The organism is Romboutsia sedimentorum (genome assembly GCF_030131845.1).
GTDB classification, from domain to species: Bacteria; Bacillota; Clostridia; order Peptostreptococcales; family Peptostreptococcaceae; genus Romboutsia_D; species Romboutsia_D sedimentorum.
In genome coordinates, this window is sequence record NZ_JASKYM010000003.1 from 115,343 (window position 1) to 230,685 (window position 115,343).

Sequence of the window (115,343 nt, forward strand, 5' to 3'; positions counted from 1 at the left end):
ATGAAAATAAAATTATTAAAGGTAATGTACTTAAAGAGCAGAATTATTACCAAGAAATAAGGAAAGAAAAAGATAAAGTTAGTTCTTTATATCATGATATGAAAAACCATATGATTTGTATAAGGAATCTGTGCGAAGATAAAAATACTGATAAAGTATTAGAGTATATAGATAGTATGGAGAGTAATATAACAAACTATAATCAATTAAATCAAAACTTTTACACAAAAAATATGATATTAGATTCAATTTTGCGAGTGAAAAAAGCTATATGTATTGAAAAAGATATTGATTTTTTAGTTGATATGGATTTTTCTAAAAATAATTCTATGGATATGGTGGATGTGTGTACTATATTTTCAAATGTAATAGACAATGCAATAGAGGCTTGTGATAAAATCGATGAACCTAATATATCGAAAAAAATAATATTAAAAAGCAAATATATAGATGGACTTTGTATTATTTTAATTGAAAACACTAAGATAAATGAAGTTAAAAAAAGAAAAAAATTGTTTTTAACTAATAAAGAAAATTCGAATATGCATGGAATAGGCTTAACTAATGTTAAAAGAACAGTTGAAAAGTATTTTGGTGAAGTGATTTTTACTCATTCTAAAAATACATTTATTGTTAAAATTATGATTCCTTATAAAAAGTAGCACTGATAGATGCTGCTTTTTTATTGTTGAAAAAATAATTAAAAGTAGTATTTAATGGTATTTATATAATTTAAGTTTAAAAAGGATGTAGTACATTTGCTTTTATACAAATATATCTACATCCTCAAAATTAATTATTGGTTGAAATATCATTTGTAACCAATAATGGTACAGTTGAAAATTTATTACTTTATTTTTTTTCTTTCTTATCAAAAGGTAAGAACTGCTCACTGTCTCCAATCCAAAATACCCAAAATAATATGGGGATAAGAATAAACAATCCGATTTTTCTCCATATTGGCCAAAATACCCAATTTTCACTTACATTAAGAAAACAAAACAATGTAAGTACGCTAGGAGTACCTATTTTTTTAAAAAATAGAATTAATTTATCTTTTTTATTCATCATTTTACCAACAAGTAGTATATGCAGCAAAAGCACCACCAGCAATTGCACCTGGAACTCCTGCTGCTGAGCCCATCAGAGCTCCACCTGCTGTAGTAAGTAAACATTTAGGGGAAATTGTTATTTTTCCTCCATTAACTTCATTTAATTCTCTATCGTTTAAAATACATATATTTTCCATATTTATATCTCCCTTTATTTTTATTATTTTATTTTGCACAATATCCTGTACCAGCCAGGTAACCTCCCGCTATGCCCAATGGGTTACCCCCAGTAGTAAGCGCTCCTGCAGCAGTGCCGAGAACAACAGCTCCAAAACATTTATATGGAGTTGTATTCCAACTAGCACCACCATTAACTTCTTGTAATTCTTCAAATTTCAATTCATTCATAATATAAACCTCCTTATTTAATTTAAAATAATAGTAGCATAAAAAATAAAAAAAATTACAAAAAATGACTGAATAGTAGGTTTTCTTGACTGAATAGAATAGTAAAAATTATTCAGCTAAAACAATAAACTATTCACACTCAAAAATGTACTATTCAGTCAAAAGGTATTTACTTTTTTCAACATAAAATATATGGTCACAATATCTAATACTTATATACAAAAGGGAGGAACACGTTGAAAAAATATTATTGCATAAAGCAACATGATTATAAAGACTGTGGATGTGCATGTTTGGCAACTATATGTAAAACATATGGACTAAAGTATCCTATATCTAAAATAAGAGAAGTTTCAGGGACGGATAAAGAGGGGACGAGTGCTTTAGGGGTTATACAAGCTGCTGAAAAGCTAGGATTTTCTGCAAAAGGTGTTAAGGCAAATAAACCTGAAGATATCTTTGGTGAAATACCACTTCCAGCTATAGCTCATGTTGTTATTGACAAAACAATGCTTCATTATGTGGTTATACATAAAATAAGTGAAAAAGAGATTATTGTAGCTGACCCTGGTAAAGGGATAGTTAAATACAAACCAAGTGATTTCTTTAATATTTGGACGGGTGTTTTAATAATACTTACACCTACTTCAGATTTTAAGAAAGGAAATGAAGTTAAAGGAGTATTTACTAGATTTTTTGAATTATTAAAACCGCAAAAAGTATTATTAATAAATATATTTTTAGCATCTATGCTTATAACTGTTTTTGGATTAGTAGGATCTTTTTATTTTAAGTTCTTATTAGATGATATAGTTCCTAACAATTTAAGTCAGTCATTAACTACTTTTTCTATTGGATTTATATTACTAGCTGTATTTAAAGTTATTACAGAGGCATTTAGAACACAATTACTTGTTCATTTAGGTCAAAAACTAGATATACCACTGATGTTGGGATATTATGAACATGTAATTAATTTACCTATGAATTTCTTTGGAACAAGAGAAGTTGGCGAAATTATATCGAGATTTAATGATGCATCAAAAATAAGACAAGCTATATCAGGTGTTGCGCTTACTATGATGATTGATGTGTTTATGGTTTTAATAGGTGGATTTATATTGTATTCTCAAAGTCCTTCGTTATTTGCATTAACTATAGTTCAGCTAGTATTATATGGAATAATTGTTTTTGCATTTAAAAGTAGCATAGAGCAAATTAACAGAGAAACTATGGAGAAAAATGCTAAGTTAACATCATATTTAATAGAATCTCTAAACGGTATAGAAACTATAAAGGCTTTTAATTCAGAGAGAGAGGTTAATTTAGAAACTGAAAAAAGATTTATACAATTTATTAAGGCTATATTTAAAAATGAGTGTATAAACAATTTACAGGGTTCTTTAAAGCGTTTAGTAGAAGGTATTTTTGCTATAGCTATTATTTGGATTGGGTCTATTCAAGTATTAAATGGAAATATTTCATTTGGGGAACTTCTAAGTTTTAATGCTTTATTAGCTTATTTCTTAGACCCTATAGAAAATATAATAAACTTACAACCAACTCTTCAAACTGCAATTGTTGCAGCTGAAAGATTAAGTGAAATATTAGATTTAGAACTTGAAAAATCAGAAGAAGAACATAAAAAAATAAATCCTAAATCTTTAAAAGGTAATATCGAATTTAAAAATCTTGACTTTAGATATGGAACTAGGAGTCTTATTTTGAAGAATATAAATATGAATATTAACAAAGGGGAGAGAATAGCCTTAGTTGGAGAAAGTGGGTCAGGAAAAACTACTTTAGCTAAGCTATTACTTAATTTCTATCAATGTGAAAAAGGTGAAATTATAGTAAATGACTATAATCTATTAGATATTAATGTTGAATCATTAAGGGATAAGATAGCGTATATTTCCCAAGAGACGTTTTTATTTAATGGAACTATAATAGAAAATTTAATGCTTGGAAATCCGTATTTAACTTATGAAGAGATTATAGATGCTTGTAAAAAAGCTCAAATTCATGACTTTATAAATTCACTACCATTAAGATATAACACTTTAGTGGAAGAGAATGGATCTAATTTCTCAGGTGGACAAAAGCAAAGAATATCAATAGCAAGGGCTATTCTTAGAAAGCCAGAGATACTTATAATGGATGAGGCTACAAGTAACCTTGATTCTATAACAGAAAAAGCTATAGAAAGAACTATTCATAAGTTTAGTGAAGGTATGACAACTATTATAATTGCTCATAGATTAAGTACTATTATGAGATGTGATAATATCTATATTTTAGAAAAAGGTGAAATTATAGAAAAGGGTAATCATAAAGAGCTGTTAGAGCAAGAGGGTAGATATTATAAGCTTTGGAAAGAACAACTTCCTGAAATAAATAATATTGAAGAAATTCAATCTAAGGAGGTTGTTACAGTTGAAGTTTAAGATAGATGATATAAATAATTTAAGTGATAGTAGACAAGTTATGGAATCTAAACCAAATAAATTTATAGTGATATTTATTTATATATTATTATTACTGATACTAACATTTTTTATATGGACATGGTTTAGTGAGAAGGAAATAGTAGTTAAGGCATCTGGTGTAGTAAGACCAAATAGTGAAATACAAACTATTTCTAATATCGTTCAAGGTGAAGTTAAAAGTGTGAAAATGAAAAATGGAGAAAGTGTATCAAATGGAGATATATTATTTGAAATTGATTCTATTGATTTAGAAAATCAAAATAAACAAATAGATGAGCAAATAGAAAAGGTAAATAATGATAATACCAACCTTAATAAGCTTAATAAATGTATCGTTGATAATAAAAATTATTTTAATAATAATGACAAAGAAAAAGAATATTACTATAAATTTAAAAGTTATGAAGCGGGTAATAATGTTTCTTTAGCTGAAAAGAATAATATCTCTAATTCAAAAGATGAACTTAATAATGAAAAATCGAATTTAGAAACACTTAGTAAGTCAATTACCTCAGAAAAAAACTATAATAAGAAAGATTCAGCATATAGTGCTCAATATGAAAGCTATATGAGTTCAAAACAAATTATTCAAAATAAAATTGAACAGTTAAATAACACTAAAAGTGATTTAAACCAACAAATTGAATCTGATATTAAAAAAATAAACGAGATACAACAAGATGATAGTCAACAATTAGAGTTAATTAAAGCTAGTACAAATGAGAAAAAACAACAAACAAGTCAGATAGAGTTAGAACTTAAAAATAGCAAAGAGGAATTAGAAAAACTTAAAAATGATACAATAGCTCAAATTAAAGTTTCTATCGATAAAGCTAATCAAAGTGTAGGTGGCTTAGATAGTAATTTAAAAAGCTTAGATGAATCACAAGATATAAGTAAAGATAAGAATAAAACAACCATTTTGGGACAAATAGAAGAAAAAATAAACATAAATAATGAAAATAAAAAAGGATTAGAAGAAAATAAAAAACAAATAGAGGAAAATATAGCAAAATGTATTGTTAAATCCCCTTGTGATGGAAAAATGAATGTAAATGTAAATCTACAATCAGGATTAGTTTTACAAACAGGGGCTATAGTTGCTAATGTAATTCCTAATTCCGAGGATTATAAGATAGACTTAATGATACCAACTAAAGATATAGCTAATATAAAAATTGCTAAAGATATAAAGTATAGTTTTGAAGCTCTACCTTATAGAGAATATGGTTTTTTAGAAGGTAAATTAGAAGGTATAAGCCCAGATTCGAAGGTAAATAGTGAAACTGGTATGTCATTTTTTACTGGAGAAGGTAGTTTAAATTCAAATGTTTTACATAGCAACAAAGGGGAAGTTAGTTATATTAAATCCGGTATGTTGTGTGAAGCAAAAATTATAACAAGAAGTGAGAGAATGTTATATTATATTCTAGAATCAATTGGAGTAAAAAAATAAGTACATAAAAATTAGGACATTTAATTTGAGTATGTACTACATTCGATAAACTCATCTGTGTGTTCTTAATGTGTATTATCTTAAATATTTATATTTAATTTAAGTATAGTTTTTAATTATTATAAATTTATAAATAATGAAAAGGGGTATGTTGTATGACTTCAAACAAATTAAAAATGGTATTAAGTGGTGCAGGAATAATATTACTGTTATATTCGTATATGCTAGGAGGTGAAAGTTCATTTATTATAATCATGTGGCTAATTGTAATGGCGATATACAGTTTTATTACTGCGTTAGTTGCTGAAATAAATGATAAGAAACAAAGAAAGTAAACGTTCAATATAATGTAAAAACATAAAATATAGATTAATAGCTATATTTTATAGGGGGACAGGTATGAGTAAATACGAGAAGGGATTATTAATAGTTTTAGGTATAGCGTTGCTATTTTTCAGAGGGAATACATATGTAATTTCTGCATTTTTAATAGCATGGTCTGTGATTGTTGCATACCAAGTTATAAAAACTATACATAATCTAAAAAACGAAGAAAAAAGTTTTTAATAGAATTAGTATATACTGCAAGCAAGAAGATGATAAAGATTCATTTATTTATCATGGGTATATACCAATTATGATTATCGCAGATAGTATAGAGATAGTTCTAGGAGTGAATGTTATATATATAATTGAAAATTTTTCAACGATACCATTGATAGAACAATTAAAACTTACGATTGTTATACTTGTAGTAATAATTACACTGTTAACTATATTGTCTAAGATATATATGATGCTTGATTCCAAAGAAGGAATAGTATATAAAGAAGGATTAATTTTGAATGATGGAAAATTATATAGATTTAGTGATGTTAAAAAATATGAATTTAAGAATTCTTCTATAAGTTATAAATATAGAGACCTAGTTTTAACATATGAAAATAATGAAACTAAGACTATGTATATTAACAAAGATGATATTGCTAAATTTGACGACTTGCTAAATAAATAATAATTAAAAAAGCAAGGTGATTTTTAAATCACCTTGCTTTTTTAATCTAAATCTCTAAGACCATTCATAAGTTTAGTTTTGCCAGAAGTTTTCTCATCTTTCATCTTTATTACTTTTGCAGGAGAACCAGCAACAACACATCCAGGGTCTACATCATGAGTAACAATAGCACCAGCAGCAACAACTGATCCTTTTCCGACCCTAACACCCTCAAGTATTACAGCATTAGCACCTATCATAACATCATCCTCTATTATTACAGGAGAAGCAGAAGGTGGCTCTAAAACTCCAGCAACTACAGCACCCGCACCAAGATGAACATTTTTACCAATTATACCTCTAGCACCGATTACAGCATTCATATCTATCATAGAATTTTCACCAATAATAGCACCTATATTTATAACAGCGCCCATCATTATAACAGCATTATTACCTATTGAAACCATATCTCTAATAATACAACCTGGTTCTATACGTGCATGTTCATGTAAGTAGTTATAAATAGGTATTGCTGAATTTCTTCTATCATACTCAATATGAATATCATCGATATGAGGTTTTATACTTTCTAATTCTTTAAGTATTTGTTCATAGTCACCTATTAAAATGTAGGAACCATTAGAACCAAATACCTTGAATTCATCATTTTTATTAAATTTCAAAAATTTTCCGTTTACATAAACTTTAACAGGAGTTACTTTTTTTGAATTCTTGATATATTTAGCTATTTCATAAGCATCATTTAAATTTATCATTAGATGTCTCCTTTCAATTAACTTAGCATGTTATCCATATTATAGTATCCGGGAATTTGATTAACTAAGTATTTAGCAGCAGTTATGGATCCTTTAGCAAAAATATCCTTAGACTGAGCAATATGCTTTAATTCAACAACTTCATCATGTCCTGCGTATATAACATCATGTTCACCAACTATAGTTCCGCCTCTTATAGCGTGTATTCCTATTTCATTTTCACTTCTTTTGGCTTTACGACCATATCTACCATAGTTGTATTCAACATTAGGCAAAACATCTTTAGCAGCATTAGCTATCATAATTGCAGTCCCACTAGGAGCATCAACTTTTTTATTATGATGTTTTTCTATAACTTCAATATCAAAGTTATTTAACATTTTAGTAGCTTCCTTAACTAATTTTAATAAAACATTCACACCTAAAGACATATTAGAAGAGTGGAATATAGGTATGATTTTAGAAGCTTCTTTTATTTTATTTAATTCATCTTCGTTATATCCAGTAGTAGCGATTACTAAAGGAGTTTTTGTTTTAATTGCAAAAGTTAAGACATCATTTAAAGTAGAATGATGTGAAAAATCTATTATAACGTCTGCACCTTCATTTATATCATTCATTTTAGGATATATATCAAATGAACCATTATTAATTGGATTTTGAGAAACTCCGCAAACTAATTTTAAATCTTCATCTTCTTGAACGCATCTAGTTAGAACTTTTCCCATTTTACCTAGACATCCATTAATTATAACTTTTAACATAATTCCTCCTATAATTTAAAACCTCTATTAACTAATTCTTGTTTTAATACTTCTAAGTTTTTATCATCCATTTGATAAAGAGGAAGTCTAAGTTTTCCAACATCAAATCCTAATAAATTCATTGCAGTTTTTACAGGTATTGGATTCACTTCTATAAATAAAGCATTTATTAATGGTTTCATACCAAGTTGTAATTCTCTAGCACCTTCTATATCTCCATCAAAGAATTTTTGAACTAAATCATGAGTTTCCTTAGGACAAACATTAGCAAGAACTGATATAACCCCACTACCACCAACAGATAATAATTGAAGTATAGAATCATCATTTCCTGAATATATAGCAAAATCTTTTGGAACTAATCTAGCAATTTCAGCAACTTGAGCTAAATCTCCACTAGCTTCTTTAACAGCAACTATATTATCAATTTTAGCTAATTCAGCAACCAAACTAGGTTTTAAATTCATAGAAGTTCTTCCTGGAACATTATAAAGTATTATAGGTAGCCCAACACTTTTAGCTATTGTTTCAAAATGAATTTTAAGACCACTTTGATTAGTTTTATTATAATAAGGTGTTATAACTAATAAGCCATCAACTCCAAGCCTTTCAGCTTCTTGACTTAAATAAATAGAGTGCATAGTATCATTAGAACCAGTACCAGCTATAACAGGTATTCTTTTTTGAACTTTATCAACAACATATTTAATAACAGCAAGTTGTTCATCATCACTCATAGTAGTAGCTTCACCAGTAGTACCGCATACAACTAATGCATCAGTGTGGTTTTTGATATGGTACTCAACTAATTTTCCTAATGTTTCAAAATCAATACCAGTTTCTAAAAATGGTGTAACTAAAGCAACAGCAGAACCTTTAAATATCATATATAAAACCCCTTTATATTAAATTTACCTTTACAGGTACCCTATAATTTTATTGTATTCTTATAAAAAAACATTGCTACTATTAACAAGTAAATTATTGCATATAAATATTTAGATTAAACTAAGTTATAAGACAGCAATAACTCAGCTATTTGAACTGCATTAGTAGCAGCGCCTTTTCTTATATTGTCAGCTACAACCCATATATTAATGCCATTATCAACACTAAAGTCTCTTCTTATTCTTCCAACAAATACTTCATCTTTTCCAGTACAATCAACAGCTGTCGGATATTCATTAGACTCAGGATTATCAACAACCACAACCCCTTGCATTTTTTCAAGGCAATTTACCAAGTTAGTTAATTCAAAAGCTTCTTCAAACTCAATATTTATAGATTCACTGTGACTATTTCTAACAGGTACTCTTACAGTAGTAGCTGTAACTTTCATGTCATAATTATTAAATATTTTCATAGTTTCATTTATCATTTTTAATTCTTCTTTTGTATATCCATTATCAGTAAATACATCTATATGAGGAAGACAGTTGTAAGCTATTGGATGAGGGTAGAATTTATTAGTTTCGCCTTTAACCCCATCTTCTAAATCTTTAATTCCTCTTACACCAGAACCAGAAACGGCTTGGTATGTAGAGTATATAACTCTTTTTATTTTATATTTATCATTAAGAGGTTTAAGTGGAACCATCGCTTGTATAGTTGAACAGTTAGGATTAGCTATTATTCCTTTGTGACTTTTTACAGCTTCTGGATTGACCTCTGGAACTACTAATGGAACCTCTTTATCCATTCTAAAGTGACTAGAGTTGTCTACAACTATAACTCCTTTAGATGCAGCGATAGGAGCATATTTTGAACTAACTTCTCCACCTGCAGCAAATAAAGCTATTTGTATATCTCTGTTAAATACATCTTCATTTATTTCTTCAACTAAGTATTCGCTACCATTGAAAGTAACAGTAGAGCCTGCTGATTTAGCTGAAGAGAATAAGAATAAATTATTAATAGGGAAGTGTCTTTCTTCTAAAACTTTTAAAAGAGTTCTTCCAACCATTCCAGTAGCACCAACTATAGCGATATTTATTTTTTTCATTAAAATCCCCCCAAAACTAAAATTTTGAAATACCTATTATAAAAGCTATTCAAGAGGGATTAAATGTATTCTAGTTTAAATAATAAAATACCTTTTAATATATAAAATATTAGGATACAATACATATTAATAAAAAAATTAACAAGGAAGGGAATATAATATGACAGACATAAAAGGCTTAAAAGAAAATATTTTCAATCATAGAAAATCATTAAACTGTATTGCAGAAAAAGGCAGAAAAGAGTTTGAAACATCAAAATATATAAGAGACTATTTAGACAAAATAGGTATTAAATATGATGTATATATACAAACTGCTACAACTGGAATTATAAAAGGTAATGTTGGAAATAAGACTATTGCTTTTAGAGCTGATATTGATGGACTAACTACAGAAGATGGTGTAAAACACTTATGTGGTCATGATGGACACACTAGCATATTATTAGGACTATTGGAGTTTATAAATGAAAATAAGGCTAATTTAAATGACAATATAGCATTTATATTTCAACCGGCTGAGGAAGGTCCTGGGGGAGCTAGTGCATTAATAGAAGAGGGCATAATAGATAAATATAATATTGATGAAATTTATGGTCTTCATATATATCCAGAAATAGAAAAAGGCTATGTAGGAATAAGAGAAGGCTATTTTATGGCTCAAATTGGGGATTTTGATATAAATATAGTAGCCAAAAGTGGTCACGGTGCAATGCCTCAAAATGGAATTGATGGTATTGTTATAGCATCAAACCTTGTTAATAGTTTACAAACTATAGTATCTAGAAATGTAAGTCCTATAGATACTGCAGTTCTAAGCATAGGAACAATAAATGGTGGAACTAAGAGAAATATAATTGCTGAAAATGTAGAATTAAAAGGGACTATAAGGACCTTCAATCCTAAAGTATATAACAACATGAAAGAAAGATTAAAAGAAATTTCCAAGGGGTTTGAGCTTTCATACAATTGTAAAATAAATGTTGAAATAAGAGATGATTATCCATCAGTAAATAATGATAAAAAACTAGTTGGAGAATTTATAGAAGCTATAGGAAAAGATAAAATTATAGAGCTAGATCCGCTTATGATATCTGAAGATTTTTCTTATTATCAAATGGAAGTTCCAGGGTTATTTTTTATGCTTGGTTCACGAGAAGAACAAAAAGGATTTGTACATGGACTTCACAGTTTGAATTTTAATTTTGATGAAGAAGTTTTAGTTGATGGTGTAGAAATTTATATGAAATTATTAAATCATAAAGGGATAATAAAAATATAAACAGATATATAGTTAGATTAAATCATATTAAAGTTTAACTATAAGATAATTATTGTCTTATAATTGTATTTAAATTATCTACCACTGATTCTTTTTATACCCCTTAAAATATTTGTATAAAATTTCTTTAAATGACAAAAATATAAATACGTAAAGGGGTGTTTTTTTATGAATAATGAATTATTAAATAAACCAGGTAAAAAAAGTAAGAGCAATAGCAAAAAGAGCAAAATATTGACAGATAATGATATAATGAAATATGAAATAGCTTCAGAACTTGGGCTACTAGATAAGGTTAGTGAAGCAGGTTGGGCAGGGCTTACAGCTAAAGAAGCTGGAAGAATTGGAGGTATGCTTACTTCACGAAAAAAACAAAAGAAAAAGATGATGGAGGACAAAGACAAAGACGATGGATCAATATAGAGATTTTGCATTTATTTATGATGAACTTATGAATGAAGTTGATTATAATGGATGGGTTAAATATATAGAAGACATAATAAAAAATGAAAATGCAAAGGTACAAAATATATTAGAATTAGCTTGTGGAACAGGTAATTTAACTATACCACTTACTAAGAAAAACTATGATATAGCAGGAATTGATATATCTGAGGAAATGCTTAGTGTAGCTAGAGAAAAAGCAGAAAAAGAAGGTGTTGAATTAGTTTTACTTCAACAAGATATAGCACAATTAGATTTTGATATAACTAATTTAGATTGTGTATTATGTGCTTGTGATGGGTTTAACTACATAACATATGATGATGATTTAGAAAATGTATTTACTAAAACTTATGAACTACTAAAAGAAGATGGAGTATTTATATTTGATATAAGTTCATTCTACAAATTATCAACTATACTTGGAAACAATATGTATGGAGAAAATAGAGATGATATAGCTTATATGTGGCAAAATTATTTTGATGATGAAGAAAATTTAGTAGAAATGGAATTAGCATTCTTTATAAAAGATGAATTTGAAAAATTTGAAAGATTTGAAGAAGTTCATCAACAAAGAGCTTACACTGAAGACGAAATATTAGATATGCTAAAATCATCAGGATTTAAAAATATAAAAGTTTATGGAGATTTCACGTTTGAAGCTCCAAAACAAGATAGTCAAAGAATATTCTTTGTATGCAAAAAATAGATTCAATTAACGGAGGAATATTATGAAGGATTACGTAATAAGAGCGACAGCAGGAGATGGACAATTAAGAGCTTTCGTAGCAACAACAACAAACATGGTAGAAGAAGCTAGAAAGCTACATAATACTACTAAAGTTGCAACAGCAGCATTTGGTAGAACGCTAACAGTTACATCTATGATGGGACTAATGATGAAAAATGATGGCGACAAATTAACTGTTATAATAAAAGGTGGCGGACCAATAGGAACTATACTTGCTACATCAAACGTAAAAGGTGTAGTAAAAGGATACGTAGAAAATCCAAATGTAGAAGTGCCTGACTATGAAAATGGAAAGCTTAATGTAGCCGCTGCAGTAGGAAATGATGGTGTTGTAAAGGTAACTAAGGACCTAGGTCTTAGAGAGCCATACAATGGCGCATATCCATTAGTAAGTGGAGAGATAGCACAAGACTTAACTCATTACTTTGCACTATCAGAACAAACACCATCGGTAGTAGCATTAGGAGTTTTAACTACAGGTATGAAAGTAGAACATGCTGGAGGATTTATAGTTCAATTAATGCCAGATGCTACTGAAGAAGTAATATCTAAATTAGAAGAAAATGTGGCTAAATTAACATCTATAACTAATATGATGACTGATGGAAATACTCCAGAAGATATATTAAATATAGTTCTTGAAGGATTAAACCCAAGAGTACTAGATAAAGTAGAAGTTGGATTTGAATGTGAGTGTTCAAAAGAAAGAGTACAAAAAGTATTAATAGCAATAGGGAAAAAAGAATTAGCTTCAATAATAGAAGAAGATAAAGAAGCTGAAATAGGTTGCCAATTCTGTAATTCGAAATATAAATATACAGAAGAAGAATTATTAAACATATTAAAAGATATGTAGGCCAATGAATCCTTTTACGCAAGATGTATGTTAAAATATACTTGTATAAAAGGATTTTTTTATACGAAAATGACTAATTGTGAGGCGGAAATTATGAATTTTAATCAGACTCTAGAACTTACACAATCTCAAAAGCTAGTAATGACAACTTCATTAAAGCAATCTTTAAAAATATTAAACATGAGTAAGTTAGAAGTAGAAGAAGAAATAAAAAGAGAATCAGAAGAAAATCCATTGTTAGATGTGGAGAGAACAGGTGAAATAAACTGGGAAGCATATGTAAAAGATATGGAAAAATCAATTAGAGTAGATAAAAATGAAGTTAACTATAATTCAGATAATGATATAGATTTAGAAAATATGATTAAATATTCATCGAATATATATGAACACTTATATCTTCAAATAAATTTATACAAGTTGAGCAAAAAAGAAATAGAGATTTGTAAATATATTATAGATAGTTTAGATGAAGATGGATATCTAAGAACTGATGAAAATGAAATAATTGATATATTAGAAATAGATAAAGATTTATTTGAAAGTTGTTTATTAAATATTCAACAATTGGAACCAAGTGGAGTAGGTGCCAGAAATTTATCAGAATGTTTAATGATACAAATGCAAAATCTAGGAATATACAACGAAGTGTTAGAAGACATAGTTTGCAAAGACTTAAACTTAATAGCAAGCAATAAATATAAGGAAATAAGTAAAAAATATAACATGCCATTACAAAAGTGTGTAAATTTAATTAATATAATTAAAACACTAGATCCAAAGCCAGGCAAATTATGTTGCATAGAAAAAACTGTATATGTACAACCTGATGTGACAGTAGAAAAAATTGAAAATCAGTTTATTGTTTATAGCAATAATAAAGATTCTTGCAAAATAAAAATAAATAATTTTTACAGAGAAATTTTAAAGAATTCACAATCAGATGATGATACAAAAGAATTTATAAAAGAAAAATTAAATGCAGCTACTTTATTAATTAAAAATATACAAAGTAGGAAATCTACAATTTTAAAAATTGCAGAAGAAATTGTAAAATCACAAGAAGAATTTTTTAGGCACGGAACTAAACATATAAAACCAATGAGGATGAAAGATATTGCACAGCAATTAGACTTTCATGAATCTACAATTAGTAGAGGTGTAAATGGTAAATATATGCTAACTCCGTATGGAATGTTTGAATTTAAGTACTTCTTTAGTAGTTCACTTGAATCAGAAGATGATACTTGTGTATCTAGTACAAGTATAAAAAAAATGATAGGGGATAAGATAAAGAAGGAAAATAAGAGAAAGCCTTTAAGTGATGACCAAATAGCCAAGATTTTGAAAGAAGAAGGGATAACTGTGGCTAGGAGAACGGTTGCAAAATACAGAGAAAATTTGGGCATACTGTCGTCTAGTAAGAGAAAAGAGTACTAAAAAAATAAAAAAAGATAAAAATATCATAAAAACTATTGAAAAATCTCTTCATTTCATTTAAAATAAAACTATCTTGTGGGACTAAAATAAACGCAAGGGACAAAAAAAGTCCCTGGCTAAGACAATAATAAGGAGCATGATATGAAAAGCTTATTAAAAATTCAACAGAAGTTAATTCCACAAGTTATGGAGCTTATGGAAAGAAGATACTGTATTTTAAGACAAATATCTTTGAGCGAGCCAATCGGTCGAAGAACATTATCAAATGTTTTAGGAATTAGTGAAAGAGTAGTAAGATCAGAAACTGAATTTCTAAAAGAACAAAATCTTATAGATGTAGCGGTATCGGGAATGACCATAACTCAAGAAGGTATAAAACTTTTAGATGAACTTAAAGACATGATGAATGACATCATGGGATTGTCAACATTACAAGAGAAGGTAAGAGAAAAACTTGGTATCAAAAAAGTTTTACTTGTACCTGGTAGTTATGACAGTAATCCAAGTTTAATAAAAGATGTAGCCAAATGTGGTGCTGAGTATTTCTTAAGTATTTTAAAAGATGAAGACGTAGTATCCATAACAGGTGGAAGCACTATGTTTGAATTTTCAAATACTATAAAGACTGATAAGAAGTATGAAAACGTAACTGTAGTTCCTGCTAGAGGAAGTATGGGAAAAGACGTTGAAATTCAGTCTAATAATGTAGTGGCGACAACTAGTAAAAAACTAAATTCTCACTATAAATTATTACATATACCAGATGAACTAGGCGAAGAATCAATGAAAACACTTACTCAAGAACCTCAAATAAAAAACACATTAGATATGATAGCAAAAACTGATATATTAGTATTTGGAATAGGAATTGCTGGTGAAATGGCAATAAGAAGAAAGCTTCCGATAGAAAAGGTTGAAGAAATTGTTGAAAAAGGTGCTATAGGAGAGGCCTTTGGACACTACTTTAATGAAAAAGGCGAGATAGTTTGTAAATTGAATACAGTAGGTATTCACTTAGAAACATTTAAAAATGTTAGAGAAAGCATAGCTATATTCGCAGGAACTAGAAAAGCGGATGCACTTATAGCGATGACAAATATAAATAAAAATATGGTACTTATAACTGATGAAGAAAGTGCTAATAGAATTTTAGAATTATAACAATAGTGATTAACTAGCATTGCTAGTCATATATATATACACAAATTTACTTTTAGGAGGTAACACAATGGTTAAAGTTGCGATAAATGGATTTGGAAGAATAGGTAGATTAGCGTTAAGAAAATTAATGGAGCAAACTGATAAGTTTGAAGTTGTTGCAATAAACGACTTAACAGATGCTAAAACTTTAGCACACTTATTCAAGTATGATTCAGCTCAAGGGAGATTTAACGGTGAAATAGAAGTTAAAGATGGAGCTTTTGTAGTTAACGGGAATGAAATAAAGGTTACAGCTGAAAGAAACCCAGCTGACTTACCATGGGGAGAATTAAACGTAGATATAGTATTAGAATGTACAGGATTCTTTACTTCTCAAGAAAAAGCGGGTCTTCACTTAGAAGCTGGAGCTAAAAAAGTTGTTATATCTGCACCTGCTACAGGAGATATAAAAACAGTAGTATTCAACGTAAACAATGATGTATTAGATGGAACTGAAACAGTTATATCAGGAGCTTCTTGTACTACTAACTGTTTAGCACCAATGGCTAAAGTATTAAATGATAAATTTGAATTACAAAAAGGATTCATGACTACTATACATGCTTACACTAATGATCAAAATACATTAGATGGACCTCATGCAAAAGGTGACTTAAGAAGAGGTAGAGCTGCTGCTGCAAGTATAGTTCCTAACACTACAGGAGCTGCAAAAGCTATAGGTTTAGTTATACCTGAATTAAAAGGTAAATTAGACGGAGGAGCTCAAAGAGTTCCAGTTATAACTGGTTCTTTAACTGAGTTAGTTTGTACATTAGCAAAGAAAACTACTGTAGAAGAAATAAATGCTGCTATGAAAGCTGCTTCTAACGAATCATTTGGATACACTGAAGAGCAATTAGTATCTACTGATATAATAGGAATAAACTTCGGATCATTATTTGATGCAACTCAAACAAAAGTTATGGAAGTAAACGGAGAGCAATTAGTTAAAGTTGTTTCTTGGTACGATAACGAAATGTCTTACACTGCTCAATTAATAAGAACATTAGGATACTTCGCTGGTTTAGCTAAGTAATTTCATATGAGTCCGAGCTTGTAGTTTAAAACTGCAAGCTTAGGGCTTTTTTAAAAGTCTAATATAGTGTAATATCAAGTTATATAATAAAAAATATGTGATATGATAAATTCGGTGTTAAAAAATATACTTAACAATGGGTTAACTTTATTTTTAAAAGGAGATAAAAATATGTCAATGCTTAACAAAAAAACAATAGAAGATATAAACGTATCTGGGAAAAAAGTCTTAGTAAGATGTGATTTCAATGTACCATTAAAAGATGGTGTAATAACTGATGAAAACAGATTAAACGGGGCTATGCCTACTATAACTTACTTAATCGAAAATGGAGCAAAAGTTATATTATGTTCTCACTTAGGAAAACCAAAAGGAGAAGCTAAACCAGAGTTATCTTTAGCACCTGTTGCTACTAGATTATCACAAATGTTAAATAAAGAAGTTGTATTTGCAGCGGATGATAACGTTGTAGGGGAAAATGCAAAAGCTGCTGTAGAAAAAATGCAAAATGGTGATGTAGTATTACTACAAAACACTAGATACAGAAAAGAAGAAACTAAAAACGAAGAAAACTTCTCTAAAGAATTAGCTTCATTAGCTGAAGTATTTGTAAATGATGCATTTGGTACTGCTCATAGAGCTCACTGTTCAACAGTAGGTGCTGGTGAATTTTTACAAGAGAGAGTTTGTGGTTACTTAATACAAAAGGAATTAAAGTTCTTAGGAGAAGCAGTTGCAAATCCAGTGAGACCTTTTACTGCAATATTAGGGGGAGCGAAAGTATCGGATAAAATAGCTGTTATAGAGCAGTTATTAGAAAAAGTGGACAACTTAATAATAGGCGGAGGAATGGCTTATACATTCTTAAAAGCTCAAGGATACGAAATAGGGACTTCATTAGTTGAAGAAGAAAAAGTAGAATATGCAAAAGAAATGATGACTAAAGCACAAGCTAAAGGTGTTAAATTCTTATTACCAATAGACAATGCTGTTGCAGATAAATTTGCAGATATAGCTCCAGTTATAACTGAAGATGCTAATATACCAGCAGGACATATGGGATTAGATATAGGACCTAAAACTATTGAAGAGTATGTAAATACAGTAAATGCTTCTAAAACAATAGTATGGAATGGACCAATGGGAGTATTTGAATTTGAAAACTTCGCAAGTGGAACATTAGCTGTTGCTAAAGCTATGGCAGCATTAACTGATGCTACTACTGTAATAGGTGGTGGAGATTCAGCTGCAGCTGTTAACCAATTAGGATTTGGAGATAAAATGACTCATGTATCAACTGGTGGTGGGGCATCTTTAGAATTCTTAGAAGGTAAAGAATTACCAGGAATAGTAGCTTTAGATAACAAATAAATTTGAAAACAATCGTAAGGCATTTAAATATGCCAAACATTAATATATAAATATTACCACAGTTTAGTTTTACTAAAGTAAAACTACCTTATTAAATTAAAATATTAAGTCCGAGAAATCTGTAATAATTCAGATTTCTCAAAGATTTAAACTAAAAGTGGGAGGAATAAAAAAATGAGAAAACCAATAATAGCAGGTAACTGGAAAATGCACAAAACTATAGCGCAATCTTTAGAATTTGTGAATGAAGTTAAAGATAAAGTAAATAATGATAAGGTGGAAGCTGTAATATGTGCACCTTTTACATTATTAAAAGATTTAAAAGAAGCAACTAAAGGGACTAACATAAAAATAGGTGCTCAAAATATGCACTTTGAAGAAAATGGAGCATTTACAGGTGAAGTATCTCCACTTATGTTAAAAGAAATAGAAATGGACTATGTTGTAATAGGTCATTCAGAAAGAAGACAATACTTCAATGAAACTAACGAAACTGTAAACAAAAAAGTTTTAAAAGCATTAGAAGTTGGAATAGATCCAATCTTATGTTGTGGAGAAACTCTAGAACAAAGAGAAGCTACTGAAACTAAATCAGTTTGTAAAGTTCAAGTAGAAAAAGCTTTAGAAAACGTATCTAAAGAAGATATAGCTAAAGTTGTAATAGCTTATGAGCCAATATGGGCTATAGGTACTGGAAAAACTGCAACTAGCGAAGACGCTAACGATGTAATCAAATACATAAGAGAAGTTGTATCTGGACTTTACGGTGAATTAGCTAATGAAGTTAGAATTCAATACGGTGGAAGTGTTAAGCCTGCAAACGTAGCTGAAATAATGAACCAAAGTGACATAGATGGAGCTTTAGTTGGTGGAGCTAGCTTAGCAGCAAGTGACTATACAGAGCTTGTTAATTTCTAAGGAGAAAGAATATGAAAAAACCAATCGCATTAATAATAATGGATGGATTTGGTGAAAGTAAAATAGTAGAAGGAAATGCTGTTTTAGGTGCCAAAACTCCTAATTTAGATAAAATAATGAAAGAATATCCTCATACTTTAATTAAAGCTAGTGGACTTGATGTAGGTCTTCCAGATGGACAAATGGGTAACTCAGAAGTGGGACACACAAATATCGGGGCAGGAAGAGTAGTATATCAAGATTTAACTAGAGTTACTAAAGCTATAAATGATGGAGACTTCTTTGAAAATGAAGTATTATTAAAAGCTATGCAAAATGCAAAGAACCATTCTCTTCACTTAATGGGATTATTATCTGATGGAGGAGTTCACTCTCATATAGACCATTTAAAAGGTATTATAAAAATGGCTAAAGATAATGGTGTAGAAAATGTATTCGTTCATGCTTTTACAGATGGAAGAGACGTTGCCCCAAGAAGTGCTTTAAAATTCATAGAAGATGTAGAAAACTATATGAAAGAAGGTGGAGTAGGTAAATTTGCTTCGATTTCTGGTAGATACTATGCTATGGATAGAGATAAGAGATGGGAAAGAGTACAACTTGCATATGATGCAATGGTTCAAGGAAAAGGAAATACAGCAACTAGTGCTAAAGAAGCTGTTCAAAACTCTTACAATGAAGATAAGAATGATGAGTTTGTAATTCCAACAGTTATGGTTGAAAATGGTCAACCAGTAGGTCTTATAAAAGAAGATGATTCTATTATATTTGGTAACTTTAGACCAGACAGAGCAAGAGAAATAACAAGAGCTTTAGTATGTGATGAATTTGTTGGATTTGAAAGACCTTGTATGAAAACATTATTCGTATGTTTAACTACATATGATATAACTATAAAAAATGTAAATGTAGCTTTTGGACCTCAAAGTCTTGAAAATACACTAGGAGAATACTTAGCTAAGAATGGAAAAACTCAATTAAGAGCAGCGGAGACTGAAAAGTATGCGCACGTTACATTCTTCTTTAATGGCGGAGTAGAAGAACCTAACAAAGATGAAGATAGATTATTAGTACCGTCTCCAAGAGTTGCAACTTATGATTTACAACCAGAGATGAGTGCTGATGAATTAACTAATAAATTATTAAAAGAAATAGATGAAGATAAGTATGATTTTATTGTTCTAAACTATGCTAATCCTGATATGGTAGGACATACAGGAGTAGTTGAAGCGGCTATAAAGGCTGTTGAAACTGTTGATACATGTGTAGGAAGAGTTGTAGAAAAAATAATTTCTAAAGGTGGACAAGCGCTAATTACTGCTGACCATGGTAATGCAGAACTTATGCAAGACCCAGAAACTAAAACAACTATAACAGCACATTCAACAAACCCAGTACCATTTATCGCAGTAGGTGAAAATTTAAAATCTGCTAAGTTAAAAGAAGACGGTAGATTAAGTGATATAGCACCTACAATATTATCAATGATGAATTTAGAGAAGCCAGAACAAATGACTGGTAACTCTTTAATAATAAAATAGTAAATAAAAATAGTTAAAAATCATATGAAGATTATAAATTTACCCATCAAAGAAATTTTTATTAAATATGAAAATTATCAAATTTACTAAAATGTGTAATAATGAAATATAAACTAAAAAATTTAGTTGAATATAATCAACTACTAAAAACCGAGAGGAGATATATATTATGTCAGTTATCGAATTAGTATACGCTAGAGAAGTTTTAGATTCAAGAGGAAACCCAACTGTAGAGGTTGAGGTAGTATTAGAGAGTGGAACAACTGGAAGAGCTATAGTACCATCAGGAGCTTCAACAGGTGCTTTCGAAGCAGTTGAATTAAGAGACGGTGACAAATCAAGATACCTAGGAAAAGGTGTTGAGAAAGCTGTTGCTAACGTAAATGAAATAATCGCTCCAGAAATAGAAGGTATGGATGCTACTGATCAACCTACTATAGATGCAGTTATGATAGAATTAGATGGAACTCCAAACAAAGGTAAATTAGGAGCTAATGCAATATTAGGTGTTTCTATGGCTGTAGCTAGAGCTGCTGCTGAAGAATTAGGATTACCATTATTCCAATACATAGGTGGAGTAAATGCTAAGCAATTACCAGTACCAATGATGAACATAATAAACGGTGGAGAGCATGCTGATAACAACGTTGACGTTCAAGAGTTCATGATATTACCAGTAGGAGCTAAGTCATTCAAAGAAGCTTTAAGAATGGGTGCAGAAGTATTCCACTCTTTAAAGAACGTATTAGCTGCTAACGGATTAGCTTGCGGTGTAGGTGATGAAGGTGGATTCGCTCCAAACTTATCATCAAACAGAGCTGCTTTAGAATTAATAGTAGATGCTATATCTAAAGCTGGATACAAGCCAGGTGAAGATATAATGTTAGGATTAGACGTTGCTGCTACAGAAATGTACAACAAAGAAACTAAAAAATATGTTTTAGCTGGAGAAGGAAAAGAATTAACTGCAGCTGAAATGGTTGACTTCTACGCTGAGTGGGTAGAAAACTTCCCAATAATAACTATAGAAGATGGATTAGATGAAGAAGATTGGGATGGATGGAAATTATTAACTGAGAAATTAGGAAATAAAATCCAATTAGTTGGAGACGATTTATTCGTAACTAACACTGAAAGATTAGAAAGAGGAATAGAAGCTGGAGTAGCAAACTCTATATTAGTTAAAGTTAACCAAATAGGTACTATAACTGAAACTTTAGATGCTATAGAAATGGCTAAGAGAGCTGGATACACTGCAGTTATATCTCATAGATCAGGAGAAACAGAAGATACTACTATAGCTGACTTAGCTGTAGCTGTAAACGCTGGACAAATAAAAACTGGTGCTCCATCAAGAACTGATAGAGTTGCTAAATACAACCAATTATTAAGAATAGAAGAAATGGTTGGAGAATGCGCTAGATACTGTGGATTAAAATCTTTCTATAACTTAAAAAAATAATTTTATAAATTAAATATATATAATATAAAGAGCCCTAGATATTTCTAGGGCTCTTTATTTATATCTAAAATTAAACTAAGATAAATAGGATATAATATTATAAAAATACTAAAAGAAGGTTATAAATCTATGGCAATAAATAAAATCAATTTAAACTTAGCTCAAGAAATAGTAAAAGCAGTAAAAGAAGTTGTAGATAAAGATATAAATTTTATAGATATAAATGGAATTATAATAGGAAGCACAGATAAAAATCGTTTAAACACTTTTCATCAAGCTGGATATAAGGCTATAAAAACTTTAAATAATATAACAGTAGGAGATAATGATGAATATGAAGGAAGTAAGAAAGGAATAAACTACCCAATAAAAATAAATAAAACTGCAGTTGGCGCAATAGGAATAACTGGAGAGCCAAGCGAAATAAGTAAATTTGGATTTTTGGTAACGAAAATAACTGAAATATTTATAAAAGAACAACAGTTAAACTATAAGCATGAAGCTGATAAGCAAAGAATAAATTATGTAGTTAAATCTTTGATTTACGATGATGTAGAAGATAAATTAGAAATAGAAGGTATATTAAAAGAATTTAATATATCTATTAATCAAAAATTTGCAGTAGTCATAATGAAGATAAATAGAAATCATAGTGTTTCAGATTTGGAAATTATAGAAAATGATATAAAAAAAGTATTTGATACTATGGGTAATATCTTTAAAATATATATTTATCCAAATGAGTTTATAGCTTTAGTAAATGAAGAAAGATACAAAAAGTTAAAGACTGTTTATTTTGATACACTAAAAAAATATAAGGGTAACTTAAGTGGTGGAGTTGGGCAATTAAAAGGTTTGTATGAAACTCATAAATCTTACCAAGAAGCTCGAATAGCTCTTAAATATTCAACAAAAAATAATAAAATATTAACCTACATAGATTCTTTAAATTTAGAAATAATTTTAGAAAGTATAGATACACAAATGAAAAATCAATATATAGAAAAAATCTTAAAGAGTTTAGATGAAAGTGAGATAAGTTTATTAGAGAATTATTATAAAAATGATATGTCTCTAAAGCAAACAGCACAAGATTTATATATTCATAAAAATACACTTCAGTATAAACTAGAAAAAATAAATCAAAAGTGTAAATTAAACCCAAGAAGTTTCAATGATTCTGTAATACTATATTTAGCAATAACCATGAAAAGAACTTAAGTTACTACTAGTAAGTTTTCAAATAAAATCAATGTTACATATACTAAAGATATTTGAATGAAAACGTATTAATTTGTCACGTGTAACATATGTCTACAAAAACGTCTTTGGTATAATGTTAACAAAGGGAGGCGATTAAAATGAAAATCGTAATTTCGATAGATTCTTTAAAAGGAAGTTTAACTTCAATTGAAGCAGGAAATGCAATTAAAAAAGGTATATTAAATGTTGATAATAATGCAGATATAACAATAATGCCACTAGCAGATGGTGGTGAAGGAACGGTAGAAGCATTAGTAGAAGGGATGAATGGTGAAGAGCAAACAATAACTGTCACAGGACCTATAAATGAAAAAGTAAACGCAAAATATGGAATATTAAAAGATACAAATACAGCAATAATAGAGATGGCTCAGGCATCAGGACTTCCATTAGTTCCTACAGAACTTAGAAATCCTCTAAATACAAATACTTATGGGGTTGGAGAAATAATAAAAGAAGCAATACAAAAAGGTTGTAGAAACTTTATAGTAGGAATTGGTGGAAGTGCTACTAATGACGGTGGAGTCGGAATGCTTCAAGCATTAGGATATGAGTTTTATGATGAAAATAATAACTTAGTAGGTTTAGGTGGAAAAGTACTAAATCAAATAAAAAGTATAAAAATAGATAATAGATTAAAAGAGTTGGATGAATGTAGCTTTAAAATAGCTTGCGATGTAAATAACCCTTTACATGGAAAAAATGGAGCAGCATATATATATGGACCGCAAAAAGGTGCAAGTAAAGAAATAGTTAAAGAACTAGATAGAGGACTTATAAACTTCTCAGAAGTAGTAAAAAAAGAACTAAACAAAGATATAGCACATATAGAAGGTGTTGGAGCAGCAGGTGGACTTGGATTTGCTTTCTTAGGATTTTTAAATTCAAAATTAGAATCAGGAATAAAAATAATACTTGATGAAATAAATTTAGACGAAATAATAAAAGATGCCGATTTTGTTATAACAGGTGAAGGAAGATTAGATAATCAAACAGCTATGGGAAAAGCACCAATAGGAGTAGCTAAACTTGCTAAAAAATATAAAGCTAAAGTTATAGCTATAGCAGGTTGTACAACAGATGATGCGCTTAAGTGTAATGAAGAAGGAATAGATGCGTATTTTTCAATAATAAATTCAGCTATGACAATAGATGAAGCTATGAATAAAGAAAATGCAATTAATAATATGGTTTCAACAACTACACAAATATTTAATCTTATAAAAGTACTAAAATAATAAAAATAGGCGGTGACATAAATGGACGTACAAATAACAACGTTAGGGGCTTTATTAGGACTAGCTGTAGCAATTATATTAATAATTAAAAAAATACATCCTGCATACAGCTTAATATTAGGTGCTTTAGTTGGAGGACTAGTAGGTGGAGCAGGTCTTAGCGGAACTGTAGATGTAATGATTGAGGGAGCTAAAGGAATAATGCCAGCCATCCTTCGTATAGTTACATCAGGAGTTTTAGCAGGGGTACTTATAAAAACAGGAGCTGCAGCCAAAATTGCAGACCAAATAATAAAAACCCTAGGTGAAAAAAGAGCCTTATTTGCATTAGCTTTATCAACTATGATATTAACATCAGTAGGAGTGTTTGTAGACGTAGCGGTAATAACTGTTGCACCAATAGCGCTTGCAATATCTAAAAAGCTCGGATACGCACCAATGGTTATATTATTAGCCATGATAGGTGGAGGAAAAGCAGGAAACATAATTTCTCCAAATCCAAACACAATATCAGCAGCAGAAAACTTTGGCGTAGAGTTATCATCTTTAATGATGGCTAACATAATACCTGCAATAGTGGGTCTTATAGTTACAGTAATATTAGCCAAAATTTTATCTAAAAAAGTTAAGGGTATAAAGATAGAAGAAGTAAAACAAAAGAATGATAATACAGAGTTACCATCATTCTTTTCAGCAATAATTGGACCATTAGTAGCAATAATATTACTTGCACTTAGACCAATAGCACAAATAGCAATAGATCCACTTATAGCACTTCCAGTTGGAGGAGTAATTGGTGCAATAGCTATGGGAAAATCTAAAAATCTTAATGAATATATAACTTTTGGATTATCCAAAATGATGCCAGTTGCTATTTTATTAATAGGAACAGGTACTGTTGCAGGAATAATAAAGGCATCAACACTACAAGTAACAACAATAGGATTACTTGATGCAATGAATATGCCCGCATTTTTATTAGCACCAATATCGGGTATATTAATGTCAGCAGCAACTGCATCAACAACAGCAGGAGCAACGATAGCATCAGCGACATTCTCACCAGCAATAATAGCATCTGGAGTTTCACCATTAGCAGGAGCTGCTATGGTACATTCAGGAGCAACTGTGCTTGACCATTTACCACATGGCTCATTCTTCCATGCAACAGCAGGAGCAACAAACATGAGCATAGGCGATCGTTTGAAATTAATACCATATGAATGTTTAGTAGGTCTTTCTATGACTGTAGTATCTACCGTAATATGGGGAATAATAATGTAGCAAAGATAAATATATTAGAGCACAACATCTAGGAGGAAAATCATGTTAAATGATATGAAAAGAACTAAGATAGTATGTACATTAGGGCCAGCATCAGATAAAGAAGAAACATTAAGAGAACTTATAAACAATGGATTAAATGTATGTAGATTTAATTTTTCTCATGGAACTCATGAAGAGCATAAGGTAAGAATGGATTTAGTCAAAAAAGTTAGAACTGATTTAGCTCAACCGATAGCTATATTATTAGATACTAAAGGTCCTGAAATAAGAACTGGAGATTTTGATTTACCAGAAGTATTATTAGAAGAAGGACAAAAATTTACTATAACAATAGATGAAGTTTTAGGAAATAAAGAAAAGTGTACGGTAACTTATAAGCACCTTTCAAAAGATGTCGTTTCAGGTGATACGATACTAATAGACGATGGTTTAATTGGACTAAGAGTAGATGAAGTAAAAGGAGACGAAATACTTTGTACAGTACAAAACTCTGGTGTAGTTAAAAATCATAAGGGTGTTAATGTTCCAGGTGTAAAAATAAACTTACCAGCATTAACAGATAAAGATATAAGTGATATAGAGTTTGGTATAGCACAAGGAATAGACTATATAGCAGCATCATTTGTAAGAAAAGCATCAGATGTATTAGCTATAAAAGAAGTTTTAGAAAATAACAATGCTAAACATATACAAATAATATCTAAAATAGAAAATCAAGAAGGTGTAGATAATATAGATTCTATATTAAATGTATCTGACGGTATAATGGTTGCTAGAGGTGATTTAGGCGTTGAAATACCAACAGAAGAAATACCAATAGCACAAAAAATGATGATAAAAAAATGTAATGAAGTAGGAAAACCAGTAATAACTGCAACTCAAATGTTAGATTCTATGATTAGAAACCCTAGACCTACAAGAGCAGAAGTTACGGATGTTGCAAATGCTATTTATGATGGAACTGATGCAATAATGTTATCAGGAGAAACCGCAGCTGGTAAATACCCAGCAGAAGCCGTAAAAACAATGGCTACAATAGCAAAGAGAACAGAAAAAACAATAGATTATAATCAATTATTAAAGAAAAGAAAAATAGCAGACATAACAGTTACAAATGCAATAAGTCATGCAACATGTACAACAGCAACTGATTTGAATGCATCTTCTATAATAACATTCACTTCAAGTGGGCATACAGCAAGAATGGTTTCTAAATTTAGACCACAATGTCCAATAATAGCAACAACAGAAGATGAAGGAGTTATGAGACTATTAGCTTTAACTTGGGGTGTTTATCCAGTAAAGACATCTAATGTAGGAAGTACAGATGAAATAATAGATAAATCAATAGATGCAGTTAAAAAAATAAATCATTTAAATGTTGGGGATTTAGTTGTAATAACAGCAGGTGTTCCAGTTGGAGTAAGTGGAACTACAAACTTAATAAAAGTACATGCTATAACAAATTAATGCTAAAATCAAAAGCCTTTAACAATTAGTTGAAGGCTTTTTTAAATTACGCTTAGACACCTTGAATACACTAGTGTTATGTGCTATATTAAAGAGTAAGTTAAAATTTACAAAATGCAAGAAAAAGGAGGGGTACATAATGGATATAAAAATGATATTAATGGTTGTACAAGTAATATTAGCTATAGCTCTTGTAGGAAGTATAATGCCACAAGATACTAAAAGTGCAGTTCCTTCACAATTTGGTGGAGAAGGTAACCAAAGTTACTTCAAACCAAAAGGGAAAGAAGCTTTCCTTGCAAGAATAACAAAAATATCAGCAGTATTATTTTTCGTAAATGCAATAATAATGCTTTTACTTAAGTAGTATTAAATAATTGGCCATTATTTAATAAGTATTATCAAAAGATTTAAAAATTAAATTTGATTTTTAAAGAAACAATTACATTTATATGTAGTTGTTTTTTTGTGCTTATATTAAAAAAATGAATTAAAAATTAGATATTTTTTACAACAAAATAGTATATGAAAATAAAAAATAATGATAAAAATCACTTTTTATAAAGCTAAACATGATAAATAATAATTTAAACTGTTGAAAAATAAAAGAAAATAAAGGAAATTTCAATGTGCTATATAAAAGGAATTTACATAGATGTAAAGAAATTAATTGTTATAGTGGTTACAATACTAATGAAACAAGGAGGCAAAAATTATGGCAATGTTTAAAATTAAAGAACAAGATGATTGGAAGAAAAATTATATATTAGAGTTTAATGAGATGAGAGATGCTTATGAAAAAAAACTACAAAAAAAACAAATGGAAATAGATACATTAAAAGTAGAAATAGTAAGACTTAAAAATAGTAAACAAACTTTAAAACCAAAAGAAAAACAAATTACAGATATAGATATACAAAGTATAAGAGATTTAAGACTTAAAGGATTAAGTTATAGTGAAATATCATCTAAAACAAAATGGAGTAAAGCAACAGTAAGCAGGGTATTAAATGGACTTTATGATTAAAATAAATATTTAAACATTAGACATGAACTAAATCATGTTTATTTTTTTGAATAAATACTATAAAAAGTGTTTATAAGTTAAATTTACCAAATACTTGTAATGGTGTATAATAAGGTAATATCAATAAAGTTATAATAAAATATCTTTATTAGTAAATAATATATAAATGAATATATATTAATTCTAATTGAATGTAATCCTACATTCTCTAATCCATTGGCGAGGCACTTTGGAACTACTTTAATTACAGGTGTTAAATAATAGAATATAATTATCAATTATAAAGTTGAAAATCATAGTATAAAGTACAAGGAAATTTAATAGCTAATACAATTTATATATAGCAAAATAAAAGAGGAGGAACAGCGATGTTACCAGGACTTAAAGAACGTGTAATGGGACTATTAAATGATGAAGCATATAGTCCATTAAAAAAAGAAGAATTAGCCCTTATATTTGATATAAAACCGACAGACATGCCGATGTTTTATAAATTTTTAGAAGAGCTAGAAGAAAATTCAACAATATGTAAAACTAAAAAAGGAAAATTAATATCTCCAAAAGAAATGGGATACTTTGTAGGAAAGTTTGTATCTCATAGAAAAGGTTTTGGATTTGTAGAATCAGACGAAGAATATACTCAAGATTTATTCATACCATCAAGTGAAATAAACGGAGCTATGCATAATGATAGAGTTATGGCTGAAATAATTACACCTGCAACGGACGAAAGAAGAGCAGAAGGTAAAATTATTAAAATTGTCCAAAGAGAAGTAACTCATATAGTTGGTGTATTCCAACCAAATAGAAACTTTGGATTTGTTATTCCAGATGATAAAAAATTCAACAAAGATATATATATACCTAAAAAATTCTTTAGTGGAGCAAGAGAAAATGATAAAGTTGTTTGTGAAATAACTGTATGGCCACAAGAAGATAGAAAACCAGAAGGTAAAGTAATAGAAATATTAGGTCAAAAAGGTGAAAGAGTAGTAGAAATACACTCTATAGTAAAAGCACACGGACTACCTGAAGAATTCCCTAAAAAAGTATTAGATGAAGCTGAAAATGTAGCTGTAGAAATACCACAAGAGGAAATCGAAAGAAGATTTGATATAAGAGATTTAAAGACTTTCACAATAGATGGTGACGATGCTAAAGACTTAGATGATGCAGTATCTATAGATATATTACCTAATGGAAACTTCAAGCTAGGAGTTCATATAGCAGATGTTACTCATTATGTAAAAGAAAAAAGTAAACTAGATAAAGAAGCTTTAAAAAGAGCAACATCAGTTTATTTAGTAGATACAGTAATACCTATGTTACCTAAGACACTTTCTAATGGAGTATGTAGTTTAAATCCATTTGAAGATAAACTTACATTATCAGTATTTATGGAAATAGATGATAAAGGTAATGTTGTAAAATACGATATAAAAGAAACAATAATAAACTCTAAAGCTAGAATGACTTATACAGAAGTATCAGACATATTAGAAAATGATGATGAAAAGTTAAAACAAACATTCTCTAATTTAGTTGAAGAATTTAAAAATGCAGAAACTCTAGCTAGAATACTTATGGGTAGAAGGAAAAAAAGAGGCGCAATAGACTTTGATTTCCCTGAAGCTAAGATAATATTAAATGGCGACGGTGAAGTTGTAGATATAAAAGAATATGAAAGAAGAATATCTAACAAAATAATAGAAGAATTCATGCTTATAAGTAATGAAACTATAGCAGAACATTATTTCTGGTTAGAGCTACCTTTCGTTTATAGAATACATGAGACTCCATCAGTAGAAAAAATGCAAAACTTAAGCAAATTTGTATCTACATTTGGATACACTATAAAAGGTGATATGGAAGATGTTCATCCAAAAGAATTACAAGGTATAGTTCAAAAGATAAAAGGAAAAAGAGAAGAAGCAGCTATAAGTACAATAATGCTTAGATCTTTAAGACAGGCGAAATATTCACCAGAATGCGTAGGTCACTTTGGCCTTGCAGCTAAATACTACAGTCACTTTACTTCTCCAATAAGAAGATATCCTGACTTACAAATTCATAGAATAATAAAAGAGCAATTAAATAATAAACTTAGCCATAAAAGAATAGATCAACTTAAAAACATAGTTGAGTACTCTTCAGTTCAATCATCAGAAAGAGAAAGAAGTGCAGACTTAGCAGAAAGAGATGTAAAAGATTTCTACAAATGCTTATACATGTACGATAAAGTTGGTGAAGAATTCGATGGCATAGTATCAAGTGTAACATCATTTGGTATGTTTATAGAATTACCAAATACTGTTGAAGGATTGACTAGACTTGCTAATATGAAAGATGATTACTATATATATGATGATCAGACATACACTATAATGGGAGAGAGAACTAAAAAGACTTTCAAAATAGGTGATGCAGTAAGAATAAAAGTTGATAATGTAAGTATTGAATTAAGAGAAATAGATTTTAAATTACTTCATAAAATAGAAGACGAAGATAATAATGAAGTAGAAACTACACAAGAATAATTACTGTGAGATGGGTCGTAAATTTCGACCCATCTTACATGCTAAAAGAAAATAAAAATGAATAAAAATATATGAATTATAAAACAATAAGGATATAACTTATATTGACTAATAGTCTTATATATGGTATATTTTTACTAATAATATAGTATAGTGTTAAATGAAGATATTTTAAGTGAAGAAGGTGAATTCGTATGGTAGGAACAAAAACATTAGCTAGCAACAAAAGAGCAAGACATGAGTACTCTATAGAGGAAACTTATGAATGTGGAATTGAATTAAAAGGTACAGAAGTAAAGTCTATAAGACAAGGAAAACTAAATCTAAGTGATGGATATGCATCTGTAGATAATAGTGAAGTATTTTTAAAACAAGTTCATATAAGTCCATACGAGCAAGGAAACATATTTAATGTAGACCCTTTAAGAACTAGAAAATTATTACTTCATAAACATGAAATAAGAAAGCTTATAGGACTTACAACTGTAAAAGGTTATTCTTTAATTCCATTAAGTGTATATCTTAAAAATGGTAAAGTTAAAGTTCAATTAGCATTAGCTAAAGGAAAGAAACTATATGACAAGCGTCAAGACTTAGCTAAAAAAGATGCTCAAAGACATGTAGAAAGAGAATTAAGAGGTAAATATTAATATTTTTAGTAAATTAATGATACTGATGTAGTTAATTACATTGATTTTTATAGCTAAAAGTATTATATTATATATTAACAACTAAATAGTAATGGTGAAAAAAGTTTGCGAAATTCAGTCCAAGGACTTAAAAATACCACGGGGGCGTAAAGGTTTCGACGTGGGTTTGGAACTTGGGGCTGCGTGTCGTGTTACTCTGGGTCACGTAAAAACTGGGGACTTAAAACAAACGCAAACGATAATTACGCACTAGCAGCTTAGTTCTGCTCGTTCCTCCTAGCCCTCCTGCCGGTTAGGACTGAACGTCATTATGCAGGGAACTACTTTTTGGGTGTCTCGACCTAAAGTGGATTAATTGGGACTGGTCGACCACACAGCTTGCCGCTGGGCGGTGTGTTAGACGAGAAACTAAATCAGTCGGATACACACGTAGATGCAACGAGGAAAGGACTTGCGGACAGGGGTTCGACTCCCCTCGTCTCCACCATTGAAATCCACGAAAAACACATTGATGTAATAGTCAATGTGTTTTTTATTTATATACATTACATAGATGTAATGTTTGAAGATAGTTATTCCAAAGCATTCAAAGTAAAATATAGTATATAAGTAAACTATATAAGAAATGAGGTGTAAACTAATGGAATTAATAGAAATAGTTTTTTATGATGATATAAAAAACTAATTAAATATAGGAAAGCTATAGCAATAATGACAATGATATAGCTTTATTTACTATAAAAAATGGTATACTATTACAAATACAAGTTATCAAAAAATGGTAAAATAAGAACTGATATGGAGTGAACATATGAATAATAGAATTTATATTATAGAAGACGATACTTCCATAAGTACATTGCTAAAAGATTACATAGACAGATACGGTATAGCGACAAATTTTAATAATATAATAGAAGAGTTTGAAATATGTAGACCGAGTTTAATATTATTAGATATAAATTTACCAAAATTTGATGGGTTTTATTGGTGTACGAAGATAAGACAAAAATCAAATGTACCTATAATATTTATATCAGCAAGGGAAAGTGGAATGGATCAAATTAGAGCATTAGAAAGTGGTGGAGATGATTATATAACTAAGCCGTTTCAATATGAGGTAGTAATAGCAAAAATAAAAAGTCATATAAGAAGGTCTTATGGGGAGTATGCTCCGAAGTTGAGTGAAAGAATAGTTGAATTAGACGGACTTAAATTTTACCCTGAAAGATTGGAAGTAGAATTTGAAGATAAAAATGTAATCGTAACTAAAAAAGAAGGTATACTACTTGAATGCCTTATGAAAAAATATCCAAAGGTTGTTAGTAGAGATTATTTATTAGAAAAGATATGGGATGATATTGAATTTGTAGAGGAAAATACATTAAATGTGAATGTGAGCAGGATTAGAAAAAGACTTAGTGATTTAGGAATAGAGGATTTTGTGAATACTGTAAGAGGGGTTGGATACAAACTAAATAAGAATTGGTAGGATTAGATATGAAATTATTTATAAATGAATACAAAGGATATATATTCACTTATTATGCTGGGATTATAATAACTCTTATATATTGCAAACTTATGAATTTTATAAAAATATCAGAGATAGTGTATATACTATTATTTAATACTTTTATTGTAAGTAGTTTTATAATTTACAAATACATAACAACTAAAAAAACTTATGAAGTTTTCAAAAAAGGCATAAAAAGTTTAGATGAATCTATGTTAGATTTAGGGAAATCGCCTATAGGAAAAAATGTATCTAATGTATTAAAACAGCAATATGACAGGTATATATCAAACATACAAGAACAACATAAAATACATAACGATCACTTAACTTTTATTAATCATTGGATTCATCAGATGAAAACACCGGTATCTGTAATTAATCTTTTGTTACAAGAGTATGAAGGTGAAGAGGTATCATCAAATATACAACAAGAATTAGATAAAATAGATAAAGGACTTAACATGGCAATGTATTTTGCTAGACTAGATCAGTTTCAAAAAGATTTCTCCGTGGGAAAGGTTAATTTATATAATGATATGGTAGCATTGATAAATAAAGAAAGACGATTATTTATTAAAAATAGGATAATTCCTAAAGTAGAGTTAGATAAGGACTTAATAGTCTATAGCGACAAAAAGTGGTTAAGGTTTATATTAGAACAAATAATAATAAATGGCGTAAAATACACTAAAGGCCATGGTAAGTCTCTGATAATAAAAAATAGAGAAGATAGTGAATATATAATAATTGATATAATCGATGAAGGTATTGGGATACCAAGAAAAGATATAAAAAGGGTATTTGAACCATTTTTCACAGGAGAAAATGGACGTAAGTTTGGTGAATCTACAGGTATGGGATTATACATAGTAAAAAAAGTATGTGACAACTTGGGTCATAGAGTAGAAATAAAATCAGAGGTTGAAAAAGGAACACGAGTATCAATATTATTTAATAAATAAGATAAGCCAATAGTGTATAGCTGTTGGCTTATTAAATATGTAAGGAATAATTCTATGAAACATTACATAGATGTCATGTTTATGTAATGTTTGCAGATAGTTATATTCAAATATCTAAATTAAAATTAGTATATAAAAAAATCCAATAAATTTAGAAAAGGAGAATAAAAGTGGAAATTTTAAACGTAAATAATTTAAGTAAAGTATACGGTAATAAGGTAATTTCAAATGTGTTAAAAGACATAAATTTTTCTATAGAGGATGGAGAGTTTGTAGGGATAATGGGACCGAGTGGAAGTGGAAAAACGACCTTATTAAATTTGATTTCAACTATAGATAAGCCAACTTCAGGGAAGATTATCTTAAAAGATAAAGAGTTACACAAGCTAAAAGGTGATGAACTTGCATTATTTAGAAGAAGAGAACTTGGATTTGTATTTCAAGATTATAATTTGCTAGATACTTTAACTATAGGTGAGAATATAGTATTGCCATTAACTTTAGAAAATGTACCTACAAAAGAACAAGATGACAGATTAAAAAAGGTATCAATAATATTAGGAATAGAAGATTTGTTAAATAAAAGAACTTTTGAAGTATCAGGTGGCCAGGCTCAAAGAACTGCTATCTCAAGAGCCCTAATAAATAATCCTTCTATGGTTTTGGCTGATGAGCCAACAGGAAATCTAGATTCAAAGTCAGCACAAAATGTTATGGAGTTATTAGAAAAAATAAATAAGGAAGAAAAAGTAACGACTATGATGGTAACTCATGATCCAGTTGCAGCAAGCTATTGTCATAGAATACTGTTTATAAAAGATGGTGTAATATACAATGAAATATATAAAGGTGATAATAGAGTACAGTTTTATCAAGAAATAATGGATGTACTTTCATTATTAGGAGGGAATAAGTAATGACTTTTACAGAGTTTGCGATTAATAATATAAGGAGAAATATTAACTCTTATCTTGGGTATTTTTTTAGTATACTCATATCTTCATCATTACTTTTTTCTTTTAATATGTTTATAAATCATCCAGATTTAGATATTTCATTATTCGATGATTATATAATTTTAACAATAAAGGTAACTACAATTATAATTTACTTATTTTTATTTCTATTTGTATTTTATTCAGCAAGTGTGTTTTTGAAAAGTAGAAATAAGGAGTTTGGTATTTTATGGACTATAGGTATATCAAAGAGGCAAGTCAAAAAAATGATTTTTATAGAAAATTTAGTAATGAACGTTTTCGCATCAGTTCTTGGGATTCTGGTAGGGATGGTTTTCGCTAAAATAGTATTGATTGCGATATCTTCATTTATAGGAATAGAGCCATTAAAATTTTATATTCCAATAAAATCTATTGGTGTAATTACTTTATACTTTATATTGATATCAATATTAACTTCATATTTTATATATTTTGTAGTTAGAGAAGACAAAGTCATAAAGCTACTTAAAGGTACACAAAGGCCAAAGTTAGAACCAAAGTCATCACCTATATTGGCTATGTTGTGTGTTATATTATTGGTAGTTGCGTATTGTAGAGCAGTGACAGTAACAGAATTAGAACTAGTAAATAGAATTGTGCCAGTAACTTCTATGGTTATTATAGGAACATATATGTTATTTTCACAGCTTAGTGTATTTGTTATAAAGAAGGTTAAAGACAATAAAGTATTTTATAAAAAAAATATTAACATGCTGTGTATAGCAAATTTACATTATAAAATAAAAGATAATACAAGGATGTTTTTTTTAGTAACAATAACGTCAGCTGTTGCGTTTACAGCTATTGGATCGGTGTATTCATACTGGAAAGACCAAATAAATCAAGTGGAATTAGCCTATCCACAATCAATATTCTATGCTACGGAGAGAGAAAAATCAAATGGAATATATACTGGAACTTATAAAGGTAGAGTAGAGTTATTAGAGTCTTTATTAGAAAAAGAAAATATACCTTATGATAAGCTTGAAGGAGAGATTAAAGTTGTATTTTCAAAAAATGAAAACGAACCTATAAAAATAATTAAAGAATCTAATTATATTCAATTGGCAAAAGGAAAGGGGTTAGAAACAATAGATTTAAAGAATAATGAATCAATATTATTATCCAAATCAAATAGCAAAAATAATGATAAGATTATAAATATAGATAATAGGGGTATAAAAGTAAAGCATGCTAGTAAATCTGTTATGCCAGCATATTACAGTGTCTATGTGGTTAAAGATGATTTTTATAATAGTATAAATTCAGATTATATAGAAAATAAATTTGTGGCTATTGACACAAAGGATTATATGAAAACATTAGATATAAGTAAAAACTTTGAAAAAATTTGTAAGAATGATGTGGGATATAAGTTTTTATCCAAATCAATTATAGTAGATTATGGTAAAGTAGCTTACTCAGTTCTTTTATTTTTATCAATATTTATAGGACTGATATTCTTTGTAACTTCAAGCAGCTTTTTATATAATAAGCTTTATACAGATTGCCAAGAAGATAAGAAAAAATATAGGAATCTTAATAAGATAGGATTAACTTACAAAGAAATAAAGAAAATATCAACAATAGAGATAAGTACTTTATTTTTATTACCTTATATTGTTGCAGTTGTACATTCTACTTTTGCTCTTTTAGCACTTAAAAATGCTCTTGATGTAGATGTTGCATCATCTTCATTTTTAGTTATGGGGAGCTTTTTTATAGTTTTATTTGTATACTTTTTGATTGTAAGACAAAATTATTTAAATGAAATAAAAGGAGAGTTGATAGATTAAATATAATCGTGGGTATTATCTCTGCGATTCGTCTCCACCAATTAAATCCATGAAAAGATATTGACATAAATTTATGTTAATATCTTTTTTTATAAGTAGTATTATTCTTAATTAAATAATTTAAAGGATATGAAGCTATGATAGAGTTAACCAAATAGATTAATCATAATCAATTATTTCTTAGACTTAATTGCCCATTTACCCAGATAGCCATTTTTTGAACACGTATATCTTCATCATGACAAGCTATATCAATGTATTTATCATAACTAGGATTATAAGTATTTAGCATAGCATTAAGTGCATTAGTTTTCCATCTCCAAACATCATATTTAGATATATACCAAAACTTAGTACTTATAATATCTCTTAAAAAATCATAATCCATTTCAATTATTTTTTCTAACGATATTGAAACACTTAATTTTTCTAGATCTGGAAAGCTATTTTCTTCTGACCACTTATCTTTATTAAAAGGACAAATATCTTGGCAAATATCACATCCATAAATCCATTTACCTATTGAATGATTATATTTTTCATTAGTCAAATCCCAACCTCTCCAAGTTGTAAGACAAGAAACACAAGTGTCTCTATTCATTGTATAAGGCTCTAATAATGAATTTGTTGGACAAGCTTTAATACAGAGATTACAATTAGGAGGACAGTTTTTTAAGTTTATATTTTCTTTTAATGTAAGAGTCTGATCGATAATCCAAGCTTCTAAATATACCCAAGAACCTGAAGCTGAATAGAAAAAATTATTCTTTCTTATAATTCCAAGACCTGCTTTATTAGCAGCCCACCTTAAAGCTGTGACTCCAAACTTTCTATCAGTAGCTGTTTTTAGTCCTAATTTATTTAAATAGTTTTCAAATGATATACTATCTTGATAATCTTTGGAATTTTCATTTGTACGGCTATCTACTAAATAGTATTTGCCGATTAATCCATCTAGATGCTCAGGGATTTTATATTTTCCATATATTCTTGTACATACAATAACAGATTTAGCCCAAGGATAATCATTTTCTAAGTTAGCAAAACTATAAAATTCTTCTGTGTATGGTTTTATTTCTGGAAATTTGTTTATACGTTCAGTTAGTTTTTGGGAATAGTCTTTCATTTCATTTACTTGTATAATTCCACAGCTTTCATAACCTAATTCTATAGCTTTATTTTTTATTTTATTTTTAAAATTTATTTCCATTTCACACACTCCTATTTATGGTATATTATAAAATGCATTCAAGTTATTAAAATTTATTACCAAATATACATTTGTATAAATTATTGTATATTAGATTTAAATATTTGTATAATTGAAATAAATAGAGTTAAGTATTGAAGATATCGATATATTAAAGAGGATGTGAAATAAATTTGGAGATAAGACAATTAATAACATTTAAAAAAGTAGTTGAACTAGGAAGTCTTACTAAAGCAGCTTATTATTTAGGATATACTCAATCAACCGTAACTACACATATACAAGAATTAGAAAAAAGTATAGGTGTTAAGTTATTTGATAGGGTAGGAAGAAAAAACATAATAACAGAACCTGGAGAAGCATTAATGGAGTATACTAAAGAACTAATGATTACAATAGATAAGATAAATAGTATATCTGTTAATGGTGAAATAAAAGGAGAAATAAAGATAGGTGCACCAGAATCAATAACTGTGTATATGTTACAATCAATACTAAAAGAATATAGAGAAAAATTTCCTAATGTAAAAATCAGTATAATAAATGGCAATTGTAATTATCTTAAAAAACTTTTATTTAAGGGAGAAATAGATATTACATTTTTAATGATGGAGGATTTTGAAGATACAAATCTAGTAGTAAATAAAATAAAGGAAGAAAAATTAGTAGTAATAGCTAATAATGAATTTGATTTTAAAAATTTAGATTTGATACAGAAAAATAATAAGATAAATCAATGTATTATATATAATGAAAAAGATTGCAGCTATAGAATAGCTTTTGAAAATTATTTAGCCTCACAAAAAATTATAGCAAATGATACAATGGAACTTTGGAGTATAGAATCAATAAAGCAATGTGTGCAAACAGGTTTGGGAATATCTATACTTCCTGAAATCACTGTAAAAGAGGATATTGAAAAAGGTAATTTACAAGGAATTAAATTTGATAGTATAGATAGAAAAATATGCTCATTACTTGTTTACCATAAAAATAAATGGCTTTCAAAATCTTTGATTGAGTTTATAAATATATGTAAAAAAATTAATGAAGATAAAGTAAAGCATATATAGAAAATAAAATCATGGGTACTATTGATGTGAATCGTCTCCACAATTGAAATCCACTAATACTCATATCCATAGGATATGAGTATTTTGTTTTGTTTATAGTTTGAATTTTACAAAAAAATATATTCTACAGCTAATAATTATTAACTTGACACATATGAAATAACAGCCTAGACCCTAATATTACCAAAGTGTAACATTGAAGCATAAAAAGTAATATTAATCGCAGGCATAAGTTAATTAAATAGTTTAAAATATAAATATAGCAACGATAAAATAAGAAAAATGTGGGGTTAATTTTATGAATGAAATTTTAAAAATAAAAGATATTTCAAAAGAATATGGAATAAAAGGATTTAAAACTAATGTACTAAAAAACATATCTATAACCGTTAATAAAGGCGATTTTATATCAATAATGGGTCCATCAGGTGCAGGAAAAACAACATTACTTAACTTAATGTCTACACTTGACAAGGTAACATCAGGAGAAATAATTTTAGATGGAATTGATGTATCTAAAGTGAAAAATAAAGAGCTATCTAAATTAAGAAGAGAAAAAATAGGATTTATATTCCAAGATTATAACTTACTAGACAATATGAATCTTATGAACAACATAGCATTACCTTTAGCTTTAGGTAAAAAGAGAAGTAAAGAAATAGAAGATAGAGTTATAGAGATAGCTAAAAAATTTGGATTATCAAACCACCTAGAGAAGTATCCATACCAACTATCTGGAGGTCAAAAACAAAGAGGTGCAGCAGCAAGATCTTTAATTACAAATCCATCTGTAATATTTGCAGATGAACCTACAGGAGCATTAGATTCTAAATCTGCATACGAGTTATTAGATTCACTAGATAGAATAAACAGAGAGAATAATGCAACTATAATAATGATTACACACGACCCTATAACAGCAAGTTATTCAAATGAAGTATATATGCTCAATGATGGTAATATAAAATGTAAATTAAACAAAGGAGAAAGTAGAAAAGAATTTTATCAAAAAATAATGGATATGTTATCCGCAATGGGAGGTGAACTATAAGTGGGAGTACTTAGTATTGCGTATAATAATTTTAAAAGTAATATAAGAACATATATGGCATTTTTTATATCAATGGTATTTTCAGTTATAGTATTAACTAACTTTGAAATTCTAAAGTATGGAAAAACTATAAAAGTATTAGAAGGACAAAATAGAGAGTTTACAGAAGCGATGTTAATATCTGTAATAATAGTATTAGCAGTGTTTTTATTCTTTTTCATATGGTATGCAACCAATGTATTCTTTAAAAATAGAGTGAAAGAAATTGGAATACTATCATTTATGGGATTAGATTTATATACAATAGGTAAAATATATTTTGTTGAAAATATATTAATGGGTATAAGTTCATGCATAACAGGACTTTTAATAGGTGTAATTTCATCAAGATTTTTCCAAGTAATTATAATTAAATTATCAGGATTTGAAATAGATGTATCTAACGATTTCAGTATGAAAGCTATAATTTCAGCCAGTATGATATTTATTTCTATATACTTAATTATGACTGTAAAAGGATTTATTACTATATGTAGAAGTAATGTAATTAATTTGATAAATGCTTCAAAGAGACAAGAAAAGATACCGAAAGTAGGAGTAGGACTATACTTATTAGCTATAATGTCTATCATTATAATTGGATATGGATATTATCTTTCAATGGATATAAGAAGTGGAAATATAATGGATGTAATTCCGGCTATATTAATAATTATACTTGGGACTTATGGATTATTTAAATCTGTAATTCCAGTTGTATTCAATATTTTGATGAAAAATAAAAAGATATTATTTAATGGTGAAAATATAATTGCAATAAATAACATTAATTATAGATTAAATAAAAACTATAAAACCTATGCAATGATTTCAATAGTAATAACAACTACTATATCTACACTCGGGGCAGCTGTGGCAATGAAAGTTATTCAAGAAAATGCCCAAGAACAAAGAAATGTTTATACAATAAGTATAGTGTCATCAAATAAAGATGAAGTTAATAAGGTGAATATTGAAGACATAATAAAGGAAACTAATAAAGTGAATTATTCTATAAATCCAGAATTAACAGTAATCGAAGATAAAAATAAAAATAATGATAAATATATGGTAGATATAGATCATGTAATTATGAAATATAGTGACTTAGTAAATATACTTAAGGTAAATGGACAACAAGAATCAATAAAAGATTTAGAACCTAAGTTGGTTGAAGGTAAAAATATAATAGAGCTAAAACACCCTCAGACAATAGGATCAATAATGCCAAAAGAACTAGAAGTAGAACTAGGTGAAGAGAAGTATAATATATCAAAAGGAGAAGTTAAGACTCCTGCTTTAGGTACTGGATTTAGCCATTCTATAAATATCTTAAATGATAAAGAATATGAAAAATTAAGAAATAAAGGGCATCAATTATATTTTTATGGTGCAAAAGTAAGTAATGAAGAAAATAGTCAAGCTATGTTTAATAATATTGAAAAAGAGTTAAATATAGATGATGGATATATAAAAGATGGATATAAAGCTCAAGATGAAAGTCAGTGGATGAAGTTTGCTTATGCTGTACTAGTATTTTTATTTATAGTATTTGTAATGGTTGCAGGAAGTATAATATATATGAAAATATATAGTGATGCATATGAAGATAAAGATAAATATGATATATTAATGAAAATAGGTGCAACGGAAAAAGAAATAAATAAAACTATAGTAAAAGAAGTTGTATTGTTTTACTCATTACCTACAATAAGTGCGGCCATATCTAGCTATTTTGCAATAAGATTAGCTGGAGATTTATTAATGAGAAGTTTATTTGAGATATATCTCTTAAGTTTAGTTATATGCCTATTAATATTTATAGTGTTCGGAGTAATATCTATAAATAAATTTAAAAAAATCATAAGAACAAGATAAATTATAGATATTATTCGCTTTCAAATAAAAGACTCTTAAGTATAAGGGTCTTTTATTATAGCTATTGATTATAGTATATTTAGATAGGGAGATTGTTTCTGGAAAAAATAGTAAATTGAATGGAGATAAAGTAAATGAATAGGATACTACTTATAGAAGATGATATAGATTTAGCAAAAGAGACTTCTTTAGCTTTGGGTAAATGGGGATTTGATGTTGAATTAATTAATAATTTTGAAATGATTTTAGAAGAATTTATTGATAAAAAACCAGATGTTGTTATTATGGATGTTAATTTACCTTTATACAATGGTTTTTACTGGTGTGAAAAAATAAGGGACATATCAAGTATACCTATTATATTTTTATCATCTAGAGATTCTAATATGGATTTAATTATGGGAATAAATAATGGAGGAGATGATTATATAACGAAGCCATTTTCTATAGATGTTTTAGTTACAAAATTGAATGGGATAATCAGAAGGACTTATAAATACAATACTTCAAGTACTATAATGTATTATGAAGACTTAATATTTGATATAGAAAAATGTGCTATAAAATACAGAGATAAGCATGAAGAATTAACTAAAAATGAGGTGAGAATACTAACAAATCTTTTGAAAAATAAAGATAAGGTTGTATCCAGAGAAAGCCTTATGATGCTTCTTTGGGATAGTGATGAATTTGTAACAGACAATGCACTTACGGTTAATATAAATAGATTAAGAGGTAAAATTAAGGATTTAGGGTTTGAAGATATAATAAAAACAAAGAAGGGAATGGGATATATAATTCAATGAATATAATAGATTATATAAAAAATAAGTTTAAATATATAGCTTTTGTATGTGTACTACTTGGCATAACAAACATATATTTATATTCATTAAATTCATTCAAAGATAGATATGGAGAATTAATTTATCTGGATATATTGCTTATAATGATTATTATTGTGTTTTTTATTTTAGATTATATAAATTGGAGAAATAAATATAAGGATATATATGAGTGTATAGAAATAAATAAGGATATAGGTGAATATTTGATTTTAGGTAATTCTTTTGAAGAAGAAATAATGAGAGAAATAATATTAGACAAGAGTAAATATAATGATATGGAAATAAGTAAATACAAAAATTCGCTAAAAGAGATAGATGAGTATATTGCTAAATGGGTTCATGAAATAAAGATACCTATATCTTCACTTAATATAATTACTGATAGACTAGAAGATATAGAAGATAGTATGAGTGTAAGAAATCAAGTTGAGAAAATGAATTTTTTAGTAAACTCTATTTTGTATGGAAGTAAAAGCACGAGCCTATTTGAAGATGTATTCATAAATAAGGTTAATTTAAATAGCTTAGTAAAGAAATCTATAAAAAATAATTCATTTTTACTTATTCGAAATAATATTGATATAGATATAAAAAACTTAGATTATGAAATTTATACAGATATAAAATGTATCTTATATGTACTAAATCAACTAATAAATAATTCGATAAAGTACTCTAGAAAAAGTGGTAAAATAGAGTTCAGTGCTAATAAAGAAGAAGATTGTGTGGTTTTAAATATTAAAGATTATGGAATAGGAATATATAAGGAAGATTTAAGTAGAGTATTTGACAAAGGATTTACAGGAGTAAATGGAAGAGAGAAAATGTATAAATCAACAGGTATGGGTCTTTATTTTTCTAGAAAAATAATAGATAAACTTGGGCATAACATATATGTAAACTCTGAAAAGGATGTTTATACAGAGTTCAATATATATTTTTATAATATTTCTGATTACTTAAACTTAAATGGTTAAAAAATCGTGGGCGTTATTGTTGGGATTCGTCTCCAACGTTGAAATACACGAAAATACATTGATAATTTTGTCGATGTGTTTTGTGGATTTTGAAATTTCATATAAAGATTAAATATGATATACTCAGATGTATTAATCTAATAGAATTAGGGGGTGATAAATATGCCTATAAAACTAACGAGTCAAAAAACATTACAGAGTGCAAATACCCATGCAGAATAGTAGAAATGCAACATACTGCGTGGGGTAATTAGTTGCATTAACTGCTGATTCTGCACTTTATTTAGTTAATTAAGTAAAGGAGTAGGTATATGAAATATATTAATGCAGCAGATGTGCTTCCAAAAGAATTATTGGATGAAATTTTAAATTATGTAGATGGAGAACTATTATATATTCCTATATCTGGTAATAAGCAGAAATGGGGAGAAAATAGTGGCTCAAGAGAATATTATAAGAAACGTAATACTGAGATAATAAACTTATATAAGAACGGCGTTTCAATAATTGATATTGCTCAAAATTATTATTTATCATATGATTCGGTAAGAAAAATAGTTAGAAAGTAATGAGATTTTGCCATTTTGGTAGAATCTCTTTTTTATTAGTATTATTAAATTATTGGTTTTATATAGGAAAGAACAATTATAATTATTTTTAAGGGTATTATTATAGTGTTATAAATTATAAAATGAAATTATATTAAAATAACAAAATTTTCAAGTAGCGAGGAGAAAAATAATGATACATTCTTTTTTACTAGTAGGTCAATCTAATATGGCTGGACGTGGATTCATAAAAGAAGTTCCTATAACTTGCAATGAACGTATAAGAGTATTGCGTAATGGAAGATGGCAAATAATGATGGAACCAATACACTATGATAGACCATATGCAGGTGTGGGTCCTGCAGCTTCTTTTGCTGTAGCGTGGTGTAATAAAAATGAAAATAAGGAAATTGGATTAATACCTTGTGCAGATGGTGGAACAAGTTTAGATGATTGGTCAGTTGAGGGGCCATTGTTTAAACATGCTGTATTGCAAGCAAGATTAGCTAAACAAAGCAGTAAATTAGATGGAATACTATGGCATCAGGGTGAAAGTGATTCTGTTTCAAAAAAATATAAAGATTATAATCAAAAATTTTCAAAAATTGTTAATGCATTTCGTAAAGAATTAGATGAGCCAGATATACCTATTATTATAGGTGGAATGGGAGATTATTTAGCTAATGGATTTTTAGGTGAGTATTTCCAACAATATATAGAAATTAACGGAGAACTATTAAGATTTTCTGAAAACAATAATAATTGTTACTTTGTAACAGCACTAGGGTTAACACCAAATCCTGATGGAATTCATATAAATGCCGTTTCTCAAAGAATATTTGGACTTAGATACTTTGAAGCGTATGATAAACATCAACATATATTAGAGCCAGTTGAGGGTGAGGAAGATGCTATTAATATTGATATTGAAAGAACACCAACAAAAACTGAAAGAATGGCAATATTAGAAAATAAATTTGCTGGTGGGAATATGTCGTTAGAGGAGTATCAATTTCAATTGTCAGAAATTAATAGTTAATAAAACTTGTAATATAATTATGGGTATAACTACTGCGATTTATCTAAAAAATTAAAATTCACGAAAAGATATTAGTAAATTACTAATATCTTTTTAGTTGTCAAAAATAGATTTATACGTTATATAATATCTTCATAGCATAAACTCAAAGATTAGATATTTTTAATTAGAATTATTAAATTCATGATAAAATCTTTACAAAATTCATGATTTAAAATATTTTTAAAGCTTATAAATTAGTACACAAAGGAGATAGATAAAAATGGAATATATATCATCAAAAACAATATTATCTACTTACAAGGAAAACTTAGATTGGTTTGGAATTAATTATAATATAAACATATATAAAGGTTGTTGCCATGGATGTATATATTGTGATTCTAGAAGTAATTGTTATCAAATTATAGATTTTGATAGAATTAGAATAAAGAAAAACTCAACTGAAATGTTAAAAAATGAGCTAAGATCTAAGCGAACTAAAGGTGTTGTAGGAACTGGCGCAATGAGTGATCCTTATAATCCATTTGAAGAGAAATATATGTTAACACGAGAAGCGTTGGAATTAGTTAATGAGAATAAATTTGGGATTTCAATTGCAACCAAAAGTAGTTTGGTAACTAGGGATATTGATATACTAAAAGAGATTCAAAAACATTCTCCTACAATTATAAAAATTACAATAACAACTTATGATGATGAATTATGTAAAAAGATTGAAAGAAATGTAAATTCTACATCAGAGCGATTTAGAGCTATAAAAAAATTATCTGATAATGGGATATATACTGGTGTATTGATGATGCCGTTGTTGCCGTATATCAATGATGATGTAGAAAATATAAGAAATATTATAAAAACAGCTTATGAATGTGGTGCTAAATTTGTATATACTCATTATTTTGGAGTAACACTAAGGCAAAATCAAAGAGAGTATTATTTTCAACAGTTAAAGAAAGATTTTTCAAATGTAGATTTAGAAAAACTTTATAATGAAACGCATGGAAATGTATATGAAAATAAAGTGATAGACTATGAATATAAATGGAATGTATTCAAAGATGAATGTGAGAAGTACGGTCTTTTATATAAGATGGATGATATTATAAGAGATTATAAAGGGAAATATGATAAAACTCAAATTAGTTGGTTTTAGAAATTATTGTTTGTAGCAAATAGGTTAACTAAAGAGAAATAATATGAATAAATTAAACGTATTAGTAATAAATTTTGAATTTAAATAGTATATTTGAAGAGTTTGTAAGATGAGATAAATCTAAAAATAGTACAGGTGGATGTAGTTTAGGTTTGGGTATAAGTAAAAAAATAGTAGAATTACACAATGGTAGCATAAGCTTAGAAAGTGAAGTAGGAAAAGGTAGTAAGTATATTGTGTGGTATATAGAGAGCACATTGAAGTGATATTCAAGGTGATTTTTTTTATTAATATAAAATGTAAAATAAAACAAAAAAATACAATAAATGACAATATTTATTGTGTATAATAACAGTATATATTAAATAAGTTAATTATATTTAATTTATTATAAACAGAGGGAGATTAATATGAAAAAAAATAATAAAAATATGTGGATTATATTATCGGTAGCATTAATAGTAGCTAATCCACAAATCACAAGGCTATCACACGCATTAGAAGTTAATGCAAATCAAGCTACACTAGAAAAAAACATAGAAGAACACGTTCCACAGATTTCTGAGGATACAAAATCAGAAGAAGTAGTAACAAATAAAACCGAATTAATATCTGCACTAAAAAATGAAAATATAAAAATAATAGATATAAAAAATGATATAGACTTACCTGAATCGACTATTATGTATATAAAAGGAAATGGAAAAGAAATAAGAGGAAATGGGAACGAAATAAGAACAGTTAAAAATCCCGAAAGTGATTTTGTAGAATCATCACGTATATATGTAGAGACAGATACAAAAATAGATAATTTAAAATTGGATGAAATACAGATAAGAGTAGAATCTTATGAAATAAGTCTAGATATAGTAAATAACAGTGAAATAAACAATGGAGGTATCCTTTTTTGGGGAGATGTAACATTAGAAAATGTAAAAGTAAATAATGGATCAATATATGGTTATGGAAATATAGTCGTGGACTCCAATAAAATGAAAAATGCTACAATAACATATATTGGAAAAAAAGATAAAACACTAAAGATAATCAATACCGAAATGAATGGTAAATGGTATAGTGATGCACCCATATGTTCAGAATCAGGAAATATTGAATTAGAGAATGTAAAAATAATAAATCCAGGAGATCACGCCATATATACAATGGGAAGTAAACACTTAGGAACCAGTATAAGAATAAAAGGAACATTAGAGATAGATGGCGCAAAAAAAGACGCAATAGTTTTGAGTAGAGAATATGATTACGACCCAAACAATCCACCAGAAGTAAATAAAAATACATTAGAGCTACATATAGACGGAGATATAAAGCAGAAAGGAGATACATACACAATAAAGGCAGAAAAAGGAATATATACTAATGTATATTATAATGAGAGTAAAATAAAAAAAGTAATTGATAAATGGTCATATGTGTATTATAGCACGAAAAATAGAGAAGGAAATGAACCACAATCTATTGTGCATACAAATAAATTAATAGGAGAAGACAGATATCAAACTGCTATAAAAATAAGTAAGGAAAGATCTGGTGAAGCGAATTATGAAGGATGGAGAGGAGCACGAAATGTAATAGTAGTAAACTCAAATTCGATGGTAGATGCACTTAGTGCAGCACCTTTTGCATGGAATAAAAGTGCACCAATACTTCTAACAGAAAAAAACAAATTAAACAGTGAAACTAAAAAAGAAATATCAAGGCTTAGACCAGATGATATCTATGTAATAGGTGGAGAGAATTCTGTATCAGACGCAGTTATAAATGAATTAAAAGATATGGGTATTAATGTAGAGAGAATAAGTGGAAATGATAGATATGAGACATCTTTAGAAATAGCTAAAAAACTAGGTCGTGTTTCGGAAATAGCAGTTGTAAATGGAGTAAAAGGAATTCCTGATGCAGTAAGTATTGCACCAGTTGCAGCTGATAAAAATATGCCAATAGTATTGGCATCACCAAATGAAGGAACTAAGGTATTTGATCAATACATAAAAGAGAATTATATAACAAAATCATACATTATAGGAAAAGAAGCAGCTATATCAAATGAAATAGCAAATAAACTGCCAAATCCAGAACGATTAGGTGGAATAGATAGAAATGATACTAATGCAGTTATATTAGAAAAGTTCTATACGGATGAGAAATTAAATAATATATTTATTGTTAAAGATGGAATGAAGAAACAAGATGATTTAATAGATGCACTGGCAGTAAGTACGTTAACATTTTATGGAACCTCTCCTGTAGTTATAGTGGGAAATGATTTAAGTAATAAGCAAGAAAGTTTATTATCTAAAAAACATCCTATGGAGATAACTCAGGTTGGTGGAAATGGAAATGAAAATGTATTTAACAAATTAGTAAATATGTTTAAGAATTAATTTGTAGATGTTACTACAAGTCATTGGCTAAATAGTGAATACCTTTTATTTGAGATCGCAATGTATAACAACTTGACTGTGAAAGTCCGTTGTAGCTTTGAGAGTGGGAACTGCTAGTTAAGAGCACATTTTTCTATCGTGAGGCATAAATAGAAAAATATATTATAATAATCAGAGTTTTTAAGAAATAAACAATAAATGGAGAGCATAAAATATGAAAAATAAAATAGACATAATTTTTAACACAATCTTAGGAATTATATTTTTTACTTGTATAACATCTATAGTTATATCAACAGGAATGGTACTAACTAAAAATTTCAATGAAATTTTTTCAGTGTTAGCTAAATTTGGATTTATTGAATTTGCAATGATACTTTTAATGGCCATTATTTGGTTTATTACGGACACTTCAATTGATATTCCATTTTATGGTGATGATAATGAATTTGAAAAGCTTGTATTGTTGTCTAAAAACAATCCTCAGAAAATGAGAAAAAAGATAAAAATATTATGTGAGTATGAAAAACTTTACATAGGAGTACTTACTGTTACTGTTATATCTACAGTTATTGGTCTGATAATGATTAGTTTTAAACTAGAGAACATAAGGGGTGGATTAGGCGTATTAATATTTACTTTAATAGGGTCTTTGTTTATGGTTTTAAAAATGATGTATATAAAACCTGAATATCCAAATGAAGTAACTATAAATAGACAACAGTACCCAACATTATTTAAGATTATAGATAGTGCAATTGAGTTAACAAACTCTCCTCAATTAGATGAAATTTTTATTGTTGAAGGTTCAAATGCAGGAATTGCATTTATTCCAGATGGATTTGGATTTAATGGAAAACACGTTTTATTAATAGGAATTGAAATATTAAAAATATTAAACGAGCAAGAACTTAAATCTGTAATAATTCATGAACTTGCTCATATTTACAATAATGACACAAATACAACTAATAAGATTTCAAGATGTTTAACTAGATGGAGTACAATAATTGATAAAGTTAAAGAAAAAGATAGTATTATTTATGATATATTATTATTGCCATTTGCAAAGATTTATATTGAAAAATTAGAAACATACAAAAATGCAATAGCGCAACCAAAAGAAATAGCAGCAGATAAAGAAGCAGCTTTATATACTAGTGTTGAAGTTTATGCAAAAGCAAGTGCTAAGCTTGAAATTATAGATTTATTTAAAACAAACCCTTATTGTAAGGTAGAACTTAGAGTACAAGAAGAACCTCCAAAAAATTATTTGAATATCATGTTTGATGATTTTAACAATGAAATTATCGAGAGGAAAAGTCAGTGGTTAAATCAAATTAAAAAGCCAATATCATCAATATATGATACTCATCCAAGTTTTAGTGAAAGAATGAATGCTTTAGGAATTGATGATTTTAATTATGAAATTGAGTTTGAAAATCAAAATGAAAACTATAAAAATGAAATAGATAATTTAATAGATATAAAAAATAAGCAATGGTATGAGTCTTGGTGTGATGAATGGGATGAATTTACAAAAGAATATAAATTACAATTAGAAATAATTCAAAATTATAAAGAAATCGATGATATAGAAAAAAATATAGAATATGGATTTGCACTTGAAGAGACTAGAGAATATGACAAAGCCATGGAAGTTTATAAAAATATTCTTTCTAAAGATGAAAATTGTGCTATTGCTATGTACAGAATAGGGCAAAGCTTACTTATTAAAAATGATAATAATGGAATTGAATTAATTAAAAAAGCAGCAGATTTAGACAGTGACTTTATTATTAGTGCTATGAATACTATTATTGAATATTCAATGGATAATGGAATGAAAGATAAAGTAGACGAAGTGTATGAATGGTTTAGTCAAAAATTAAAGTAAAAAAAGTAGAGTATCATTGGTATTTAAGGTAGATAATTTAGAAGATATAGTAGCTTTACTAGAAAGTAAAAATATAAAAACATCACCAGGTCCAATGCCTGAATATATATTTACTTATGATCCAAATGGCTTAAGAATTGGGTTAAAGGAAGATACATTCATATAAATATTGAACTTAATTGTGAGTATTACACCTACGATTTGTCTCTAACATTGAAATCTACGAACACTCTTATCCATTGGATATGAGTGTTTTTAATATGTTCACAACATTAGTTAGAATTAATATAATATTTTAAAACAACAACAAATAAAATCAACTATGATACAATTATAATTAATGATGCCATTTAAGAGGGAATCTAAAAGTATAGGGGAGAGTAATATGAAAAAATATAATAAAAACATGGGAATTATTTTATGTGGGGTAGTTATAGCTACAAGTACACAAATCACAACACTATCATATGCACTAGAAGATGATAAAAAGCAAACTACAATAGAAAAAAATGTACAACAGTCTTTTAATTATGTAAAATCAGGGGTTGTAGAAGTAAGAAATGAAGCACAGTTAGTATCAGCATTAGAAGATTTAAGTATAAAAACAATAGACATAAAGAATGATATACTCTTAGATACAAAGAATGATATATCTATAAAAGGTGATGGAAAAGAAATAAAAGGAAACGGATATGCGATAAAGACTATCCTAGATGATTATATGCCAAAATATAAATGGATAACTGCATATACCGATACAAAAATAGATAACTTAAAGTTAAATGGAATAAGGATATCGTCTACAGAAGGAAACAATGTGGATATAGTAAATAATAGTGAAATAAATACCTCAACTATAGAATCATTAGATTCAGATGGTAGTATCTTGTTAGAAAATGTAAAAACAAATAATGCACTTATATCTGGTAAAAAAAGTTTAGTTGTTAAGTCAAGCAAAATAAAAGATAGCAATATTTCAACTTCTAGAGATAAAGATGGAATAGTTAAGATAATCAATACTGAAATAAGTGGTAAGAGATATGGTGATGCGCCAATATCCTTAGACTCAGGCAGTACGGAATTAGAGAATGTAAAAATAATAAATCCAGGAGATCATGCAATATATGCAGAAGGAAACAAAGAATCTGGAGTGAAGATAAGAGTAAAAGGAATATTAGAGATAGATGGTGCAAAGCAAGATGCAATAGTTTTGAAAAAAGGTGATAGTAGTATAGAGAATCCAGTAGAGCTATATATAGATGGGGATATAAAGCAAACTGGGGATACATACATAGTAAAAGCGGAAAATGAAGGTACATATACTAAGGTATATTATGATGAGAGCAAAATAAAAAAAGTAATTGATAAATGGTCAAATGCGTATTATAGTACTAAAGATAGAGAAGGAAATGAACCAGAGTCTATTGTATGTGTAAATAAATTAGTTGGAGAGAATGCCTATCAAACAGCTACAAAAGTAAGTAATGAAGGATGGGATAGTGCAAATGATGTAGTAATAGTAAACTCAACTTCAATGGTAGATGCGCTTAGTGCAACACCACTTGCAAAATATAATAACTCACCAATACTTTTAACACAAGCAAATAAATTAAATAGTGAAACCAAAAAAGAAATATTAAGACTTAAGACTAAAAATGTTTATATAATAGGCGGAAAGAGCGTTGTATCAAATTCAGTTGTAAATGAACTAAAGTCTATGAAGCTTACTGTACAGAGAATAAGTGGAAATGATAGATACCAAACATCTTTAGAAATAGCTAAAAAACTACCAAATAAACCATCAGAAATAGCAGTTGTAAATGGCGAAACAGGACTTCCTGATGCAGTAAGTATTGCACCAGTTGCAGCAGATAAAAATATGCCAATAGTACTAGCATCACCAAATCAAGGAACTAAGGTATTTGATCAATATATAAAAGATAATAATATAAAGAAATCTTACGTTATTGGAAGTGAAGTAGCTGTATCAAATACAATAGCTAATAAATTGCCAAATCCGGAAAGACTAGGTGGGATAGATAGAAATGAAACTAATGCACTTATATTAGAAAAGTTCTACACAAGTGAAGAATTAAATAACATATTTGTTGCGAAAGATGGAATGAAGACTCCAGAATATTTAATAGATGCATTGACAGTAGGCGTGTTAGCATCTAAAGAAAAATCACCAGTAGTTATAGTAGGAAATGATTTAAATGATAAGCAAGCAAGTTTATTATCTAAAAAACAGCCTAAGAAGATAACTCAGGTTGGTGGAAGTGGAAATGAAAATGCATTTAATAAATTAGTAAATATATTTAAGAATTAATTTGGAGATATTATTATAATCAGGGAATTGTTCCTGCGATTCGTATCCACCATTGAAATCCACGAAAAGATATTGACATAAATTAATGTTAATATCTTTTTTGTTATATATCAAACAAATTAAGTGAAATTCATAGAAGATAAAATACAGTATTTAAATCTTATTTGGAAAAGAGTTTAGATGTAGTTATAGATAGACTGTTAGGTAGTAAATATCTCTAAACTATGGACATATACCCAATACTATACCCGATGATTGAGAAGAAATAGATGTATATATTAGTAAGTAAGCTATTAAAGGTTATTATTTTGGTATATAATAAATAGAATATCGAGGTAATTAATAAATAAAAAATATAAAAAGTGATTAAAGGGATGATATATTTGAAATTAGATATAACAATAATTAATGAAATAATAAAAATATGTGAAAGACATGAATATATAGAAAAAGTAGTTATCTTTGGATCTAGAGCAAGAGGAGATAATGATTTAAAAAGTGATATTGATTTAGCTATATATTCACAACAATCACTAACAGAGTTTGTTGAAGATATAGAAATGAATACAAAAACTTTATTAGAATATGATTTTTCGCATATGAATACAGTTAAAGATCAATTTTTTATAGAGCAAGTTAATAAGGAAGGAATTATTATTTATGAAAAGTGTAGAATTTAAATATATGAATTTAAAAAAAGCTTATAATAAATTAGTAGAAGTTAGTAATCTTTATGATGGAAAAGATGAAATTGTTAGAGATAGCTTAATTCAACGTTTTGAGTTTACTTATGAATTAACACATAAAACGCTTAAAGAAGCTATGAAGTACTTAGGTGTTACTCTTGAAAATTCATTTCCACGTACTATTTATAAAAAAGCATATGTAAATAACTTAATATCAGATGATAAAGTTTGGATTAATTTATTAGAAGATAGAAATGCTACTTCACATATTTATAATGAAGCTTTATCAGATGAAATTGCAAATAGAATAGTAAATCAGTATGTAGAAGCAATAGGAGAACTTGTTATCAACTTAGGAAAAATTTTATAACTTTAATTTATAATAAATAGTGGGTATTATTTCTATGATTGACCTCTATTATTGAAATCTACGAAAAGGTATTGGCTAAATAGCCGATGCCTTTTATTTGTGCTTGGAATTGGAGACAACTTTATGGGGAAAGTCAGTTGTCGGCTTGATAGTGGGAACTGATATTTAAGGGCAATGGTGTCTATTGTGAGGTAGAAATAGAAAAATTAGTTAGAGTTAATATAATATTTTAAAACAACAACAAATAAAAAGCTACCATGATACAATTATAATTAATGATGCCATTTAAGAGGGAATCTAAAAGTATAGGGGAGAGTAATATGAAAAAATATAATAAAAATATGGGAATTATTTTATGTGGGGTAGTGATAGCTACGAGTACACAAATCACAACACTATCATATGCATTAGAAGATGATAAAAAGCAAACTACAATAGAAAAAAATACAGAAGAAAAAATTTCACAGGCTTCTGATTATACAAAATCAGAGGTTGTATCAGTAACAAATGAAAAAGAGTTAATAGCAGCCTTAGAAAATGAAAATATAAAAACAGTAGAGATAAAGAATGATATAGTCATAAAGGGAGATCCAAATTATGCATTTAGTATAGAAGTAAAAGGAAATGAAAAAGAAATAAAAGGAAATGGATACACAGTAAGCAGTAGCAAAACAGATACATCAATATGGGTACGTACAAATACAAAAATAGATAATTTAAAACTAAATCAAATAAGGATAGCAAGTGAACGTGGAATTAATTTAGATATAGTAAACAACAGTGAAATAAATAATGGAAGCACAAATTTTTACGGGAATGCAACATTAGCAAATGTAAAAGTAAATAATACAGTAATACGTAGTGAAAGAAACTTAGTTATAAATTCAATTAAAATGAAAGATAGCTCAATTAGATATTATGGAGATAGCAATACAATGGCAAAGATAATTAATACTGAAATAAATGGTAGCAAGGAGACGATTGAAACAGGTATTAAAATCGATAAAACACCAATATATTCAAGAGGAGGCAATATAGAATTAGAGAATGTAAGAATAATAAATCCAGGTAGTCACGCAATATATGTAGTAGGAAGTTACACAACAGATAAAGTAGAACAAAAGATAAGAATAAAAGGCATATTAGAGGTAGATGGTGCAGAAAAAGAAGCAATATTGTTGAGTATGGAGAATGATAGTAATAAAAATATACCATTAGAGCTTTATATAGATGGAGATATAAAGCAAAAAGGGGATACATATACAGTAAAAGCAGAAAATGAAGGTACATATACTAAGGTATATTATGATAATAGTAAAATAGAAAAAGGAACTGACATATTCTCAAATGCATATTACAATACAAAAAATAGAGAAGGAAATAAGCCAGCACTTCCTAACCATGAAAATCAATTTGTACAAGTATTTGATAGAGATCAGTTACTAAAAACATTAAAAGATCCAAGGATAAAAGCAATAGAGCTAATGAATGATATAGACATAAAATCAAGTGAAGGTGAACCGTTCGATATAGACATAAATGGAAATGAAAAAGAAATAAAAGGAAATGGATACACAATAAGTAATAGTACAGGGGCAAATTGGTTCAATACATATGCAAATACAAAAATAGATAATTTAAAGCTAAATAGGGGATCAATATACACTGTAGAAGGAAAAACTTTAGATATATTAAACAACAGCGAACTTAATGGTTTATACATACCTTTGAAAGGAAATTTATCATTAGAAAATATAAAAATGAATAATACATCAGTAAATGGTAGCGGGAATTTACTTGTAAATTCAAGCAAATTAAAAAATAGTTATATTTCAACCTCATATTCTGAAGGTAAATATGGAATAGCGAAGATAATCAATACTGAAATAAATGGTGGTTACTATGGAGCACCAATACGTTTAGAAGGAGGAAGTGTAGAATTAGAGAATGTAAAAATAACAAATCCAGGAGACAATGCAATATATGCAGAAGCATGCAAAGAATCAGGGTCGAAGGTAAGAGTAAAAGGAATGTTAGAGATAGATGGTGCAAAACAAGATGCAATAGTTTTGAAGAAGGGTGATAATAGTAGTACAGAGAATCAAGTAGAGTTATATATAGATGGAGATATAAAGCAAAAAGGTGATACATACACAGTAGAGGCGGAAAAAGAAGGTACATATACTAAGGTATATGATAATGAGAGTAAAATAAAAAAAGTAATTGATAAATGGTCATATGTGCATTATAGTACTAAAAATAGAGAAGGAAATGAACCAGAGTCTACTGTATATGCAAAGAAACTAGTTGGAGATAATGCCTATCAAACAGCTACAAAGGTAAGTAGTGAAGGATGGGATAGTGCAAATAATGTAGTAATAGTAAACTCAACTTCAATGGTAGATGCGCTTAGTGCAACACCATTTGCAGACTATAATAACGCACCAATACTTTTAACACAAGCAAATAAATTAAATAGTGAAACTAAAAAAGAAATATTAAGACTTAACGCTAAAAATGTTTATATAATAGGTGGAGAGAGCGTTGTATTAAATTCAGTTATAAATGAATTAAAATCTATGAAGATTACTGTACAGAGAATAAGTGGAAATGATAGATACAAGACATCTTTAGAGATAGCTAAAAAACTACCAAAGTTTCCATCAGCAATAGCAGTTGTAAATGGAGAAACAGGGCTTCCTGATGCAGTAAGTATTGCACCAATTGCAGCAGAAAAAAATATTCCAATAGTATTAGCATCACCAAATGAAGGAACTAAGGTATTTGATCAATACATAAAAGATAATAATATAAATAAATCTTACGTTATTGGAAGTGAAGTAGCTGTATCAAACACAATAGCTAATAAATTACCAAATCCGGAAAGAATAGGTGGGATAGATAGAAATGAAACTAATTCACTTATATTAGAAAAGTTCTACACAAGTGAAGAATTAAATAACATATTTGTTGCGAAAGATGGAATGAATAATCCGAAAAATTTAATAGATGCACTGGCAGTAGGCGTGTTAGCATCTGAAGAAAAATCACCAGTAGTTATAGTAGGAAATGATTTAAATGAGAAGCAACAAAGTTTATTATCTAAAAAACAGCCTAAGAAGATAACTCAGGTTGGTGGAAATGGAAATGAAAACGCATTTAATAAATTAGTAAATATGTTTAAAAATTAATTTAGAGATATTATAATAAATAGTGGGTATTATTCCTATGAATCGTCTCCACAATTGAAATCCACGAAAAACACATTGATAATTTTATCAATGTGTTTTTTAGTATCAAAGATATATTCTAAATATAGTCTTTTCTCATTTTTAATTTGTTTTAATAAGAGATTTATTATAAACATAGGAGATGAGAATAATTAAAAATTTTGTATCAGCTAGTTTTGATTATAATAGTGCTAAATAAAGAAAAAGTCTCATAGGATATTATAAAAAGTAAGTTTAGAGGTGAAGTATGAAAAAATATAAAAGACAACAACAAAATTCATATAAGTACACCTTAGCTAATATTAATCTAAGAGAAGAAAAATCTACTTCTTCAAATGTAATCACTGTAATACCGGCAGGGTCTAAGGTTCAAGTTATCGAAGCTGAAGAAGATTGGTATGAAGTATCATATAATGGACAAAGAGGGTATGTATATAGTGATTATTTATCCAAAACAAAATATACATGGACAGATGTTACTTTAAGGTCTTATCCATCTGCTGAGTCAAATCCAGTAACTATAATTCCTCCAAAATCTATAGTACAAGTGTTATCTGTAAATGGAGACTGGAGTCATGCTATGTATGACAATCAAGAAGGATATATATTTAGCTATTTCCTTTCTGATGATGGAAATCCACCTGAAGAATATGATTTTAAGTACTTTTATACGGATATGACAAAGTTTGTAAATGATAATCAAATTAAAAGCCCCACTATAAATTTAATTACGACCGATTTAGAAAATAAGTATACTTATATATTTGAAAAAAATTATGATGGTTCATGGAATTTACTGTATAAGTGGGAATGTACAATAGGTAAACCGAGTACACCAACTATTAAGGGCACCTTTTATGTTAGCGGTAGAAAGCCTTACTTTGGCTCTGATACTTATAGAGTAAAATACGCTACTAGAATTCGAGGTAGCTACTACTATCATTCAATTTTATTTAATGCAGCAGGAACTGAAATAATTGATGATAGACTTGGGATGGCCTTGAGCCATGGATGTATTCGATTAGCTGTAGAAAATGCTCAATGGATTTATGATAATGTATTAGATAAAACTACTATAATTATAAACTGATTTAATATATAGGCTCTGTTATGTAATTTTCTAACAGAGCCTATATTTATCTAATTTAAAAAAAATAGGAAACCGTTGATATATTTACATATACTAAATGAAAAAATAACTATAGAGTTTATACTGAGGATGAAATTAAGTTATTAAAAGTGATTAATTTATTAAGAATGGAAAATTATAGTATACAATGTATATGTGATATGATTAATAGATTAAAAACTAATAATGAAATAAATTTAGTAGGAGCGTTAATATGTATATTTGTTAAAAAATGTTGAAAAATAAAGTGTCATATGCTAAAATTCATGTTGAGGATAAAAAGGATAAAAAGTTTAGAGAAAATACAATATAATGTGCGTTAGAGAATTGGAGCCAAGCACAAGCCTTAAAATATTAGTATATTAACAGTACTAATATAGGCTTAGCTTGGCTTTTTTAGCGTAAAGGGGGATTTTTAATGTTAAAATTTTTAAGGCCAGCACCATATGTAAACAGGCTACCAGAAGAAGAAATAGCTCCAACGTATAAAAGATATCGTATCCAGATGTTTATAAGTATTTATGTAGGATATCTTATATACTATTTTGTAAGAAGTAATTTTGCTTTATCAAAGGTTTATCTTATAGAACAGGGGTTTACAAAAGTTGAGATAGGATTTATTGCATCAGCTTTAGGATTATCCTATGGTATTAGTAAATTTGTAATGGGAAATGTATCAGATAGATCTAACCCAAGATATTTCTTAGCGATAGGTCTTATATTGTCTGGTATAGTAAATTTATTTTTACCAAATACAACTAATATTGCTTTTATGTTTATTTTAATGTTATTAAATGGATGGTTTCAAGGAATGGGATGGCCTCCATGTGGTAGGATAATGACTCACTGGTTTTCAGATAGTGAACGTGGTATAAAAATGTCTATTTGGAACACTGCACATAATGTAGGTGGAGGATTTATAGCTACAATTGCATTAATTGGAGTATCATTATTTGGAACATGGAAAGGTATTTTTTATTTACCAGCAATAATATCAATTGTAGGTGGACTAGTATATATTATATTTGCAAGAGATACTCCACAATCTGTTGGGTTACCACCAATTGAAGAATTTAAAAATGATTATCCAGAGTATGAGGTTGAAGTTAAAGATGCTGAAGAAGAACTTAGTGCTAAGGAAATTCTATTTAAGTATGTATTAAATAATAAATTTTTATGGTGTATAGCCATAGCAAACGTTTTCGTATATTTAGTTAGATATGGTGTTATAAGTTGGGTTCCTACATACCTACAAGAAGTTAGAAATTTTGACCCAAAAGATTCTTCTATAGCATTTGCATTATTTGAATATGCAGCTATACCTGGAACTATTATAGTTGGATGGATTAGTGATCGTATATTCCATGGTAGACGTGCTCCAATGGGGATAATATGTATGGTTGGAGTATCTATAGCAACAATAGTATACTGGAAAAGTACAAGTATTTTTGCTATAAATTGCGCATTGGCATCAATAGGAGCATTAATTTATGGACCTGTTATGTTAATAGGGGTAAGTGCACTAGATCTTGTACCTAAAAAAGCAGCTGGAACTGCAGCAGGATTTACAGGTTTATTTGGGTATATGGGAGGACAGGTTTTAGCTGAGTTGGGAATGGGTATGGTAGTTGATAAATTTAATTGGGATGGAGGATTTATAATGCTAATAATATCTTCGATATTAGCAATAGTATTTTTATCATTTACTTGGAATACTCATAATATAAAAGAAAAATCTAATGCTTAGCTAGACAGAGATATAACATATATACAAAAATTATTTTCAATAACAAATGAGAAGTTAATAGATCATATAAATAATGAAGGTAAGAAAATATATATAAGAAATAAATAATAATTAAGAAATCGTGGATATGATTTTAATGAATCGTCTCTACCATTGAAATCTACGAAAAACACATTGACTAAATTGTCAATGTGTTTTTTATTTTATAATTAAGTAACAGCAACTAAAGGTATTTTTATCACTAGTTATTTTTTGTCTACATAGTTTAAAACATTACACGGATGTAATGTTTATGTAAGATTTTAAGATAGACACATTTAAAAATATAAACTAATATTAAGACATAGATAAAAAATGTATACAAGAAATGAGGTAAGAGTAATGGAGTTAATAGAAATATTTAAGGCTATTATATTAGGTGTTATTGAAGGAGTTACAGAGTGGCTTCCAATAAGTAGTACAGGACATATGATATTAGTAGACGAATTTTTACAATTAGGTATGTCAGAGGCATTTAAAGAAATGTTCTTCGTAGTTATACAACTAGGTGCGATTATGGCCGTTGTAGTTTTATATTGGAAAAAGATTTTTCCTTTTTCATTAAAAAAGAAACCATTTATACAAAAAGATATATTTATAATGTGGATTAAAATAGTGATAGCTTGCATACCAGCGGCAGTAGTTGGTATAATTTGGGACGATAAGATAAATGCATTATTTTATAATTTCCAAACAGTAGCTATAGCTCTTATAGTATTTGGTGTTTTATTTATAGTAGTAGAAAACTATAATAAAGGAAAAAAACCAATAGTAAAAAATATAAATCAATTAACTTACAAAATGGCTATAATTATAGGTTTATTTCAGTTAATAGCAGCGGTATTTCCAGGAACATCGCGCTCAGGAGCTACAATCTTAGGAGCTTTATTAATAGGGATTTCAAGAGAGGTTGCAGCTGAATTTACATTCTTTTTAGCTATTCCTGTTATGTTTGGTGCAAGTTTACTTAAGTTAGTTAAATTTGGGATTACATTTACAAGTTTTGAACTTATAGTACTAGTAGTAGGTATGATAGTTGCATTTGTAGTATCTTTATGGGCAATTAAATTCCTTGTTGGATATATCAAAAAGCATGATTTCAAAGTATTTGGATGGTATAGAATAGTACTTGGAGCTATTTTATTAGTATACTATTTCTTTATAATGTAATCTTAATAAAATTTATATAATAAAAACATCAACGAAATTATTGATTAAATTATTAATAACATTAAGGATGATATATATGAGCAACTTATTAAAACTTTGGAAAAAATAGTAATATTTAATTTTAATAGCATTTTTGATTGTGGGTGCATTGGAGACGTTTTAACTCATTATGACTGCATACAATGTGGTAGATGTGTAAATAAATGTCCTAAAAAATCTATAGGATATACAAAATAGAAAAATATGAACTCTTTGATAGGTTCACTTTTTAGCGGCATGAGTACGGTACTTACCGGGACTCATGCCATTTTTAAAATTAGTATAAAATATGTATGATTATGCCAAATGCTGTCACTACACTATTGTTGTACTATATTTAATATGGTATACTTCAGTAGAATATATGATAGAAATGAGGTTTAAAATGAAAATACATAAGTCCTTTAAGGCACTGATTCTTACACTTTTAATATTAACAGTAACATCTGCTAATAGTGTAGCCAGTGCACAAAACAATGCAGGTAAATTCCAAGGAATAATTGCTGAATCAGCGATAGTTATGGATATGGATACTGGTGAAGTTGTTGCATCAAATAATGCTGAAAAACAGCGACCTGTAGCCAGTACAATTAAGTTATTAACATCATTAATTTTTGCAGAGAATACTTCAAAATCAGATCAGATTCTGTTTACTAAAGATGCGCTTAAAACTACTCAAACATCATTAAACAACTTTAAAAAAATTAAAGTTGGTGATAAAATTTCAAGTAATGATCTTATGAAAGCAGCTTTGATTTTTTCTGCTAATGATTCTGCATATTTAATGGCAGATTCTGTGGCTGGAAATAGTAATGATTTTGTAAAGATGATGAACGATAGAGTTAAATCTCTTGGATTAAAAAATACACATATAGTAAATCCATGTGGATTAGAGAGTAATGCTCTAAATCCAAAGAGTAAAGAAATTAACTTATCGAGTGCATATGATATAGCAATAATCGCAAGTGAAGCATATAAGAATGAATGGGTTAGAGATATAATCTCAGATAAATATAAAAAAACATCTATTGATTTATCAGGCACACCTATTATTGTTGAATCAAGAAATAAAATTATTGGTCAAAATGGTAATGTAGGTGGAAAAACAGGAAATGAAACTCAAGCAGGTCATTGTTTTGTTGGTTTCTTTAAAAGAGATGGTAGAAATTTAGTTACGGTAGCTCTTAAATCTCAGTATGGAGCAGATGCTACAACTGTGTTTAGTGATACAAAAAAAATTGCGGATTATGGATACGACTATAAAAAGCAAATATACAAAAAAGCTGGAGAAAAAGTTGGTACAGTAGATTTAGAATATAAGGCATTTGGATTTTTTGGACCCCAAAAGAGTGTAAAAGCTCCGATTATAGCATCAAAAGATGTAATGTATTATAAAAATGATATCAATGATAAAAATGCAAAACTAGAATACAAAAATAAAGATAAAAGTGCATGGAAGTTAGCGAATAAAGAAGTAGAATTGACACTTTCATTACCAAATCATAAGTCAAAAGTATTAGGAAAAGTAGATATATCAATATTTGATTTAATTAAAGCAAATATTGCACTGTATGCTACTGTTATTATAGGCGTTGCCCTAGCAGCAGTAATAATAGCTTATAGTATTAAACTTATTAATAGAAGAAAAAAAAGAAATAGATATAGCAAAAGATATAAAAATAGATACAAAAGTAGATATAGAAGAAGATAATTAATAATATTACTTAAGCAAAATTTAATTATATTCTTATGGTTTAAGCATAAAAAATGTATTGGTATAAAGCCAATACATTTTTTACATATATAAATAATTCGATGACTACACTAACCTAATGTATTAGAGTATAATTTTATAGTATAGATATTAATTAAGACAAATAAATTAGAAAGGCTGGAACAATAATGATAAGAGAAGTTGTAAAGGATATATTATTTTTAGAACAAAAATCAGAACCTGCAAATAAAGAGGATGCAGGAGTTATTAATGATTTAATCGATACATTAAGGGCAAACTTAGAGCATTGTGTAGGCATGGCAGCTAATATGATAGGAGTAAAAAAACGTATATTGGTATTTAGTGCAGGTAATATAATAGTTCCTATGGTAAACCCAGTTATACTAAAAAAAGAGAATTCTTATGAGACGGAAGAAAGTTGCCTGTCTTTAATTGGCTCTAGAAAAACAACTAGATATGAAACAATAGAGGTAGAATATTTAGATAAAAACTTTAATAAACATAAACAAGTTTTTACAGGATTTACTGCACAAATTATTCAGCATGAAGTAGATCATTTTGAAGGTATAATAATCTAAAAGTAATCCAAATTACAAGTGACTTGGCTATGACATCAAGGGATATAATTATTGACGATTTATGTAAAGTTTATATCAAAAAAATAAAAATAAACAATCGCGGGTATTATCCCATCGATTCGTTTCCATCATTTCATGTATAAAAAAATAGGGGAATATAAAATCTACAATTATAAATAAAAACTCTAAATATATTTTATATATTGAAAAACTAGTATATGCATGATATTATATTAAATATATAAGTAAATAAATACTTTTGTTTTGCTACCGAGTGAAACAAATCAAAGTGCTCAAACACATTCCATTAGGTCTTAGAAGGAATGTTGTCTGGGCATTTTTTTATGGGAGGTTTTATATGAATAAATACTACGTACTAAAAAACTTTTTTAAATATGTGAGCCTTAATGTTATAGGAATGATAGGTCTGTCCTGTTATATCCTTGCAGATACTTTTTTTGTTTCTAATGCTCTTGGATCCAATGGACTAGCTGCATTGAACTTTTCTATTTCAATTTATTGCATCATCAATGGTGCAGGCTTGATGATTGGTATTGGAGGTGCAACAAAACATAGTATTTTAAAGTCACAAAATGAAGATGAAAAGGCTAATTCGATTTTTTCTAACACTGTTATCATAGGAATGATTGTAGGAATTATTATGCTTATTGTAGGAATATTTTTATCAACACCAATCGCAAAGCTACTTGGAGCAGATGGTGTTACATTAACAATGGCAAGTAATTACTTAACAACAATACTTTGCTTTTCACCATTTTTTATCCTAAACAATATAATGCTTGCATTTATACGAAATGATGGAAACCCAAGATTGTCTATGGCAGCCATGCTTATAGGGAGTTTTTCAAATATTGTTCTTGACTACATCTTTATTTTCCCGTTTTCAATGGGAATGTTTGGGGCGGCTTTTGCTACAGGACTTGCGCCGATTATAAGTCTTTGTATTTTATCTTCACATTTTATAAAACAAAACAATAATTTTAAATTTATAAAATGTAAGGTAAATATAAAAGCTATAATAAATATTTTAGGACTTGGTTTATCGGCATTTATTACGGAAATTTCATCAGGACTTGTTCTTATTCTATTTAATCTTGTAATATTGGATCTTACAGGAATTGTAGGAGTAGCGGCATATGGAATAGTTGCAAACGTAGCACTTGTAGTAATTTCAATATTTACAGGAATCGCACAAGGAATACAGCCACTGCTAAGCGAGGGCTATGGAAAAAATGATAGTATATTAATGAAGCGAGTATTAAAATATGCTATTACTTTATCTTTAGGTATAGCAACTGTTATATATATATTGACTTTATTTTTATCAGATAATATTATTGCTGCTTTTAACAGTGAAAATAATGCACAGCTAGTTCCTATTGCTACAAATGGGTTAAGGTTATACTTTACCGGGTTTTTCTTTGCTGGATCTAATATTGTTATAGCAGCCTTTTTAAGTGCAACCGCAAAAATGAAGAGTGCTTTTGTTGTTTCTATAATGCGTGGGTGTATAGCTATTATACCTATTTTATTCATTCTTATAGCATTTGGGGGAATGAATGGTGTATGGCTATCATTTACATTTGCTGAGATTATAACGACAATAACTGCAATAATATTTTTAACTAAATTAGAATCAAAAGAACAAAAGAATGGCGAAATAATGAATTATGAAATAGGAAAATAAACTATAATTTACCTAAATAGTTTGTGTAGGTTATCCTAGATAGAATAGTTTAAATTAATAGAATGAGTTGCAATTAAATTTCAAAAGCACTATAATAATAAAAAATAGACATAGAGGTGATTAGATAAAATGAACAATTAATCTTATTTAAAATAACAATAATATAGTTTGATTAGGTTTTTAAGCATCAAAATAGATGTTTTATTAAGTAAACCTAAAAGCTACTTAAAGTTAAAATAAGATTAAATGTTATAACTAAATCACTCAAACAAAAGCAATTATAGCTTTTATTTGTATGTCATAATATTTGTATATAACAACTTTCTTATCTTTGAGTAGCAATAAATGCTATTTAAGTTAAGGAAGTTTTTTATTTCCTTAAAAAAGGAGAGGATAATTATGGCACAAATTAAAATAAATAACTTAAGCTTTCAATATGATACTCATGGAGAAGATATATTTAAAAATGTATCTCTAGATATAGATACTGATTGGAAATTAGGATTAATAGGTAGAAATGGTAGAGGGAAAACGACCTTTTTAAAACTCTTAAAAGAAGAGTATAAATACAGCGGTCAGATAATAAGTCCAGTGAACTTTGACTATTTTCCTATGGATATAGAGGATGATACTCAAGCTGCATTAGAGGTTATGAGGCAGTCAATTGCCTCTTTTACTAAATGGGAAAAAGAGTTAGAGGAGTATTCAAGCGATATTAAATATATAAAAGAGTATGGAGAAGTACTAGACAATTTTATATATTATGATGGATATATCATAAATGAAATGATAGAAAAGGAAGTAAGAAAAATAGGGTTAAATCCAGAAATACTTGATAGAACTTTTAAAACATTAAGCTCTGGAGAACAAACTAAATTACTATTAGTAGCTTTATTTCTTAGAAAAAATAGCTTTTTACTTATTGATGAACCTACCAACCACTTAGATGCAGAAGGTAGAGAATGTGTAGCTAAATATTTAGAGAAGAAGAAAGGTTTTATATTAGTTTCACATGATAGAAATTTCTTAGATAAAACTATTGATCATGTTTTATCTATTAATAAGAATAATATAGATATTCAAAAAGGCAATTACTCTACATGGCAAGTAAATAATTATAGAAGGGATGAGTTTGAAAAAGCAGAAAATAAAAAATTACTTAAAGATATAAATAGGTTAAAAACAACAGCTAAACAAAAATCTAATTGGTCTGATAAATTAGAAGCCACTAAGGTAGGTAATGGTCCTGTAGATAAAGGGTATATTGGACATAAAGCTGCAAAAATGATGAAAAGAGCTAAGTGTTTAGAGAAACGTCAGAATAAAGCAATAGAAGAAAAATCAAAATTGCTAAAAAATACAGAAGAAGTAGAAAAACTTAAAATAGACAACATATATGTAAATTCAGAGAAGTTATTAGAAGTTATAGATTTACAAATAACATATCAAAGAGAAGTATTTAAGGAGCCTATAAGTTTTAAAATTAAACCAGGAGAGCGTGTTTGGCTTAGAGGAAAAAATGGTTGTGGTAAATCAAGTCTAATAAAATTATTAATGGGTAAAGAAATGAATTATACAGGTTATATAGAAAAGATAAATAATATATCCTATGTTTCTCAAGAAACAGATTTTTTAAAAGGGAAAATTAAAGATTTTTCTACTGATGAAGGAATAGATGAAAAATATTTAAAAAGTAGCTTGCATCAATTAGGTGTAAAAAATGCTCAATTTGAAAAAAATATAGAAGAGTGGAGTGAGGGGCAAAGAAAAAAGCTACTTATTGCAGCAAGTTTATGTGAACCAACAAAGCTTTATATTTGGGATGAACCCCTAAATTTTATAGATGTAATTTCTCGTATACAAATAGAGAATATGATTCTTGAAGAGAAGCCTGCTATGTTATTTGTTGAGCATGACCAATGCTTTGGAGAAAATATAGCTACTAAAATTATAGATATATTATAAAATATATTAAATATTATAATTTAGTTAAAAGCCTTAATAGCTTGATTGACAATGTATAAAAAGTTGCTATAATTATAGTAAAGTTAGTAGTTACTAAAAGGATATACTAGTGTTATATTTTTAACTATAGTATAAAGATATGGGAGGACTAAATGTTATTATTATCAAAAGATGATATCAAAAAGATATTTACAATGAAAGATTCTATAGAAACAAATAAGCTATCTTTCAAATTATTTTCTGAGGGGAAAAGTGAGGTTCCACTAAGAACGACAATACAAGCACCAAATCATAATGGAGTATTTTTATTTATGCCATCTTATGTAGAAGAACTAGATGTTGCTGGATTAAAAGTAGTTAATATATTCCCTGAAAATATTAATGAAAATTTACCAACTGCTCCAGCTCAAGTATTGTTGATAGATGGAAAAACGGGAATAGTAAGCGCTATTTTAGATGGAACATATGTAACACAATTACGTACAGGAGCATCTTCAGGAGCTGCGTTTGATTTATTTGCTATAAAAGGTGCAAAAATAGGAGCATTAATAGGTACTGGGGGTCAAGCTTCAGCTCAACTAGAAGCTATGATGGTTGCTCGTGACCTAGATATTGTTAAGGTGTATGATTTAAATAAAGAAAGAACAGAAGCTTTTGTAAATAAAATGAAAGAAGATTTAAAAGAATATAAAACTGAAATAGTAGCAGCTAGCTCATCTGATGAAGCTATAGTTGATGCAGATATAATTGTTACTGTAACACCTTCAAATACACCTGTATTTGATGGAACTAAAGTTAAAAAGGGTGCTACTGTAAGTTGTGTTGGTTCGTATCAACATCATATGCAAGAGATGGACCCAGCAATTCTTCCAAGAACATCAAAGATATACTTTGACTCACAAGAAGCTGTATTGTCAGAATCTGGAGATATATTAATACCTTTAGAAGAGGGGATTATAACTAAAGAAGATTTTACTGGTGATATTGGAGATGTATTACTTGGAAATGTAGTTGGTCGTGAGAATGATGATGAAATTATTGTTTATAAAAACGTTGGAGTAGGTCTACTTGATTTAATGACTGCTAGAGCGATATATATAAAAGCTAAAGAAGCTGGTATTGGAACTGAATGGAATTAATCTAATAAAAAAATTAAAAGGGCAGTTGTAAAATATTAAATAATATATTGCAACTGCCCTATTTACTAAGGATAACATATATGATACAGTAGCCGTTAGACGCAGTACATGAGAGATTATATGTTATAAAGAAAAAGGTGAAATATATGATAGATGAAAAAATAAATTTATTGAAGAGTATAGGACTGACAGATGCAGAGTCAAAAGTTTATTTGACTTTAATAAAGCATGGAAATAATTCGGGATATGAAGCTAGTAAGCTTTCTGGAGTTCCTCGTTCAAAAATTTATAATACATTAGAGTCCTTAGTTAGAAAAGGATTTATTTTATTTTCTGAAAATGATGGAAATACACGTTATACATCTATACCTATAAATGAAATTTCTCAAAAGATTAAACGAGATATGAATTACACATTAGATGAATTAGATGTACAATTAAAAGACTATGAAGCAGTTACAGACTTAGAGTCTATATGGCATATCAAAGAGTATAATAATGTTTTTGCAAAATGTAGAAATATTATTAACAGTACAGAAAAAGAATTATTAATTCAAGTATGGGAAGAAGATATTAGCGAAATAATTGACGAAGTAGTGCAGATGCAATCTATGGGAATTAAAATAGGAGTTGTATTTTTTAGTGAAAATGAAAAGTCTACTCTTCCACTTAACAATTATGTTAAGCATGGTATGTTAAAACAAAAGTACGAAGAGATGGGTGGAAGATTTATTACCCTTGTATCTGACAACAAACAAGTTGTTTTTGGTCAAATTTTAAGCGGAAATGTAGCAGAAGTAATATGGACCAAATCAAAACCTATGATATCTATGGCTGGAGAATGTGTCCGTCACGATATGTATTTCTACAGAGGTGCTGATATCTGTAAAGATGAAATGAAAAAAGAATTAGGTAATGATTATTCTAAAATTAGAGATATATTTTAATATGATTTATTGAAGCCCATAAAAAATACATTGATAATATTATCAGTGTATTTTTTATATGTAAAAATTTGGTTAATTTAAAACTATATAAATTATATTTATTAAATAGAAACTCATTTTATGATAAAATTAGACATAATCATACTATGTTCGGGGGTGTTGAATTGAAAAAAGACAAATTAAACTTAGAGAAAGTAATCGATTTCAAAAAGTGGCAGAAGTTACAAGATGATTTATCTTTAGTTACAAATATAGCTATAATTACTGTTGATTATAAAGGAAACCCAATTACCAAGCATAGTAGATGCTATAAGTTCTGCGAATTAGTAAGAGCTCATCCTCAGATGGTAAAATACTGTCAAAAATGTGACTCAAGAGGTGGATTAGAAGCGGTACGTTTGAATGAACCTTATATATATCTATGTCACTACAATATAGTAGACGTTGCGGTACCTATTATTATAGAGGGAAGATATATGGGGGCAATAATGGCTGGTCAAGTGAAGTTATCAGACTATGATACAACTGAAGGCATGGAGAAAATAGTTACAACTTCACATGAACCATTAGCTAATAAAGTACTTAATGAACTTAGAGAATACTATGAAGAATTACCAATCCTCTCATACAAAGAAGTAAAAAATATTGCCAATATGTTATCTTCATTATGCAATTACTTAGTAGAAGAAGCACTAGATAAAAACTTAATCTTAGAAATGTATAAAAAATCAATTGGTAGCGAAACTCAATTAGAGTCTAGTGATTTTAAAGGTTATACAGCTAAAAATATTCAAAATATCAAAAAAGAGATATCAAATGCTATTATAGATGCATGTGTGCCAGATTTCAAAGACGATGAAATAAAGACAAATATAAGTTCAACTTTAAAGCCAGCGATAGAGTATATTTATCAAAACAAAAGTGAAAATATATCTGCTGAAAAAATGGCAAAAATCTGTCATATAAGCCAAAGTTATTTTAGTCGATTGTTTGCAAAGGAAATGGGAGATAGTTTTTCAAATTATCTATCTAGATTAAAGATTCAATGGGCAAAAAATATTTTAGAAGAAACTGATATGAGTGTTAATCAAATAAGTGAAGAGATTGGATTTAATGAACCTGGATATTTTATAAAAATATTTAAAAAATATGAGGGTGTTACTCCATCTATATATAGAAAGTATTATAAAAATAATTAAATATAGCGATAAGTTAGAAACATTAGATATATACATGTAAATGGTTAAGATGTTAACGAAAAGTAGTAAAATTACAATTTTATGATTTTAGTTAATAAAATTACGATTGTAAATTGTAATATTATGACATGTGAGTCTAATGTACAAAAAGGAAAACGGTATTATAATGTAGTTAAGATTAAATAACGAAAATAAATTAAAAATAGACGGGAGTAAATTTATATGAGAAAAGCATTTATATGTCCAACAAAATACGTTCAAGGGGAAGATGAATTATTAAACCTAGGTTATTTTATAAAAACTTTTGGAGAATCAGCATTATTAATAGCTCATCCAGATGATGTAGCTCGTGTTAAAAATAAATTAGATGAAACAGCTAAAAAATTCGGAGTTAAATTTATAGAAAGTGGATTTACAGGAGAATGTTCAAGACAAGAAGTAGCAAGATTACAAGAAATTGCTAGAAAAAATGAATGTGCATGTACAATAGGTCTTGGTGGTGGAAAGGCAATAGACACTGCTAAGTGTGTTGCAGAAGGAGAAGCTTTAATAATAGTTCCTACTATAGCTGCTACAGATGCACCAACAAGTCACTCAGCGGTACTTTATACTCCAGATGGAGCATTTGATGATTATGCATACTTCAAGCAAAGTCCAAGTGTAGTACTTATAGATACAACAGTAATAGCAAAAGCACCTACTCGTTTCTTAGTATCAGGAATGGGAGATGCATTATCTACTTACTTTGAAGCAAGAGCTACATCAAATTCTTACTCAAATGTTAATGCGGGTCTACCTTGTGGAGTAAGAGAAGGAGTATGTGGTCCGGCTAAAGGAACTAACACAGCACTTGCGCTTGCAAAATTATGTTATGAAACTCTTTTAAATGATGGGTCAAAAGCAAAAATATCTTCAGATTGCAACTTAGTAACTCCAGCACTTGAAAATATAATAGAAGCAAATATACTTTTATCAGGCCTTGGATTTGAAAGTGGTGGACTAGCTGGTGCTCATGCAATACATGATGGATTAACTATGTTAGAAGGAACACATAAATACTTCCACGGTGAAAAAGTTGCTTTTGGAACATTAGCGCAGTTAGTACTTGAAAATGCACCTGAAAGTGAAATAAATGAAGTTTTAGATTTCTGCTTAGAAGTAGGACTTCCAGTTTGTTTATCTGATATAGGCGTAGATGAAATAAGTGATAAAGAACTTATAGAAGTAGCACAAAAATCTTGTATACCAGAAGAATCAGTACATTCTATGCCATTCCCAATAAGTGTTGAGTCAGTAGCTGCTGCAATAATAACAGCTGACCAATTAGGGAAAAACTACAAAGCTAAAAAGGGTTTAAAATAAAATAAAGACATAAGAGGTGGAGTATATGAAAAAGCTAATTAATAGACCTGAAACTGTGGTAATGGAGATGTGCAACGGAATAGCAATGGCTCATCCAGAATTAGAATTTGTTAAAAAATATAAAGTAATGAAGAAAAAAGATATAAATCAAAACAAAGTTAGTTTAATAAGTGGTGGTGGAAGTGGACATGAACCAGCACATGCAGGGTTTATAGGAAAAGGGATGTTAGATGCAGCTGTTTGTGGGGATGTATTTGCTTCTCCATCTCAAATACAAGTATATCAAGCGATAAAAGCTACTGCTAGTGAAAAAGGAACATTACTTATAATTAAAAACTACAGTGGAGATATGATGAACTTTAAAAATGCTGCTCACTTATCAAGTGAGGATGGAATAAAAGTTGATTATGTTAAAGTGGATGATGATATAGCAGTTGAAGATAGTTTATATACAGTAGGACGCCGTGGAGTAGCAGGAACAGTACTTGTACATAAAATAGCTGGAGCAGCAGCTGAGATGGGGATGTCCCTAGGAGAAGTTAAGGCAGTTGCTCAAAAGGCAATAGATAATGTTAGAAGTTTAGGTTTTGGATTAACATCTTGTACAGTACCAGCTAAAGGAACTCCAACATTTGATATAGCTGAAGATGAATTAGAGTTTGGTGTTGGTATACATGGTGAACCTGGTATAAAAAGAGAAAAAATGACTACAGCAGATGATTTGTCTAAAAGAATAGTAAATGCTATTTTAAAAGATATGAAAATAGAAGATGGACAAGAAGAAATTGCTTTATTAATAAATGGATTTGGGGCAACACCTCTACAAGAATTATACTTATTTAATAATTCTGTTACTCGTGAATTAGCAGAGCGAAATATTAAAATATGCAGAACTTTTGTTGGAAACTATATGACAAGTATTGATATGGCAGGTGCTTCAGTATCAATAATGAAGCTGGATGATGAGTTAAAGAAATTATTATCAAAAGAAAGTGATACTCCTGCATTTAAAGTTAATGGACCTGTTGAAGCAGTAGAGTATACTCCTATAGAAGGTAATAATGACGAACTAGCAACAACATGTTTTGACTTAGAAACTGATGAAGATTTAGCTAATATAGTTGATGAAAAAGTAACTTTAGGTAACATGGCTTACATAGTAGACAAAATGAGTGAAATTATAATAGAAAATGAAGTTCCTTTCTGTGAATTAGATTCTTTCGCTGGAGATGGAGACTTTGGTATGAGTGTTGCCAAAGGATTTAAACAATTAAAAAGAGAATGGAAAGAAATACTTTCTAAGAAAGATTTAAATATAGGTGAATTTTTAGATGATTGCTCTATGGTAATAATGGAACACTGTGGTGGAGCATCTGGACCAATATGGGGATCTGCATTTAGAGCAGCATCTAAATCAGTTGGAAATAAAAATGAATTAAATATTAGTGATTTTGCAAATATGATGCAAGCAGCAGTTAAAGGAATACAAGATACAGGTGAGCGTTCATTTGGCCGTGGAGCAGTAGTTGGAGATAAAACTCTTATAGATGCACTAGCACCATGTGCTGATTCTTGGACAAATGTTTCAAAAGAAGGCGGTAATTTCAAAGAAGCTTTTGAAAAAGGCGCAAAAGTTTCTGTAGAAGGGGCAAAATCAACTGAGCAAATAGTAGCACGTATGGGACGTGCAGGTACTGTAGGTGAGAGAAGTTTAGGACATCCAGATGCAGGTGCTTATGGATTAGGTGTAATATTTACAGGAATATCAAATAGTATAAAGTAACATAATTTAAAATTGGGTATCAAAATTAAACATTTTGATACCCAATTTTTTTATTACAATGGGATTATATTGATTTAAAATCTGTGGAAAACTTGTGTAAAATAGTTTTATTTCGGTATACAAGGCTAGTACGTATATATATTTTACAGAAATCTAAAAATTAATAAAAATAAATTTTTAGGATTAATTCTAAAAATATTTTTAACATGTACTTTTGAAAACTTTAGTTTTGGAGATATTAAATATATTCCTAAATTTAAGATAAGGGGTTATATGTACTTATGTATTTTTATTATCGAACATATTCTAAATAAGAATTTAATTTCTTAATAAAACTTAAGATTTGCTTATAAATTAATTAATGTGTAGGCTTTAAAATTACCTTATAAAAACATTAAGGGGAGTTCAGATATGAAATTTAAATTTAAAGCAATAATATTAGCAGGAGTATTATCAGTATCAACATTTTTTATAAATGATAAATATAACAACTTAGAGCAGAATTTTGAAAATAATAAACAGGTTCAAGAAGTTGGGTCAAATTTAATTTTAGTTAATAAGGAAAATCCATTAACTTTAAATTATAAACCTGACAGCCTAGTAAAGCTGAATATACCTTTTTCAGATAGTGCTAGTGATGAAGAGAGATATATGAAATCAGAAAGTTCAAAGGCTATAGAGGAGTTATTTAATTCTGCACAAAAAGAAGGAATAAAGCTTTTAGGGATGTCAGCATATAGATCATATGATTTACAAAAAGATATATATTACAGTAAAATTATAGCTGTAGGGAAAAAAGAAGCAGATAGATATGTTGCGAAACCTGGAAAAAGTGAGCACCAAACAGGATTAGCAATAGATGTAACTAATGGAGATAGATGGTTTGTTAAGTCTGCTAAGGAAGCACAATGGCTAGCTGAAAATGCACATCATCATGGATTTATTCTTAGATATCCTGAAAATAAGGAAAATATAACAGGAGTAGCGTATGAGCCATGGCACATAAGATATGTAGGAGAAGAAACTGCTAAGAAGATTTATGAGGAGCAAATAACATTTGAAGAGTTTATAGAAAATAAATAAACTAAGCGGGAGGTAACTTTAAAATTGAAAAATAAAATTCTTGTTGTAGACGATGATGAAGAAATAAGAAACCTTTTAGAAATATGTCTTTCTAATGAAGGGTTTAGAGTTGTAAAAGCATGTGATGGGCAGGATGCTCTTAATATTTTAGAAAAAGAAGATGTTCAACTAATTATATTAGATGTAATGATGCCAAGGTTAAATGGTATAGAAGTGTGTAGTAAGATTAGAAGAAAATTAAATATACCGATTCTTATGCTTAGTGCTAAATCTGAAGACATGGATAAAATCCAAGGTATAATGACTGGTGCTGACGATTATATTACAAAGCCATTTAATACTTTAGAATTAGTTGTTAGAGTAAAAGCTCTTTTGAGGAGAGCATATTATTTTAATAATGCTCCAAGTTCAAATAACGTTATAACTATAGAGAATTTAACTATAGATAAAAGCCAGCATAAGGTTATTTTAGATGGAGAAGAAGTACCTTTAACATCTAGAGAGTTTGATATTTTATGCTTATTGGCTATTAATAGGGGAACAGTACTTAGTTCTGAAAAAATTTTTAGAAAAGTATGGAAAGAAGAGTATTATCAGTCTAATAATACAGTTATGGTCCATATTAGTAGAATAAGAGATAAAATTGAAAAACATATGAATGGTCAAAAGATAATCCATACGATATGGGGGGTTGGCTATAAAATTGAAAAATAAGATAAAGGCTAATTTGCCTATATTAAGATATATGTTTACGCCAATTATGTATATTATTTTCAGCTGTACTTTATCAGGCATTATTCTATATATTGCATATATAATAGCAGATACATTATATAGAAAATCTAAATATAGTTTAATTCATTACTTAGTTTACTATTTTATGTATCTAAAAAATCTTTTAAATGGTGACTCAATTTACCTAATTATATTTTTAATAATATCAATGTGTATATATATAACTCTATCATACAAAAAAAGTAAGAATATAATATCACTAATAGAAAATGTAGATAAAATGGCAAATGGAAATATAAATAATATAATAGATTTAAATGCTTCTGGAAATATCAAAAAATTAGCAAACAATATTAATAACATAGTTACTCAATTAAGAAATATAACAATAGAAGAGAGAAAGGCCCAACAAACTAAGACGGATTTGATTACTAATGTTTCTCATGATCTTAGAACACCTTTAACATCCATAATAGGGTATTTAAGTATTATTGAGGATGATAAATATAAGGATGAAGTTAAACTTAGGTATTATACAAGTATAGCTTATGAGAAATCAAAAATGTTAAACGTACTTATAAATGATTTATTTGATCTTACTAAAATGCAAAATAACACTATGACTCTAAATCTAACTCAAATAGATTTAGTTGAACTATTAGGCCAAATAGCATCTCAATTTGAATATATGTTTGAAAATGAAAATGTAAAATGCAGGCTGAATTTTTCACAAGATAAACTTATAATAAAAGCTGATCCAATTAAGTTAGTAAGAGCTTTTGAGAACTTAATTACTAATGCTATTAAATACGGAAAAGATGGTAACTATATTGATATTGTAACTAAAAGAAAAGATAATGTGGCTATAGTTAAAATTATAAATTATGGGGAGTCTATACCAACTATTGACTTACCTTATATATTTGATAGGCTTTATAGAGTAGAAAAGTCTAGAAATCGAAATGATGGTGGATCAGGTCTAGGATTAGCTATTACTAAAAATATTATAGAAATGCATGATGGTAATATTTATGTTTCTAGCGATTATGATTGTACGGTATTTGAGGTGAGGTTAAATTTAAATGATATTTAAGTAATAGGGTTTAATTATTAAAAAATAAAGATGATTTTAATAGATAATAGTTTCTTAACTTGTGTTTAAGCTTCTATTATCTATTTTTAGATTACAAGGGGATTATATTGATTTAAAATCTGTGGAAAACTTATGTATAATAGTAATATGGATGAGTTTAGAAAAATAATACTTATGTTTTGATTTTTAGGTATGTTATTGATATAATCGGTTGTAAGAAATATATTAATAGGGTGTAAGGAGTAACTATGGAAATAAGAGAACTAGCTATAATAACACTAAAAAAAGATGCAGGTGAGATTTATGCAAATCAAATAAGATATTTTTTAGGAGATAATATAAAAATAAATTTGTACTCTTTTGAAGAGGGAAATATTACGTTTTTATATGAAAAGGTAATCGTTATTTCTGTAAAGTTAAAATATGATGAAATCTTATCAATGTGTACAAAGGATGCACAAATAATTATACCTAAATTAACTTTTGAAAAATCTAATTTTAAAAAGATTTCAAATGTAGATAAGAATATGACTGTATTTGTGTACAACTTGTCTAGAAGTATGGCACTTGAAACTATAACAATCATACACAGACTTGGAATTAATATACCTAATCTTATACCAAGCTACCCTGGTTCTGATAATATTTTACCTAATTCTGTAGTTTTAACACCAGGAGAAGAAGTTTTAATAGAATCTCATAACTGCAAAATAATAAACCTTGGATATAGGATAATAGATTTAGGTGGTATAGTCGATATAGCCATTAAGTTAAACTTAGAACACTTAATAAAAGAAGATTTATTGAAAAAATTTATAGATAGAGTTGTTCCAACTAGTTATATCACAGAAAAGCTTTTAATCAGCCAAATTAAATTAGAAAATAAGTTTGATTTTTTATTATCTTCTATAGATGAAGGTCTAATATGTGTAAGCGAAGATGGAACAGTACAGTTTTATAGTCATATGGCTAGAGAAATATTAGCTATAAATGATAATGACATGATTGGAAAATATATTGGAGATTATATAAAATCTTTTGATTTTAGCCAGGTAAAAAACAAGCAAAATGTTAATTTACAAAAGCTTATTAAAGTAAACAATATAGATATAACTCTAGAGATTAGATATACAGATATAAATGTTTTTAGTGGATATATAATAAAGGTTGCTAAGTTCTATGAGGCTGAAAAAAAACAAGCAAAACTTAGAGCTCAGCTTATGGACTCTGGAAATGTAAGCAAATATAACTTTGATGACATAATAGGGTGTAGTGAAGATATTTTAAATACTAAAAAAATTGCCTATAAAATGGCACAGTCAAACTCATCTATATTAATAATAGGTGAAAGTGGTACAGGTAAGGAACTTTTTACTCAATCGATACATGGTGCATCATCTAGGAAACAAGGTCCATTTGTTGCAGTAAACTGTAGTACTTTCCAAGATGGGCTTTTACAAAGTGAACTATTTGGATATGATGAGGGTGCTTTTACAGGTGCTAAAAAAGGTGGGAAAAAGGGATTATTTGAACTTGCTAACAATGGAACTATATTTTTAGATGAGGTTGGAGAGATGGATTTAAGTTCTCAAGCAATGCTTCTTAGAGTTATACAAGAAAAGCAAATTAGAAGAGTTGGGTCAGATAAAGTTATTGATGTAGATATAAGAATTATAGCAGCAACAAATAGAGATTTAAGAAAATTAATTTGTAAAAATAAATTTAGAAAAGATTTATTTTATAGATTAAATGTGCTCCCATTAAAAATTAGTCCACTTAGAGATCGTGCAGATGATATATTTTTAATACTTGAATCATTTAAAAAAAATTTAGATGTTCACTTTAAACTTTCTGATGAAGTTGTAGATATATTTAGAAAATACAACTGGGAAGGGAATATAAGGGAATTAAGAAATTTAGCTGAATATTGTTCTTATGCAGGTAAAAGTGTAATAGAGGTGTCTGATTTACCTGATTATATCCTTGAGTCAATAAGACCTGAAAATCAATGCGATAAAATACTAGAAGCGGAGAAATCTTATCAAAAACTAAACTTTAAGAGAGATTTAAACGACTATATTTTTGTATTAGAAAAAATAAATCAAGCTTATAATCTTAAGCAAAGAATAGGAAGAAGAAAGATATATGAATATGCACTAGAAGAACAAGTATTTTTAACAGAGCAACAAATAAGGAGTATTCTTCTAGAGCTTCAAGGATTTGAGCTTGTAAAAATTTTAGCTGGTCGTGGTGGTTCTATAATCACTAAAAAAGGAATAGAATTTTTGAACCAATATAAATGTTAGAATATGAATAAAAGCTTTGAAAGGGTTTAAAGGGGTTAATAGTACACCTATTAACCCCTTTTATTCCATTAATGGGTTAAAATATAATAAAAAAGGAAAAAAATTGTAAAAATAATATTTCCTTATAGATACAAAAATAAAAAATGAAAATGTATTCCTTACAATTACAAGGTTTTTATATAAAAATAATAAAAAGTATTAAAATATAAATTTTGGCACACATATTGCTTTATATCTAAAGTGTAATTAAAAAATACTGGAGGTATACCAATTATGATTAATAATTTTGATGATGTAATTGACAGAAGTAATAATTTTGCAGCAAAGTGGTCGGAAATGGATAAAAAATATGGAACGAATGATCTTTTACCTATGTGGATAGCAGATATGGATTTTAAAACAGCACCATGTATAATTGATGCACTTAGAGATAGACTAGAGCAAGGTATTTATGGATATACAACTAGACCAGCATCTTACAATGAATCTATTGCAAGTTGGACAGATAGACGATATGGATGGAAGATAAATCCAAAGTGGCTAATATTTAGTCCAGGGGTCATCCCAACAATAAGTATATTAATACAAGAAATGACTAAAGAAAATGATAAAATAATGATCCAAGAACCAGTTTACAGCCCATTTAATAGTGTTGTAAAACAAAATAAAAGAGATCTTGTAATAAGTCCATTAATTAAATTAGAAGATGGAAATTATGTTATGGACTATGAGGATATAGAATCAAAAATTAAAGATGTAAAAGTGTTTATACTTTGTAATCCTCACAATCCAGTAGGTAGAGTTTGGACTAAAGAAGAGTTAAAAAAACTAGGAGATATATGTATTAGACACAATGTATTAGTAATATCAGATGAAATACATAGTGATATAATATTTAAAAATCATAAACATATTCCGTTTGGTTCAATAAGCGAAGAATTTGAACAAAATAGTATAACTTGTATGGCTCCAACTAAAACATTTAATATAGCAGGACTTCAAACATCTCAAGTTATATTACCTAATGAAGAGCACTACCAAATACTAGACAATGCTTTTATTAGACTAGATATAAGAAGAAATAATGCATTTAGCTTAGTAGCTACAGAAGCTGCTTACAATCACGGAGAAGATTGGCTAAATGAATATCTTAAATATATAGAAGAAAATATGGATTTTGCTATAAAATATATAAATGAAAATATACCATCTTTAAAGGTTAGAAAACCAGAAGGAACATATTTATTATGGGTAGATTTTAGTGAAACGGGTTTAAGTGATGAAGAAGTTGCAAAAGCCTTGGTTGACAAGGGTAAGGTAGCTTTAAATAGTGGAGAATCTTTTGGTACTGGTGGAAAAGGATATCAAAGAATAAATCTTGCTTGTCCAAGGGCTATGGTTGAAGATGGATTAAGTAGAATTAAGAAAGCTATAATGAACTAATTATATAAACTAATCTAGCTAAAAATTATTTAAGCTAGATTAGTATAAAATTAAAACGTTATCAAGAGTATTTACAAAATAATTAAAGTATATAAAAAATATAAAATAGATGGAGAGCTAATATGAGTAAAAATATAGAAAAGAGAAAACCCACATTTCAGTTTGCAGCTTTAGTAATGCTTGCAATCATATCTTTAACTACAGTTGGCATGGTTGTATTTAAGGCATCTATAACAACGATGTTTTTATTATCATGGTTAATAGTAGTACCAGCTGCTATGAAATTAGGATATACTAATAGCGAAATTGAGGAATTAGGATTTGAAGTCGGAAAGGGAGCTTTTCAATCTAATATAATTATACTTTCTGTTGGAGTATTAATTGCTACTTGGATAGCAGCTGGTACTATTCCTACAATAGTTTACGGTGGACTTACAATAATAACACCTAAATATTTCTTAGTTACAACATTAATAGTATGTTCGTTAACATCTCTAGCTACAGGAACTTCTTGGGGGACTTTAGGAACTTCTGGTATAGCAATGATGAGTATCGGTACTAGTATGGGAGTTCCTGCTGGTTTAACAGCTGGGGCAATAATATCTGGTGCATTCTTCGGTGATAAGATATCACCACTTTCAGATTCTACAAACCTATCAGCTGCTGTTTGTAAAACAGATGTTATAACTCATATAAAACACATGACTTTATCAACAGTTCCAGCTTATATAATCTGTGTTGTTTTATATACAGTTATAGGATTTAAATATGCTAACAACACTATAGACTACAATCAAATAAATCAAGTAATGAAAGTCTTAAATACTAACTTCAATATCGGTTTTGTTGCTATAATTCCAATAATATTTTTATTTACTTTATTATTGTTACAAAAGCCAGCTATAGTGTCTATATTAGCTTCTGGGATACTAGGTGCAGTTATAGCGTTTATTCAAGAAGGAGAAAGTATTAATAGTTTATTAAATTGTATGCTTAATGGTTTTTCTATAGATACAGGTCTTACTTATACAGACCAATTACTAAATCGTGGAGGTATAATGAGCATGGCTGAAACTGTACTACTAGTATTTGTAGTATTTGTAATAGCTGGTATCCTTCAAAAAACAGGTTTTTTAGATGTACTATTACAACCTATATTAAGTAAAATAGGAAATTCTAGAGCTAAACTAGTTGGATCTACATTTATTGCTAGTTATCTTGCAAATGCGTTTAGTTCTTCTATGATGTTTACTTCTGTATTTGTTGGTACTATAATGTCACCCTTATACAAGGACTTTAAGTTGAAACCAGAAAACTTATCTAGAATCATACAAGATACTGCAACACTTGGTTCTCCATTAATTCCTTGGAATTCAAATGCAATATTTTGTAGTCAAACTTTAGGTGTTAGTCCATTTGAATTTATCCCATACTGTTTCTTAAGTTGGATAACTCCTATAATAACATTTATATATGGTGTGACTGGATTTACAATGAACACTTATACAGATGAAGAGCTTAAGATAATTGAGAAATCTGAAGAAGTAATATAAATAAAGGGGTAGTTAAATATGGAGTTTCACTATCATTATATAATTCAAGATATTGTAGGTATACTTATGGCATTTATAGGCATAAGGATGTTTACTTTAAGTATAAGAATACTTTTATCTGGGAGAAGGTCTAAAAATACAATATTACTTCTTATTAAGTATGCTTTAATTACATTATCAGGAGTGAACTTGACAATTAATAAATTTGGATTAAAGCCTTGGATTATAAGTATGATTTTGGTACTTTTAGCGATTGTAATTAGACCAAAATTAAGTACTAAGGAATAAAAGTGCTTTAGAGCATAACATATAGCCATATATTTCTATATGAACCTATAGTTGCAGGATATGAAGAAGCTATGATTATAAAATCATGGCTTCTTTTTTTTATATGACTAACTTAATTATATGAATTATTGATATAATTATTATGTTTAAATTAATTTAAAAAGTATATTAATATAATAAGTAATAATTAAATTTAAATAAAAATTAGAAGACATAGAAAGGCACATTATGGAAGAATCAAAACTTATTCAAATGATAAATAACAATCCTAACATTATAGCAACTATAAACAATCCTACAGATGAGATGAAGTTGTTTGCTATTAAAAAAAATGGACTTGTATTAGAATATATAGAAAATCAAACTAAAGAGATGCAAGAATTAGCAATAGAAAATAATATTAGAGCAATTAAATATATAAATAATCCAACAGAAGATATGATTATAAAAGCTGTAAATAGTGGATGGAGTATTTTACAGCATATTAAAAACCCAACTGATAAGGTAATTAAATTAGCCCTAAATAAATCGGGATGGGCTATCCAATATGTAAAAAATCCAAGTGAGGAGTTACAATTAATAGCAGTAAGAAAAAATTATGATTCCATAAAGTATATAAAAGAACCTTATGAAAGTGTACAAGAAGAGGCTGTGAAAATAAGTTATGATGCATTAAGATACATACAATCACCAAAGTTTAGTGCACAACTTATAGCTATTAAAAACAATGAGGCGGCTATTAGCTTTATAATTGATTTAGATAAAGATAAAGTATTAGAATTTTTAAAGATAAATATTTTAGTTATTAAATACGTTGCAAAAAAAATATCTAAGGCTGAATTAGAAGAACTATTAAAACATGTACTATCAAAGGAAGATGTTGAAGAAAGATATATAAGAGATTTTTTAAATTGTAGTACTATAGATAGAAATAGTGAAACTATAAAAATGGACAAGGTACTGTTTATTTATAAATATGGAAGTAAAAAGGCAAAAAAAATAGCTGTAGATGAAAAATTAAAGATGATGTAGGAGAGAAAAAAGATGAATTTTATAGATACATTAAAGAGCGTTGACTTAGTATTAGCTACAAAAGAAGTACCTTTGGTAGTTGGACAAAGTGGAATAGGAAAAACAGCTTTAGCAAAGAAGCTTGCCAAAGAAAATAATTGGAGTTTAATTGTTATCGACGGAAATCTACTTAAAGAAGGTGAAATTGGAGGTCTCCCAACTATAGAATCTTATATAGAAGTTAATTCTAATTCTCAAGAGATAAAAAAGAAAAGTACAGTATATGCAGTTCATAACAGGTTAAGAGAAATTGATGAAGAAATATCTAAAGGTAATACCGTTCTTTTATTTATAGATGAGATAAATCGTTGCGAGCATACAGTACAACAGGAACTTATGAACTTAATATTAAATAGAGAAATCAATGGATATAAGTTACATGAAGATGTAAATATTTTAGCAGCAATGAATCCATCAAGTAAATATGGTTCAGACTTTGATTATCAAGTTGTGGATATGGATGCGGCACAAGAAAATAGGTTTGTGTGGTTAAATATGGAACCTGATTATAAACAGTGGTTAAATTGGGCAATGGGTGCAGATATTGAGCAAAAGGTTATAGAGTTTATTTCAACTTTTCCACAATATCTACACAAAACAAATGAAGGGGATGTATCAGCAACTCCAAGAAGTTATGAAAGAGTTTCTAAGAGTTATAAAATTTACAAGGAACAAAAAAATTCAATACCTAGAGCTGTGTTTTCAAATGTTATAAAAGGAAATGTAGGAAAAGTTATTGCACAAGAGTTTATGAGCTTTGTTGAATCAGATTCTACTCCATTAATATCTTATGAAGATATTTTTTCAGGTGAGATATTGAATGTATCTGTAATAGAAAAAGTGAAAAATGAAAGTCATACAAGACTTTATCTATCGGCAATGAATATTCTAAAAACACTAGAATTAAATATAAAAAATGATGAGCATCATTCAAGTTATTATATTAATAGATTTATTGAATTTTTAAAAACATATCCTATTGACCTAATGGTAGGCATTATGAAGGATATTAAAAATAGTTATACAGAAGTTTACAAAAGAGCTATAGAAAATGAAGCTTTTGTAGGATTGTATTTTGAAACTTATAGTTTAATAAGGGGATAACATATGGAAACTTATTTTGAAAAACAAACAAAATATCTTTATGATAAAACAAATGAAATTATAAATACGTATTCTATATTAAAAGCAAATCATGCTGGTGAAAGATTTGAGATAGATATACCACGAGATTTTAAGGAGGAATTTTTTCATCTTGTAGATAAAGTTAATTTAAGTCTTATGGAAGAAAAAGATAATTTTTATGGATATTTTCTATTTCAAACATCAAGAGAGATTAAATTTGATATAAGTAACCCAACTGCTATAAATTTTAGAGGAGCAAAATATGTTATATATTTTAATCCAATAATTTTTTTGAATCTTAATATGAAACAAATGGAAAGTAGTATTAAACATGAAATTCTTCATATAGTATCGATGCATTTAGTAAGAGCAAAAGAAGTGAAAGATAAGTACAGTAAACTAGCCATTAATATGGCAATGGATATAGTAGTAAATAAATATCTGAATAATTTAGTACCGTATGCTACTACATTAGAACAAGTAAATTTAAATTATTCTCTAAACCTAGAACCATATGAAACTTTTGAATACTATGTAGAAAAAATTCAAATTGAATTAGATTTGCAAGAAGAAGATGAACATGGAAAAGAACATGATAGCAATAAAAATGAAGATATAGAAACTCAATATAGTCCAGAAAAAACTCATGATATTTGGGAAGATTCTAATGATATAGATGAAAAAATGCTTAAAGAATTTACAGAAAAATTTATAAATAGTTCTCAAAAAGGTGAAATTCCAGATTACTTAGAAGGAATCATATCATCACTTAAAAATAGCAGAGGTGAGTTACCTTGGAATTTATATCTTAAGAAGTTAATGGGAACTGTTGAAAGTAATAAAAAGAAGACTATAACAAGAAGAAATAGAAGACAGCCAAATAGATTAGATTTAAGAGGTGAACTTAGAGGCCATAAAGCAGAAATAGCTGTTGCGCTTGATATAAGTGGAAGTATTAGTGATGAAGAATTTAAACAAGCTATTAAAGAAGTGCTTAATATAGTAAAAAATTATAATCATGAAATCACAATAATAGAATGTGATAATGAAATTAGACGTGCATATAAAGTTAAGTCTATAAATGATATAAAAGATCGAATTAATATAAGAGGAGGCACTAAATTCACCCCAGTTTTTGAATATGCTAATAATAAAAAGATTAATTTATTGGTGTATTTTACTGATGGAAAAGGTGAAGATAAGTTGCAAGTAATACCTAGAGGTTATAAAATTTTATGGGTTATTTCTGGAAATGGAGATAAGCTTTCGTTAAAAGAACCTTATGGAGCGATTAAAAAACTTAGTAAAGTTGAAATAAAAGATTATACATCAGATATGAGTGATATCAGAAATGATGGATATTCAATGAATAACCAACAACCAGTTTTATAAATATTATAGTGAGTATGATTGTTGTTTCAAATCTTTATATTAAAAATACTCATATCCTATAGAATATGAGTATTTTTAATATGATTTCGGCAAAACTCCTTAGGAGTACAGCCTGTCTCTTTTTTAAAGCTAGAATAAAAAGAAGACATACTATTGAATCCACAATCAAAAGCAGTTTCAATAATTTTTGATCCTTCAAGTAACATAACCTTAGCTTTTTTGATTCGAATAAAGCACAAATACTGAGGTATAGTTTTTTCGTAAGATTGCAAGAAAAGTTTATTTAGATAATTTTTATTAACGCCAAGGTTTTGAATCTGTTTTTCAAGCTCATCTATATCAGTAAAATATTTATCAATTATATCCTTAGTATTTTTAGTAAGTTCTTGTGATGGATTAAAATTAAGAAGGTCAGGTCGACACCTTTTACAAGGTCTATAACCAGCATCTATTGCCTGTTGTTTGTTATCAAAAAAATCTACATTACTTCTTAGTGGCACTTTTGACTTGCAGGATGGTTTACAAAAAATATTTGTGGTTTTTACCGCATAAAAAAACTTACCATCACTGTCTGTGTTATTTTCAATAACAGACTTCCATTTTTCTTCAGATGTCATAATTATTATATATTAATGAACATCAATATATTCTTGTAATTGTTCATGCCACTCTATAGTATCAGATATCTGTGGTTCAGTTGATTCGCCCATTAAAAGGTCCATCAAATGTCTTGGATTTTTACCACCAATATGCATTGATTTTATACAAGAAACACAATATACACAAACATCATCACAAGGCATTGAATCTGCTCTTTCTTTCATTTTTCTATGAATTGTATCCACGGGAAGAGATGGATAAAAATTATCTCCACAGCAAATTGAGCGTGTGCCACAAAGCTCTGTTTCAACAATATCGATGTTCATCTTTTTTAGTAAATTACGTACAGCTTGATGCACCTGTGGTTTTTCACGTACAGGACAGGCATCTTGAACAGATACTTTTAAGCCTTTGTAGTCTGGATAATTAAATTCATCTAACCCATTAATTATTTCCCATATAGAGATTGTTGATATACCTTCATATAAACTCCTAAAACGTCTATCACAGCCAGCACATACATTGATGATCAATGATCCTGATTCAAGCTGAGGATTATGCTGACAGCATATTTTGTGAAGTTCAACATCTTCATAACTTTCATTTAAGAACTTTAAAATTTTGTTTTCCATATCTGGTTTATAGATACTTAAAGCACAACCTGGATTAAAATATGTCTTTTTCATAATATGTTTTCTCCTATTTAAAATTAAATTTTATTAAGGTAATCTTTGTTTATATCCTAATTGTAACATTAGATAAATGAAAAATCTTCTTGATTTTGCATTTCTAATTTTGAAAATATAGTCTGAATATATATAATCTTGGATAGAGTTTTGTGATTTATATAAAGCATATATAAACAAAATAATATTTAAAAATATATGTTATAATGTTAACGTAAAAATTAAACAACTACATAAGGAGAAGAATAATGAGGATTGAATTAAATAAATATTGCCGATAGTATTTGCATTATATATGATTTTAAATGAAATACTTATAATTATAGCAATTTATTTTCTTTTATTTGGTACTAAATTTATAAAAGATTTCATAGGAAACCTGAAGAAGATGTAGATTTAGAAGTATTTATACATGTAACATCTAAAAATAAATGAAATAAAAGATAATTTAATAGAATGGAAACCTCCTATTGTGTTAGAGAAAGATAGATTAGATGAGTATAATGACTATGCAAGTGTATTATATAAATCTACTGGAGCTAAGTTTTATAAATTTAAATCAGGAAAGGTTAAAACATATTTCGGATTAAATACTAATTGCGTATTATTAGCAGATCGTGTAATTGGTCATTCGAGAATTGATATTCTTAGTATAAGTGGAATTATAACTTCTGGAACTTACTATGAATATTTAAAGAATGAATTTATTAAAAGAAATAGTATTGTTATTAGTCAAAATATCTATAGATAGCCTATGTATATGATAGCTTTATTACTTTTAAATTTTAGATATTGAAATGCAAAAAAGATATTATCACAAGATTGAGATAATATCTTTTTTTTATGAAATTATACTCGACTTAATATAAAGTTCTTAAATAGCGTTATATATTTATTATCATAAATATCTTTTTTAGTAATCATATATATATCCCATACAAAAGTTTCATCCTTGAACGGAACATAGTTAATCTTACAATTAGGAGTATGAGCAAAATTTATGCTAATACCTATACCTTCATTGCGCTTACTTAAATCATGTATAAGCACTATCTCATCGGTTTCTATAGCTATGTTTGGATCAAATTCATTCTCTAAACATTTAATAAGAAAATTATGACGAAGCTTAGAATGATTACTATTTATAATTATTTTTTCATTCTTTAAGTCTTTAAATTCAATTTTTCCTATGTCACATAAATTGTGATTTTTATTGATAAGGGCATATAGCTTTTTTGATTTAACTAATTGTGAATTAAATTTATCACTATCAAAATGATGAATAGCAAAACCTAAATCAACCTCGCCATTTAATACAGCTTCCTCACAGTTAAAGTCTGTATACTCCTTTATTGTCAATATTATATCTGGGTATAAGTTGTTAAACTCTTTTATAATATCTATAGATAAGGCATTTATAACACCGTAGGAAACCCCAACTCTTAAATATCCTTTATCTTCATCTACCATTTCTTTAATACCTTCTGTAAGAATATCAAATTGATAGACTATAGATATAGCTTTACTTTTTAAATATTCACCATATTTAGTAAGTTCATTACCGTTAGCATGTCTATAAAATAGATCTACATTTATTTCTTTTTCTAAGTTGCCTATAGCTTTACTTAGACCTTGTTGAGATATGTAAAGATTTTTAGCAGCCTTTGAAAAACTACCGTCCTTACAGATTTGTAAAAAATACTTCAAAGTCTTTATATCCATTTAATCACCTTCTTGTTATATATACAAAAAATATCAATAAAATTATAGCACTCTTATAACTGATACACAATTTAAATATTAGGTTAATGTATCAAAGTCTGTATTACTACTGTAAGTTGTATAATACACAACAAACCCTTGTTATTCAAATCTATATAAACTTGCTACAATTCTAAATATAAGATAAATAAATCTAAAACATAAATAAATATAATTTAAAATCGCAATAAATTAGTAGATTAATAAAAAGGGGGATTAGAAATGGATAAGAAATTAATGACTATTGACTTAAACAGTCGCATATTATTAGAAAAAGCTGAAAAAGACGGTGTAGAGACAATGTACGATAGAAAGATAGCTATGAAATCTCAATGTGGGTTTGGTTTACAAGGGGGTTGTTGTAGAATATGTGGAATGGGGCCATGTAGAATAACACCAAAAACACCTAGAGGACTTTGTGGAGCAGATGTTCACACAATAGTAGGTAGAAATTTTGCTAGAATGTGCGCTGGAGGAACAGCAGCTCACTCTGATCATGCTAGAGATATAGCACATACTATGGCTCTAACTAGTAGGGAAGGTAATTATAAAATAAGAGAAGAAGAAAAATTAATAGAATTAGCAAAAGACTGGGGAATAGAAACTGAAGGAAAAGATATATATGACATAGCACATGAAGCTGCAGATGTTGCGTTAATGGAGTTTGGTAAGCCTTATGGAACATCAATATTCTTAAAAAATGCACCAGCTAAAAGACAGGAAATATGGAAAAAACTTGACATAGAGCCAAGAGCAATAGATAGAGAGATAGCTACAGTAATGCATTCAACTCATATAGGATGTTGTGCAGATATAGATAGTTTAATAAATTTATCACTAAGAACATCTATGGCAGATGGATGGCAAGGATCTATGATAGGTACTAAATTTAGTGACATAATGTTTGGAACACCTACACCACAGCAAACAGAAGCAAACCTAGGTGTATTAGAAGCAAACCAAGTAAACATAATACTTCATGGTCATGAGCCTTCATTATCAGAAATGATAGTATTAGCGACAGAAGACCCAGAACTAGTAGCTTTAGCTAAAGAAATGGGAGCAGAGGGTATAAATATATCAGGTATGTGTTGCATAGGTAATGAAATAACAATGAGACATGGTATAAAAATAGCTGGAGACTTCCATCAACAAGAACTTGCTCTAGTAACTGGAGCGGTAGAAGCAATGATAGTTGACGTCCAATGTATATTCCCAGCTCTTAGTAGAGTAGCCGATTGCTACCATACTAAGTTTATAACAACTTCTAAAAAAGCAAAAATAACAGGTTCTATATATATGGAATTTAAAGAAGAAAATGCATATCAAGATGCATTACAAATAGTAAGAGAAGCAGTACTTAATTTTAAAAACAGAGATAAGTCAAGAGTACTTATACCTGAATTAAAATCAAGTGCTACAGTTGGATACAGCGTAGACGCTATAATAAAACAATTAGATAGAGTGGTAAATGTTGAAATAGATAAACAGGGAACTATAAAACCATTAGTAGACGTAATAAAATCTGGAACAATAAGAGGAGTAGTAGGAGTAGTAGGATGTAATAATGCAAGAGTAGCATCAAACTTAGCACATACAACTATAATGAAGGAATTAATAAAAAATGATATCTTAGTTATTACTACAGGATGTGGAGCTTCAGCAGCAGCTAAATTTGGATTAATGAAAAAATCAGCAGCTAAGAAATATGCAGGGAAAGGTCTAGCTACAGTTTGTGAGCTAGTTGATATACCACCAGTACTACATATGGGATCATGCGTTGACTGTAGCCGTATACTAGATGTAGCTTCAGCTATAGCTAACTTTGTAGATATGGATATAAGTGATTTACCATTAGCAGGTGTAGCACCAGAGTGGATGTCAGAAAAAGCTGTTGCAATAGGTACTTATATTGTAGCAAGTGGTATAGATACATATCTAGGGGTAATGCCTCCTGTTGGTGGGTCATCAAGAGCAGTAGAAATACTTTGTGGAGAATTAGAAGATCAAGTAGGGGCATCATTTACAGTTAATGAAAATCCAGAAGAATTAGCAGCTTTAATAATAGCAGATATAGAAAAGAAACGTGTACATTTTGAAAAAATATACGAAGAAAAACTATGTGAAAAAGCAGATGCATAAATATAATTACAAAGGATGATTAACATGAAAATAGCAATAACAGGTAAAGGTGGAGTTGGAAAGACAACTTTCTCATCTAATACTACAAAATAAAGATGTAGTTGTAATGGATATGGAAGCAGGAATAGAGCATCTAGGCAGAGGTACAGCACAAGGAGTTGATGCTTTTATAGTTGTGGTAGAGCCTGGGGAGAGAAGTATACAAACCTATAGAAAAGTTAAGCAACTAGGAAGTGATATAGGCGTTAAGAAAGTATTTGTTGTTGGTAATAAAATTAGAAATAAGGAAGATGAAACATTTATAAATTATAATTTAGAAAATGGAGATTTGCTAGGATTTGTTTACTATAGTCAAGATATTGTAGATTCAGATCGGAGTAATCAATCACCATATGATATAAATAGTAATGCAAAAAATCAAATAAGAGCTATAAAAGACAGATTGATACAACTTTAAACCATAAAAAGTATTTATTTAATATTGCCTATCCTAAACTTTTTTAAAACCATAAAAACTTATCTAATGTAGAAATACATTAATAAGTCTTTATGGTTTTTTTATTCTATGAAAATAACTTTGTTATTTATATAATTTGTAATATGATTATAATAGTAGAAAGTACGAGAGAAAGACTTAGAGAGGGGTAGCTATGTATAAAGAACATATTTTAGTAGTCGAGGATGATGTAGATATAAATAACTTAATTACAAAAACATTAAAAAATAGAGAATTTCAAATAACTCAAGCATTTTCAGGCAGTGAAGCATCACTGCAATTATCGATATGTGAATTTGATATAATTTTACTTGATTTAATGTTACCAGGAATAATAGGGGAAGAATTAATAAAACAAATTAGGACAATAAAAGAAATACCAATCATAGTCATATCAGCAAAAACTTCATTACAAGATAAAATTAAAGTACTAAATTTAGGAGCAGATGACTATATAACAAAGCCATTTGAATCAGAAGAAATTATAGCTAGAGTAAATTCTCAACTAAGAAGATATAGAAAATTTGATATGCAGCTAAATAAAAATAAGGATTATAAATTTAAAGAATTAACTTTAGATGAAGAATCTAGACAGGTAAAAGTTAAAAATATAGATTTAGAATTAACTGCGCATGAATTTGATATATTGTGTATATTACTTAAAAATCCAAACAAGGTATATTCGAGAGAAGCATTATATGAAAGTGTATGGAAGAATGGATACTATGGAGAAGATAATTCTGTCAATGTTCACGTCAGCAATATTAGAAAGAAGATTAAAGAAATATCATTAGATGAAGAATACATAAAAACAGTATGGGGGATTGGATTTAAGCTAAATAATAAAAATCTTTAAACTTTCTTTAAACTTTCTTGAATCTTTATTAAAAATATTTTTGTATCATAGTTATTGTAAGGTTGATTAAGTAACCAATAAGTAAAAATATTTGAATAAGAAGGGAGAATAAGATGAAAGCAGTTATTAAGACTCATAAATTATCAAAAACATATGGAAAAGATACAGTTTTATCAGATGTAAATATTACTGTAAATCAGGGGGATATATATGGATTAGTTGGAAATAATGGGGCAGGAAAGACTACATTTCTAAGAATATTAACAGGTCAATCACAAGCTACTAGTGGAAGTTTGGAGTTGTTTTGTAAATCATCACAAAAAGAATTAAGCTCTGCAAGAAAAAGAACTGGAGCAATTATTGAATGTCCAAATTTTTACCCAAAGCTTACAATTCAAAAAAATATGGAGTACTATCGTATTCAAAGGGGTATTCCAGGTAAAGACAAAGTTGATAAAGTACTTAAAGAAGTGGACTTATTTAATGTAAAGAAGAAAAAATTTGAGGATTTGTCTTTAGGCATGAAACAAAGACTAGGATTAGCTCTTGCTATGATGAATGATCCAGAGTTATTAATTCTTGATGAACCAATCAATGGTCTAGACCCATCTGGAATTGTTGAAATTAGAAATTTACTATTAAAACTTAATAAAGAAAAGAATATTACCATTTTGATTTCAAGTCATATATTACTAGAATTATCAAATATTGCAACTTGCTATGGTTTTTTAAATAAAGGTAAATTAGTTGAAGAATTATCATCTGAAGAACTTGAACAAAAATGCAAAAGCTTCTTAGAAATAAAAGTTACTAATGCTAATAAAGTAGCTGCATTATTAGAAGAGGAACTAGGATATAATGACCTAAAAGCTTTACCAGGTGATGTAATACAGGTATTTGATATTAATAGAGAAGCTGAAAGAATAAGTGAGCTTGTAATTTCTAATAAAATAGGCTTACTTGCCTTAGAAGAAAAGTCTATTGATCTTGAAAATTATTATATGTCTTTGATTGGGGTGGTTGAAAATGCTTAATTATATAAAAAGTGAGTTTTATAGAAATATACATTCTAAAGGAAATTATATTTTCTTATTTGGGAGTATGGCTTTTGTGATTTTTTTAAATGTAGCTTTAGGAATGTTTGCTAATGGACAGGTGAATTTTCCTTATGGTAATACACGTTTTTCATTTAGTAGCTTTTGTGCATCTATGAGTTTTATTATGATAATATGTTTACCGCTTGTTTCAATTATCTATGGTCAAGAATTTAAGCATCATACATTAAAAAATTCGATTTCTTATGGAATTTCAAGAAGTCAAATATACTTTACAAAGTTTTTAATGGAATGTATTATATCTATAATAAATTTGATTTTAATTAGTGCAGCATATATTATAAGTGCATACATTATGCTTGAAAATAGTGGAGTTATATATTTAAATGATTTAATTCGTTCAATAGTAGCTTGTGTTCCGTTATTTTTAGTTAGTGTTATAGTTATTCATTGTTTATATTTTATAGTAGAAAATGAAACAACAGTAGTAGTATATTGGGCAATAATAATGATGGTAATACCAAAGCTATTATCAATGGCAGGACGTAAAATTGAAGTCTTAGGTAAAATAGCTAGTTATATGCCTTTTAATATTATGGGAGCATATAGTTATGATGAATCAACTAAAAGAATGATTATGAATTGGAGTACCCAAGAAGAATTTATAAAATGTTTTGTAGTAGGTATAATAGGTGTATTAGTATTTTATACTTTAGGTCTATTGTTATTTAATAAAAGAGAGATTAAATAAATGGGAGCGTGTAGAAAATGGAATTAATTTTAATTGTTTTATTGGTACCAAGTGTGTATTTTTCTGCACGCTTTTTCTTGCTTTCTAAAAATATAAAAAAAGTAACAGATGATTTTAAAGAGATTTGTGAAGATAGAGAAAGTAATCGTAAGTTGAAATTTGAATCTCCAGACAAAAATTTTGAGAATTTATTAAAAGAGATGAATAATTATTTAGAAGAAGCTCAGGTTGATAAAATTAAGTTTATAAGAAGAGAAAAAGAAATTAGAAAAGAAATTGAAAATATGTCCCATGATTTAAGAACTCCTCTAACTTCTATTCGTGGATATTTAGAGCTTGTAAATGATGAAATTACCACAGAAGAAGAAAAAAGAGAGTATATTTCAATAGTACAAAGAAGATCTAAGGGGCTACAAAACTTGATTCAAACCTTTTATGATTTTTCTAGACTAGAAAATAACGAGTACAATATGAATATTGAAGTGACAGATGTTAATAAGGAACTAAGGGAGCAATTGCTTGTATTTTATAATGATTTTGAAAATAAGGGAATTGATGTAGAAATAAATTTGGATAATAACCCAGTATATATAGACCTTGATAAAAATGCTATAGAAAGAGTATTTATTAATTTAATTCAAAATGTTATTAAGTACAGCAAAACTAGTTTTAAGCTATCTTTGGATAAAAAAGATAAAGAAGTAGTCTTGTCATTTACTAATGATGTATATGATTTAGACAAAGAAGAATGTAAGCTTTTATTTAACAGATTTTATATGAAAGATGCTTCAAGAAATAATCAAAGTTCAGGGCTTGGGCTTACAATTACAAAGCTTTTAGTTGAAGGTATGGGAGGTAATATTGAAGTTGAGATTGAGGGAGATTGGATTAAATTCCAAGTTAAGTTTACAGAGTTAAAAATGTAGCAAAGATTCCTATTAATTTAGATAAGAATCTTTGCTACATTTTTTATTTATAAAGAAATAAAAATACTAATTGTACTAGCCTTAGCAATCGTTAGGTTGAAAATGGTTGCTAAACAAAAAGTTTAAAAAATAAAAAAGTTGTGTATATACAATATATAGTATGTTTATTGAAAAATAATAACTATATATTGTGTTTTCATTTCGAAAATAAAATAAAATATTTAAGATAAAGGTGATGAAATATGAATTGGATAGAACTTAATAATCAAGTTATTATAAGAAATAAAGAAGGTAAGTATCAATTAGAAAAAGACAAAGAAGCATTAGATAATTATATAAAAAAATATATAGATCCTAGATTGAAAAAGTTCAATAGTATAGAAGAAAAGCTATATTATTTAATAGATAAAGACTATTATTCTAAAGATCTAATAGATAAATATAGTATGAAATTTATAAAAAAATTATATCAATATATAAATAATTATGACTTTAAATTTCAATCATATATGAGTGCAAATAAATTTTATCAAAATTATGCACTGAAAAGTAATGATGGAAAAGAAATATTAGAAAATTATAATGATAAAGCACTAATAGTGTCATTAGCATTAGGAGATGGAGATGAAAATCTAGCATTTAAATTAGCTGATAAGTTAGTAAAGCAAGAATTCCAACCAGCAACACCAACATTTTTAAATGCAGGTAGAAAAAGAGCTGGAGAAATGGTATCTTGTTTTTTACTATCAATAGAAGATAGTACAGAAGGTATATCCTATGCAATATCTTCATCAAATCATTTATCAAAAATAGGTGGTGGAGTAGCACTTAACTTATCAAGACTTAGAGCAACAGGTGAGTCTATTAAAGATATAGAGGGAGCAGCAGGTGGAGTGATTGGAGTAGCCAAAATGTTAGAACAGTCATTTAGTTACTTCAACCAAATGGGAGCAAGACAAGGATCTGGAGCTGTGTATTTATCAGTGTTTCATCCTGACTTTGAGAATTTTTTAGATACAAAAAAGATAAATGCAGATGATAAAATAAGACTAGCTACATTGGCTTTAGGAGCTATTATACCTGATAAGTTTATGGAGATAGCCCAAAAAAATGAAGTAGCATATGCATTTTATCCTAATTCAGTATATAAAAAATATAAAGTTAACATAGATGAAATAAGTATGGATGATTGGTATGACAAGCTAGTATTGGATAAGGATATAAATAAGAAAAAAATAAACCCAAGAAAAATGTTAACGAACATAGCGCAAATGCAACAAGAAAGTGGATATCCATATGTTTTGTTTATAGATACAGCTAATAGAGAACATTTATTAAAAGACTTTGGAACAATTAAAATGTCTAATTTATGCTGTGAAATTTTGCAATATCAAAAATCTTCTCAAATAGAAGGATACGGTGGAGTAAATAATTGGGGTCAAGATATAAGTTGTAACTTAGGGTCATTAAATATAGCTAATGTTATGGACAATAAAGATATAGAAAATACGGTAGATACAGCTATAAGAGCATTATCTTTTGTATCAGATGAAACTAATATAAAAGAAGTTCCAACAGTTAAAATAGGAAATGAAAAGTCACATGCTATAGGTCTAGGAGCAATGAACTTACATGGATACTTAGTAAGAGAAGGCATATTATATACATCAGATGAGGCTATAGATTTTTGTAATGTATTTTTTGCTATGATTAGATATTATTCAATTAAATCATCTATGAATATAGCTATAGAAAAAAATAAAACCTTTGAAGGATTTGAAAAATCAGAATACGCTAAAGGTAAAGAAAGTAGTGTGCTTTCAAAGTATTATAAAGAGTCTTATTTACCAAAATCAGAAAAAGTTAAAAAAATATTTGATGGAATTTATATACCTACAAATGATGATTGGTCTAACTTGTTATATGAGGTAAAAGAAAATGGTATATATAATGCATATTTAACAGCAATAGCACCGACACAAAGTATAAGTTATGTTCAAAATGCAACATCAAGTATAATGCCAATAACAGATATTGTTGAAGTTAGAACCTACGGAGACTCAACTACTATTTATCCAATGCCATTTTTAACTAATGAAAACATGTTATATTACCAATCAGCATACAGAATGGATATGAGAAAGGTTATAGATATAGTAGCAGTTGTTCAACAACATATAGACCAAGGTATATCAACAACGTTATTTGTTACAGATGAAAAAACTACTAGAGATATAGCAAAGCTTTATATATATGCATACAAAAAAGGTTTAAAAAGTTTATATTACACTAGAACAAAAATGACTAGAGACAATAATGAGTGCTTAGTGTGTTCAGTATAGGAGGAGAGATATATGACATTTGTATTAAATAAAATACATAAGGCTGTTAACTGGAATAAAGAAGATGATAACTTCACACAGGCTTTTTGGGAACAAAATGTAAAACAGTTTTGGTTACCTGAGGAGATATCTGTTTCTAAGGATATTAAAGTATGGAATGAACTAAGCAGTAAAGAAAAAGAATTATATAAAAAAGTACTGGCAGGGCTAACGTTATTAGATACAAAGCAAGGAAATAATGGAATCCCATCTATGATGAATTTAACAGATAATCTTCAAAGAAAAGCTGTATTATCATTTATGGGAACTATGGAAGAAATACATGCTAAAAGTTATTCATCTATATTTATGACATTGCTTTCAAACAATGAAATAGATGAATTATTTAAGTGGATTGAAACAGAACCTACATTACAAAGAAAAGCTGAGTTAATATTAAAGCATTACGAAAATACTGAAGATGAAGAAAACTTATATTTATCAATGGTTGTTAGTGTATTTTTAGAGAGTTTCTTATTTTATTCGGGATTTTTCTATCCTCTATATTTAGCAGGACAAGGCAAAATGATTGCTAGTGGAGAAATTATTTCTCTTATACTTAGAGATGAATCCTTGCATGGCAAGTATATAGGGCTTTTATCACAAGAAATATATAATTCATTTGATAGAGAAGATAAGTTAAGATTAAAGAATAAAATGTATGAGATTTTATGTAGCCTTATGGAAAATGAGATAGAATATACTAAATGCATATATAAGGAAAGCATCTTAGAGGAAGATGTTATTAATTTTTTACAATATAATGCAAACAGAGCTTTAGAGAATTTAGGGTTTGAGGAACTTTATCATATAGAAAATATAAATCCAATAGTACTAAATGGGTTAAGTACAGAAACTAAGAATCATGATTTCTTTTCAACTAAAGGTAATGGATATCAAAAGGGAATTTATGAAGAATTAGAAGATGAGGATTTTATAGTTTAGGTTATTAGACTATAAGTTTTAGCAATCTATAAATATAAGTTAGAGTAGATAGTGAATATAACCTTAAATTTATATATGCAGATTAAAAATTTGAGAGAGAATTATATAATGATTGGCTTAAAATTTAAAATATTTACTGAAAAATGCGAAATTAGAAGAAACATGTTATAATATAGGAAAATAAAATTAAGTATTTTAAGAAAGAGGAATAGACATATGAGATTTAAAATACCTAAATACACTCATCCAAATTTTGATACAGCAATATTTAAATGTGCACCAAATGTAAAATGTAAGATAGTTGAAAAAGATTGTGTTGCACCAGATAATTATCATGCAATGTCGATTTACCCAGAGTACTTCAAAATAAATGGAGAATGGGTTTTAGCACAAGAAACAAGAATGGACTGTGTAGCAAGGTTAAATAATAAGGGAAAAATAGAAATCGTAGAATTTAGACATTTAAGAGTAGGGGACAGTATTATAGTAGGAAGAACTGAAGATGGTAGCGAAGGTATATATTTACACGTTAGTGGATTTAAGGATGATAAGGTAGAAAAAGAAGCATTTGCATTTAGAGGAGTAAGATCAAGAGAAACTTCTCAAACTATGGATTATGATAATTTATTTGAACTTTTAAAACATGAAAAAGAAAATGGCTATGTAGTTTGGGTAATGGGGCCAGCTGCAGTATTTTCACAAGGTGCTAGAGATTCGTTAACTAAGTTAATAAATTCTGGATATGTCAATGCATTTTTAGGAGGGAATGCAGTAGCAACTCATGACTTAGAAGCAGGAATATATCATACTGCTCTAGGACAAGATATATACACTCAACACTCAGTGAAAGATGGTCATTACAACCACTTAGATTTATTAAACAAAGCAAGAAAATATGATTCAATAGAAAAATTAATAGAAGAAGAAAATATTACTTCTGGACTAATACATTCTTGTATAGCTAACAATGTTCATATCGTATTAGGAGGATCAATAAGAGATGATGGACCACTTCCAATAGTTATACCTAATGTATATGAGGCTCAAGAAGAAATGAGGAAGCATATAAGGAAGGCTACTACAGTTATTTGTATGGCAACTCAGTTACATACAATAGCTACTGGAAATATGACTCCTTCATTTAGAGTTGTTGATGGTAAAGTAAGACCGTTATACTTTTATACTATAGATACTTCGGAGTTTGCAGTTAACAAGTTAAGAGATAGGGGTAGTTTAACTGTTAGAACCATGATAGCAAATGCACAAGATTTTTTACAGAGATTAGCTGATAACTTAGAATAGTAAATCTAAACAGTAATTGCAAAAAAGATATAGATAAGTTTGTTTAAATACAAATGCACCTATATCTTTTTTATTATTCTACTTATACAATTTTACTTAACACTATTAATAACCTCAGGAATTGCCTTTTTTAACAACAAAGTATAAATTTCTAAAATATCATCGTTATTAGCTATATCAACGCCAATTAAATTTTGTAATATCAGTCCATCTATAGTTGCCAATAATACACAACTTAAAGCATTTACCTTAGATATTGTCATATCTTTATAAGTTAAAGTTAATAATTGAGCAACATCTATTATCCATGTATTATATTTAACTATCATCTTGTTTTTAATTTCTTCATTGCCCTCTATGCCTAGAACTGTTAAATATAACTGTATCTTATTTTCTGAGTCTTTTTCAAATCTATCAATAAAACTTTTCAATACATTATCTAAAATATCAGAATTCATAGTTTCACAATTTACAGTTTTATCATGAATATATTCTTCTAGTATTTTATGTGACTCGCTAAGAGATGTATCCATAACTTCATATAATATTTCTTCTTTATTTTTATAATGGTGATATATAGATCCAGTAGTTACACCTGCAAGTTTACTTATTTCTCTTACAGAAGCTTGTTGCAGACCTTTTTCACTTATTAATTCTTTTGCAGATTTTAAAATTCTATCTTTACCTTTAAGGTTCATTAACTGTCACATCCTATTATACATTAATTTATATACACTAATAAATATACTCAATTGGATTGTTATAGTCAATTTAATCATCTTTTATGATAAAGAATCTAATTGACAAGTGGTGTGTAACATTCTATACTCTTATTAAAACATAACGTACGTTATGTTTTGTTAAAAAGTAAACAGAAAAGGGGAGAAATTATGGATACTAGTGTTATAAAATGTGCTGCATCGATGCTTGTTTATTTTACCGTACTTATTTTAATTGTTGAATTTATGCGTACTAAGCATCGTGCCGCTAGTGTTATTTGGGTATTATCATTATTAACATTTCCGTTATGGATAATGGGGGGAGTTGAAGGATGGTTTCGTTGGGCTAAAATACTTAGTGTAATTCTTCCAACTATCATTGTAGGATTTTGCAGGGTTTCTAATGTTGAAGATAGAAAGGGAAAAACGTGGGAATTCTTCCAAAAGCCTTGGATTTTATGGTTTGTTTATTGTATTTTATTCCTAAATATATTTGAAGCAACTATGAAGGATGTTGATTTAGGAAATTATGCAAATGCTGCATGTGGATTCCTATTATGTGTTACTATTCCTTTTGCTCCAAAGTTTTGGGAATATGAAAAATCAGGTAAAGGTGATTTAATAGTTTATACTAGTTTTGCATGGAACTTCTTATATACGACATGGAATCTTTGTTTTGTATATGGTGAAAGTCCAAATTATTTTGCAAGTTCAGTGTGTATATTATTAGCGGCTGAATTATATCCATTATTCAAAAGAAGACATGAGCTGTATATTACAGCTAGGGTATATACATTAGCTACTCATATGATACTTAGATCTTGTTTTGGTGGAGTTATTTTAAAACTTATGGATTCAACATCATGGTTTAGTCCAAATGTTTTATCAACATGGGGAGTAATAAATCTTGTTTTAATAATTCCATTTGTATTTTGGCATATGTGGCAACTTCATACTGGAAAAGCAGATGAGAGCTTCCGTAGAACTAAGCCAAGCACAACTTAATATATAAATTAAAAAATATATATGATTATTAATAATTATATATATTTTTTAGGCATAGATAATATTAGAAAATAAAGTATTTTGAATTTATAAGCAACAACCTAAATCAAATTTAAATGGGGGAAGTCTCTATGGTTAATGAAAAGGTATTGGAACTGGCAAATAAAATTAGTAAAGTAAAACGTAGTTCAAAGAAAGAAATCAAGCCTAATGACTGGGAATATAAAGTTTTAGAGCCTGTAGTCACAGAAGAGATGGCAGAAATAGCACTTTGTTTGGAGTTTCGTAAGCCTATGTCAGCAGAGGAAGTTGCATCTAAGTGTGGTAAATCTGTAGAAGAAACATCTAAAATATTATGGCAATTAGCAATTGATGGAATAGCTTTTGTTAATGAAATTGATGGGGTAGATAAATATTGGTATGAGATTTGGGTGCCTGGACATATGGAAACCATAGTTAACCATCCAAACAGAGAAAACATTAAAGATTTTAAACAAATTGCAGAAGCTTTTGAGGGATATGGATGGAAAAAAGCTCCTATAACAGCTGGTGTCTTTCCTGTAGGGACTGGTGCTATGCGTGTTATACCTATTGAAACAGCAATTGAAGGAGAAACAAGAAGGGCATCATATGAGGAAGTTTCTACTTACTTAAATGAGAATACTTTATTCTCTGTTTCAAATTGTTCTTGCCGTACATCGAGAGAGGCTATGGGAGAAGGTTGTGGTCACTTGAAGGAAGATATGTGTATACAACTTGGGCATGCGGCTGAATACTATATACGTACAGGTAGAGGTAGAAAAATTACTCGTGAAGAAGCTTTTGACATTATTAAAAGAGCTGAAGAAAATGGATTAATGCATCAAATACCAAATACAGATGGTCCAGGAAAAACGCATGCTATTTGTAACTGTTGTGGTTGTTCATGCTACGCTACTAGAATAGCAGGACTGTTCAATAATAATGATATGGTACGTTCAAACTATGTTTCTAAAGTAGATAAAGATAAGTGTGTTGCTTGTGGAGAATGTGTAAGTGTTTGTCCAGTCAATGCATTGAAATTAGGTCAAAAACTATGTACTAAAACACCAATTGTTGAGAAAAAAAGAGTAGACTTTGCACACAACACAGAGTGGGGCGAAGATAAGTGGAATATTGATTATCGTACAAATAGAGAAAACGTTGTCGAAACTGGAACTAGTCCTTGTAAAACAAATTGTCCAGCTCATATATCAGTTCAAGGATATATTAAATTGGCTTCTCAAGGTAAGTATAAAGAGGCACTTGAACTTATTAAACGAGAAAATCCATTCCCAGCAGTATGTGGGCGTATTTGTCCAAGAAAATGCGAATCTGAATGTACAAGAGGGGATATTGATGAACCAGTTGCTATAGATGAAATTAAAAAATTTATTGCAGAACAAGATTTAAATACAGATAGCCGTTATGTACCAAAATTAATGCATGAATATGGGAAAAAAATTGCTGTTGTCGGTGGTGGACCATCAGGATTATCATGTGCCTTTTACTTAGCGACAGATGGTTATAAGGTAACAGTTTTTGAAAAACAGAAAGTACTTGGTGGAATGTTAACACTTGGAATACCATCATATAGATTAGAAAAAGAAGTTATAAATGCAGAAATAGATATTTTAAGAGAACTTGGAGTAGAATTTAAAACTGATGTTGAAGTTGGTAAAGATGTAAGCCTTAAAGAACTAAGAGGTGAAGGATATGAAGCATTCTATGTTGCAATTGGAGCTCAGCTAGGTAGAAAACTTGGTATAGAAGGCGAAGATTCAAAAGGTGTTATTACAGGTGTTGATTTCTTACGTGAAGTAAATTTAGGAAATGAAATGAAACTTGAAGGGGATATAGTTGTAATTGGTGGAGGTAATGTTGCCATAGATGTTGCAAGAACAGCTACAAGAGTAGGAGCTTCAAAAGTTGATATGTTCTGCCTTGAAAGTAAAAAAGAAATGCCAGCACTTGAAGAAGAAATTGAAGAAGCATTAGGTGAAGATATTATAATTAATAATTCTTGGGGGCCTAAAAGAATCCTTCAAGAAAATGGTTGTGTTGTAGGTATAGAATTTAAAAAATGTATTTCGGTTTTAGATAAGGATGGAAGATTTAGTCCTGTGTTTGACGAAAATGAAACTAAAATTGTAAAGGCAAGCCATATTCTGATTTCAGTAGGTCAAGGTATGGATTGGAGTAGTTTGTTAGAAGGCAGTAAAGCAGAATTAAACCCTAACAATACAATAAAAGCAGATTCATTTACTTTACAGACAGGAGAGCCAGATGTATTTGCAGGAGGAGATGCTTTTACAGGTCCAAGATTTGCTATAGATGCTATTGCTTCAGGTAAAGAAGCTGCTATATCAATCCATCGTTTTGTTCATCCTGGACAGAGTTTAGTTTATGGACGTGATAGAAAATCATATCATGCATTTGATAAAGAAAACTTAACTTTAGAAGGATATGATCATATTACCAGAGAGAAAATAGATCATGTAGAAGGAGCTAAGTCAAAAGAAACATTTAGAGATTTACGTTCTACATTTACACAAGATCAAATAAAAAAAGAGACAGAACGTTGTCTTGGATGTGGTGCTACAACTACAGATGAATATCAGTGCATAGGATGTGGTGCATGTACAACTAGATGCAAGTTTGATGCGATTACACTTCATAGAAAATATGATGCAAAAAGTGTACCGATTGAAGAACTTAAGCCAATAATTGTTAAAGCTACTATTAGACGTAAAGGTGTAATAGCTGCTAGGAAATTCAAGAAAATATTTGTAAAAAATTCTTAAATATGAAAAAATTAAATAAAAAATAAAAAAGTGATTGACAATATTTATAATAATATATATAATTTGTTTAACACTTAATGAAAAAACGAAAAATTAAATAAGAAACCTTATCAAGAGAGACCGAGGGAATGGCCCGGTGACGTCTCAGCAACCTACCGATTTTGGTGTGGTGCTAATTCCACAGGATTGAATAAATTCTGAAAGATGAGGGGAAGCATATTAATATATACATTAAAATCTTCTTCTCATATTGAGAAGAAGATTTTTTTTTATTTAAATTTACAAAAGGAGGGCACAAAAATGATTTCGCTTAGAGATATAAGAAAAGTTTATTTATCGGATAATAGCCGAGTAGATGCAATAAGAGGAGTGAGTCTTGAAATTGGAGAAGGAGAAATTTGTGGAATAATTGGATTTAGTGGAGCAGGAAAGAGTACACTTGTACGTTGTATAAATTTATTAGAAAATCCAACTTCAGGCAAAATTTTTGTAGGAAATCAAGAACTAACAGCCCTTTCACCAAAAGAATTAAGAGAAGCTAGAAAGAATATAGGTATGATTTTTCAACATTTCAATTTAATGCAATCCAAAACTGTATCTAAAAATATAGCTTATCCACTAAAAGGAAGTGGATTGAGCAAAGAACAAATTAAAAAAAGAGTATCTGAGCTTTTAGAATTAGTTGGATTGAGTGATAAAGCTAATAATTATCCTACTCAACTAAGCGGAGGGCAAAAGCAAAGAGTTGCAATAGCAAGAGCACTAGCTAATAATCCTAAAGTTTTATTATGTGATGAAGCTACATCAGCACTTGATCCACAAACTACTCAATCTATACTTAGTTTACTTAAAGATATTAATAAAAAGCTTGGATTAACTATAGTTATAATTACTCATGAAATGCATGTAGTAAAAGAAATTTGTGACAATGTTGCTGTTATGGAAAATGGAAATATAGTAGAGCACGGAGATTTAATTCAGATATTTACTAAGCCTAAGGTAAAAGTAACAAAAGATTTTATAGCAACTATATTCCAAGAAAATAAAATTTATGAATTGTTAGAAAAAGACTACTTTAGAAATGAAATAAGAAAAGACGAAGTATTAGCTAAAATAGTATTTGTTGGTCAAAACACAGGACAAGCATTTATTTCTAAAATATCAAGAAAATTTAAAATAGATGCAAGTATATTATTTGGAAATATAGAGATAATTCAAAACACGCCGATAGGATATTTAGTTGTAAAACTAAGTGGACAAATAGAAAATATTTTAAATGTAGAAAGCTATCTTAAAGAAAATAATATAGAGTTGGAGGTAATAAAAAATGGAACATTTAATAGCAAGTATACTACCCAATGTAGTTAAATTATATCCTGAGATGATAGAAGCATTACTTGATACTTTATATATGGTCTCTATATCTGGAATAATATCAACTTTAATAGGTTTTCCAATAGGAGTAACCCTTGTGATAACTAGAAAAGGAGGTATTTTAGAAAATACATTAATAAATAATTTAATAGGAAAAGTAATAAATATTTTTAGATCGATACCATTCATCATTTTATTAGCTGCAATAATGCCTATTACAAAATTTATCGTAGGAACTACAATAGGGATACAAGGGGCTTTGGTCCCATTGATATTTGGATCAGTACCTTTTGTAGCAAGACAAATAGAATCGGTATTATTAAACATTGACAGTGGGGTGATAGAAGCAGCCCAAGCTATGGGTTCAAGTCCACTTGAAATAATATATAGAGTTATGTTAGCAGAAGGATTAGGAGGAATCGTATATGCAATTACAATTACAACAGTAAGTTTAATAGGTCTATCAGCAATGGCTGGAACTGTTGGTGGAGGTGGTCTTGGAGATTTTGCAATAAGATATGGATATCAGTATTTCCAAACCGATGTAATGACAGTTACAGTAATAATATTACTTATTTTAGTAAATATTGTTCAAGGTTTTGGAGACTTATTACTTAGAAAATTAAAACATTAAAATATATTAGGAGGTTCATCATGAAAAAAATAGTAGCATTACTTTTAACATTAATAATATCTGTAGGTAGCCTAGTAGGTTGTAGTAGTAAATCAAGTGAGGATAAAAAAACTGTAAAATTAGGTGTAACAGGAGAAGAACATGAAATATGGGATTTAGTAAAAGAAAAGTTAGCAAAAGAAGATATCAACTTAGAGATAATTAGTTTTTCAGATTATATAAAACCAAATATAGCACTTGATGAAGGTGAAATAGATATAAATGCATTTCAACATCAAGCTTATTTAGACAATTTTAACAAAGAAAGAAAATTGAAATTAGTATCTATAGGAGATACAGTGTTTGCACCAATGGCAATATACCCAGGTAAATTAAAGTCACTTGAAAAGTTAAACCAAGGATCAAAAATAGCTATACCAAATGATGCAACAAACTTAGGAAGAGCATTAATACTTCTTCAAAGTGCTGGATTAATAAAATTAAAAGATGATGTAGGTCTTTTACCAACACTTAAAGATATAGTTGATAATCCAAAAAAACTTGAAATAATTGAGTTAACAGCAACACAAATACCTAGATCGCTACAAGATGTAGATGTAGCAGTAATAAATAGTGGTGTAGCAGTAAATGTAAAATTGTCTCCTACAAAGGATGCATTATTCATAGAAGACTCTAATTTAGAAACTTCAAAACCATATATAAATTTAGTTGCAACTAAAGAAGAAAATAGAGATAATGAAGTTTATAAAAAAGTAGTTAAAGCATATCAATCAGAAGATGTAAAAAAAGCTATAAATAAGTTATACAAAGGTGAGTCAATTCCAGCATTTTAGATAAATATAAGGGGTGTATATAATGGGAAATTTAAATATAGATAAAATAAAAAACAACATACTAGATACAATAGAGAACAATAAAGAAGTATATATAAATATAAGCCATAAGATACACGATAATCCTGAGATTGGAAATGAAGAATACTTTGCTTGTGAAACTCTAAGTAATTTGTTAAGAGAAAATGGATTTGAAGTAGAAACTAATATTGCAGGACATAAAACAGGATTTGTAGCAAAAAAAAAATCGGAAAATAAAGAAGGACCTGTAATAGGTTTTTTAGCAGAATATGATGCACTGCCAGGGCTTGGTCATGCATGTGGTCATAATATAATTGGTAGTGCAAGTTGTGCAGCAGCAATAGCATTATCTTCTCAATTAAATTATATTGGAGGAGAAATTAGAGTATATGGATGCCCATCAGAAGAAGGTGGAGAAAATGGAAGTGCAAAAGGAAGCTTTGTGAAATCTAATTTATTTGAGGGTGTTGATGCTTGTTTAATGATACATCCATCAAATGAAACTTCTATTACAGGAACTAGCTTAGCAGTAAATCCAGTTGATTTTGAATTTATAGGAAAATCAGCTCATGCAGCGGGATGTCCAGAAAAAGGAATAAATGCATTAGATGGAGTTATACAACTTTTTAATGGAATCAATGCTCTAAGACAACACTTAACAGATGATGTTAGAATACATGGAATAATAACTCATGGGGGAGATGCTCCAAATATAGTTCCAGAGTATGCAAAAGCAAGATTTTATATAAGAGCTAAAACTAGAAAAATATTAAATGAAGTAACTAAAAAAGTAGAAAATATAGCTAAAGGAGCAGCTTTAGCTACTGGAGCTACTGTTAATATGAAATTTTTTCAAAATAAAGTAGATAATTTTTTGGTTAATAAAAACTTTAATGATTTATTTGTAGAGGTTATGGAGGAATTAGGAGAACCCATAAATAAGGATATAAGAGAGGGATCTGGATCAACTGATGCAGGAAATGTAAGCCATGTTGTTCCAACACTACATCCATATATAAAAATAGGTCCAAATAGTTTAGTAGGTCATACGATAGAATTTTGTAAAGCGGCATGCTCTCAAGAAGGAGATAAATCTTTGATAATAGGTGCAAAGTCACTTTCTTTAACGGCACTTAATATTTTTGTTGACGATAAGAAGCTAAAGGAAATAAAAAGGGAATTTAAGAGCAATAAAAGTTTATAAGCGAGATGGCAAGATTAATAAAATTATATTGATATTACAGTTAGAATAATGGGTATTATCAATATAATCAATTTAATAATAAAGTTTTGGGAGGATAATTATGAAATTTAGTGTATCTAAAGAAGTTTTTGACAAGTTAGATAATGTTTGTTTTGGTATTGTAGTGGCGAGGGGAATTGATAATACAATCGAAAATATTGAAGCGAAAAAATTGTTAATAGAAAGAATAAAAGATAGCGAAGAAAAATTTAAGGATACAAAGATTAAAGAATTAGAAGAAATATCATACTATAGAGACGCCTTTAAAAAATTAGACATCAATCCAAATAAATTTATGAGTTCTATAGAAGCTATGCTTACAAGAGTTTCAAAAAATAAAGGATTACCAAATATAAGTCCCATTGTAGATATAGGAAATACAGTTTCATTAAAATATATTGTGCCATTAGGGGCTCATGATATTGAAACATTAGATGGAGATATTAATGTCAGACTTTCAAAATGTGGGGATATTTTTATTCCTTTAGGTTGTGAAGAGAGTGAAATTTTAGAAGAAGGAGAACTAATTTATTCTGTAGGAGATAGCGTAAGAACAAGAAGATGGATTTGGAGACAAAGTGAACAGGGAAAAATAACCAATAAAAGTAAAAATATATTTTTCCCAATAGATGGATTTAGTGATAAAAACTATGATAGTGTAATTGAAGCAAGAGATGAATTAGCGTGTTTATTGAAAAAAATATTCTCTTGTGAAATAAAAATTGGATTTGTTGATAAAAATAAAACTGAATTTAAAATAGATTAATTTATAATCAATAAAAAATACTTAATCTAAAAAATACTCATATTCATTGAATGTGAGTATTTTTAGTATGCCTCCTAACAAATAAAAAAGATGTAGGGGTTATTTAATTATTGAGCATAACAACTTTGATTTTATATTTTGTCCTAAAAAATAAAACTCTAGAACATATAACAAGGAGGAATAATAAATTGTGGGTGGTTTAGCTTGTTTGATAATTGTTTCATGAACATCATTTGTAATTGTTTTTGAAGGAACGATAGGTTCTTTAGGAACATCTTTACCTATGAAACATGTAAAAAATATAGGGAAGCTATTGGGTGTAGCTTTTATAGCAAAATCAGCAGACTTACCAGAATTGATTTTTTATTTTAATTATGTACTTGATAAAGTAAAAAAAGAAGGATTTTTAGAATTTGAATCAGAGTTAGAATCAGATGAAAGTATAAATCTATTTATGAAAAAAGGACTTCAATTAGCAATTGATGGAGTTAAACCACAAGACATTAGAAATACATTAGAGCTAGAAAATGTTTTATTCTGCTGGAGGGACAGCTCCAACTATAGGTATTGTGGGTACTGTTCTAGGATTAGTCTTAAGTTTTAATGATAATCTTACTAAGATAGGCGAAATTATAAAACAATCAACAGTAAGAGACAGCTATATAAGGGTTGAAGGGCACACAGACTCTGTTCCTATGAATGGTGAGTTCTATAAATCTAACTGGTACCTATCTGCCATGAGGTCTAGTAATGTAGCACAAATTTTAATTAATAAAGCTGGTGTAAAAGCAGACAAGGTATCGGCAACAGGATATGGCGAATACAGGCCAAAAGCTGACAATAGTACCGACGAAGGAAAGTCTACAAATAGAAGAGTCGATATATTAATCATGAATTCAAAGTTTAATGAACTTGAAAATAATAAAGAATAAAATAATTAATAAAAAATTAGCGATAGATTACTTTACTGTATATAAAGTATCTATCGCTTTTGTATTATATTTCTAACTATTTAAGTAATGAAACACCTTTATTATAATACTCATCCATAATGTTTTTTGGAACCATACTTCCACCAGTAGCCCATGCAATATGATTTATATTTTTTACCTTATCTTCAAGATTGTTATCTCTTAAGTATTTTTTACCTTCTTTAGATGTAAGTATATTTACAATACCACAAACACCAGCAAGCGCTGAAGGTTCTAAGAATATATTCTCACTATCAGCCATAGTAGCTAATAATCTGTACATATTTTCATCTGTAACTGAATAGCATCCGCTCATTAATTTTTCTAAAGTTTTACCAACGAATCCTGAAGCTCTACCAACGGCTAATCCATCTGCTGCAGTTACATTATCTATTCCGAAATCCTGAACACATACATTATCATGTTCTTTAGTCATACACCCTATCATCATACATGGAGAATGTGTTGGTTCAGCAAAAAAGAAATGTACATTATCTTTAAATAGAAGCTTAAGTCCAAATGCAACGCCACCAGGGCCTCCACCAACTCCGCATGGAAGGTATACAAATAATGGATTATTGCTATCTACTTTTATATTTATATCTTTTAATTGTTTTTCTAATCGTCTAGCGGCAACTGAATATCCTAAGAATAAGTTTTTAGAATTTTCATCATCTACAAAATAGCTATTAGCATCTGCATCTGCTTGTTTTCTGCCTTCTTCAACAGCTTTACTGTAATCAGATTCATATTCTATAACTTCTACACCTTTGCTTCTTAAAAGGTCTTTTTTCCATTGCCTAGCATCATCTGACATATGAACGGTAACTTTAAACCCTAGTTTAGCACTCATTATACCTATACTTAAACCTAGGTTTCCAGTTGAACCTACTACTACAGAATAATTAGAGAAGAAAGATCTAACTTCATCAGTATGTAATTTTTCATAGTTATCGTCTAATGCAATTATATTGTTTTGCAAAGCTAAATCTTCAGCATGTTTTAAAACTTCATATATACCACCTCTAGCTTTTATAGAGCCTGATACTTTAAGATGACTATCACATTTTAATAAAAGATTTCCGATAAGTTTTTCGCCACATCTATCTTCTAATTTAGTTTTCATATTATCTATTTTAACTATTGGAGATTCTATAATTCCATTTTCTGATTTCGTTTCAGGGAATACTTGTGCTATATATGGAGCAAATCTATTTAGTCTATTTTCAGCATCTAATACATCAGCATCAGATAAAGAAATATTTTTTATACTTTCTTCGAATTTGTTATATTGAGGATTTATCCATAATGACTCTTTTAAGTTTATTATTTCTTCTAATAGTGGATATTCTTCTATCCAAGTAGAAATTTCTTTATTTAATATTTTTAAATTAACCATAATTAACCATCCTTGTTTTATTATTTTAAAGTATTTTATAAATTTTAATATATTTCTACATTGATTTAAAGTAAATTGTATTTAATTAAAATTAATATAATTAAATTATGTTTAATAAATCTTAACATGTTTTCTATATTCAGTCAATATAATTTAATTAAATATGAAAAAAGTAAATATAGTTTAATTTAATTGCGTAAAATAAGCTATATTGATATAATTATGTAATAAAATTTCTAAAAATATACACAAATGAGGTAGTTATAAATGAGCGAAGTAGAAATATCAAAAAATATTACGGAGCATAGAAAAAGAAAAAAGCTAACCATTAAAGAATTGGCTAATTTAACGGGAGTAACACCTTCTTTACTTAGTCAAATAGAAAAAGGTAGCGCAAACCCATCTATTAATACACTAAAGCAAATTTCAAGTGCATTAGATGTACCATTGTTTAATTTTTTTATAAATGATGATAAAACTGAAAGTTTAGTGGTTAGAAAAGATAGTCGTAAGAAAATAATGCTTTCTAAAGAAGATAGTTTTGCTTATGAATTGTTAACACCAAATTTACAGGGGTCTATAGAATTTATGCTTATGAAAATACCACATAAAAAATCTTCTTCTAAAGACCTTTTTAGTCATAAAGGTGAAGAAGTTGCTTATGTTATGAAAGGGTCTGTAAATCTTTATATAATGAATAATGTAATTGAATTGAATTGTGGTGACAGTATTAAAATACTACCACATACAGTCCATAAATGGGAAAATATAAATGATTGTGATTGTGAAGTTATATTTGCAGTAACACCACCATCTTTCTAATTTATATAGAAAATAGCTATTTAGAATGATAATAACAAAAAATAAATATTTATAAAAAGATATTGTCATATAATTATGATAATGTCTTTTTATTATATAAAATTATAATTTATTCTTTGATATATTACAAAAAATGACAAAAAAAGAATTTAAAATATGTTATTATCTGTTATAAATAGGAGGAATTTAAAATTATGATACCACAGCAAATAGAAAATAAAATTTTAATAGTAAAAGAAAAAAAAATATTTAAATATATAGTTGTAGCGGTACTATTAATATCTCTTGTTTTAATTAGCAATATTTTTTTAAAAAAAGATTTTAATGCTTCATATTTAGAATCAACATTAGCTTTCATTAAACTTTTTAACTCTGTTCTTTCAATGCTAGCTTTTGGAACTTGCTTAATATCATACAATAGATTAAAAAAAGATAGTATATTTATTATTTCACTAATGTATTTATGTTTAGCTATGGGGATATTATTAGGACATATTGACTATTTTAGTTTTTATTATGAAGAATTTACTATATCAAACTATATTACTGTGTCGACATCATTATTAAGAGTTTTTATACTTATAGTTGCTATTTTACCAAAGAATAAATTAAGATCTTTAATTATTAAAAACAAAGGAATTTCAATATTGTTTGTAATAATATATTCAATAGTATTTGGATTTTTAGAAAATAGAATAGGACATAGTAAACTATATGATAGTAGCCAATTTTTTATATTATATAATATATTTTTAATTATGATTTACACTACTTGCTCAGTAAAACTATTCGCAACAGGTGTAAAAGAAAAAGATTACTTATTTGTAGTTTTAAGTTCAAGTATATTTATGCTTGCAATAAAAGCTATTTATGCTATATATGGAATACGCATAGTATCTTTTTATGTTAAATTAACATCTGTATCAATAACATATATTTGCTTGTTTATAGTTATTTTGGGGGCATTTTTTGAATTATATATGTATATATTTAAAACAAAATTATTAAATGACAATTTAAGTGTGTTTTATAACTTAACTGATAATAATAAGCATAATTTTATGTTTATATATAGCCAAGATGAAGAACTTTTATATGCTAATAAAAAGATAAAAGAATATTATTTTAAATCAGAAAATTCAGATATGAATAAACTAGAATTTATTTTAAAGCAAAAAATAAATTCAATAGGACGAAGAGACGAAATTATGGAGTCTCTAAATAAAAATGGAGTTTGGAGAGGAATAATAAAAAATGAGATGAACAATAAAACTATTGATTGTTCTGCTCAATTAATTAATATGAATGAAAATGAAAGAGCGATTGCGATTAACTATATGGACATCTCAGAAGAAATAGGTATTGAATTAGAATTAGAGAAGTTGAAAGTTTATGATAAAGAAAAAAGTGAGTTTATATCTAATATTTCTCATGAACTAAGAACTCCTTTAAATATATTTTATTCGACTATACAGTTATTGGACAAGCTGAGTATAAAAGAAGACTCAGATTTTAAATTAATATATGAAAAATATAAAAAAACGCTACATCTAAATTGTAAAAGAATGTTGAAACTGATAAATAATGTTATAGATATATCAAAGATAGACATAGGGCTTTTAAAAGCCAACTTTGAAAATTATGATATAGTTTCTATTGTAGAATCGGTAACTTTATCTGTTGTAAATTATGCGTTATTAAAATCTATAAATATACAATTTGACACCAATAAGGAAGAACACATTATTAAATGTGATTCCTCTATGATTGAAAGAATGATGCTTAATTTATTATCAAATGCAATTAAATTTTCACAAGAAAACAAAAATATATATGTTAGAGTTTTTATAAATGATGAGTGGATTCAAATAGATGTACAGGATGAAGGAATGGGGATTTCTAAAAATGCTCAGCAAATTATATTTGAAAAATTTATACAAGCGGATAAATCTTTTACTCGTATGAACGAAGGAAGTGGGATAGGTCTTAGCATTGTTAAATCCATAATTAATCTTCATGAGGGAGAGATATATATAGATAGCGAAGTAAATGAGGGTAGTATTTTAAAAATATTATTACCTAATAAACGTTTAGAATCTTTAGATTTTAAAGTTTATGATATAAATAATTACAATATAGAACTTGAATTATCTGATATTTATCAGATATTAGTATAAGGTAAATTATTATAATAGCTAAACCAGTGAAAATCTCTCCTTATATCTAAGTATAAATAAGGAGGGATTTTTTAGCTTAGTGCATTAATGTAAATTTGATGCTACAATCCTATCAGGGACTGCATTTTTTACAACTTAATGTAATAATGTGGTAAAATTAAAGTTAACAGAAATAGGGGGGGCATATTATATGGATACATACAAAGTGCTTGAAATTAAGCAAAGTGTTTTTCAAAATAACGATAGACAAGCAGATTTACTTAGAGAAGATTTAAAAAAGGAAAAAACTTTTTTAT

Annotated in this window: 101 protein-coding genes, 1 other RNA gene, 3 pseudogenes and 1 riboswitch (2 of these 106 running past the window's edge); of the genes and pseudogenes, 92 read left to right on the top strand and 13 right to left on the bottom strand. The window is 28.4% G+C overall.

Annotated features, from left to right (window positions below; genetic code table 11):
* Positions 1–662, top strand: partial view of a sensor histidine kinase gene (locus QOZ84_RS08750; RefSeq protein WP_284132580.1) — the 3' portion only. Its footprint begins 289 nt before the window's first position; only the last 662 of its 951 coding nucleotides appear in the window; its start codon lies off the left edge, out of view; its stop codon occupies positions 660–662.
* Positions 663–852: 190 nt separating this feature from the next.
* Here the strand turns inward: QOZ84_RS08750 and QOZ84_RS08755 are convergent, their stop codons facing one another.
* From QOZ84_RS08755 to QOZ84_RS08765, 3 genes are read right to left on the bottom strand one after another with little or no spacing between them, the layout of a single operon-like run.
* Positions 853–1,119: a hypothetical protein gene (locus QOZ84_RS08755; protein ID WP_284132581.1), complete on the bottom strand. Its 267-nt coding sequence runs from the start codon at positions 1,117–1,119 to the stop codon at positions 853–855.
* On the bottom strand, positions 1,073–1,249 hold the full coding sequence (locus QOZ84_RS08760; RefSeq protein ID WP_284132582.1) for a Blp family class II bacteriocin: 177 nt from the start codon (positions 1,247–1,249) through the stop codon (positions 1,073–1,075). The genes QOZ84_RS08755 and QOZ84_RS08760 overlap by 47 nt, the downstream gene beginning before the upstream one ends.
* Before the next feature lie 28 nt (positions 1,250–1,277).
* Positions 1,278–1,460 carry a Blp family class II bacteriocin gene (locus tag QOZ84_RS08765; protein ID WP_284132583.1) on the bottom strand — a complete coding sequence of 61 codons (183 nt, stop codon included), beginning with the start codon at positions 1,458–1,460 and terminating at the stop codon, positions 1,278–1,280.
* 236 nt (positions 1,461–1,696) lie between these two features.
* Here QOZ84_RS08765 and QOZ84_RS08770 point away from each other — a divergent pair, with 236 nt between their 5' ends.
* From QOZ84_RS08770 to QOZ84_RS08790, 5 genes are all read left to right on the top strand, one after another.
* Positions 1,697–3,907: a peptidase domain-containing ABC transporter gene (locus QOZ84_RS08770; RefSeq protein WP_284132584.1), complete on the top strand. Its 2,211-nt coding sequence runs from the start codon at positions 1,697–1,699 to the stop codon at positions 3,905–3,907.
* Positions 3,897–5,405, top strand: coding sequence for a putative HlyD family type I secretion protein (locus QOZ84_RS08775; protein ID WP_284132585.1), 1,509 nt, complete (start codon positions 3,897–3,899; stop codon positions 5,403–5,405). Before QOZ84_RS08770 ends, QOZ84_RS08775 begins: the two co-directional genes overlap by 11 nt.
* A 155-nt stretch (positions 5,406–5,560) precedes the next feature.
* A complete protein-coding gene (locus QOZ84_RS08780) occupies positions 5,561–5,740 on the top strand; it encodes a hypothetical protein (protein WP_284132586.1) in 180 nt (59 codons plus the stop codon).
* 64 nt (positions 5,741–5,804) lie between these two features.
* Positions 5,805–5,972 (top strand): hypothetical protein, encoded by a 168-nt coding sequence (locus tag QOZ84_RS08785; protein WP_284132587.1) that lies wholly within the window; start codon positions 5,805–5,807, stop codon positions 5,970–5,972.
* A gap of 70 nt (positions 5,973–6,042) precedes the next feature.
* Positions 6,043–6,420 (top strand): hypothetical protein, encoded by a 378-nt coding sequence (locus QOZ84_RS08790; protein ID WP_284132588.1) that lies wholly within the window; start codon positions 6,043–6,045, stop codon positions 6,418–6,420.
* A gap of 41 nt (positions 6,421–6,461) precedes the next feature.
* Here QOZ84_RS08790 and dapD read toward each other — a convergent pair whose 3' ends face one another.
* From dapD to QOZ84_RS08810, 4 genes are all read right to left on the bottom strand, one after another.
* On the bottom strand, positions 6,462–7,178 hold the full coding sequence (gene dapD, locus QOZ84_RS08795) for a 2,3,4,5-tetrahydropyridine-2,6-dicarboxylate N-acetyltransferase (protein WP_284132589.1): 717 nt from the start codon (positions 7,176–7,178) through the stop codon (positions 6,462–6,464).
* Between the two features lie 17 nt (positions 7,179–7,195).
* The gene (dapB, locus tag QOZ84_RS08800) at positions 7,196–7,942 is read right to left on the bottom strand and encodes a 4-hydroxy-tetrahydrodipicolinate reductase (protein WP_284132590.1); all 747 of its coding nucleotides are present in this window, start codon (positions 7,940–7,942) and stop codon (positions 7,196–7,198) included.
* 8 nt (positions 7,943–7,950) lie between these two features.
* Positions 7,951–8,829 (bottom strand): 4-hydroxy-tetrahydrodipicolinate synthase, encoded by an 879-nt coding sequence (gene dapA / locus QOZ84_RS08805; protein ID WP_284132591.1) that lies wholly within the window; start codon positions 8,827–8,829, stop codon positions 7,951–7,953.
* A 116-nt stretch (positions 8,830–8,945) separates the two neighbouring features.
* Complete coding sequence (locus QOZ84_RS08810; protein WP_284132592.1) at positions 8,946–9,944, bottom strand: aspartate-semialdehyde dehydrogenase; 999 nt, start codon at positions 9,942–9,944, stop codon at positions 8,946–8,948.
* A gap of 160 nt (positions 9,945–10,104) precedes the next feature.
* Here QOZ84_RS08810 and QOZ84_RS08815 point away from each other — a divergent pair, with 160 nt between their 5' ends.
* The 24 genes and pseudogenes from QOZ84_RS08815 to QOZ84_RS08930 all read left to right on the top strand — a co-directional run bounded on the left by QOZ84_RS08815 (position 10,105) and on the right by QOZ84_RS08930 (position 36,995).
* On the top strand, positions 10,105–11,226 hold the full coding sequence (locus QOZ84_RS08815) for an amidohydrolase (RefSeq protein ID WP_284132593.1): 1,122 nt from the start codon (positions 10,105–10,107) through the stop codon (positions 11,224–11,226).
* A gap of 168 nt (positions 11,227–11,394) precedes the next feature.
* Positions 11,395–11,649 (top strand): small, acid-soluble spore protein, alpha/beta type, encoded by a 255-nt coding sequence (locus tag QOZ84_RS08820; RefSeq protein ID WP_026902221.1) that lies wholly within the window; start codon positions 11,395–11,397, stop codon positions 11,647–11,649.
* On the top strand, positions 11,636–12,382 hold the full coding sequence (locus QOZ84_RS08825) for a class I SAM-dependent methyltransferase (RefSeq protein WP_284132594.1): 747 nt from the start codon (positions 11,636–11,638) through the stop codon (positions 12,380–12,382). Before QOZ84_RS08820 ends, QOZ84_RS08825 begins: the two co-directional genes overlap by 14 nt.
* Positions 12,383–12,404: 22 nt before the next feature.
* A complete protein-coding gene (hslO, locus tag QOZ84_RS08830; RefSeq protein WP_026902219.1) occupies positions 12,405–13,280 on the top strand; it encodes an Hsp33 family molecular chaperone HslO in 876 nt (291 codons plus the stop codon).
* A 93-nt stretch (positions 13,281–13,373) separates the two neighbouring features.
* On the top strand, positions 13,374–14,720 hold the full coding sequence (rpoN, locus tag QOZ84_RS08835; RefSeq protein ID WP_284132595.1) for an RNA polymerase factor sigma-54: 1,347 nt from the start codon (positions 13,374–13,376) through the stop codon (positions 14,718–14,720).
* Positions 14,721–14,861: 141 nt separating this feature from the next.
* On the top strand, positions 14,862–15,881 hold the full coding sequence (locus QOZ84_RS08840) for a sugar-binding transcriptional regulator (RefSeq protein ID WP_284132596.1): 1,020 nt from the start codon (positions 14,862–14,864) through the stop codon (positions 15,879–15,881).
* A gap of 67 nt (positions 15,882–15,948) precedes the next feature.
* Positions 15,949–16,956 (top strand): type I glyceraldehyde-3-phosphate dehydrogenase, encoded by a 1,008-nt coding sequence (gene gap, locus QOZ84_RS08845; RefSeq protein WP_284132597.1) that lies wholly within the window; start codon positions 15,949–15,951, stop codon positions 16,954–16,956.
* Positions 16,957–17,127: 171 nt separating this feature from the next.
* Positions 17,128–18,327: a phosphoglycerate kinase gene (locus QOZ84_RS08850; protein ID WP_284132598.1), complete on the top strand. Its 1,200-nt coding sequence runs from the start codon at positions 17,128–17,130 to the stop codon at positions 18,325–18,327.
* Between the two features lie 174 nt (positions 18,328–18,501).
* A complete protein-coding gene (gene tpiA, locus QOZ84_RS08855; RefSeq protein WP_284132599.1) occupies positions 18,502–19,245 on the top strand; it encodes a triose-phosphate isomerase in 744 nt (247 codons plus the stop codon).
* A gap of 11 nt (positions 19,246–19,256) precedes the next feature.
* A complete protein-coding gene (gene gpmI, locus QOZ84_RS08860) occupies positions 19,257–20,786 on the top strand; it encodes a 2,3-bisphosphoglycerate-independent phosphoglycerate mutase (protein WP_284132600.1) in 1,530 nt (509 codons plus the stop codon).
* Between the two features lie 169 nt (positions 20,787–20,955).
* A complete protein-coding gene (eno, locus tag QOZ84_RS08865; RefSeq protein ID WP_284132601.1) occupies positions 20,956–22,248 on the top strand; it encodes a phosphopyruvate hydratase in 1,293 nt (430 codons plus the stop codon).
* Between the two features lie 129 nt (positions 22,249–22,377).
* A complete protein-coding gene (locus QOZ84_RS08870) occupies positions 22,378–23,469 on the top strand; it encodes a CdaR family transcriptional regulator (protein WP_284132602.1) in 1,092 nt (363 codons plus the stop codon).
* Positions 23,470–23,609: 140 nt separating this feature from the next.
* A complete protein-coding gene (locus QOZ84_RS08875; RefSeq protein WP_284132603.1) occupies positions 23,610–24,749 on the top strand; it encodes a glycerate kinase in 1,140 nt (379 codons plus the stop codon).
* Positions 24,750–24,770: 21 nt separating this feature from the next.
* On the top strand, positions 24,771–26,033 hold the full coding sequence (locus QOZ84_RS08880) for a GntP family permease (protein ID WP_284132604.1): 1,263 nt from the start codon (positions 24,771–24,773) through the stop codon (positions 26,031–26,033).
* Between the two features lie 42 nt (positions 26,034–26,075).
* A pseudogene (pyk, locus tag QOZ84_RS08885) lies at positions 26,076–27,500 on the top strand (pyruvate kinase); the annotation flags it as partial.
* Between the two features lie 145 nt (positions 27,501–27,645).
* A complete protein-coding gene (gene secG, locus QOZ84_RS08890; protein ID WP_284132605.1) occupies positions 27,646–27,873 on the top strand; it encodes a preprotein translocase subunit SecG in 228 nt (75 codons plus the stop codon).
* Between the two features lie 348 nt (positions 27,874–28,221).
* Entirely contained in the window at positions 28,222–28,533 is a 312-nt protein-coding gene (locus QOZ84_RS08895) for a helix-turn-helix domain-containing protein (protein WP_284132606.1), read from the top strand.
* A 368-nt stretch (positions 28,534–28,901) separates the two neighbouring features.
* Complete coding sequence (rnr, locus tag QOZ84_RS08900) at positions 28,902–31,070, top strand: ribonuclease R (protein ID WP_284132607.1); 2,169 nt, start codon at positions 28,902–28,904, stop codon at positions 31,068–31,070.
* Positions 31,071–31,264: 194 nt separating this feature from the next.
* A complete protein-coding gene (smpB, locus tag QOZ84_RS08905) occupies positions 31,265–31,720 on the top strand; it encodes an SsrA-binding protein SmpB (RefSeq protein ID WP_026902207.1) in 456 nt (151 codons plus the stop codon).
* 140 nt (positions 31,721–31,860) lie between these two features.
* Positions 31,861–32,207: a transfer-messenger RNA gene (gene ssrA / locus QOZ84_RS08910) on the top strand.
* A 324-nt stretch (positions 32,208–32,531) separates the two neighbouring features.
* Entirely contained in the window at positions 32,532–33,212 is a 681-nt protein-coding gene (locus QOZ84_RS08915) for a response regulator transcription factor (RefSeq protein WP_284132608.1), read from the top strand.
* An 8-nt stretch (positions 33,213–33,220) separates the two neighbouring features.
* Positions 33,221–34,201 (top strand): sensor histidine kinase, encoded by a 981-nt coding sequence (locus QOZ84_RS08920; protein ID WP_284132609.1) that lies wholly within the window; start codon positions 33,221–33,223, stop codon positions 34,199–34,201.
* Positions 34,202–34,371: 170 nt separating this feature from the next.
* Positions 34,372–35,118, top strand: coding sequence for an ABC transporter ATP-binding protein (locus tag QOZ84_RS08925; protein WP_284132610.1), 747 nt, complete (start codon positions 34,372–34,374; stop codon positions 35,116–35,118).
* The gene (locus QOZ84_RS08930) at positions 35,118–36,995 is read left to right on the top strand and encodes an ABC transporter permease (RefSeq protein ID WP_284132611.1); all 1,878 of its coding nucleotides are present in this window, start codon (positions 35,118–35,120) and stop codon (positions 36,993–36,995) included. The genes QOZ84_RS08925 and QOZ84_RS08930 overlap by 1 nt, the downstream gene beginning before the upstream one ends.
* Before the next feature lie 169 nt (positions 36,996–37,164).
* On the opposite strand, the gene QOZ84_RS08935 is transcribed toward QOZ84_RS08930, so the two are convergent.
* The gene (locus tag QOZ84_RS08935) at positions 37,165–38,205 is read right to left on the bottom strand and encodes an epoxyqueuosine reductase (protein ID WP_284132612.1); all 1,041 of its coding nucleotides are present in this window, start codon (positions 38,203–38,205) and stop codon (positions 37,165–37,167) included.
* Positions 38,206–38,378: 173 nt separating this feature from the next.
* Here QOZ84_RS08935 and QOZ84_RS08940 point away from each other — a divergent pair, with 173 nt between their 5' ends.
* The 40 genes and pseudogenes from QOZ84_RS08940 to QOZ84_RS09130 all read left to right on the top strand — a co-directional run bounded on the left by QOZ84_RS08940 (position 38,379) and on the right by QOZ84_RS09130 (position 86,360).
* Positions 38,379–39,278: a LysR family transcriptional regulator gene (locus QOZ84_RS08940; RefSeq protein ID WP_284132613.1), complete on the top strand. Its 900-nt coding sequence runs from the start codon at positions 38,379–38,381 to the stop codon at positions 39,276–39,278.
* 298 nt (positions 39,279–39,576) lie between these two features.
* Positions 39,577–40,329 (top strand): ABC transporter ATP-binding protein, encoded by a 753-nt coding sequence (locus QOZ84_RS08945; protein ID WP_284132614.1) that lies wholly within the window; start codon positions 39,577–39,579, stop codon positions 40,327–40,329.
* The gene (locus tag QOZ84_RS08950; RefSeq protein WP_284132615.1) at positions 40,330–42,246 is read left to right on the top strand and encodes an ABC transporter permease; all 1,917 of its coding nucleotides are present in this window, start codon (positions 40,330–40,332) and stop codon (positions 42,244–42,246) included.
* A 134-nt stretch (positions 42,247–42,380) separates the two neighbouring features.
* Positions 42,381–43,052, top strand: coding sequence for a response regulator transcription factor (locus tag QOZ84_RS08955; RefSeq protein ID WP_284132616.1), 672 nt, complete (start codon positions 42,381–42,383; stop codon positions 43,050–43,052).
* On the top strand, positions 43,049–44,071 hold the full coding sequence (locus QOZ84_RS08960; protein WP_284132617.1) for a sensor histidine kinase: 1,023 nt from the start codon (positions 43,049–43,051) through the stop codon (positions 44,069–44,071). Before QOZ84_RS08955 ends, QOZ84_RS08960 begins: the two co-directional genes overlap by 4 nt.
* Positions 44,072–44,382: 311 nt before the next feature.
* Positions 44,383–44,640: a helix-turn-helix domain-containing protein gene (locus tag QOZ84_RS08965; RefSeq protein ID WP_284132618.1), complete on the top strand. Its 258-nt coding sequence runs from the start codon at positions 44,383–44,385 to the stop codon at positions 44,638–44,640.
* 172 nt (positions 44,641–44,812) lie between these two features.
* Positions 44,813–45,658 carry a sialate O-acetylesterase gene (locus tag QOZ84_RS08970; protein WP_284132619.1) on the top strand — a complete coding sequence of 282 codons (846 nt, stop codon included), beginning with the start codon at positions 44,813–44,815 and terminating at the stop codon, positions 45,656–45,658.
* 262 nt (positions 45,659–45,920) lie between these two features.
* Positions 45,921–46,814 (top strand): SPL family radical SAM protein, encoded by an 894-nt coding sequence (locus QOZ84_RS08975; protein ID WP_284132620.1) that lies wholly within the window; start codon positions 45,921–45,923, stop codon positions 46,812–46,814.
* A 128-nt stretch (positions 46,815–46,942) separates the two neighbouring features.
* Positions 46,943–47,080, top strand: a pseudogene (locus tag QOZ84_RS08980) (ATP-binding protein); the annotation flags it as partial.
* A gap of 144 nt (positions 47,081–47,224) precedes the next feature.
* Positions 47,225–49,219 carry a cell wall-binding repeat-containing protein gene (locus QOZ84_RS08985; RefSeq protein ID WP_284132621.1) on the top strand — a complete coding sequence of 665 codons (1,995 nt, stop codon included), beginning with the start codon at positions 47,225–47,227 and terminating at the stop codon, positions 49,217–49,219.
* A 214-nt stretch (positions 49,220–49,433) separates the two neighbouring features.
* Entirely contained in the window at positions 49,434–51,116 is a 1,683-nt protein-coding gene (locus tag QOZ84_RS08990) for a M48 family metalloprotease (protein ID WP_284132622.1), read from the top strand.
* 16 nt (positions 51,117–51,132) lie between these two features.
* The gene (locus QOZ84_RS08995; RefSeq protein ID WP_284132623.1) at positions 51,133–51,282 is read left to right on the top strand and encodes a VOC family protein; all 150 of its coding nucleotides are present in this window, start codon (positions 51,133–51,135) and stop codon (positions 51,280–51,282) included.
* 219 nt (positions 51,283–51,501) lie between these two features.
* The gene (locus tag QOZ84_RS09000) at positions 51,502–53,445 is read left to right on the top strand and encodes a cell wall-binding repeat-containing protein (protein WP_284132624.1); all 1,944 of its coding nucleotides are present in this window, start codon (positions 51,502–51,504) and stop codon (positions 53,443–53,445) included.
* Between the two features lie 383 nt (positions 53,446–53,828).
* A complete protein-coding gene (locus QOZ84_RS09005; protein WP_284132625.1) occupies positions 53,829–54,125 on the top strand; it encodes a nucleotidyltransferase domain-containing protein in 297 nt (98 codons plus the stop codon).
* Positions 54,106–54,501 (top strand): HI0074 family nucleotidyltransferase substrate-binding subunit, encoded by a 396-nt coding sequence (locus QOZ84_RS09010; RefSeq protein ID WP_026902185.1) that lies wholly within the window; start codon positions 54,106–54,108, stop codon positions 54,499–54,501. Before QOZ84_RS09005 ends, QOZ84_RS09010 begins: the two co-directional genes overlap by 20 nt.
* Before the next feature lie 320 nt (positions 54,502–54,821).
* Entirely contained in the window at positions 54,822–57,692 is a 2,871-nt protein-coding gene (locus QOZ84_RS09015; RefSeq protein ID WP_284132626.1) for a cell wall-binding repeat-containing protein, read from the top strand.
* A 286-nt stretch (positions 57,693–57,978) separates the two neighbouring features.
* A complete protein-coding gene (locus QOZ84_RS09020) occupies positions 57,979–58,821 on the top strand; it encodes a L,D-transpeptidase family protein (RefSeq protein WP_284132627.1) in 843 nt (280 codons plus the stop codon).
* Positions 58,822–58,937: 116 nt separating this feature from the next.
* A pseudogene (locus QOZ84_RS16660) lies at positions 58,938–59,099 on the top strand (hypothetical protein); the annotation flags it as partial.
* Positions 59,100–59,278: 179 nt separating this feature from the next.
* The gene (pgtP, locus tag QOZ84_RS09025) at positions 59,279–60,607 is read left to right on the top strand and encodes an MFS transporter (RefSeq protein WP_284132628.1); all 1,329 of its coding nucleotides are present in this window, start codon (positions 59,279–59,281) and stop codon (positions 60,605–60,607) included.
* Between the two features lie 381 nt (positions 60,608–60,988).
* Positions 60,989–61,816, top strand: a complete 828-nt coding sequence (locus tag QOZ84_RS09030; protein WP_284132629.1) for an undecaprenyl-diphosphate phosphatase — start codon at positions 60,989–60,991, stop codon at positions 61,814–61,816.
* A 96-nt stretch (positions 61,817–61,912) separates the two neighbouring features.
* Positions 61,913–62,053, top strand: coding sequence for a 4Fe-4S binding protein (locus tag QOZ84_RS16665; RefSeq protein ID WP_284132630.1), 141 nt, complete (start codon positions 61,913–61,915; stop codon positions 62,051–62,053).
* A gap of 187 nt (positions 62,054–62,240) precedes the next feature.
* On the top strand, positions 62,241–63,566 hold the full coding sequence (locus tag QOZ84_RS09040; protein ID WP_284132631.1) for a D-alanyl-D-alanine carboxypeptidase family protein: 1,326 nt from the start codon (positions 62,241–62,243) through the stop codon (positions 63,564–63,566).
* A 191-nt stretch (positions 63,567–63,757) separates the two neighbouring features.
* On the top strand, positions 63,758–64,168 hold the full coding sequence (locus tag QOZ84_RS09045; RefSeq protein WP_284132632.1) for a peptide deformylase: 411 nt from the start codon (positions 63,758–63,760) through the stop codon (positions 64,166–64,168).
* 358 nt (positions 64,169–64,526) lie between these two features.
* On the top strand, positions 64,527–65,876 hold the full coding sequence (locus QOZ84_RS09050; protein WP_284132633.1) for an MATE family efflux transporter: 1,350 nt from the start codon (positions 64,527–64,529) through the stop codon (positions 65,874–65,876).
* Positions 65,877–66,275: 399 nt separating this feature from the next.
* Positions 66,276–67,841, top strand: coding sequence for a ribosomal protection-like ABC-F family protein (gene abc-f, locus QOZ84_RS09055; protein ID WP_284132634.1), 1,566 nt, complete (start codon positions 66,276–66,278; stop codon positions 67,839–67,841).
* 152 nt (positions 67,842–67,993) lie between these two features.
* Positions 67,994–68,980, top strand: a complete 987-nt coding sequence (locus QOZ84_RS09060; RefSeq protein WP_284132635.1) for an ornithine cyclodeaminase family protein — start codon at positions 67,994–67,996, stop codon at positions 68,978–68,980.
* A gap of 146 nt (positions 68,981–69,126) precedes the next feature.
* Positions 69,127–69,927 (top strand): TrmB family transcriptional regulator, encoded by an 801-nt coding sequence (locus QOZ84_RS09065; protein WP_284132636.1) that lies wholly within the window; start codon positions 69,127–69,129, stop codon positions 69,925–69,927.
* Between the two features lie 164 nt (positions 69,928–70,091).
* Complete coding sequence (locus QOZ84_RS09070; RefSeq protein ID WP_284132637.1) at positions 70,092–71,126, top strand: PocR ligand-binding domain-containing protein; 1,035 nt, start codon at positions 70,092–70,094, stop codon at positions 71,124–71,126.
* A 222-nt stretch (positions 71,127–71,348) separates the two neighbouring features.
* The gene (locus QOZ84_RS09075) at positions 71,349–72,488 is read left to right on the top strand and encodes a glycerol dehydrogenase (protein ID WP_284132638.1); all 1,140 of its coding nucleotides are present in this window, start codon (positions 71,349–71,351) and stop codon (positions 72,486–72,488) included.
* 25 nt (positions 72,489–72,513) lie between these two features.
* Positions 72,514–74,271 (top strand): dihydroxyacetone kinase subunit DhaK, encoded by a 1,758-nt coding sequence (dhaK, locus tag QOZ84_RS09080; RefSeq protein ID WP_284132639.1) that lies wholly within the window; start codon positions 72,514–72,516, stop codon positions 74,269–74,271.
* A gap of 411 nt (positions 74,272–74,682) precedes the next feature.
* Positions 74,683–75,354: a M15 family metallopeptidase gene (locus QOZ84_RS09085; protein ID WP_284132640.1), complete on the top strand. Its 672-nt coding sequence runs from the start codon at positions 74,683–74,685 to the stop codon at positions 75,352–75,354.
* Positions 75,355–75,378: 24 nt separating this feature from the next.
* On the top strand, positions 75,379–76,068 hold the full coding sequence (locus tag QOZ84_RS09090) for a response regulator transcription factor (RefSeq protein ID WP_284132641.1): 690 nt from the start codon (positions 75,379–75,381) through the stop codon (positions 76,066–76,068).
* Positions 76,058–77,182 carry a sensor histidine kinase gene (locus tag QOZ84_RS09095; protein ID WP_331496546.1) on the top strand — a complete coding sequence of 375 codons (1,125 nt, stop codon included), beginning with the start codon at positions 76,058–76,060 and terminating at the stop codon, positions 77,180–77,182. Before QOZ84_RS09090 ends, QOZ84_RS09095 begins: the two co-directional genes overlap by 11 nt.
* A gap of 248 nt (positions 77,183–77,430) precedes the next feature.
* Positions 77,431–79,488, top strand: a complete 2,058-nt coding sequence (locus QOZ84_RS09100) for a sigma-54 interaction domain-containing protein (RefSeq protein ID WP_284132642.1) — start codon at positions 77,431–77,433, stop codon at positions 79,486–79,488.
* Between the two features lie 273 nt (positions 79,489–79,761).
* On the top strand, positions 79,762–80,931 hold the full coding sequence (locus QOZ84_RS09105) for a MalY/PatB family protein (RefSeq protein WP_284132643.1): 1,170 nt from the start codon (positions 79,762–79,764) through the stop codon (positions 80,929–80,931).
* 122 nt (positions 80,932–81,053) lie between these two features.
* The gene (gene nhaC, locus QOZ84_RS09110; RefSeq protein ID WP_284132644.1) at positions 81,054–82,484 is read left to right on the top strand and encodes a Na+/H+ antiporter NhaC; all 1,431 of its coding nucleotides are present in this window, start codon (positions 81,054–81,056) and stop codon (positions 82,482–82,484) included.
* An 18-nt stretch (positions 82,485–82,502) separates the two neighbouring features.
* Positions 82,503–82,772 (top strand): hypothetical protein, encoded by a 270-nt coding sequence (locus QOZ84_RS09115; protein WP_284132645.1) that lies wholly within the window; start codon positions 82,503–82,505, stop codon positions 82,770–82,772.
* A gap of 228 nt (positions 82,773–83,000) precedes the next feature.
* Positions 83,001–83,804: a hypothetical protein gene (locus tag QOZ84_RS09120; RefSeq protein ID WP_284132646.1), complete on the top strand. Its 804-nt coding sequence runs from the start codon at positions 83,001–83,003 to the stop codon at positions 83,802–83,804.
* A 12-nt stretch (positions 83,805–83,816) separates the two neighbouring features.
* Positions 83,817–84,947: an ATP-binding protein gene (locus QOZ84_RS09125; RefSeq protein WP_284132647.1), complete on the top strand. Its 1,131-nt coding sequence runs from the start codon at positions 83,817–83,819 to the stop codon at positions 84,945–84,947.
* Between the two features lie 3 nt (positions 84,948–84,950).
* Positions 84,951–86,360 (top strand): vWA domain-containing protein, encoded by a 1,410-nt coding sequence (locus tag QOZ84_RS09130; RefSeq protein ID WP_284132648.1) that lies wholly within the window; start codon positions 84,951–84,953, stop codon positions 86,358–86,360.
* 56 nt (positions 86,361–86,416) lie between these two features.
* On the opposite strand, the gene QOZ84_RS09135 is transcribed toward QOZ84_RS09130, so the two are convergent.
* Both QOZ84_RS09135 and QOZ84_RS09140 read right to left on the bottom strand, forming a co-directional pair.
* Positions 86,417–86,977: an Ada metal-binding domain-containing protein gene (locus QOZ84_RS09135; protein WP_284132649.1), complete on the bottom strand. Its 561-nt coding sequence runs from the start codon at positions 86,975–86,977 to the stop codon at positions 86,417–86,419.
* 12 nt (positions 86,978–86,989) lie between these two features.
* Positions 86,990–87,646, bottom strand: coding sequence for a (Fe-S)-binding protein (locus tag QOZ84_RS09140; protein ID WP_284132650.1), 657 nt, complete (start codon positions 87,644–87,646; stop codon positions 86,990–86,992).
* 472 nt (positions 87,647–88,118) lie between these two features.
* On the opposite strand from QOZ84_RS09140, the gene QOZ84_RS09145 reads away from it, so the two are divergent.
* Positions 88,119–88,397, top strand: a complete 279-nt coding sequence (locus QOZ84_RS09145) for a hypothetical protein (RefSeq protein WP_284132651.1) — start codon at positions 88,119–88,121, stop codon at positions 88,395–88,397.
* Between the two features lie 98 nt (positions 88,398–88,495).
* Here the strand turns inward: QOZ84_RS09145 and QOZ84_RS09150 are convergent, their stop codons facing one another.
* Positions 88,496–89,368 carry a LysR family transcriptional regulator gene (locus tag QOZ84_RS09150; protein ID WP_284132652.1) on the bottom strand — a complete coding sequence of 291 codons (873 nt, stop codon included), beginning with the start codon at positions 89,366–89,368 and terminating at the stop codon, positions 88,496–88,498.
* A gap of 261 nt (positions 89,369–89,629) precedes the next feature.
* Between QOZ84_RS09150 and cooS the strand changes: the two genes are divergently transcribed.
* From cooS to QOZ84_RS09195, 9 genes are all read left to right on the top strand, one after another.
* Positions 89,630–91,549: an anaerobic carbon-monoxide dehydrogenase catalytic subunit gene (gene cooS / locus QOZ84_RS09155; RefSeq protein ID WP_284132653.1), complete on the top strand. Its 1,920-nt coding sequence runs from the start codon at positions 89,630–89,632 to the stop codon at positions 91,547–91,549.
* 55 nt (positions 91,550–91,604) lie between these two features.
* Positions 91,605–92,006: an ATP-binding protein gene (locus tag QOZ84_RS09160; protein ID WP_331496547.1), complete on the top strand. Its 402-nt coding sequence runs from the start codon at positions 91,605–91,607 to the stop codon at positions 92,004–92,006.
* Between the two features lie 193 nt (positions 92,007–92,199).
* Positions 92,200–92,901 carry a response regulator transcription factor gene (locus QOZ84_RS09165; RefSeq protein WP_284132654.1) on the top strand — a complete coding sequence of 234 codons (702 nt, stop codon included), beginning with the start codon at positions 92,200–92,202 and terminating at the stop codon, positions 92,899–92,901.
* A 113-nt stretch (positions 92,902–93,014) separates the two neighbouring features.
* A complete protein-coding gene (locus QOZ84_RS09170) occupies positions 93,015–93,935 on the top strand; it encodes an ATP-binding cassette domain-containing protein (protein ID WP_284132655.1) in 921 nt (306 codons plus the stop codon).
* A complete protein-coding gene (locus tag QOZ84_RS09175) occupies positions 93,928–94,707 on the top strand; it encodes an ABC transporter permease (protein ID WP_284132656.1) in 780 nt (259 codons plus the stop codon). Before QOZ84_RS09170 ends, QOZ84_RS09175 begins: the two co-directional genes overlap by 8 nt.
* A 17-nt stretch (positions 94,708–94,724) precedes the next feature.
* Positions 94,725–95,633 carry a sensor histidine kinase gene (locus QOZ84_RS09180; protein WP_284132657.1) on the top strand — a complete coding sequence of 303 codons (909 nt, stop codon included), beginning with the start codon at positions 94,725–94,727 and terminating at the stop codon, positions 95,631–95,633.
* Between the two features lie 242 nt (positions 95,634–95,875).
* Complete coding sequence (gene nrdE / locus QOZ84_RS09185) at positions 95,876–97,975, top strand: class 1b ribonucleoside-diphosphate reductase subunit alpha (protein ID WP_284132658.1); 2,100 nt, start codon at positions 95,876–95,878, stop codon at positions 97,973–97,975.
* 12 nt (positions 97,976–97,987) lie between these two features.
* Entirely contained in the window at positions 97,988–98,959 is a 972-nt protein-coding gene (nrdF, locus tag QOZ84_RS09190) for a class 1b ribonucleoside-diphosphate reductase subunit beta (RefSeq protein ID WP_284132659.1), read from the top strand.
* A gap of 216 nt (positions 98,960–99,175) precedes the next feature.
* On the top strand, positions 99,176–100,261 hold the full coding sequence (locus QOZ84_RS09195; RefSeq protein WP_284132660.1) for a putative NPN-dependent ornithine cyclodeaminase: 1,086 nt from the start codon (positions 99,176–99,178) through the stop codon (positions 100,259–100,261).
* A 92-nt stretch (positions 100,262–100,353) separates the two neighbouring features.
* Here QOZ84_RS09195 and QOZ84_RS09200 read toward each other — a convergent pair whose 3' ends face one another.
* Positions 100,354–100,959, bottom strand: coding sequence for a TetR/AcrR family transcriptional regulator (locus QOZ84_RS09200; RefSeq protein WP_284132661.1), 606 nt, complete (start codon positions 100,957–100,959; stop codon positions 100,354–100,356).
* A gap of 192 nt (positions 100,960–101,151) precedes the next feature.
* On the opposite strand from QOZ84_RS09200, the gene QOZ84_RS09205 reads away from it, so the two are divergent.
* From QOZ84_RS09205 to QOZ84_RS09245, 9 genes are all read left to right on the top strand, one after another.
* Positions 101,152–101,985 (top strand): hypothetical protein, encoded by an 834-nt coding sequence (locus QOZ84_RS09205; protein ID WP_284132662.1) that lies wholly within the window; start codon positions 101,152–101,154, stop codon positions 101,983–101,985.
* Positions 101,986–102,116: 131 nt separating this feature from the next.
* Positions 102,117–104,807 carry an FAD-dependent oxidoreductase gene (locus tag QOZ84_RS09210; RefSeq protein ID WP_284132663.1) on the top strand — a complete coding sequence of 897 codons (2,691 nt, stop codon included), beginning with the start codon at positions 102,117–102,119 and terminating at the stop codon, positions 104,805–104,807.
* A 104-nt stretch (positions 104,808–104,911) separates the two neighbouring features.
* A riboswitch (SAM riboswitch) is annotated at positions 104,912–105,018 on the top strand.
* Between the two features lie 89 nt (positions 105,019–105,107).
* Positions 105,108–106,175, top strand: coding sequence for a methionine ABC transporter ATP-binding protein (locus tag QOZ84_RS09215; protein ID WP_284132664.1), 1,068 nt, complete (start codon positions 105,108–105,110; stop codon positions 106,173–106,175).
* Positions 106,135–106,815, top strand: a complete 681-nt coding sequence (locus QOZ84_RS09220; protein WP_284132665.1) for a methionine ABC transporter permease — start codon at positions 106,135–106,137, stop codon at positions 106,813–106,815. The genes QOZ84_RS09215 and QOZ84_RS09220 overlap by 41 nt, the downstream gene beginning before the upstream one ends.
* 20 nt (positions 106,816–106,835) lie before the next feature.
* Positions 106,836–107,648 (top strand): MetQ/NlpA family ABC transporter substrate-binding protein, encoded by an 813-nt coding sequence (locus QOZ84_RS09225; RefSeq protein WP_284132666.1) that lies wholly within the window; start codon positions 106,836–106,838, stop codon positions 107,646–107,648.
* 22 nt (positions 107,649–107,670) lie between these two features.
* Positions 107,671–108,873: a M20 family metallopeptidase gene (locus tag QOZ84_RS09230; protein ID WP_284132667.1), complete on the top strand. Its 1,203-nt coding sequence runs from the start codon at positions 107,671–107,673 to the stop codon at positions 108,871–108,873.
* 100 nt (positions 108,874–108,973) lie between these two features.
* The gene (locus tag QOZ84_RS09235) at positions 108,974–109,678 is read left to right on the top strand and encodes a B3/B4 domain-containing protein (RefSeq protein ID WP_284132668.1); all 705 of its coding nucleotides are present in this window, start codon (positions 108,974–108,976) and stop codon (positions 109,676–109,678) included.
* A 283-nt stretch (positions 109,679–109,961) separates the two neighbouring features.
* The gene (locus tag QOZ84_RS09240; protein WP_284132669.1) at positions 109,962–110,282 is read left to right on the top strand and encodes a MotA/TolQ/ExbB proton channel family protein; all 321 of its coding nucleotides are present in this window, start codon (positions 109,962–109,964) and stop codon (positions 110,280–110,282) included.
* Positions 110,206–110,610 (top strand): OmpA family protein, encoded by a 405-nt coding sequence (locus QOZ84_RS09245; RefSeq protein WP_284132670.1) that lies wholly within the window; start codon positions 110,206–110,208, stop codon positions 110,608–110,610. Before QOZ84_RS09240 ends, QOZ84_RS09245 begins: the two co-directional genes overlap by 77 nt.
* Positions 110,611–110,686: 76 nt before the next feature.
* On the opposite strand, the gene QOZ84_RS09250 is transcribed toward QOZ84_RS09245, so the two are convergent.
* Positions 110,687–112,048, bottom strand: a complete 1,362-nt coding sequence (locus QOZ84_RS09250; RefSeq protein WP_284132671.1) for a D-serine ammonia-lyase — start codon at positions 112,046–112,048, stop codon at positions 110,687–110,689.
* A 267-nt stretch (positions 112,049–112,315) separates the two neighbouring features.
* Between QOZ84_RS09250 and QOZ84_RS09255 the strand changes: the two genes are divergently transcribed.
* The 3 genes from QOZ84_RS09255 to hypB all read left to right on the top strand — a co-directional run.
* Positions 112,316–112,870, top strand: a complete 555-nt coding sequence (locus QOZ84_RS09255; protein ID WP_284132672.1) for a helix-turn-helix domain-containing protein — start codon at positions 112,316–112,318, stop codon at positions 112,868–112,870.
* A 194-nt stretch (positions 112,871–113,064) separates the two neighbouring features.
* A complete protein-coding gene (locus QOZ84_RS09260) occupies positions 113,065–115,047 on the top strand; it encodes a sensor histidine kinase (RefSeq protein WP_284132673.1) in 1,983 nt (660 codons plus the stop codon).
* Positions 115,048–115,237: 190 nt separating this feature from the next.
* Positions 115,238–115,343, top strand: partial view of a hydrogenase nickel incorporation protein HypB gene (gene hypB, locus QOZ84_RS09265; RefSeq protein WP_284132674.1) — the start only. The gene runs 566 nt beyond the window's last position; the window shows 106 of its 672 coding nt (coding positions 1–106); its start codon is at positions 115,238–115,240; the stop codon falls past the right edge of the window.

Bases quoted from the DNA above. Each gene is read 5' to 3' on its own strand.
- QOZ84_RS08760 (WP_284132582.1), bottom strand. From the start codon at position 1,249: ATGGAAAATATATGTATTTTAAACGATAGAGAATTAAATGAAGTTAAT.
- QOZ84_RS08765 (WP_284132583.1), bottom strand. From the start codon at position 1,460: ATGAATGAATTGAAATTTGAAGAATTACAAGAAGTTAATGGTGGTGCT.
- QOZ84_RS08780 (WP_284132586.1), top strand. From the start codon at position 5,561: ATGACTTCAAACAAATTAAAAATGGTATTAAGTGGTGCAGGAATAATA.
- QOZ84_RS08785 (WP_284132587.1), top strand. From the start codon at position 5,805: ATGAGTAAATACGAGAAGGGATTATTAATAGTTTTAGGTATAGCGTTG.
- QOZ84_RS08790 (WP_284132588.1), top strand. From the start codon at position 6,043: ATGATTATCGCAGATAGTATAGAGATAGTTCTAGGAGTGAATGTTATA.
- dapD (WP_284132589.1), bottom strand. From the start codon at position 7,178: ATGATAAATTTAAATGATGCTTATGAAATAGCTAAATATATCAAGAAT.
- dapB (WP_284132590.1), bottom strand. From the start codon at position 7,942: ATGTTAAAAGTTATAATTAATGGATGTCTAGGTAAAATGGGAAAAGTT.
- dapA (WP_284132591.1), bottom strand. From the start codon at position 8,829: ATGATATTTAAAGGTTCTGCTGTTGCTTTAGTTACACCATTTTTAGAA.
- QOZ84_RS08810 (WP_284132592.1), bottom strand. From the start codon at position 9,944: ATGAAAAAAATAAATATCGCTATAGTTGGTGCTACTGGAATGGTTGGA.
- QOZ84_RS08815 (WP_284132593.1), top strand. From the start codon at position 10,105: ATGACAGACATAAAAGGCTTAAAAGAAAATATTTTCAATCATAGAAAA.
- QOZ84_RS08820 (WP_026902221.1), top strand. From the start codon at position 11,395: ATGAATAATGAATTATTAAATAAACCAGGTAAAAAAAGTAAGAGCAAT.
- QOZ84_RS08825 (WP_284132594.1), top strand. From the start codon at position 11,636: ATGGATCAATATAGAGATTTTGCATTTATTTATGATGAACTTATGAAT.
- hslO (WP_026902219.1), top strand. From the start codon at position 12,405: ATGAAGGATTACGTAATAAGAGCGACAGCAGGAGATGGACAATTAAGA.
- rpoN (WP_284132595.1), top strand. From the start codon at position 13,374: ATGAATTTTAATCAGACTCTAGAACTTACACAATCTCAAAAGCTAGTA.
- QOZ84_RS08840 (WP_284132596.1), top strand. From the start codon at position 14,862: ATGAAAAGCTTATTAAAAATTCAACAGAAGTTAATTCCACAAGTTATG.
- gap (WP_284132597.1), top strand. From the start codon at position 15,949: ATGGTTAAAGTTGCGATAAATGGATTTGGAAGAATAGGTAGATTAGCG.
- QOZ84_RS08850 (WP_284132598.1), top strand. From the start codon at position 17,128: ATGTCAATGCTTAACAAAAAAACAATAGAAGATATAAACGTATCTGGG.
- tpiA (WP_284132599.1), top strand. From the start codon at position 18,502: ATGAGAAAACCAATAATAGCAGGTAACTGGAAAATGCACAAAACTATA.
- gpmI (WP_284132600.1), top strand. From the start codon at position 19,257: ATGAAAAAACCAATCGCATTAATAATAATGGATGGATTTGGTGAAAGT.
- eno (WP_284132601.1), top strand. From the start codon at position 20,956: ATGTCAGTTATCGAATTAGTATACGCTAGAGAAGTTTTAGATTCAAGA.
- QOZ84_RS08870 (WP_284132602.1), top strand. From the start codon at position 22,378: ATGGCAATAAATAAAATCAATTTAAACTTAGCTCAAGAAATAGTAAAA.
- QOZ84_RS08875 (WP_284132603.1), top strand. From the start codon at position 23,610: ATGAAAATCGTAATTTCGATAGATTCTTTAAAAGGAAGTTTAACTTCA.
- QOZ84_RS08880 (WP_284132604.1), top strand. From the start codon at position 24,771: ATGGACGTACAAATAACAACGTTAGGGGCTTTATTAGGACTAGCTGTA.
- secG (WP_284132605.1), top strand. From the start codon at position 27,646: ATGGATATAAAAATGATATTAATGGTTGTACAAGTAATATTAGCTATA.
- QOZ84_RS08895 (WP_284132606.1), top strand. From the start codon at position 28,222: ATGGCAATGTTTAAAATTAAAGAACAAGATGATTGGAAGAAAAATTAT.
- rnr (WP_284132607.1), top strand. From the start codon at position 28,902: ATGTTACCAGGACTTAAAGAACGTGTAATGGGACTATTAAATGATGAA.
- smpB (WP_026902207.1), top strand. From the start codon at position 31,265: ATGGTAGGAACAAAAACATTAGCTAGCAACAAAAGAGCAAGACATGAG.
- QOZ84_RS08915 (WP_284132608.1), top strand. From the start codon at position 32,532: ATGAATAATAGAATTTATATTATAGAAGACGATACTTCCATAAGTACA.
- QOZ84_RS08920 (WP_284132609.1), top strand. From the start codon at position 33,221: ATGAAATTATTTATAAATGAATACAAAGGATATATATTCACTTATTAT.
- QOZ84_RS08930 (WP_284132611.1), top strand. From the start codon at position 35,118: ATGACTTTTACAGAGTTTGCGATTAATAATATAAGGAGAAATATTAAC.
- QOZ84_RS08935 (WP_284132612.1), bottom strand. From the start codon at position 38,205: ATGGAAATAAATTTTAAAAATAAAATAAAAAATAAAGCTATAGAATTA.
- QOZ84_RS08945 (WP_284132614.1), top strand. From the start codon at position 39,577: ATGAATGAAATTTTAAAAATAAAAGATATTTCAAAAGAATATGGAATA.
- QOZ84_RS08955 (WP_284132616.1), top strand. From the start codon at position 42,381: ATGAATAGGATACTACTTATAGAAGATGATATAGATTTAGCAAAAGAG.
- QOZ84_RS08960 (WP_284132617.1), top strand. From the start codon at position 43,049: ATGAATATAATAGATTATATAAAAAATAAGTTTAAATATATAGCTTTT.
- QOZ84_RS08965 (WP_284132618.1), top strand. From the start codon at position 44,383: ATGAAATATATTAATGCAGCAGATGTGCTTCCAAAAGAATTATTGGAT.
- QOZ84_RS08970 (WP_284132619.1), top strand. From the start codon at position 44,813: ATGATACATTCTTTTTTACTAGTAGGTCAATCTAATATGGCTGGACGT.
- QOZ84_RS08975 (WP_284132620.1), top strand. From the start codon at position 45,921: ATGGAATATATATCATCAAAAACAATATTATCTACTTACAAGGAAAAC.
- QOZ84_RS08985 (WP_284132621.1), top strand. From the start codon at position 47,225: ATGAAAAAAAATAATAAAAATATGTGGATTATATTATCGGTAGCATTA.
- QOZ84_RS08990 (WP_284132622.1), top strand. From the start codon at position 49,434: ATGAAAAATAAAATAGACATAATTTTTAACACAATCTTAGGAATTATA.
- QOZ84_RS09000 (WP_284132624.1), top strand. From the start codon at position 51,502: ATGAAAAAATATAATAAAAACATGGGAATTATTTTATGTGGGGTAGTT.
- QOZ84_RS09010 (WP_026902185.1), top strand. From the start codon at position 54,106: ATGAAAAGTGTAGAATTTAAATATATGAATTTAAAAAAAGCTTATAAT.
- QOZ84_RS09015 (WP_284132626.1), top strand. From the start codon at position 54,822: ATGAAAAAATATAATAAAAATATGGGAATTATTTTATGTGGGGTAGTG.
- QOZ84_RS09020 (WP_284132627.1), top strand. From the start codon at position 57,979: ATGAAAAAATATAAAAGACAACAACAAAATTCATATAAGTACACCTTA.
- pgtP (WP_284132628.1), top strand. From the start codon at position 59,279: ATGTTAAAATTTTTAAGGCCAGCACCATATGTAAACAGGCTACCAGAA.
- QOZ84_RS09030 (WP_284132629.1), top strand. From the start codon at position 60,989: ATGGAGTTAATAGAAATATTTAAGGCTATTATATTAGGTGTTATTGAA.
- QOZ84_RS09040 (WP_284132631.1), top strand. From the start codon at position 62,241: ATGAAAATACATAAGTCCTTTAAGGCACTGATTCTTACACTTTTAATA.
- QOZ84_RS09045 (WP_284132632.1), top strand. From the start codon at position 63,758: ATGATAAGAGAAGTTGTAAAGGATATATTATTTTTAGAACAAAAATCA.
- QOZ84_RS09050 (WP_284132633.1), top strand. From the start codon at position 64,527: ATGAATAAATACTACGTACTAAAAAACTTTTTTAAATATGTGAGCCTT.
- abc-f (WP_284132634.1), top strand. From the start codon at position 66,276: ATGGCACAAATTAAAATAAATAACTTAAGCTTTCAATATGATACTCAT.
- QOZ84_RS09060 (WP_284132635.1), top strand. From the start codon at position 67,994: ATGTTATTATTATCAAAAGATGATATCAAAAAGATATTTACAATGAAA.
- QOZ84_RS09065 (WP_284132636.1), top strand. From the start codon at position 69,127: ATGATAGATGAAAAAATAAATTTATTGAAGAGTATAGGACTGACAGAT.
- QOZ84_RS09075 (WP_284132638.1), top strand. From the start codon at position 71,349: ATGAGAAAAGCATTTATATGTCCAACAAAATACGTTCAAGGGGAAGAT.
- dhaK (WP_284132639.1), top strand. From the start codon at position 72,514: ATGAAAAAGCTAATTAATAGACCTGAAACTGTGGTAATGGAGATGTGC.
- QOZ84_RS09085 (WP_284132640.1), top strand. From the start codon at position 74,683: ATGAAATTTAAATTTAAAGCAATAATATTAGCAGGAGTATTATCAGTA.
- QOZ84_RS09100 (WP_284132642.1), top strand. From the start codon at position 77,431: ATGGAAATAAGAGAACTAGCTATAATAACACTAAAAAAAGATGCAGGT.
- QOZ84_RS09105 (WP_284132643.1), top strand. From the start codon at position 79,762: ATGATTAATAATTTTGATGATGTAATTGACAGAAGTAATAATTTTGCA.
- nhaC (WP_284132644.1), top strand. From the start codon at position 81,054: ATGAGTAAAAATATAGAAAAGAGAAAACCCACATTTCAGTTTGCAGCT.
- QOZ84_RS09115 (WP_284132645.1), top strand. From the start codon at position 82,503: ATGGAGTTTCACTATCATTATATAATTCAAGATATTGTAGGTATACTT.
- QOZ84_RS09120 (WP_284132646.1), top strand. From the start codon at position 83,001: ATGGAAGAATCAAAACTTATTCAAATGATAAATAACAATCCTAACATT.
- QOZ84_RS09125 (WP_284132647.1), top strand. From the start codon at position 83,817: ATGAATTTTATAGATACATTAAAGAGCGTTGACTTAGTATTAGCTACA.
- QOZ84_RS09130 (WP_284132648.1), top strand. From the start codon at position 84,951: ATGGAAACTTATTTTGAAAAACAAACAAAATATCTTTATGATAAAACA.
- QOZ84_RS09135 (WP_284132649.1), bottom strand. From the start codon at position 86,977: ATGACATCTGAAGAAAAATGGAAGTCTGTTATTGAAAATAACACAGAC.
- QOZ84_RS09140 (WP_284132650.1), bottom strand. From the start codon at position 87,646: ATGAAAAAGACATATTTTAATCCAGGTTGTGCTTTAAGTATCTATAAA.
- QOZ84_RS09150 (WP_284132652.1), bottom strand. From the start codon at position 89,368: ATGGATATAAAGACTTTGAAGTATTTTTTACAAATCTGTAAGGACGGT.
- cooS (WP_284132653.1), top strand. From the start codon at position 89,630: ATGGATAAGAAATTAATGACTATTGACTTAAACAGTCGCATATTATTA.
- QOZ84_RS09165 (WP_284132654.1), top strand. From the start codon at position 92,200: ATGTATAAAGAACATATTTTAGTAGTCGAGGATGATGTAGATATAAAT.
- QOZ84_RS09170 (WP_284132655.1), top strand. From the start codon at position 93,015: ATGAAAGCAGTTATTAAGACTCATAAATTATCAAAAACATATGGAAAA.
- QOZ84_RS09175 (WP_284132656.1), top strand. From the start codon at position 93,928: ATGCTTAATTATATAAAAAGTGAGTTTTATAGAAATATACATTCTAAA.
- QOZ84_RS09180 (WP_284132657.1), top strand. From the start codon at position 94,725: ATGGAATTAATTTTAATTGTTTTATTGGTACCAAGTGTGTATTTTTCT.
- nrdE (WP_284132658.1), top strand. From the start codon at position 95,876: ATGAATTGGATAGAACTTAATAATCAAGTTATTATAAGAAATAAAGAA.
- nrdF (WP_284132659.1), top strand. From the start codon at position 97,988: ATGACATTTGTATTAAATAAAATACATAAGGCTGTTAACTGGAATAAA.
- QOZ84_RS09195 (WP_284132660.1), top strand. From the start codon at position 99,176: ATGAGATTTAAAATACCTAAATACACTCATCCAAATTTTGATACAGCA.
- QOZ84_RS09200 (WP_284132661.1), bottom strand. From the start codon at position 100,959: ATGAACCTTAAAGGTAAAGATAGAATTTTAAAATCTGCAAAAGAATTA.
- QOZ84_RS09205 (WP_284132662.1), top strand. From the start codon at position 101,152: ATGGATACTAGTGTTATAAAATGTGCTGCATCGATGCTTGTTTATTTT.
- QOZ84_RS09210 (WP_284132663.1), top strand. From the start codon at position 102,117: ATGGTTAATGAAAAGGTATTGGAACTGGCAAATAAAATTAGTAAAGTA.
- QOZ84_RS09215 (WP_284132664.1), top strand. From the start codon at position 105,108: ATGATTTCGCTTAGAGATATAAGAAAAGTTTATTTATCGGATAATAGC.
- QOZ84_RS09220 (WP_284132665.1), top strand. From the start codon at position 106,135: ATGGAACATTTAATAGCAAGTATACTACCCAATGTAGTTAAATTATAT.
- QOZ84_RS09225 (WP_284132666.1), top strand. From the start codon at position 106,836: ATGAAAAAAATAGTAGCATTACTTTTAACATTAATAATATCTGTAGGT.
- QOZ84_RS09230 (WP_284132667.1), top strand. From the start codon at position 107,671: ATGGGAAATTTAAATATAGATAAAATAAAAAACAACATACTAGATACA.
- QOZ84_RS09235 (WP_284132668.1), top strand. From the start codon at position 108,974: ATGAAATTTAGTGTATCTAAAGAAGTTTTTGACAAGTTAGATAATGTT.
- QOZ84_RS09240 (WP_284132669.1), top strand. From the start codon at position 109,962: ATGAAACATGTAAAAAATATAGGGAAGCTATTGGGTGTAGCTTTTATA.
- QOZ84_RS09245 (WP_284132670.1), top strand. From the start codon at position 110,206: ATGTTTTATTCTGCTGGAGGGACAGCTCCAACTATAGGTATTGTGGGT.
- QOZ84_RS09250 (WP_284132671.1), bottom strand. From the start codon at position 112,048: ATGGTTAATTTAAAAATATTAAATAAAGAAATTTCTACTTGGATAGAA.
- QOZ84_RS09255 (WP_284132672.1), top strand. From the start codon at position 112,316: ATGAGCGAAGTAGAAATATCAAAAAATATTACGGAGCATAGAAAAAGA.
- QOZ84_RS09260 (WP_284132673.1), top strand. From the start codon at position 113,065: ATGATACCACAGCAAATAGAAAATAAAATTTTAATAGTAAAAGAAAAA.